This window comes from Clostridium bornimense (genome assembly GCF_018917145.1).
Classification (GTDB): domain Bacteria; phylum Bacillota; class Clostridia; order Clostridiales; family Clostridiaceae; genus Clostridium_AN; species Clostridium_AN bornimense_A.
Window position 1 is genome coordinate 1 of record NZ_JAHLOD010000002.1, and the last position, 115,343, is coordinate 115,343.

The 115,343-nt window shown below is 29.0% G+C and carries 121 protein-coding genes, 12 tRNA genes, 1 pseudogene and 2 riboswitches (1 of these 136 running past the window's edge); of the genes and pseudogenes, 18 read left to right on the plus strand and 116 right to left on the minus strand.

Features of this window, described 5'->3' with window-relative positions; all coding sequences use genetic code 11:
• Window positions 1-38 precede the first annotated feature (38 nt).
• From KQI30_RS00880 to KQI30_RS00915, 8 genes are all read right to left on the minus strand, one after another.
• Window positions 39-115: transfer RNA gene (locus tag KQI30_RS00880), tRNA-Arg, on the minus strand.
• Window positions 116-304: 189 nt separating this feature from the next.
• Window positions 305-378, minus strand: a tRNA-Gly gene (locus KQI30_RS00885).
• 178 nt (window positions 379-556) lie between these two features.
• Window positions 557-632: transfer RNA gene (locus tag KQI30_RS00890), tRNA-Pro, on the minus strand.
• 39 nt (window positions 633-671) lie between these two features.
• Window positions 672-748: transfer RNA gene (locus KQI30_RS00895), tRNA-Arg, on the minus strand.
• A 607-nt stretch (window positions 749-1,355) separates the two neighbouring features.
• Window positions 1,356-1,429: transfer RNA gene (locus KQI30_RS00900), tRNA-Gly, on the minus strand.
• A 70-nt stretch (window positions 1,430-1,499) separates the two neighbouring features.
• Window positions 1,500-1,575: transfer RNA gene (locus KQI30_RS00905), tRNA-Pro, on the minus strand.
• Window positions 1,576-1,660: 85 nt separating this feature from the next.
• A complete protein-coding gene (locus KQI30_RS00910) occupies window positions 1,661-2,140 on the minus strand; it encodes a metallophosphoesterase (protein ID WP_216461280.1) in 480 nt (159 codons plus the stop codon).
• Window positions 2,141-2,158: 18 nt separating this feature from the next.
• Complete coding sequence (locus tag KQI30_RS00915; protein WP_216461281.1) at window positions 2,159-2,752, minus strand: XTP/dITP diphosphatase; 594 nt, start codon at window positions 2,750-2,752, stop codon at window positions 2,159-2,161.
• 96 nt (window positions 2,753-2,848) lie between these two features.
• Here KQI30_RS00915 and KQI30_RS00920 point away from each other — a divergent pair, with 96 nt between their 5' ends.
• Window positions 2,849-4,207 carry a hypothetical protein gene (locus tag KQI30_RS00920; RefSeq protein WP_216461282.1) on the plus strand — a complete coding sequence of 453 codons (1,359 nt, stop codon included), beginning with the start codon at window positions 2,849-2,851 and terminating at the stop codon, window positions 4,205-4,207.
• Window positions 4,208-4,285: 78 nt separating this feature from the next.
• Complete coding sequence (locus tag KQI30_RS00925; protein WP_216461283.1) at window positions 4,286-4,465, plus strand: hypothetical protein; 180 nt, start codon at window positions 4,286-4,288, stop codon at window positions 4,463-4,465.
• A gap of 194 nt (window positions 4,466-4,659) precedes the next feature.
• Here the strand turns inward: KQI30_RS00925 and KQI30_RS00930 are convergent, their stop codons facing one another.
• The 7 genes from KQI30_RS00930 to KQI30_RS00960 form a co-directional block, all read right to left on the minus strand.
• On the minus strand, window positions 4,660-4,980 hold the full coding sequence (locus tag KQI30_RS00930; RefSeq protein ID WP_216461284.1) for a hypothetical protein: 321 nt from the start codon (window positions 4,978-4,980) through the stop codon (window positions 4,660-4,662).
• Between the two features lie 19 nt (window positions 4,981-4,999).
• A complete protein-coding gene (gene ligA, locus KQI30_RS00935; protein ID WP_216461285.1) occupies window positions 5,000-6,988 on the minus strand; it encodes an NAD-dependent DNA ligase LigA in 1,989 nt (662 codons plus the stop codon).
• A 13-nt stretch (window positions 6,989-7,001) separates the two neighbouring features.
• A complete protein-coding gene (gene pcrA, locus KQI30_RS00940) occupies window positions 7,002-9,239 on the minus strand; it encodes a DNA helicase PcrA (protein WP_216461286.1) in 2,238 nt (745 codons plus the stop codon).
• Window positions 9,240-9,274: 35 nt separating this feature from the next.
• The gene (locus KQI30_RS00945) at window positions 9,275-9,571 is read right to left on the minus strand and encodes a YerC/YecD family TrpR-related protein (protein ID WP_216461287.1); all 297 of its coding nucleotides are present in this window, start codon (window positions 9,569-9,571) and stop codon (window positions 9,275-9,277) included.
• A 352-nt stretch (window positions 9,572-9,923) separates the two neighbouring features.
• Window positions 9,924-10,649 carry a pseudouridine synthase gene (locus tag KQI30_RS00950; RefSeq protein WP_216461401.1) on the minus strand — a complete coding sequence of 242 codons (726 nt, stop codon included), beginning with the start codon at window positions 10,647-10,649 and terminating at the stop codon, window positions 9,924-9,926.
• A gap of 281 nt (window positions 10,650-10,930) precedes the next feature.
• Window positions 10,931-11,677 (minus strand): lytic transglycosylase domain-containing protein, encoded by a 747-nt coding sequence (locus tag KQI30_RS00955; protein ID WP_253287329.1) that lies wholly within the window; start codon window positions 11,675-11,677, stop codon window positions 10,931-10,933.
• A 2-nt stretch (window positions 11,678-11,679) separates the two neighbouring features.
• A complete protein-coding gene (locus tag KQI30_RS00960; protein ID WP_216461288.1) occupies window positions 11,680-13,692 on the minus strand; it encodes a triple tyrosine motif-containing protein in 2,013 nt (670 codons plus the stop codon).
• A 156-nt stretch (window positions 13,693-13,848) separates the two neighbouring features.
• Here KQI30_RS00960 and pulA point away from each other — a divergent pair, with 156 nt between their 5' ends.
• The gene (pulA, locus tag KQI30_RS00965) at window positions 13,849-15,957 is read left to right on the plus strand and encodes a type I pullulanase (RefSeq protein WP_216461289.1); all 2,109 of its coding nucleotides are present in this window, start codon (window positions 13,849-13,851) and stop codon (window positions 15,955-15,957) included.
• A 137-nt stretch (window positions 15,958-16,094) separates the two neighbouring features.
• Here the strand turns inward: pulA and KQI30_RS00970 are convergent, their stop codons facing one another.
• The 5 genes from KQI30_RS00970 to KQI30_RS00990 all read right to left on the minus strand — a co-directional run bounded on the left by KQI30_RS00970 (window position 16,095) and on the right by KQI30_RS00990 (window position 22,513).
• A complete protein-coding gene (locus KQI30_RS00970; protein ID WP_216461290.1) occupies window positions 16,095-17,438 on the minus strand; it encodes a glucose-6-phosphate isomerase in 1,344 nt (447 codons plus the stop codon).
• A gap of 300 nt (window positions 17,439-17,738) precedes the next feature.
• Entirely contained in the window at window positions 17,739-18,659 is a 921-nt protein-coding gene (locus tag KQI30_RS00975) for a branched-chain amino acid transaminase (RefSeq protein WP_216461291.1), read from the minus strand.
• Between the two features lie 102 nt (window positions 18,660-18,761).
• Window positions 18,762-19,340, minus strand: coding sequence for an AAA family ATPase (locus tag KQI30_RS00980; RefSeq protein ID WP_216461292.1), 579 nt, complete (start codon window positions 19,338-19,340; stop codon window positions 18,762-18,764).
• A 270-nt stretch (window positions 19,341-19,610) separates the two neighbouring features.
• A complete protein-coding gene (locus KQI30_RS00985) occupies window positions 19,611-21,437 on the minus strand; it encodes an ATP-binding protein (RefSeq protein WP_216461293.1) in 1,827 nt (608 codons plus the stop codon).
• Window positions 21,434-22,513, minus strand: coding sequence for a metallophosphoesterase family protein (locus KQI30_RS00990; protein ID WP_216461294.1), 1,080 nt, complete (start codon window positions 22,511-22,513; stop codon window positions 21,434-21,436). The genes KQI30_RS00985 and KQI30_RS00990 overlap by 4 nt, the downstream gene beginning before the upstream one ends.
• 286 nt (window positions 22,514-22,799) lie before the next feature.
• On the opposite strand from KQI30_RS00990, the gene KQI30_RS00995 reads away from it, so the two are divergent.
• The gene (locus tag KQI30_RS00995) at window positions 22,800-23,639 is read left to right on the plus strand and encodes an IS1/IS1595 family N-terminal zinc-binding domain-containing protein (RefSeq protein WP_216461295.1); all 840 of its coding nucleotides are present in this window, start codon (window positions 22,800-22,802) and stop codon (window positions 23,637-23,639) included.
• 159 nt (window positions 23,640-23,798) lie between these two features.
• Here the strand turns inward: KQI30_RS00995 and argC are convergent, their stop codons facing one another.
• On the minus strand, window positions 23,799-24,830 hold the full coding sequence (gene argC, locus KQI30_RS01000) for an N-acetyl-gamma-glutamyl-phosphate reductase (RefSeq protein ID WP_216461296.1): 1,032 nt from the start codon (window positions 24,828-24,830) through the stop codon (window positions 23,799-23,801).
• A gap of 154 nt (window positions 24,831-24,984) precedes the next feature.
• Between argC and argB the strand changes: the two genes are divergently transcribed.
• Genes argB through KQI30_RS01015 form a run of 3 tightly spaced genes read left to right on the plus strand, consistent with a single transcriptional unit; the run spans window position 24,985 to window position 28,119 of the window.
• A complete protein-coding gene (argB, locus tag KQI30_RS01005; RefSeq protein WP_216461297.1) occupies window positions 24,985-25,857 on the plus strand; it encodes an acetylglutamate kinase in 873 nt (290 codons plus the stop codon).
• A complete protein-coding gene (locus KQI30_RS01010) occupies window positions 25,839-27,020 on the plus strand; it encodes an aspartate aminotransferase family protein (protein WP_216461298.1) in 1,182 nt (393 codons plus the stop codon). The genes argB and KQI30_RS01010 overlap by 19 nt, the downstream gene beginning before the upstream one ends.
• A complete protein-coding gene (locus tag KQI30_RS01015; protein WP_216461299.1) occupies window positions 26,995-28,119 on the plus strand; it encodes a M20 family metallopeptidase in 1,125 nt (374 codons plus the stop codon). The genes KQI30_RS01010 and KQI30_RS01015 overlap by 26 nt, the downstream gene beginning before the upstream one ends.
• Before the next feature lie 35 nt (window positions 28,120-28,154).
• Here the strand turns inward: KQI30_RS01015 and pepF are convergent, their stop codons facing one another.
• From pepF to aroB, 11 genes are all read right to left on the minus strand, one after another.
• Window positions 28,155-29,954: an oligoendopeptidase F gene (gene pepF, locus KQI30_RS01020; protein ID WP_216461300.1), complete on the minus strand. Its 1,800-nt coding sequence runs from the start codon at window positions 29,952-29,954 to the stop codon at window positions 28,155-28,157.
• Entirely contained in the window at window positions 29,955-30,359 is a 405-nt protein-coding gene (locus tag KQI30_RS01025; RefSeq protein WP_216461301.1) for a DUF6762 family protein, read from the minus strand.
• Between the two features lie 172 nt (window positions 30,360-30,531).
• Window positions 30,532-30,954, minus strand: a complete 423-nt coding sequence (locus KQI30_RS01030; protein ID WP_216461302.1) for a Fur family transcriptional regulator — start codon at window positions 30,952-30,954, stop codon at window positions 30,532-30,534.
• Between the two features lie 33 nt (window positions 30,955-30,987).
• Entirely contained in the window at window positions 30,988-31,545 is a 558-nt protein-coding gene (locus KQI30_RS01035; RefSeq protein WP_216461303.1) for a manganese efflux pump MntP, read from the minus strand.
• A 293-nt stretch (window positions 31,546-31,838) separates the two neighbouring features.
• Window positions 31,839-33,110 carry an MFS transporter gene (locus tag KQI30_RS01040; protein WP_216461304.1) on the minus strand — a complete coding sequence of 424 codons (1,272 nt, stop codon included), beginning with the start codon at window positions 33,108-33,110 and terminating at the stop codon, window positions 31,839-31,841.
• A gap of 163 nt (window positions 33,111-33,273) precedes the next feature.
• On the minus strand, window positions 33,274-33,891 hold the full coding sequence (locus tag KQI30_RS01045) for an HAD-IA family hydrolase (protein ID WP_216461305.1): 618 nt from the start codon (window positions 33,889-33,891) through the stop codon (window positions 33,274-33,276).
• Between the two features lie 188 nt (window positions 33,892-34,079).
• A complete protein-coding gene (locus KQI30_RS01050) occupies window positions 34,080-34,514 on the minus strand; it encodes a GNAT family N-acetyltransferase (RefSeq protein ID WP_216461306.1) in 435 nt (144 codons plus the stop codon).
• Window positions 34,511-35,125, minus strand: coding sequence for an HAD family hydrolase (locus tag KQI30_RS01055; protein ID WP_216461307.1), 615 nt, complete (start codon window positions 35,123-35,125; stop codon window positions 34,511-34,513). The genes KQI30_RS01050 and KQI30_RS01055 overlap by 4 nt, the downstream gene beginning before the upstream one ends.
• Window positions 35,126-35,371: 246 nt before the next feature.
• Window positions 35,372-35,932 (minus strand): GNAT family N-acetyltransferase, encoded by a 561-nt coding sequence (locus KQI30_RS01060; protein WP_216461308.1) that lies wholly within the window; start codon window positions 35,930-35,932, stop codon window positions 35,372-35,374.
• Between the two features lie 102 nt (window positions 35,933-36,034).
• Window positions 36,035-36,472 carry a GNAT family N-acetyltransferase gene (locus KQI30_RS01065; RefSeq protein ID WP_216461309.1) on the minus strand — a complete coding sequence of 146 codons (438 nt, stop codon included), beginning with the start codon at window positions 36,470-36,472 and terminating at the stop codon, window positions 36,035-36,037.
• Between the two features lie 8 nt (window positions 36,473-36,480).
• Window positions 36,481-37,590, minus strand: a complete 1,110-nt coding sequence (gene aroB, locus KQI30_RS01070; RefSeq protein ID WP_253287330.1) for a 3-dehydroquinate synthase — start codon at window positions 37,588-37,590, stop codon at window positions 36,481-36,483.
• Between the two features lie 155 nt (window positions 37,591-37,745).
• On the opposite strand from aroB, the gene KQI30_RS01075 reads away from it, so the two are divergent.
• From KQI30_RS01075 to KQI30_RS01085, 3 genes are read left to right on the plus strand one after another with little or no spacing between them, the layout of a single operon-like run.
• Entirely contained in the window at window positions 37,746-37,922 is a 177-nt protein-coding gene (locus tag KQI30_RS01075) for a spore coat associated protein CotJA (protein WP_216461310.1), read from the plus strand.
• A 12-nt stretch (window positions 37,923-37,934) separates the two neighbouring features.
• Window positions 37,935-38,201: a spore coat protein CotJB gene (locus KQI30_RS01080; RefSeq protein WP_216461311.1), complete on the plus strand. Its 267-nt coding sequence runs from the start codon at window positions 37,935-37,937 to the stop codon at window positions 38,199-38,201.
• A gap of 2 nt (window positions 38,202-38,203) precedes the next feature.
• Window positions 38,204-38,767 (plus strand): manganese catalase family protein, encoded by a 564-nt coding sequence (locus KQI30_RS01085; protein ID WP_216461312.1) that lies wholly within the window; start codon window positions 38,204-38,206, stop codon window positions 38,765-38,767.
• 79 nt (window positions 38,768-38,846) lie between these two features.
• On the opposite strand, the gene KQI30_RS01090 is transcribed toward KQI30_RS01085, so the two are convergent.
• From KQI30_RS01090 to KQI30_RS01250, 34 genes and pseudogenes are all read right to left on the minus strand, one after another.
• Window positions 38,847-39,242, minus strand: a complete 396-nt coding sequence (locus KQI30_RS01090) for a nucleotidyltransferase substrate binding protein (RefSeq protein WP_216461313.1) — start codon at window positions 39,240-39,242, stop codon at window positions 38,847-38,849.
• Entirely contained in the window at window positions 39,229-39,519 is a 291-nt protein-coding gene (locus KQI30_RS01095) for a nucleotidyltransferase domain-containing protein (protein ID WP_216461314.1), read from the minus strand. The genes KQI30_RS01090 and KQI30_RS01095 overlap by 14 nt, the downstream gene beginning before the upstream one ends.
• 118 nt (window positions 39,520-39,637) lie before the next feature.
• Entirely contained in the window at window positions 39,638-40,504 is an 867-nt protein-coding gene (locus KQI30_RS01100; protein ID WP_216461315.1) for a S66 family peptidase, read from the minus strand.
• Window positions 40,505-40,528: 24 nt separating this feature from the next.
• Window positions 40,529-41,158 carry an FAD-dependent thymidylate synthase gene (thyX, locus tag KQI30_RS01105; RefSeq protein ID WP_216461316.1) on the minus strand — a complete coding sequence of 210 codons (630 nt, stop codon included), beginning with the start codon at window positions 41,156-41,158 and terminating at the stop codon, window positions 40,529-40,531.
• A 12-nt stretch (window positions 41,159-41,170) separates the two neighbouring features.
• A pseudogene (locus tag KQI30_RS01110) lies at window positions 41,171-41,428 on the minus strand (HAD-IA family hydrolase); the annotation flags it as partial.
• Window positions 41,429-41,483: 55 nt separating this feature from the next.
• Window positions 41,484-41,987 carry a GNAT family N-acetyltransferase gene (locus tag KQI30_RS01115; RefSeq protein ID WP_216461317.1) on the minus strand — a complete coding sequence of 168 codons (504 nt, stop codon included), beginning with the start codon at window positions 41,985-41,987 and terminating at the stop codon, window positions 41,484-41,486.
• 36 nt (window positions 41,988-42,023) lie between these two features.
• Window positions 42,024-42,527, minus strand: a complete 504-nt coding sequence (locus KQI30_RS01120) for a cysteine hydrolase family protein (protein WP_216461318.1) — start codon at window positions 42,525-42,527, stop codon at window positions 42,024-42,026.
• Window positions 42,528-42,673: 146 nt separating this feature from the next.
• A complete protein-coding gene (locus KQI30_RS01125) occupies window positions 42,674-43,168 on the minus strand; it encodes a CarD family transcriptional regulator (RefSeq protein WP_216461319.1) in 495 nt (164 codons plus the stop codon).
• 280 nt (window positions 43,169-43,448) lie between these two features.
• Complete coding sequence (locus tag KQI30_RS01130; protein ID WP_216461320.1) at window positions 43,449-43,970, minus strand: cysteine hydrolase family protein; 522 nt, start codon at window positions 43,968-43,970, stop codon at window positions 43,449-43,451.
• Window positions 43,971-44,040: 70 nt separating this feature from the next.
• Window positions 44,041-44,637, minus strand: a complete 597-nt coding sequence (locus KQI30_RS01135) for a hypothetical protein (RefSeq protein ID WP_216461321.1) — start codon at window positions 44,635-44,637, stop codon at window positions 44,041-44,043.
• Window positions 44,634-45,224 (minus strand): GrpB family protein, encoded by a 591-nt coding sequence (locus tag KQI30_RS01140; RefSeq protein ID WP_216461322.1) that lies wholly within the window; start codon window positions 45,222-45,224, stop codon window positions 44,634-44,636. The genes KQI30_RS01135 and KQI30_RS01140 overlap by 4 nt, the downstream gene beginning before the upstream one ends.
• Window positions 45,225-45,242: 18 nt before the next feature.
• A complete protein-coding gene (locus KQI30_RS16980; RefSeq protein WP_253287331.1) occupies window positions 45,243-45,398 on the minus strand; it encodes a hypothetical protein in 156 nt (51 codons plus the stop codon).
• Window positions 45,398-45,664, minus strand: coding sequence for a GNAT family N-acetyltransferase (locus KQI30_RS16985; protein ID WP_253287332.1), 267 nt, complete (start codon window positions 45,662-45,664; stop codon window positions 45,398-45,400). The genes KQI30_RS16980 and KQI30_RS16985 overlap by 1 nt, the downstream gene beginning before the upstream one ends.
• A 14-nt stretch (window positions 45,665-45,678) precedes the next feature.
• A complete protein-coding gene (locus KQI30_RS01150; RefSeq protein ID WP_216461323.1) occupies window positions 45,679-46,209 on the minus strand; it encodes a CDP-alcohol phosphatidyltransferase family protein in 531 nt (176 codons plus the stop codon).
• Window positions 46,206-46,745, minus strand: coding sequence for a DUF402 domain-containing protein (locus KQI30_RS17475; protein WP_216461324.1), 540 nt, complete (start codon window positions 46,743-46,745; stop codon window positions 46,206-46,208). The genes KQI30_RS01150 and KQI30_RS17475 overlap by 4 nt, the downstream gene beginning before the upstream one ends.
• 215 nt (window positions 46,746-46,960) lie before the next feature.
• Entirely contained in the window at window positions 46,961-48,154 is a 1,194-nt protein-coding gene (locus tag KQI30_RS01160) for an AAA family ATPase (protein ID WP_253287333.1), read from the minus strand.
• A gap of 93 nt (window positions 48,155-48,247) precedes the next feature.
• Entirely contained in the window at window positions 48,248-48,979 is a 732-nt protein-coding gene (locus KQI30_RS01165; RefSeq protein WP_216461325.1) for a MerR family transcriptional regulator, read from the minus strand.
• A gap of 95 nt (window positions 48,980-49,074) precedes the next feature.
• On the minus strand, window positions 49,075-49,698 hold the full coding sequence (locus tag KQI30_RS01170; protein ID WP_216461326.1) for an HAD family hydrolase: 624 nt from the start codon (window positions 49,696-49,698) through the stop codon (window positions 49,075-49,077).
• Window positions 49,699-49,703: 5 nt separating this feature from the next.
• A complete protein-coding gene (locus KQI30_RS01175) occupies window positions 49,704-50,294 on the minus strand; it encodes a DJ-1/PfpI family protein (RefSeq protein ID WP_216461327.1) in 591 nt (196 codons plus the stop codon).
• 9 nt (window positions 50,295-50,303) lie between these two features.
• Window positions 50,304-50,789, minus strand: coding sequence for an NUDIX hydrolase (locus KQI30_RS01180; RefSeq protein WP_216461328.1), 486 nt, complete (start codon window positions 50,787-50,789; stop codon window positions 50,304-50,306).
• A 21-nt stretch (window positions 50,790-50,810) separates the two neighbouring features.
• Window positions 50,811-51,356, minus strand: coding sequence for a flavodoxin domain-containing protein (locus KQI30_RS01185; protein WP_437177716.1), 546 nt, complete (start codon window positions 51,354-51,356; stop codon window positions 50,811-50,813).
• Window positions 51,357-51,472: 116 nt separating this feature from the next.
• Window positions 51,473-51,574, minus strand: coding sequence for a MetS family NSS transporter small subunit (locus KQI30_RS01190; protein ID WP_216461330.1), 102 nt, complete (start codon window positions 51,572-51,574; stop codon window positions 51,473-51,475).
• Window positions 51,575-51,577: 3 nt separating this feature from the next.
• Window positions 51,578-53,080 carry a sodium-dependent transporter gene (locus KQI30_RS01195; RefSeq protein WP_216461331.1) on the minus strand — a complete coding sequence of 501 codons (1,503 nt, stop codon included), beginning with the start codon at window positions 53,078-53,080 and terminating at the stop codon, window positions 51,578-51,580.
• Between the two features lie 119 nt (window positions 53,081-53,199).
• Window positions 53,200-54,789 (minus strand): hypothetical protein, encoded by a 1,590-nt coding sequence (locus KQI30_RS01200; RefSeq protein WP_216461332.1) that lies wholly within the window; start codon window positions 54,787-54,789, stop codon window positions 53,200-53,202.
• Complete coding sequence (locus tag KQI30_RS01205) at window positions 54,782-55,489, minus strand: ABC transporter ATP-binding protein (protein ID WP_367397819.1); 708 nt, start codon at window positions 55,487-55,489, stop codon at window positions 54,782-54,784. The genes KQI30_RS01200 and KQI30_RS01205 overlap by 8 nt, the downstream gene beginning before the upstream one ends.
• Before the next feature lie 158 nt (window positions 55,490-55,647).
• Complete coding sequence (locus KQI30_RS01210) at window positions 55,648-56,088, minus strand: GNAT family N-acetyltransferase (protein WP_216461333.1); 441 nt, start codon at window positions 56,086-56,088, stop codon at window positions 55,648-55,650.
• Window positions 56,089-56,349: 261 nt separating this feature from the next.
• Window positions 56,350-57,123 carry a PhzF family phenazine biosynthesis protein gene (locus KQI30_RS01215; protein WP_216461334.1) on the minus strand — a complete coding sequence of 258 codons (774 nt, stop codon included), beginning with the start codon at window positions 57,121-57,123 and terminating at the stop codon, window positions 56,350-56,352.
• A 152-nt stretch (window positions 57,124-57,275) separates the two neighbouring features.
• On the minus strand, window positions 57,276-57,758 hold the full coding sequence (locus KQI30_RS01220) for an HXXEE domain-containing protein (protein WP_216461335.1): 483 nt from the start codon (window positions 57,756-57,758) through the stop codon (window positions 57,276-57,278).
• Between the two features lie 201 nt (window positions 57,759-57,959).
• A complete protein-coding gene (locus tag KQI30_RS01225; protein WP_216461336.1) occupies window positions 57,960-58,259 on the minus strand; it encodes a (2Fe-2S)-binding protein in 300 nt (99 codons plus the stop codon).
• A gap of 199 nt (window positions 58,260-58,458) precedes the next feature.
• Window positions 58,459-59,121 carry an HAD family hydrolase gene (locus tag KQI30_RS01230; RefSeq protein ID WP_216461337.1) on the minus strand — a complete coding sequence of 221 codons (663 nt, stop codon included), beginning with the start codon at window positions 59,119-59,121 and terminating at the stop codon, window positions 58,459-58,461.
• A gap of 40 nt (window positions 59,122-59,161) precedes the next feature.
• On the minus strand, window positions 59,162-59,659 hold the full coding sequence (locus KQI30_RS01235; RefSeq protein WP_216461338.1) for a GNAT family N-acetyltransferase: 498 nt from the start codon (window positions 59,657-59,659) through the stop codon (window positions 59,162-59,164).
• 181 nt (window positions 59,660-59,840) lie between these two features.
• Window positions 59,841-60,356 carry a hypothetical protein gene (locus tag KQI30_RS01240; protein ID WP_216461339.1) on the minus strand — a complete coding sequence of 172 codons (516 nt, stop codon included), beginning with the start codon at window positions 60,354-60,356 and terminating at the stop codon, window positions 59,841-59,843.
• Window positions 60,357-60,522: 166 nt separating this feature from the next.
• Window positions 60,523-60,768: a TIGR04076 family protein gene (locus tag KQI30_RS01245; RefSeq protein WP_253287334.1), complete on the minus strand. Its 246-nt coding sequence runs from the start codon at window positions 60,766-60,768 to the stop codon at window positions 60,523-60,525.
• A 47-nt stretch (window positions 60,769-60,815) separates the two neighbouring features.
• Window positions 60,816-61,067 carry a hypothetical protein gene (locus tag KQI30_RS01250; protein ID WP_216461341.1) on the minus strand — a complete coding sequence of 84 codons (252 nt, stop codon included), beginning with the start codon at window positions 61,065-61,067 and terminating at the stop codon, window positions 60,816-60,818.
• A gap of 234 nt (window positions 61,068-61,301) precedes the next feature.
• On the opposite strand from KQI30_RS01250, the gene KQI30_RS01255 reads away from it, so the two are divergent.
• Window positions 61,302-62,039 carry an NAD-dependent protein deacylase gene (locus tag KQI30_RS01255; protein WP_216461342.1) on the plus strand — a complete coding sequence of 246 codons (738 nt, stop codon included), beginning with the start codon at window positions 61,302-61,304 and terminating at the stop codon, window positions 62,037-62,039.
• Window positions 62,040-62,088: 49 nt separating this feature from the next.
• Here KQI30_RS01255 and KQI30_RS01260 read toward each other — a convergent pair whose 3' ends face one another.
• Window positions 62,089-62,568, minus strand: coding sequence for a glutathione peroxidase (locus KQI30_RS01260; protein ID WP_216461343.1), 480 nt, complete (start codon window positions 62,566-62,568; stop codon window positions 62,089-62,091).
• Window positions 62,569-62,657: 89 nt separating this feature from the next.
• Complete coding sequence (locus tag KQI30_RS01265) at window positions 62,658-63,086, minus strand: MarR family winged helix-turn-helix transcriptional regulator (RefSeq protein ID WP_216461344.1); 429 nt, start codon at window positions 63,084-63,086, stop codon at window positions 62,658-62,660.
• A 185-nt stretch (window positions 63,087-63,271) separates the two neighbouring features.
• Here KQI30_RS01265 and KQI30_RS01270 point away from each other — a divergent pair, with 185 nt between their 5' ends.
• A complete protein-coding gene (locus tag KQI30_RS01270) occupies window positions 63,272-63,784 on the plus strand; it encodes a GNAT family N-acetyltransferase (RefSeq protein ID WP_216461406.1) in 513 nt (170 codons plus the stop codon).
• Between the two features lie 121 nt (window positions 63,785-63,905).
• Here the strand turns inward: KQI30_RS01270 and KQI30_RS01275 are convergent, their stop codons facing one another.
• The 5 genes from KQI30_RS01275 to KQI30_RS01295 all read right to left on the minus strand — a co-directional run bounded on the left by KQI30_RS01275 (window position 63,906) and on the right by KQI30_RS01295 (window position 71,085).
• Window positions 63,906-64,052: a hypothetical protein gene (locus KQI30_RS01275; RefSeq protein ID WP_216461345.1), complete on the minus strand. Its 147-nt coding sequence runs from the start codon at window positions 64,050-64,052 to the stop codon at window positions 63,906-63,908.
• Between the two features lie 279 nt (window positions 64,053-64,331).
• Complete coding sequence (locus KQI30_RS01280) at window positions 64,332-65,822, minus strand: methyl-accepting chemotaxis protein (RefSeq protein ID WP_216461346.1); 1,491 nt, start codon at window positions 65,820-65,822, stop codon at window positions 64,332-64,334.
• Window positions 65,823-65,906: 84 nt separating this feature from the next.
• The gene (locus tag KQI30_RS01285; RefSeq protein ID WP_216461347.1) at window positions 65,907-67,391 is read right to left on the minus strand and encodes a methyl-accepting chemotaxis protein; all 1,485 of its coding nucleotides are present in this window, start codon (window positions 67,389-67,391) and stop codon (window positions 65,907-65,909) included.
• 142 nt (window positions 67,392-67,533) lie between these two features.
• Window positions 67,534-70,728, minus strand: coding sequence for a thioester reductase domain-containing protein (locus tag KQI30_RS01290; RefSeq protein WP_216461348.1), 3,195 nt, complete (start codon window positions 70,726-70,728; stop codon window positions 67,534-67,536).
• A 282-nt stretch (window positions 70,729-71,010) separates the two neighbouring features.
• Window positions 71,011-71,085, minus strand: a tRNA-Trp gene (locus KQI30_RS01295).
• Between the two features lie 219 nt (window positions 71,086-71,304).
• Here KQI30_RS01295 and tsaE point away from each other — a divergent pair.
• From tsaE to rimI, 3 genes are read left to right on the plus strand one after another with little or no spacing between them, the layout of a single operon-like run.
• Window positions 71,305-71,760, plus strand: a complete 456-nt coding sequence (tsaE, locus tag KQI30_RS01300; protein ID WP_216461349.1) for a tRNA (adenosine(37)-N6)-threonylcarbamoyltransferase complex ATPase subunit type 1 TsaE — start codon at window positions 71,305-71,307, stop codon at window positions 71,758-71,760.
• A 2-nt stretch (window positions 71,761-71,762) separates the two neighbouring features.
• Window positions 71,763-72,476, plus strand: coding sequence for a tRNA (adenosine(37)-N6)-threonylcarbamoyltransferase complex dimerization subunit type 1 TsaB (gene tsaB / locus KQI30_RS01305; RefSeq protein WP_216461350.1), 714 nt, complete (start codon window positions 71,763-71,765; stop codon window positions 72,474-72,476).
• A complete protein-coding gene (gene rimI, locus KQI30_RS01310; protein ID WP_253287335.1) occupies window positions 72,451-72,915 on the plus strand; it encodes a ribosomal protein S18-alanine N-acetyltransferase in 465 nt (154 codons plus the stop codon). Before tsaB ends, rimI begins: the two co-directional genes overlap by 26 nt.
• Before the next feature lie 220 nt (window positions 72,916-73,135).
• Here rimI and KQI30_RS01315 read toward each other — a convergent pair whose 3' ends face one another.
• From KQI30_RS01315 to KQI30_RS01385, 15 genes are all read right to left on the minus strand, one after another.
• Window positions 73,136-73,735: an ECF transporter S component gene (locus KQI30_RS01315; protein WP_216461351.1), complete on the minus strand. Its 600-nt coding sequence runs from the start codon at window positions 73,733-73,735 to the stop codon at window positions 73,136-73,138.
• A gap of 6 nt (window positions 73,736-73,741) precedes the next feature.
• Window positions 73,742-73,860: riboswitch (FMN riboswitch) on the minus strand.
• Between the two features lie 40 nt (window positions 73,861-73,900).
• The gene (locus KQI30_RS01320; RefSeq protein WP_216461352.1) at window positions 73,901-76,069 is read right to left on the minus strand and encodes a Tex family protein; all 2,169 of its coding nucleotides are present in this window, start codon (window positions 76,067-76,069) and stop codon (window positions 73,901-73,903) included.
• An 18-nt stretch (window positions 76,070-76,087) separates the two neighbouring features.
• A protein-coding gene (gene prfB / locus KQI30_RS01325) for a peptide chain release factor 2 (RefSeq protein WP_216461353.1) occupies window positions 76,088-77,210 on the minus strand; the annotation gives its coding sequence in 2 pieces (ribosomal slippage) (window positions 76,088-77,146 and window positions 77,148-77,210; 1,122 coding nt in all).
• A 225-nt stretch (window positions 77,211-77,435) separates the two neighbouring features.
• Complete coding sequence (gene secA / locus KQI30_RS01330) at window positions 77,436-79,949, minus strand: preprotein translocase subunit SecA (protein WP_216461354.1); 2,514 nt, start codon at window positions 79,947-79,949, stop codon at window positions 77,436-77,438.
• Window positions 79,950-80,236: 287 nt separating this feature from the next.
• Window positions 80,237-80,773: a ribosome hibernation-promoting factor, HPF/YfiA family gene (gene hpf, locus KQI30_RS01335; protein WP_216461355.1), complete on the minus strand. Its 537-nt coding sequence runs from the start codon at window positions 80,771-80,773 to the stop codon at window positions 80,237-80,239.
• 219 nt (window positions 80,774-80,992) lie between these two features.
• A complete protein-coding gene (locus tag KQI30_RS01340; protein ID WP_216461356.1) occupies window positions 80,993-81,712 on the minus strand; it encodes a TraX family protein in 720 nt (239 codons plus the stop codon).
• Window positions 81,713-82,047: 335 nt separating this feature from the next.
• Complete coding sequence (locus tag KQI30_RS01345) at window positions 82,048-82,704, minus strand: ComF family protein (protein ID WP_216461357.1); 657 nt, start codon at window positions 82,702-82,704, stop codon at window positions 82,048-82,050.
• Entirely contained in the window at window positions 82,677-83,597 is a 921-nt protein-coding gene (locus tag KQI30_RS01350; protein ID WP_216461358.1) for a hypothetical protein, read from the minus strand. Before KQI30_RS01350 ends, KQI30_RS01345 begins: the two co-directional genes overlap by 28 nt.
• Before the next feature lie 4 nt (window positions 83,598-83,601).
• Window positions 83,602-85,818 carry an SF1B family DNA helicase RecD2 gene (gene recD2 / locus KQI30_RS01355; RefSeq protein WP_216461359.1) on the minus strand — a complete coding sequence of 739 codons (2,217 nt, stop codon included), beginning with the start codon at window positions 85,816-85,818 and terminating at the stop codon, window positions 83,602-83,604.
• Window positions 85,819-86,030: 212 nt separating this feature from the next.
• The gene (gene metK, locus KQI30_RS01360; RefSeq protein WP_216461360.1) at window positions 86,031-87,206 is read right to left on the minus strand and encodes a methionine adenosyltransferase; all 1,176 of its coding nucleotides are present in this window, start codon (window positions 87,204-87,206) and stop codon (window positions 86,031-86,033) included.
• Window positions 87,207-87,278: 72 nt separating this feature from the next.
• Window positions 87,279-87,380, minus strand: a riboswitch (SAM riboswitch).
• A 134-nt stretch (window positions 87,381-87,514) separates the two neighbouring features.
• A tRNA-Tyr gene (locus tag KQI30_RS01365) sits at window positions 87,515-87,599 on the minus strand.
• A gap of 5 nt (window positions 87,600-87,604) precedes the next feature.
• A tRNA-Thr gene (locus KQI30_RS01370) sits at window positions 87,605-87,680 on the minus strand.
• A 31-nt stretch (window positions 87,681-87,711) separates the two neighbouring features.
• A tRNA-Tyr gene (locus KQI30_RS01375) sits at window positions 87,712-87,796 on the minus strand.
• 14 nt (window positions 87,797-87,810) lie between these two features.
• Window positions 87,811-87,886 (minus strand) — tRNA-Thr (locus KQI30_RS01380).
• A gap of 5 nt (window positions 87,887-87,891) precedes the next feature.
• A tRNA-Val gene (locus KQI30_RS01385) sits at window positions 87,892-87,967 on the minus strand.
• 259 nt (window positions 87,968-88,226) lie between these two features.
• On the opposite strand from KQI30_RS01385, the gene KQI30_RS01390 reads away from it, so the two are divergent.
• Complete coding sequence (locus tag KQI30_RS01390; protein ID WP_216461361.1) at window positions 88,227-88,949, plus strand: tRNA 2-thiocytidine biosynthesis TtcA family protein; 723 nt, start codon at window positions 88,227-88,229, stop codon at window positions 88,947-88,949.
• 50 nt (window positions 88,950-88,999) lie between these two features.
• Window positions 89,000-89,542, plus strand: a complete 543-nt coding sequence (gene yyaC / locus KQI30_RS01395; protein WP_216461362.1) for a spore protease YyaC — start codon at window positions 89,000-89,002, stop codon at window positions 89,540-89,542.
• Between the two features lie 197 nt (window positions 89,543-89,739).
• Here the strand turns inward: yyaC and KQI30_RS01400 are convergent, their stop codons facing one another.
• The 27 genes from KQI30_RS01400 to KQI30_RS01530 form a co-directional block, all read right to left on the minus strand.
• Entirely contained in the window at window positions 89,740-90,759 is a 1,020-nt protein-coding gene (locus KQI30_RS01400; RefSeq protein WP_216461363.1) for a rod shape-determining protein, read from the minus strand.
• Between the two features lie 109 nt (window positions 90,760-90,868).
• The gene (gene spoIIID / locus KQI30_RS01405; RefSeq protein WP_044039197.1) at window positions 90,869-91,123 is read right to left on the minus strand and encodes a sporulation transcriptional regulator SpoIIID; all 255 of its coding nucleotides are present in this window, start codon (window positions 91,121-91,123) and stop codon (window positions 90,869-90,871) included.
• Between the two features lie 64 nt (window positions 91,124-91,187).
• Complete coding sequence (locus KQI30_RS01410) at window positions 91,188-91,922, minus strand: M23 family metallopeptidase (protein ID WP_216461364.1); 735 nt, start codon at window positions 91,920-91,922, stop codon at window positions 91,188-91,190.
• 744 nt (window positions 91,923-92,666) lie between these two features.
• Window positions 92,667-93,701, minus strand: a complete 1,035-nt coding sequence (gene spoIID / locus KQI30_RS01415; RefSeq protein WP_216461365.1) for a stage II sporulation protein D — start codon at window positions 93,699-93,701, stop codon at window positions 92,667-92,669.
• Window positions 93,702-93,866: 165 nt separating this feature from the next.
• Window positions 93,867-95,129 carry a UDP-N-acetylglucosamine 1-carboxyvinyltransferase gene (gene murA / locus KQI30_RS01420; protein WP_216461366.1) on the minus strand — a complete coding sequence of 421 codons (1,263 nt, stop codon included), beginning with the start codon at window positions 95,127-95,129 and terminating at the stop codon, window positions 93,867-93,869.
• A 22-nt stretch (window positions 95,130-95,151) separates the two neighbouring features.
• Window positions 95,152-95,823 (minus strand): hypothetical protein, encoded by a 672-nt coding sequence (locus tag KQI30_RS01425; protein WP_216461367.1) that lies wholly within the window; start codon window positions 95,821-95,823, stop codon window positions 95,152-95,154.
• A 183-nt stretch (window positions 95,824-96,006) separates the two neighbouring features.
• Window positions 96,007-96,411, minus strand: a complete 405-nt coding sequence (gene atpC, locus KQI30_RS01430; protein ID WP_216461368.1) for an ATP synthase F1 subunit epsilon — start codon at window positions 96,409-96,411, stop codon at window positions 96,007-96,009.
• A gap of 15 nt (window positions 96,412-96,426) precedes the next feature.
• On the minus strand, window positions 96,427-97,824 hold the full coding sequence (gene atpD, locus KQI30_RS01435) for a F0F1 ATP synthase subunit beta (protein ID WP_216461369.1): 1,398 nt from the start codon (window positions 97,822-97,824) through the stop codon (window positions 96,427-96,429).
• Window positions 97,825-97,838: 14 nt separating this feature from the next.
• Window positions 97,839-98,693, minus strand: a complete 855-nt coding sequence (gene atpG / locus KQI30_RS01440; RefSeq protein ID WP_216461370.1) for an ATP synthase F1 subunit gamma — start codon at window positions 98,691-98,693, stop codon at window positions 97,839-97,841.
• Between the two features lie 38 nt (window positions 98,694-98,731).
• Entirely contained in the window at window positions 98,732-100,237 is a 1,506-nt protein-coding gene (atpA, locus tag KQI30_RS01445) for a F0F1 ATP synthase subunit alpha (protein WP_216461371.1), read from the minus strand.
• Window positions 100,238-100,247: 10 nt separating this feature from the next.
• Window positions 100,248-100,787 (minus strand): F0F1 ATP synthase subunit delta, encoded by a 540-nt coding sequence (locus KQI30_RS01450; protein ID WP_216461372.1) that lies wholly within the window; start codon window positions 100,785-100,787, stop codon window positions 100,248-100,250.
• Between the two features lie 2 nt (window positions 100,788-100,789).
• The gene (locus KQI30_RS01455) at window positions 100,790-101,269 is read right to left on the minus strand and encodes a F0F1 ATP synthase subunit B (protein ID WP_216461373.1); all 480 of its coding nucleotides are present in this window, start codon (window positions 101,267-101,269) and stop codon (window positions 100,790-100,792) included.
• 40 nt (window positions 101,270-101,309) lie between these two features.
• Entirely contained in the window at window positions 101,310-101,549 is a 240-nt protein-coding gene (gene atpE / locus KQI30_RS01460; RefSeq protein WP_216461374.1) for an ATP synthase F0 subunit C, read from the minus strand.
• A gap of 23 nt (window positions 101,550-101,572) precedes the next feature.
• Complete coding sequence (locus tag KQI30_RS01465; protein WP_216461375.1) at window positions 101,573-102,289, minus strand: F0F1 ATP synthase subunit A; 717 nt, start codon at window positions 102,287-102,289, stop codon at window positions 101,573-101,575.
• Window positions 102,290-102,293: 4 nt separating this feature from the next.
• Window positions 102,294-102,638, minus strand: a complete 345-nt coding sequence (locus KQI30_RS01470) for an ATP synthase subunit I (RefSeq protein ID WP_216461376.1) — start codon at window positions 102,636-102,638, stop codon at window positions 102,294-102,296.
• Window positions 102,639-103,307: 669 nt separating this feature from the next.
• Window positions 103,308-104,489 (minus strand): acetyl-CoA C-acetyltransferase, encoded by a 1,182-nt coding sequence (locus KQI30_RS01475; protein WP_216461377.1) that lies wholly within the window; start codon window positions 104,487-104,489, stop codon window positions 103,308-103,310.
• 101 nt (window positions 104,490-104,590) lie between these two features.
• Window positions 104,591-105,745, minus strand: coding sequence for a non-hydrolyzing UDP-N-acetylglucosamine 2-epimerase (gene wecB, locus KQI30_RS01480; RefSeq protein WP_216461378.1), 1,155 nt, complete (start codon window positions 105,743-105,745; stop codon window positions 104,591-104,593).
• 14 nt (window positions 105,746-105,759) lie between these two features.
• Complete coding sequence (locus KQI30_RS01485) at window positions 105,760-106,785, minus strand: MraY family glycosyltransferase (RefSeq protein WP_216461379.1); 1,026 nt, start codon at window positions 106,783-106,785, stop codon at window positions 105,760-105,762.
• A gap of 198 nt (window positions 106,786-106,983) precedes the next feature.
• On the minus strand, window positions 106,984-107,613 hold the full coding sequence (gene upp, locus KQI30_RS01490; protein ID WP_216461380.1) for a uracil phosphoribosyltransferase: 630 nt from the start codon (window positions 107,611-107,613) through the stop codon (window positions 106,984-106,986).
• Between the two features lie 11 nt (window positions 107,614-107,624).
• Window positions 107,625-108,074 carry a ribose 5-phosphate isomerase B gene (rpiB, locus tag KQI30_RS01495; RefSeq protein ID WP_216461381.1) on the minus strand — a complete coding sequence of 150 codons (450 nt, stop codon included), beginning with the start codon at window positions 108,072-108,074 and terminating at the stop codon, window positions 107,625-107,627.
• Between the two features lie 16 nt (window positions 108,075-108,090).
• On the minus strand, window positions 108,091-109,149 hold the full coding sequence (locus KQI30_RS01500; RefSeq protein WP_216461382.1) for an L-threonylcarbamoyladenylate synthase: 1,059 nt from the start codon (window positions 109,147-109,149) through the stop codon (window positions 108,091-108,093).
• A gap of 13 nt (window positions 109,150-109,162) precedes the next feature.
• Window positions 109,163-109,879, minus strand: coding sequence for a ZIP family metal transporter (locus KQI30_RS01505; RefSeq protein WP_216461383.1), 717 nt, complete (start codon window positions 109,877-109,879; stop codon window positions 109,163-109,165).
• A 46-nt stretch (window positions 109,880-109,925) separates the two neighbouring features.
• The gene (locus KQI30_RS01510; RefSeq protein WP_216461384.1) at window positions 109,926-110,507 is read right to left on the minus strand and encodes a hypothetical protein; all 582 of its coding nucleotides are present in this window, start codon (window positions 110,505-110,507) and stop codon (window positions 109,926-109,928) included.
• 27 nt (window positions 110,508-110,534) lie between these two features.
• Entirely contained in the window at window positions 110,535-111,623 is a 1,089-nt protein-coding gene (prfA, locus tag KQI30_RS01515; protein WP_216461408.1) for a peptide chain release factor 1, read from the minus strand.
• Window positions 111,624-111,688: 65 nt separating this feature from the next.
• Window positions 111,689-112,522 (minus strand): peptide chain release factor N(5)-glutamine methyltransferase, encoded by an 834-nt coding sequence (gene prmC, locus KQI30_RS01520; protein ID WP_216461385.1) that lies wholly within the window; start codon window positions 112,520-112,522, stop codon window positions 111,689-111,691.
• Window positions 112,512-113,507, minus strand: a complete 996-nt coding sequence (locus tag KQI30_RS01525; protein WP_216461386.1) for a DUF1385 domain-containing protein — start codon at window positions 113,505-113,507, stop codon at window positions 112,512-112,514. The genes prmC and KQI30_RS01525 overlap by 11 nt, the downstream gene beginning before the upstream one ends.
• A gap of 3 nt (window positions 113,508-113,510) precedes the next feature.
• Complete coding sequence (locus tag KQI30_RS01530; RefSeq protein ID WP_216461387.1) at window positions 113,511-114,095, minus strand: thymidine kinase; 585 nt, start codon at window positions 114,093-114,095, stop codon at window positions 113,511-113,513.
• 274 nt (window positions 114,096-114,369) lie between these two features.
• On the opposite strand from KQI30_RS01530, the gene rpmE reads away from it, so the two are divergent.
• Window positions 114,370-114,576 (plus strand): 50S ribosomal protein L31, encoded by a 207-nt coding sequence (gene rpmE, locus KQI30_RS01535; protein ID WP_216461388.1) that lies wholly within the window; start codon window positions 114,370-114,372, stop codon window positions 114,574-114,576.
• 59 nt (window positions 114,577-114,635) lie between these two features.
• Here the strand turns inward: rpmE and rho are convergent, their stop codons facing one another.
• Window positions 114,636-115,343: the 3' end of a transcription termination factor Rho gene (rho, locus tag KQI30_RS01540; RefSeq protein ID WP_437177717.1), read on the minus strand. Its footprint extends 708 nt past the window's final position; only the last 708 of its 1,416 coding nucleotides appear in the window; its start codon lies beyond the right edge, outside the window; it ends in the stop codon at window positions 114,636-114,638.

Below are 115,343 nucleotides of genomic sequence, written 5' to 3' on the forward strand. Positions count from 1 at the left end.
AGAGTCAGGTGCTCTACCAGCTGAGCTAATGACACATATGGTGCGTCTTTAGGGATTCGAACCCCAGGCCCACGCCTTAGAAGGGCGTTGCTCTATCCAGCTGAGCTAAAGACGCATATCTATTCTACTATAAACTACGCATTACTTCGTCAACTGCGTCGCTCATTTCGTTCGAATACATGAAGTATTTCTCACTCATTCGCTTCTTGTTTTCTAGTACTGCTTGTTTCTAGCGAATACCTCTATTCTACTATAAACTATTTGTTTTAGTGAATATCAAGTTTGTTACATCTTAAAGATGTTATGGAGCGGGCAGCGGGAATCGAACCCGCACTATCAGCTTGGAAGGCTGAAGCACTACCACTATGCAATGCCCGCATAATATTTCAAAGCTCTATCGCTATTCATTGGGCTATTTCCCATAAACTTCGCATTACTTCGTCAATTTCTTCCTTCGGTCGTTCATATACTATAGTATTATTCACTCCCTCAGTCATCATTTCCTCGTACTGCTCGTTTCTTGAAAATAGATATTCTCCAAATTTCATTTTTTAAATGGTCGGGGTGACAGGTCTCGAACCTGCGACCTCATGGTCCCAAACCACGCACTCTACCATCTGAGCCACACCCCGATAACTGGTACTCTACCAGTTAGTGTAATAACACACATATGGTGCGTCTTTAGGGATTCGAACCCCAGGCCCACGCCTTAGAAGGGCGTTGCTCTATCCAGCTGAGCTAAAGACGCATATTCTTATTCTACTATAAACTACGCATTACTTCGTCAGCCGCGTCGCTCATTTCGTTCGAATACATGAAGTATTTCTCACTCATTCACTTCTTGTTTCCTAGTACTGCTTGTTTCTAGCGAATATCTTTATTCTACTATAAACTACGCATTACTTCGTCAACTGCGTCGCTCATTTCGTTCGAATACATGAAGTATTTCTCACTCATTCGCTTCTTGTTTCCTAGTACTGCTTGTTTCTAGCGAATATCTTTATTCTACTATAAGCTTCGCATTACTTCGTCAACTGCGTCACTCACTTCGCTCGAATACATGAAGTATTTCTCACTTGTTCGTTTCTTGTTTCCTCGTACTACTCGCTTCTAGCGAATACCTTTCTATTATACTTTAAGCTTCATATTACTTCTAGCAAATATTCTTATTTTACTATAAGCTTTATTTCACTTTTAGTCAATACTCAATTTATGTTATTCACTGTTACTTAATTTGTTTTGTGTTTTCCTCACAGCACGTTTTGTATTTTACTAAATACTTTCGAGCTTGTCAACACCTTTTTTTAAATTCTTTCGAGGAATTTTCTTCCTCCTAATTCTTCTAAAAGATGTTTTGGAGCGGGCAGCGGGAATCGAACCCGCACTATCAGCTTGGAAGGCTGAAGCACTACCACTATGCAATGCCCGCATGTGTGTTGATAACATATTACTATTGCTAAGCTACATTCTGTACTAACCACTTCGTAATATATTATAAATGGTCGGGGTGACAGGTCTCGAACCTGCGACCTCATGGTCCCAAACCACGCACTCTACCATCTGAGCCACACCCCGGTTTTTGACGCTTTCTTTCGGCGACAAAAATTATTCTACACTAAAGCTATAATATAGTCAACACTTTTTTTTATTTTTTTATAAATTAATCTATTAACATTATACTCGGAGTTATCTTGTCCCCTTCTATATCAATAGTTGCAAGGGAATTTTGCCCCTTACGTGGTAATGATACAGAACCAGGATTAACAATCCATATTCCTTCCTCAAATATTATATTTGATATATGAGTATGTCCATATAATACTATATCAACCTTTAATTCCAATCCCCTGTATAGGAGTCTTTGTACTCCTTCTTTAACACCATAAAAATGTCCATGAGTAATAAAAATTCTCTTACCACAAAGTTCTATTATCTTTTCATTTTCTGCTGAAGATGAAAAATCACAATTTCCTCTAACATTTTCTATTGGTATATCTAAGTTTCTTTTGTAAATCTCCACATCTTTGGTATTGTCTCCTAAATGTAAAACAATATCAGGATTTATAGTTTTTATATATTCTAAAGACTTGTATATACAATAGTTATCTCCATGAGTATCGCTTAATACTACTATTTTCATACTTTTTCTCCTATATATCTATATATTGTTTAATTTTTCTCTTAGTTTTTTTAACGCTTCACCTCTGTGACTAACGCTATTTTTTTCCTCTTCTGTGGTTTGTCCAAAGGTTTTATTGAATGGAGGATAGAAAAATAACGGATCATATCCAAATCCACTATCTCCTTTTTCTTCCTCTAATATATATCCTCTCACTTCACCTTCTACTCTAATATCTACACCTTGTCCTAATAAAACTAACGCACACTTAAATGCAGCCCCCCTATTCTCCATAGATACAGATGACAATTCTTTAAGTAATTTCTCGTTATTTTTTTTATCATTTCCATGTTCTCCAGCATACCTTGCTGAATAAACTCCTGGAGCGCCATTAAGATAATCTACAGCTAGTCCAGAATCATCTGCTAAAACTAATATATTTTCTTTATTTCCTATAAAATCTAATATAGCTTTTGCTTTTATATAAGAATTCTCAATAAATGTTGTTCCATTTTCTTCTGGATCTATTTCGATTCCCTCTTCTTTTAGAGATACAACATTGTACTCTTTTAATATCTCTTTTATTTCCTGTATCTTATGCTTATTATTACTTGCAACAATTATTTTTTTCACAACTTATCCTCCTATAAAAATGATATTTTCCCAAATTCATATTAATTATATAAATATCATATAAATAAATGAATTACTATTTAGGTGGTGACTATTTTGAAATATATAGGTCCATTTTTAAGAATGAACTCTCTTAATCAATCAAAAGTTAATAATCAATTATTTTATTTTGCAAAAGAATCTTTAAAACAAGTTGTTTTATATTCCAAATGCGGAATAACTTTGAAAGGTTCTTCACTAGAAAAAACTCTTCCTAACAATGATATTAACATAGTCAAAAATATTTCTCCACTATTATGCATATATAAAAAAGCTGATTCCAAAATATCTTTAAAAAATAAGAATTTTACCTTTTCATCTCATTCCTTAAAGAAAGAGGTAGAAATACATTCTAATGGTTATATGATACTGTCTATATTAAACCTATATAAATATTATAAAAACTTTACTACAAATTACTCTAAAGAATATTGTTCATTATTTAAAGGAATTGTTAAATCACAACTAGATTTTTGTGTATCACATCTTAGAAATACTCAAGGATTTTTCGTCGATAAAAAAGATCTTTCTGATAATATATTAAGTGAAGTAAAATTTTTAGATAAGTCACAAAAAATATCATTTTGTGATCAAGCACTAATGATGAATTGTTTCTATTTATATTCCTTAATTGATGATACAGAATCTAGTGATGCATATAAAACTTTTTCTCTAGATATCTTGAATGCATTCATACTAAATAGAGATAATTTATATTCTATGAATAATGATGAATATGTAGAATTTTTGTTTCAATTATGTATTTTTTACGAATCATCAAAAAACGTAGAAGCAATGTCTCTTATACTTGATTTAGAAGACTATTATACTGAAAACACCTGTGGATCTCACAAAACCTCCTTCACAACAGAATTATTAATGTCATTATGCAATAAGTTGATGTATGATTTATTTAATATCGATAAATTCAGAGAAAAAGAAGAAATAATAAAAGAAACTCTTATAAGGTATTTTGATGATGAAACTTATCTTATTTTCAGAGATGATTCTGAAGACAAAGTATATTCTGAAGATATTATTCTTTATATAATAAATCTATTAGAAAGAGATATAGAAGATTCTTCTGATATAATATCAAAAGTTTATAAAACTGCTCTATGCGACAATGGTCTTATTTTATCTTTTATAGATGCACCAGAAATGGATAATGAGGAGAGATATAGAAATCAAACTCTTAAATCAGAAGACTTATTAGAAGAAAATAATTTTTCTCCTTCTCATGATTCATCTTATATAACTAAAGGGTATGCCCCTATATTTTTGAAGCGTTTAGAGCTTAACCGAAAGAAAAATAAAATTAAACTATCTAAAGACAACTTTTACTCTAGTAGAAACATGTTTATATTTTACTTGATATTAAGATATATGACTCCAATTTTAGATAATAATGATTAATAATTAGTAAAGTTTTCTTTATATTATTAGTTGATATGATATAATATATTTTATAAATTACAAAGGAGAATAAAGTTTATGTTAACTGCATTGTTTTACATTTTAATAGCAATTTCACTTTTAACATTTTGTATAATATCAATTTGGAGTTTTGTACTTTTTAATAGATTTTATAATCAAATTAAATACAAAAATTATCTTTTAGAGAAATTAAATCAAAACATTTCATCACTAGCTAAAAATAATAAAGAAGATTAAAAAAAGCTGTTACACAAAGTGTGGCAGCTTTTTTAGAAGTATACTTTATTACTTAAAATTTATTATATAAAGTAGTTTATATCAAAAAAACAACACTTAAGTATAACAGTTTTATATATGAACTAAACATATCTATAAATACAAAGGGACATTCGATTAGAAACTTTTCTAACGCTGTCCCTTTATTTATATATTTAGTTAACATTCAAAAATACAAACACCAACGATATAAACGCTACAATAATGCACCCAATTGATTCACCTGGCACCTTATTTTTATTTTTAAAATCATATAATGATACACTTGCAACTATCATTGTTATAGATAACATTATTTGAAATACCCTATACCCTATTTGATATTTCATATTTATATAATCATAACTTAATAACATTGTAGCTATAAGTGTACATATTGTAATAAAAACTAATATCCACGATAAAATATCTATAGTTTTATGAATCTTTTTTTGCCTAGCAGTATAACTTAACTTTTCGTCCCTATTCTCATCCAAGATTTTCCCTTCCTCCTGCTTATTTTATCATCTCCAAGAATTCTTCTTCAGTTAAAATCTTAATTCCTAAAGCAACAGCTTTATCATATTTTGAGCCCGCTTTTTCTCCAGCTAAAACATAATCTGTTTTCTTAGATACAGAAGATGCAACCTTTGCTCCCAATTCTTCTAATTTCTCTTTAATTGTAGTTCTAGTAAAGTTCTCTAATGATCCTGTTACTACCACAGATTTTCCTGTAAATACACTTTCTTCAGTAGTACTTTCTTCATATATAGGTGATACTCCAGCCTCTAACAGATCGTTAATAGATTTCTTTATATTTTCATCACTAAAGAATTCTAATATTGACTGAGCTACAATATCCCCAATATCTTCTACTAAAATAAGTTCCTCTGCTGTAGCATTCATTATGTTATTTAATGACTTAAATCTCTTACATAAATCCTTTGATGTCTTAAGACCTACATTAGGTATTCCTAATGCATATATAAATGCATATAATGGTGCCTTTTTACTTCCTTCTATAGCATTTAATAAATTATCTGCTTTTTTATCTCCAAATTTATCTAAAGTTAATAACTCTTCTTTCTTTATAGAATACAAATCACTTAATGCTTTTATATCTAACTTTTCAAATAAAGCTTCTGCTGTTTTTTCACTAAATCCAGGTATATTCATTGCTTCTCTGCTACCATAATGAACTATACTCTTTACCAATTGTGGCTTACATGATAATGAATTTTCACAAAAATAGTGTGCTCCTTCTAAAACAATATCACTACCGCAATATGGACATTTTTCTGGTGGTGTAATTTCTTTAGCATCTTCACCTTCTTCTGCTACCCCCATAATTTCAGGAATAACATCATTAGATCTTCTAACAAAAACCCTTGACCCTATTTTTACACCTTTTCTCATAATATCATCCATATTGTTTAATGTTGCACGTTTCACTGTAACACCTGCTAATTCTACCGGTGCTAATATCGCCGTTGGCGCAACTCTTCCACTTCTTCCTACATTCCATTCTACATCTAGAACTTCTGTAGTAGCCTCTTCAGCTTCAAACTTTAAAGCTATTGCCCATTTAGGGAATTTTACTGTATATCCAAAAACTTCTCTAGTTTTTATATCATCAATAGCTATTACGATTCCATCAATATCATAATTTAGATCACTTCTTATGTCATTTATATATTTACCTTGATCTATGACTTCTTCGATAGTATTACACTTAGCAATATAATCATCCACTGGAAAACCTTTTTTCTTAATAAAATCCATCATTTCCATATAAGTTTTAAATGGTGTTCCTTCATTATATCCAATATCGTAGAAAAACGCTGACAGATTTCTTCTAGCTGTTTCTCTCAAATTTAAATTTCTTAACGCACCAGCAGCACCATTTCTAAGATTTTTTAATGGTACATCGGCATCTTTATTATAGTTTTCAAAAGCCTCTTTAGTCATAATAGCTTCACCATGAATTTCAAAAACATCACTACTATCAATCTTAAGAGGAATTGATTTTATTGTTTTAACATTTCCAGTAACTTCTTCACCAACTTCACCAGTACCTCTTGTTGCAGCTACTGATAATATCCCATTATTATCATATGTTAAATTTACTGTTAAGCCATCAAATTTTTTAGTAACAATATAAGATAACTCTGGTAACTTATCCTCATGAGTACTATTGTACTCACTTATAAGCTTTCTATTTCTTTTATCCCATTCAATAAGTTCTTCTGATGTTTGTGCTTTATCTAAGCTCCATAGTTTTCCTTTATGAGTATACTTCGTAAATCCAGGAAGTACCCCATCACCTACTCTAAGTGTAGGTGAATAAGGTAATACTATACCACTAGACTTCTCCAATTCCCTAAGTTCATCATAAAGCTTATCATATTCTTTATCTGATATAGTTGGATTATCTAAAACATAATAATTATGTGAATGTTTATTTAATGTCTCTACTAATTCTGATATTCTCTCTTTAATATCCATACTAACCTTCCTTTTACGCTAATTGAAGTGGTGCTATATCTAGTCTTAAAACTTTTACTCCATTTGACATAAATGCAATAGTCGCATATGTTCCCTCTTCTTTTTTAGATAAAGAAACTATTGTTCCTTCCCCAAACTTTTGATGCTTAACTTTAAGCCCTATAGCAGCTGTATTTGGATCTAACACAGTTTTTTCACCACTATTTACTTTCGGTTTACTATTTGCTATTCCAAATGATCCATTACTTCTAGTGTTAAATCCAGAAAATCCATTGAATTTACTATTTCCAGACTGAAAAGTACCTTTCTTCTTCTCAACACCTATATACTCTTTTAAATCTTTATTAATCTCTGATATAAAATCTGATGGAGCATAAGATACAGTCTTACCATATACCATTCTGTAATCAGCATGAGTCATATATAGCATTTCCTTAGCTCTTGTTATACCAACATAACATAATCTTCTTGATTCCTCCATCTCTGTTTGAGAATCAAAAGAAGCAGTACCAGGGAATATACCATTCTCCATTCCTACCATATAAACTACAGGAAATTCAAGTCCCTTAGCAGAATGAACCGTCATAAGAACTACTGCATCTGCATCCTCATCATAATTATCTACATCACTATTTAATGTATTTAACTCTAAAAATGCCGCTAAAGATTTATCTTCATTATTTTTCTCAAATTCAACAGCTGCAGAAACTAACTCCTTAAGATTTTCTATTCTACTTATATCCTCAGGCGCCTTAGACTTCTTAAGTTCTTCAACATATCCTGTTTCTTTTATTACTTCATCAATAAGTTCTGATACCTTAATTTCATCTTTTTTTCTCATAAGTAAACTCATAAGAGCAGCGAACTTATTTATTGACGTTGTTGCTCTTGGTGTAAGAGTTGGTATTGTCTCACAATCTAGAACAGCACTGAATAAAGGTAATTCTGTATACTCAGCATATTCCTTAAGCTTATTTACAGTTGTATCACCTATATTTCTCTTTGGAACATTTATAATTCTCTCTAATGCTACAGAATCCAATGAATTATTAATAACTTTTAAATAACTCATTATATCCTTTATTTCTTTTCTATCATAGAATTTTAATCCACCAATTAATCTATATGGAATCCCTCTTGATAAGAACTTTTCTTCAAATAAACGAGATTGCGCATTAGTTCTATAAAGAATAGCAAAATCATTATATTTTTTATTCTTATCTTTCATAATAGTATTCATTTCGTTACATACAAACTCCGCTTCATCTTTATCAGAATGAGCTCTATAAATTTTTATTTTTTCACCAGACTCATTATTAGTTCTAAGAGTCTTTAAATGTTTATGTGGATTATTTTCAATAACTGAGTTAGCTGCATTTAATATATTTGCTTTTGAACGATAATTTTCTTCTAGTTTTATTATCTTTGCATCTTCATAATCCTTTTCAAAATCAAGAATATTTTTGATATCTGCACCTCTCCAACCATATATAGATTGGTCATCATCTCCAACTACAAATAAGTTTTTATGCATGCTTGCTAATAACTTTGTAAGTAAATATTGTGAACCGTTAGTATCTTGATACTCATCCACCATTATGTATTTAAATTTTCTTTGATAAAAGCCAAGAACATCTTCATTTTTCTTAAATAACTCTACTGTTTTGTATATAAGATCATCAAAATCTAAAGCATTATTTTCTTTTAATTTTCTTTGATATAATTCATATACATCAGCAATCTTATTTTCCCTAAAATTCTTTTCATTTTCTAACTTATATTGTCTAGCTGAAATAAAAGCATCTTTACAACTACCTATCTTAGATGCTATTTCTCTATCAGTTATATCTTTGTCATTTATATTTAATTCTTTCATACATTGTTTAATTAATGTTTTAGAATCATAACTATCATAAATAGTAAAATTTTTATTATATCCTAATTTATCTATCTCTCTTCTTAAAATTCTCACACAAGTTGAATGGAAAGTAGAAATCCACATAGATCCAACTTCAACCTCATCACCTATAAGAGCTTTTACTCTCTCCCTCATTTCCTGCGCCGCTTTATTAGTAAAAGTAATTGCTAATATATTAGAAGGATATATATCATAATTTTGAATCATGTTTGCAATTCTATATGTTAAAACTCTAGTTTTTCCTGATCCTGCTCCAGCTAAAACTAAAACAGGTCCGTTAATAGTCTCAACAGCCTCATATTGTTTTTCATTAAGTAACTTCTTCAAATCCATTTATGCTTTCCTAGTGTAACTCTAGGTTCCTCCCTTCATTCTTTTGATCTTTCTAACACTCTTTTATATCCATCACTACCATAATTTAAACATCTATTCACTCTACTTATAGTTGCTGTACTAGCACCTGTCTCCTGAGCAATCTCTTGATAAGTCTTTTTTTCATATAACATTTTTGCTACATGTAGTCTTTGCTCTGCAGATTTTATCTCTGTTATGGTGAATATATCTTCAAAAAATCTATAACAATCTTCTCTATCTTTAAGTGTCAAAATCATATCACATAGAAAATCCATCTCTTTGCTTTCTAAAATTGAATGATACTCTTCCACTATTCTTCCCCCTTAACCTTTCGTTATAATTAAAATTATATTTTAGTTGACCTCATTAATCAATGTTTTTAATTTTACACGTTAAAAAGATAAAGCATAAAAGTCACCTATCTTGCGACCTTTATGCTTTATAAAATAGCAAAAGACAGCTCTTGGGGTTGAGCTGTCTTTAAAATAATAAATAAAAAGGGGGCTATTCATTCTTTTTATTTATCTTGCAATATAGATTATATTCTATAACTTGATAAATTTCAATGTTTTTTGAAAATTTTTCTGTCACTATCTTATTTTTTTAATGGAAATATTTCATTTTATTATAAATTTAAAGTTTTCCTACTTATAAACTTTAAATTTATAACTTTTCACCTCTTAGAATCTTCAATTCGTCTTCTGTTAATTCTCTATATTCTCCCTCTTCCAATTCTTCATCTAAATGTAGCCCACCAAACTCTATTCTTCTTAGATAAACCACCTTTTTCCCCCTTGCTTCAAACATTCTCTTTACTTGATGGAATTTACCTTCTACTATAGTAACCTTTACTTCTGAACCATCTTCAGTAGCTTTTAAAATTTCAAGCTTTGCAGGTAAACACTTATATCCATCATCTTGTAATGTTATACCTCTTTCAAAAGCTGCAACATCTTTCTCATTAACAGGTTTATCTATTTCAGCATAATAAACCTTATCAACTTTATACTTTGGAGATATTAATCTATGATTTAAATCTCCATCATTAGTAAGTAACAATAATCCCACAGTATCCTTATCTAATCTTCCTACTGGAAATGGTGCAAAAACTGCATCTTCATCATAAAGTAAATCTACTACAGTTTCATCAAACTTATCATAAGTTGCAGAAACTACACCATCTGGTTTATTCATCATAAGATATATATATTTTCTGTATCTTACTTCTTCACCATCAACTGTTATAACTGAAACTTCAGGATCTAATTTCATATCTGAACTTTTGGCAACAACGCCATCAACTTCTACAACTTTTGATTTTACTAATGCTTTTACTTCTTTTCTAGTTCCATAACCTAAGTTAGCTAGAACTTTATCTAATCTTTCTATAGCCATCATTTATCTCCTTCTAATATAATCAGGGCACAGAAAAATTATAACCTTTTGAAGTTTCCTATGCAATAAACATAGTACTATTAAGTTTAAGTTATATTCATGGTTACTTAATAAAATTTCTGTAGCTTGCCCAAAATCAACACTTAAATATAACAGCTTTATATATCAAAAAACAACTACATATTCTCCAGTTCATTCAACATTTATCCAAACCTAAATATTCTATTATTTTATAGCAAAAAAGAATCCCGTATAAAAACGGAATTCTTTTTTTATTATACATATTTATTATACATCTCTTCATAAGCACTTACTTTTTTTACGTAATCTTGTGTTTCAGAAGGTAACCTATCAAAATCTTGTTCCCCTGTAATATTTCTATTTGCTAATGTTCCTGATCCTGCATTATAAGCTGCAAGTGCCATTTTCTTATCTTGATAAACATCTAATAAATTGCTTAGCATCTTAGTACCACCATCAATATTTTGCTCAACATCATAAGGATCTGTTATTCCAAGCCCAGCAAAATTGAACGGCATAATTTGCATTATTCCTGTTGCTCCAGCACTTGATACCGCATTACTATTAAAATTAGATTCTTGTTTTATAACAGCCATTATAAAGCTTGGATCCATATTATATTTCTTACAAGCCTTATCTATAGCTGTAGCTACTTTTTCATCTACCCCGTCATATATACTATTAGAAGTTTCTGAATTACTACTAGATGTTAATGATGAACTTCCAACATTACTATATGATGATGTTGTTGTATTTGTATTAAATAATCCATCAAAAGAAAAATTTGATGACTTCATTGCACTAGCAAATGATTGCATAACTATAGAATATGCATCAGAATCCTTAAACATTTGTTGTATCATTGATAACATTAATTGCATTTTAAATGCACTTTCTGTAGTTTCCTCACTACTATTGCTACTACTCAAATTACTTAACTTATCCAGTTGCGTCTTTTGTAATTCTGTACTATAGGAATTAAGTATTGAACTTATATCCATATTTACTTCACCTCGAATTCAATTATCCTGTAATCCTCATATGCTTTAACCTCATTAGCACTTCTACATAGTACCATAAGTCTATATTGTCCCCTCTTAAATGGAATAAAAGTATAGTAACTCTTTCTACAATATTCCTGTACTAACTTCCATTCTCCACCTTCATCAATATAAAATTGATAATTAACAGATCTACCACCTTCACAACTTGCATTAAATGTTATTGGACAGTTAACTCTTTTTTCTTCTACATCACACTGTACCTCTACATTATACACCGGTGAAACATCTCTTACTTTAAAATAAACACTTTTTTTGCTTTCAAAGCGTTCATTACTATTTTCATTTTTACTATATACATCTATATTATATAACCCTCCACACTTTGGAGTTATAGAAAATTTCTTATTTGAAGTATAATCTGATTCCTCTACTAAAAATCCATTTATTCTTATATCATATTTTATAACAGCTTCTTTAGCATTAAAAACAATAGTTTCAAAAATAATTTTATCTCCTGGTGTAGGCGTTTCATTACAATAACTTATAATTTTGTCTATCTTACATGGAACAAATAAATATGCATTAAAATAGCAAAAATCATGAGCATCATATTCATTATCTGAAAACTTATTTCTAACCATTATCTCAACAGAATATTTTCCTACTTTTTCTGGTGAATATCTAAAAATTGTATCACTTCTATATGGTGTTTCAAGAATAACTTCGTTATCACAAGACACTCTATATGCAAATAAATTTCCTTTATTATTATCAGACATAACCTTGTATTGTATATAGTTTCCTACTTTTACTTCATGACCACCTGTTTTAAGTATATCTAAGATCTTAGCTTCTCTTCTTTCATATTCTTCAATGACAAATTCCATTTCATTAGAATCTTCATATTCTCCTGAATATGATTGATCTTTAACATATGCTCTTATCATATATGTACCTATTTCTGTAGGTTTCCAACAATATGTATCATCTTTTATAAAGCCTGTTTCATATTCATATCCATCTTCTCTTGAAATCTTATAATTATATCTAAGAGATTTTCCACCTTCACATATAACTCTAAAGTTTATATCTGATTCCACTGACTTAGGTGAAATAACATCTGCTATAAAACTTTCCATTCTCACTGTTTTATAATTTTTAACTTCATAATTTATTAGTGCCCTATCATCATATTCATTTCCTGAATACATATCTTTTACAGCAACTAATAACTTATATTTACCTGCTTTACTTTCCTTAAATGATATTACATTCTTAGATGAAAATTCTTGAACAACTTCAATATTATTTTTTTCATCTATTTTTATACACTTATATAAAACATTCTTTTTATCTGAATATTGAATATCTACATCAACAATAAGTTCTTCATCTACTATTAAATCTTTTGTTATAAACATAAGATTTTGTATTTTTACTGCTTCTCTTCTCCAAACATAGAATTCTATTGATTCTTCCGAATCATACATACTAATAGAACCCTTATTTTTTACTTGTACAACTATTTTAATATCACCAACATCTTTAGGTATTAAATTAAAATAATTTTCACTTGAATAATCTTTAAGTAAAGTTTCTTCTCCATCTTTTACTTTTAAAAATCTATATAATACTTCTTCTCCAGTACAATCTACAGTTATAGCCAATGGTTCATCAATTATAACTTTATCTCTATTTAAAGATATACCTTTTATTCTTACTATTTTATTAAGATCTTTTGTTATATACTCAGCACGGCAACAATAATCAAAACTTTTTGATGAAGATGGCGACTTAGCATAAACCATTATTGTATATTCTCCACTCTCTGTAGGAGACCATATACAGCAACTCTCTTTTCCATATTCCTTTATTGTTGTCCACTTTCCTCCATGACCACAAAGGAATTTATATAATAGCTCCTCATCTTCATTACTTTTTACAATAATATTTACTGGACTATTTTCATAATCAACATTGTCCTTTTCTAAAATTATTTCTATTTTATTCATATTCCACTTCATCCTTACTGACATATTATTATTAATATTATAGTATATGGAAAAATTTACTACAAGATAATTTCATATTTTTTTAACTTTCTCCGTATAATATGATAAAATATAATAAAAAGTAAAAATTATACATTGGAGGTTATTTTTTCTAGTATGACTTTTAAATTTTATTCTCTAAAAAAATTAGAAATATCCTACTTCGAAGAAAATATAGATATTTCTAATATATATTTTATCAATAATAAAATAAAACTAAAAATAATCAATATTACATATGAAGAAAATCGTGTATTAATATATTTTGAAAATGAAATAAATATAAAATATCCCCTTTATCTAAATACTAATAATATAAATATCGATGTTCCATACTATTCACTTTACACAACTGAGGATTTTAATAAAAAATATTATTATCCTGGCACCTTAGGTGTACACTACGAACCCACTTATTCTGAATTCACTTTTTGGTCTCCATCAGCATTGAAAGTATCATTAAAAATTTATAAAGAAACATCTGATAACATACCTATAATATTATCATCTAATGAATTAGAAGAAAATAATAATATTTGGTATATAAAATATTATGGGGATTTAAAAGGTTATCTATATACTTATGAAGTAACTCATATAGATAGATGTAATGAAATAGTTGATCCTTATGCAAAAGCAGTTTCTGTTAATGGACATTATGGAGCAATCATTGATTTAAAGGATTCTGACCCTAAAGATTTTTCCGAGGATTCTGTAATCAAAGGGCATTATAATCCTACTGACGCCATAATATATGAAATTAGTGTTCGAGATATGACTACCTATCCAAAAACTGATATTATCAACAAAGGTAAATACTTAGGTTTATGCCAAGAAAAAGACTCTAACGGATACAGATTAGATTGTGGTATATCTCATATAATAGATTTAGGTGTAACCCATGTACAACTAATGCCGATATTTGATTTTTCATTTTCAAGTGTTGATGAATTAATGCCAAGAAAAAAATACAATTGGGGATATGATCCACAAAACTACAACGTTCCCGAAGGAAGTTATGCTACTGATCCTAAAAATCCTATTTGCAGGATAAAAGAATTAAAAACACTTATCCAAACATTACACAGCAATAATTTATATGTAATTATGGATGTTGTTTTCAATCATATTTTCAATTATGAAACCTCCAACTTAGAACTATCTTTTCCTGGGTATTATTTTAGAAGATATGATAATGGCTTTATTTGTAACGGCTCGGGGTGTGGAAATGATTTTGCTACAGAAAGACCCATGGTAAGAAAATTTATAATTGATTCCTTAAAATATTGGGTTAGTGAATATCATATTGATGGATTTAGATTTGACTTAATGGGACTAATTGATATAACTACGATGAATGAAGTATATACCACTTTAAAAGAATTAAATGAAAATGTATTTATTTATGGCGAGGGTTGGAATCTATCCACCAATCTACCTGACAATGAAAAGACTATTCTAAAAAATAATTATAAAACGCCATCTATTAGTTACTTTAATGATTTTTTTAGAGATACTTTTAGAGGTAGTGTTTTTTTTAGTGACGATATCGGTTTTATCGCTGGAAAGAATCATATAGATTATTTAGCTATAAAAGCTCTAACGGGATCTGATCATATTTTTTCTTCACCTTGCCAAAATATAAATTACTTATGTTGCCATGATAATCATACTCTATGGGATAAACTTTCTTTATCCGCTAAATTTGTTGATGAAGAAACACGAATAGATATGTTTAAATTAGGAATAGGAACATTATTGTTATCTCAAGGTATACCATTTTTTCAGAGTGGTCTTGAATTTCTAAGAACTAAAGATTCATTTGAAAACACTTATAATTCTCCTGATTATATAAATTGGATAGATTGGGACAGAAAATATAAATACTATAATATATATCTATACACTAGGAATTTAATTAGACTTAGACGTAATCATAGAGCTTTTAGATTTTCTTCATATGAAAATTTACGAAATCATATGTACATCTTAGAAAATCTTCCTCACAACGTCATAGGTTATAAAATCTACAATAATGGCAATGGTGACTCTTGGTCTGAAGTAATGGTGATTTTTAATAGTAATGATGCAACAATAAGAATTCCTATATCATCTGGTCCTTGGATTCTAGTAGCCAATACTCATTTTGTTGATGAAAAATCTACTAAAGCTATAAATAATGTAATTGAAGTAGATAAATTTTCTTTTGTTGTACTTCATAAATAGTATTTATAAAATTGGAATATATAGTATTAATTTGTGATATATCTAGCTATTATACTTAAGTGTTGTTTTTATAATTTCTAACGTACAATAAATACAACAGGGTTGTGCATTATACAATGCACAACCCCTAGATTAAATTATAATCTCTTTAATAATTCTTCTCTCATATCTTCATAACCTGGTTTACCAAGTAATGCAAACATGTTTTTCTTATAAGCTTCAACACCTGGTTGATCAAATGGATTAACTCCTAATAAGTAACCACTGATACCACAAGCTTTTTCGAAGAAGTATACCATGTATCCGAAATAGTATGCTGATAATTCTGGTACTGTAACAATCATGTTTGGTACTCCACCATCATTATGAGCTAAAACAGTTCCTTGAGAAGCCATTTTATTTACATAATCCATTTCTTTTCCTGCTAAGAAGTTTAATCCATCTAAATCTTCTTTGTCTCTATCTATTAAAACAGAATGTCTTGGCTTTTCTACAGAAATTAATGTTTCAAATAATCCTCTAAGTCCTTCTTGGATATATTGTCCCATTGAGTGAAGGTCAGTAGAGAAATCTGCTGCTGCTGGGAATATACCCTTGTTGTCTTTTCCTTCACTTTCTCCGAATAATTGTTTCCACCATTCACCGAAGTAGTGAAGAGATGGTTCGTAGTTAACTACCATTTCAATGTTCTTACCTTTTCTGTATAAAGCATTTCTAGCTGCTGCATACTTATAGGCATCATTTTCCTTAATGCAAGGGTTTGCATATGCATCTTGTGCATCTTTAGCACCCTTCATCATTTCATCTATATCAATACCAACTGCTGCTATTGGAAGTAATCCAACTGCTGTTAATACTGAGAATCTTCCACCAACATCATCAGGTACTACAAAAGTTTCATAACCTTCGTTATCACTTAAAGTTTTTAATGCACCCTTTGCTTTATCTGTAGTAGCAAAAATTCTTTCTTTTGCTCCATCCTTACCATATTTCTTTTCTAATAATTCTTTGAATATTCTAAATGCAATTGCAGGTTCTGTAGTTGTTCCAGATTTTGAAATTACATTTACACATATATCTTTTCCTTCAACTAAATCTAAAAGATCAGCCATATATGTAGATGAAATATTGTTACCTACAAAATAAACTTCTGGTAAATTTCTTTTTTCTTTGCTTAAACTATTGTGGAAAGTATGAGAAAGCATTTCAATAGCAGCTCTTGCTCCTAAATATGATCCACCAATTCCAATTACGATAAGAACATCACAAGTGTCTTGAATTTTTTTAGCTGCAGTTTTAATTCTAGCAAATTCATCCTTATCATAGTTTGTTGGTAGGTCAACCCATCCTAAGAAGTCACTTCCTAAACCACTTTTTTCATGTAACATTTTATGAGCAACATCAACCATAGGTTGCATACTCAATACTTCTTCCTCTTTTAAATATGGAAGAGTTTTGCTTAAGTCTAATTTTAAAGACATATACTTTTCACTCCTAACTTAACTCTGTATAAGAAAATTGTATTCCAATTGTTTCAATTTATCAAGAGTATTATCGGTTATATATAATTTTATTATACGTTTTGATCCATTTTGTTGAATTTTATTGAAATATATTCCACACAAAGTTAATACTTTTCATTATATACATTATATTGTTTGTCTAATATCTACTAACAACACTTAAATATAACAGTTATATATATGTGCTATATTAACTATCTATCACCATAAAAAGAGGACTACAAACTAAAACTAGTCCATAATCCTCGTATTTATAATCTACTTATCATAAACTGGTGTAGAATAATGTTCGTATCCTTCTAATTTTCCTAGTGTAATTTTATCAAATAAAGCTTTAATCTTCTTATAAACTTCACCATTAATTCCACCTGGAACTTCTCTTTCATCAATCTTATAAATTGGTGTAATTTCCATTGCAGTTCCTGAGAAGAATGCTTCATCACAAGCATATAATTCTGTTCTCTTAACACTTCTTTCAACTACTTCCATACCAAGAACATCTCTAGCTAATTCCATAACAGTTTCTCTTGTAATTCCCTCTAGAATATTATCACTTGGTGGTGGAGTTATAAGTTTTCCTTTTCTTACGATGAATATATTTTCTCCTGGTCCTTCACAAACTGAACCTGTATCAGTTAAGAATATAGCCTCATCATATCCGTTCATCTTAACATCTAAAGAAGCTAATGCTGAATTTAAGTACGCTGCTGTAGCCTTAGTTCTTGGAGGTAACATATTATCAGAAAGTCTTGTCCAAGAAGTAACTTTTACACTTAATTCATCTTTTCCAGTATAACTTCCAAGTGGTGAACAATATATAAGAATTCTATTGTCATCATCTAATAATGTAGGTCCTATGTTTGTTGATCCTTTATACGCAATTGGTCTTATATAAGTTGTTGTTTTAAAATTGTTTTTCTTTAACAATTCTATTGTAGCATTAACTAAATCATCAACTGTATATGGTAATTTAATATATAATGCTCTGCAAGATTGTAAAAGTCTTTCATAGTGTTCTCTTACCCTAAAAAGACTCAATTGTTGTTCTTTTTCGTCCCAATAAGCTCTTATCCCCTCAAAGCAAGCTAATCCATAATTAAAAGCCTTACTTCTAATGTCGATACTTACCTTTTCTTCTTCAATAATATCTCCATTGTAAAATACATATGATTGTTCCATAAATGATGCCCCCTATGCGTTTTACCTTAATATACTACTATTAAAATCATTAGTCAATATTTGCTAATAAAAAATAGCCAGAAAATATTCTGGCTATAAAAATTAAGCTATGCTTTCATTTCTGAAAATTGCTACCATCTTTTTGATTGAAGCTTCAAACTCTTCTTGTGAAGAATTGTTAAATATTATTAATTCTTTAATATTTGTTGGTGGGTTGTAATTTTGTGTTGCCACATATTCATCCCAGTGCTCAAGCTTCCAAGTATCTCTGTCTGAATTTCTTTCAATCATTCTTTGGTGACATACTTCAACATCAGTATGTACCCAAACAACTGCTAATTCAGCACCTTTTTCAGCTAATTTTTCTCTTAAATTTTTAAGATACTCTTCATCTCTAATTTCTCTAGTAAATGGAGCATTAATTAAAACAGTATCGTTATAATCTAATGCTTCTAATGCTAGATCAACAATAGCCTCATATTCTGGATTTCTGATATTTTCTTCAAAGAAATCTGAACTTCTATTATACTCTTGATTAGCAACTTCAAAAATTTTCTTTGATAAAACTATTAGAGTATCCTTGTCCAAATAAACGCAATTAGTTAAAGCTTTTGCTAATTGTTTAGAAACATAAGTTTTTCCACAAGCTGGTGGTGATGTAACAAGAATTAACTTTTTCATAACACTTCTCCTTTACAGGTTTATATTTAAATGTCGAACTTACTCTTTATATTCGCTTTTATAATTTTAAAAGAGTATTTAAGACTTGTCAATGTTTGAAAATGTTTTCTTATTAATATTTATTTCCACCTAGGAGTAAATTTGAACATTTAAACTTAAATATTTTTCTCTCTAATATTACTTTTATCGCTAATATTATTTGATTTTTTTAATTTAAAATTCTATTGTTATAATGGAAAAATGCCACGATATAACCTATCGTGACATCTTTTACAAATTAACTATATTAACGTCTTCAATATGACTTAATAATTCAACTTCTCTTTTTTGACATGTAAAAATTATTATTTGTCTTTTTTTACTTTCTTCATATAAAAATTCTAATATATTTTTTAATCTCTTATCATCATACATAGAAAAAGCTTCATCAAGAAGAAACATCATATTATCTTTTTCTATAGTTTTTAGTATAGAATATCTTAGTGCAAAATATAAAGAATCATTAGTTCCTTTAGATAAGAAATCCTTATCTCTTAAGACACCTTCTTCATCTTCAACAAGAACATCCATATTTTCTGAAACCATTAAATTACTATACTTTCCTTCTGTAACTCTATTTATTATATTTTTTACCTCTTCCTTAACCTTAGGTAAAAAAGTTTCGTTAATTATTTTGTGGCTTTCCTCAATCTTTTCTAGTGCCAATTTTAATGCCTTTTCTTTTTTTCTTTCTTTTTTCAAAGTTAAAGTAATATTTTCAAGTTTTTCTTCTTTCTTTAGTATATCTGGATACTTTTCAAAATCTTTTGAGATAGCTGTATCTAATCCCGCTATTTCACGTTCCATAGTCATTAACGCTTGATCTTTTTCACTTTGTCTTTGAACCTTTACTTCTGCTTCCTTTTCTCTCTCTTTAGCTTCTAAAACTTTTACAGCACTTAATGAGTCTCTATACTCCATAATATTTGACTCAAGCTCTTCTATATCTCTTACAGATACGCTATTAAATACATCCTGTAAATACTCTACATGTTTTTCTCTTTCTTTAGCAAGCTTTCTTTTCTTTTCATGCCTTTGTAGCTTACTATTATTTGATGCTAATAAACTATAAAAAATAACCATTAACACTCCAAAAATAGCTGTTAATATAAAATATCCAAGCGAATAGTATAATGCAGCTATTGCTGTTCCTAATACCACCAAAAATGAAACAAATGTTAATAAAAAATATACCTTAACTGTTTTGCTATATTTATTTATTAACTTCATTGTATCCCTATATTTATCTAATTCCTTTACTCTAGAATCTTTAAATTTAACCTCATCTAAATTTATATATTTAAATTTTTCTCGCTCTTTTATTAATTCTTTTTCAAGTTGTAAACTTTCTTTGATTTCATTTAATTCACTCTCAATACTTTGTATTTTTCTTGATGTAAATTCTGTATTTTTAATTCTGTCTCTTTCTTTTTTATAATTATTTAAATTTTTAATATTTTCTATATTATTTTTTGCAATTCTATCATATGCCTTTAATTCTTCTAACAAATTCTGCTTTTCTTCTTCTAAAGCTTTAATAGTTTCTTTATTTTTTTTCATGGCTTTCTTGATAATCTTTATTGTTTTTCCATAATCAATTTCTTCACTACCGGTATCTTTCAAATTGTTTATCTTTTCTTTTGCAACTTCCCCACCATACTGAGTTAAATATCCTGTAGACATATAACTTTCTTCATCAATAGGAATAATTTTTTGTGAAACTTTTTTGCCATCTAACTCACTATATATATTAACTTTATCTTGCCTTTTACTATCTTTAAATTCCCTTTCAATTATATATTTATTATCATCTATAGAAATTTTCATAGTACCTAAAGCTCTTCCGTCTTTAAAAGAAAAATACTTTTTTCTTTCATTATCTTTTATAGATGCTTTTTGAGAATTCATTCCAAATAACATTACTTTAATAAATGCAAGTATAGTAGATTTTCCTTTTTCATTCTCTCCATAGACTACATTTAATCCTTTTGAAAATTCTATAGTCTTATTATTAAACTTCCCAAATGATATAAGATTTATCTTATCAATATTTATCAAATTATATCATCCCCTTCTAATGCCATTAATCCATATTTTAGTGCTTCCCTACTCTCCTCATCGTCGCACTTCAACATCTCACTAATAAATACTCCTTTTAGAGATTTTTCTTTTTTTATATTTTCATAATCTATTTTTTCCTTTGTATTATCATTAATTTCAATATAAAAGAATCTATCTTTCAACTTTTCTTTAATAACATTTTCTCTAACAACAATATCTTCTAATTCCCCTATAAGATTCACTCTAATCATATCGTTGCTATTTTCTTCTATACTACTGCATATCTCTTCACAAATCTCTTCTGTAGTAGATTTATCTGTTATATCAACATCAATATCTATGTATTTTCTCTTACTTAATGATAAAAATTCTTCTTTTACAGATGTTTCTTCTATCTCTAAAAGTACTGCACCCTTTTCTCCTGTTTCATTAAAACTTCTACCTTCTAAAGCCCCACTATAGCTATAATATGTTTCTCCACTTTTTAATAATCCAGAATATTTATGTTTATGTCCAATCGCAATATAAGTCATCTTACTTTCTTCTATATCCTTATCTGTAATAGGATTATATAAAGATTCCCCACCTGATATTACATCTCCATGAATAACAGCAATATTTATCTTTCCTTCTTTTCCATGTACATTATGTATTAAGCATTCATCTATATGTTCTTCATTAAACGCAGCACCATATATCACTACATTCTTGCTAGGAATTTCAATAGCCTCCATTTTACCTTTAAATATATAAACATTTTCTGGCCATTCCATAAGCTTATAAAATGATTCTTCATTATACGGATCATGATTTCCTGGAGAGATAAAAACTTTTATAGGACTTACAGATTTTAATACATTAGCTATATACACCAATGTCTCTTTAAATACTCTTTTATTATCAAAAAGATCTCCCGTAATTAATATAAAATCCACATTTTCTTCTTTTCCCTTTAATACTGCCTTCTTAAATGTTTCCCTTATATCTTCTTTCCTAATAGAACTAATTTCTGCACCTAACCCCTTAAAGGGAGTATCAAAATGCACATCACCTAATTGCAATACCTTAATCATTTCCTACTGCCGCCCTTCATCTTATTATCTTTATATTATATTTATTCTTTTTTAATTACAATATATTTTTTATTAAAATATTTTTTTACTTTTATTGTCAAGATTTGGGATGGTGTGATGTGTTTTTCCCATATATAAATCTATTCTACTTAAGTGTTGTTTTTTGAACTCAACAAACATTTAATTTATATGCCAGGTATTATATGTATATCTCAAAAAAAGTTTTTTATCTTTGTTTATATCTCATTTTTTTGTCAATAATCTAGATAACTAAGGAGGCGTATCTATGTTTCATTTATCATCACTTATGACTAAAAACTGCAAGTATTTTCAACTATATGAACAACTAAACATTTTATCACTTAAAAATCGCCATAATATTAATAAAGTTTGTCCATATTGTAATGCTAAAAATATCCTGAAACATGGAAAAGTTAAAAGTAGCAATTCACAAAGATTCCGTTGTCAAAATTGCCTTAAAACTTTTACTGAAACCTTTGGATCTCCATTCTATAGAAGTAGGAAACATCCTACTATTTGGCGAGATTATCTCACTAATATGTGGCAAGATCTTTCTATTTCTCGTTGCTCACTAAATTCAAATATTGCCCATAAGACTTCATTTTTGTGGCGTCATAAAATTTTAACCTATATAAATAATTTTCTTTCTTTGATACAACCTCGCGAAAATGTTAGTATGCTTATAAAAACATATAAAGCAAATTCTAAAGATAAATTAAGAATTACTGATTCTAATAAACATTATTTTTCACTAGCTTTTACTAATAAAAAATATATTTCAATACATTCCTTAGGCAAAGGTCCTTTTAATATAAATAAAATACCGGATTCGTTTAAAAATTTAATAAAAAATGTTACTTCATTAAGTTTGTCTAATGAAAATCATTTATTACAATATGCAAAAAAAGTAGTGTCTAAAGTAAAGGCTGGTTGTGATCGATTTCTTGGAATTTACAATGTAGATATCGGTTTATGGTTTCTTCACTTTTTTGGAGTTTCTCTTAAATATTATACAAATTACCTTCATTGGTTTGCTGCGAAATATTATATTTCATCCTTTTCATTAAAAATAAATTGGATTAATGATAATATCTTGTACCAATAAAAAAACGAACTTATTACCTTCAAAAAATAACAAGTTCGTTAAAAACCCCCAAAGGGTCCTATAAGTAAAAATCAACACTTAAATATAACAGCTAGATATATCCGATTTTAAAACATATATAACCATTTCACCTTTTCATCATAACCCGACAATTTCCCACTATGGAAGTACTGCTAAATCCCCTAAACCAGTATCTTCTGGAATGCCAAACATTATATTCATATTTTGAATACCTTGTCCTGCTGCGCCCTTTACAAGGTTATCTATAACAGAAATTATTATAAGCTTATTTGTACGTTCATCTTTTCTTACTGATATATATGCCATGTTTGTATTTTTGCTCCACTTAGTTTGTGGAACTTCTTCTACAACTTCTACGAATTTAGCATCTTTATAAAAATCTTTATATAAATCAAATATTTCTTCTTCTTTTATATCTGAAGTTAAATCTACATATGCAGTTATAAGTATTCCTCTTGTCATTGGCACCAATTGAGGTACAAAAGTTAATTTTACATCGCTTTTAGATTTTGTATTTAATACTTGTTCAATTTCTGGTGTATGTCTATGACAACCAACCTTATACGCCTTAAAATTCTCATTTATTTCAGAAAAAATATTATCAACAGATGCTCCTCTTCCAGCACCGCTAGTACCACTCTTACCATCTACAACAATAGTCTTAGTATCACATAATCCTGCATTGATTATTGGTAATAATCCTAGAGAAGATGCAGTGGCATAACATCCTGGATTAGCAAGTACCCTTGCTTCTTTTATTTTATCCTTATTTATTTCAGGAAGACCATATACTGCTTCTTTTAAATATTCTAAAGATGTATGCTTTACCCCATACCACTTTTCATATTCCAATGGATCATATAACCTATAGTCTCCACCCATTTCTATAACCTTAACATTATATTTCATTGCTTCTTCAACAACCTTGAAACTTATACCATGAGGTAATGCTAAGAAAACAACATCTACATCCTTTAGTTTATCTATGCATTGTTCAAACGTAGATAAAATCAATTCACTATTACAGCCTCTAAATATTTCTTTATACATCTTTCCTGCATAATTATTAGAATGACCGAATATTACTTCAGCCTCTTTGTGATTCTTCAACAATGTCATAAGTGAAAGACCAACATAGCCTGTAGCTCCAAATATTCCAACACGTATCATTATAAATTCACCCCTTAAGTCCCTTCATAAAAAATTTAAAACTAATATAATAATTATGCACCAATATGTATAGGAAATCAATAAGCTTATTGCATAATTTTATTAATAATGTATAATTATACTTATTAATAAAATTAGGGGCGAGGAATAATTTATGAATGATTTTTACACTCTCGATGATGTTAAAGATAAAGTTATCGTTATAAAATATGGCGGAAGTATTATGCGTAATGAAAGATGTAAAAAATCATTTCTACAAGACCTTAAGTTACTTCATGAACACGGTGCTCGTATAGTTATTGTCCACGGTGGTGGACCAATGATTTCGGCCTGGCTTGATAGACTTAATATGGGGACAGAATTCATTCAAGGGCTTAGAGTTACTGACGAAGACACTATGGAAGTTGTTGAAATGATTTTATCTGGTAATGTAAATAAAAACTTAGCGTCTGAAATTTACTTATCAGGACTACCAGCCGTTGGAATAAGCGGAAAAGATAGCGGTTTAATACTTGCAAGAAAAAAATATCTAATAGATGAAAATGGTGATCCGCTAGATATTGGTTATGTTGGTGACGTAGAAGAAGTACAATCTGAACTACTACTAAATTTACTTGATTGTGGCAGAATTCCTGTAATATCACCAGTTGGGGCTGATGAATATGGATATACTTATAACATTAATGCCGACTATGTTGCTGCATTTATATCCGGAGCATTAAAAGCTGATCATTTCATTATATTAACTGATGTAGACGGTGTTTATAAAGATTTTAATGATAAATCTTCTTTAATTTCTACTATTAATGTTAAAGAAATTTCTAATTTAATAAAAACAAAAGTAATTCAAGGTGGTATGGTTCCAAAGTTACAATGCTGCATGAAAGCTATCAATATGGGAAGCAAATGCATTCATCTTATAAATGGTACATCAGACACATCATTTATAGATAATTTATTATCTGGTAATGGAACAATTATTACTGGTTATGAAAAGGAGGATTCAAAATGTCAAAAGGTAATTTAATGAATTCATACAAAAGATACCCTGTTACCTTTGTAAAAGGCGAAGGCATCTATCTTTATGATGAAAATAATGAAAAATATATAGATTTTGTATCAGGAGTTGCCGTAAATGCACTTGGACACTGCTCTCCTGTAGTAAAGAAAGCAATACAAGAACAAAGCGAAAAAGTTATGCATATATCTAATTACTATTATTGCAATGAAGCTATTGATTTATCTGAACTACTATGTAAAGATACTTGCTTTGATAGCGTGTTTTTCACTAATTCCGGTACCGAATCTATTGAAGGTGCTATGAAGATATGTAGAAAGCACGGTAATTCTCAAAATACTAATAAAAATAAAATAATTTCAATGAAAAATTCATTCCACGGACGTTCTTTAGGCGCATTATCTATAACAGGAAGAGAAGTTTATAAAACTCCATTTTATCCAATGATACCAGGAGTTATTGAAGCTGAATTTAATAACTTAGAATCTCTAGAAAATGCTTTTAATGATGATGTATGTGGAGTATTTATAGAACCTGTCCAAGGTGAAGGTGGTATTAATGTTGCAACTACTGAATTCTTAAAAAAAGCACGTGAATTATGTGATAAATACAATGCATTTCTTGTTTTTGATGAAATACAATGTGGTGCTGGTAGAATCGGAACTTATTTCTGCAAGGATACCTTCGGAGTTACACCAGATGTAGTATGTATGGCTAAAGGTCTTGGTGGCGGTTTTCCTATCGGTGCTATCGTAACTACAGGCGCTGCCTCAAAAGTTATTACCTACGGAAATCACGGAACTACTTATGGCGGAAACCCTTTAGCATGTGCTGTTTCAAAAGCAGTTACCTCTACTATCAAAAACGAAGAATTCCTTAAAGAAGTTAAAGAAAAAGGAGCTTACCTAAAAGAAAAATTATCATCATTAGCAGAGCAATATGACTTTATTACTAAAGTAAAAGGACTAGGACTTTTAGTTGGAATTGAAGTGTCTATTGCACCTTCATTAATAACTAACGAAGCTTTTAAAAATAAAGTTCTTCTAATAACTGCTGGAGAAAATGTTATTAGATTTTTGCCACCTCTAAATGTAACTAAAAAAGAAATTGATTTATTTATAGAGAAATTTGCTGAGGTACTTAAAAATGTGCAACTTAACCTTAACAAATAAATTAAATGAAAAACTTATTGATATTAGAAAAGAGCTTAATAAAAATGCTGAACTTTCTTTCAATGAGTTTAAAACACAAAAAATTCTTTCACGAATACTAAGTGAATATAATATAGACCACAAATTTATCGGTGGAACAGGAATTGTTGCTACTATTGGGGATATATCAAATGATTCTAAAGTTATAGCTGTACGAGCTGATATGGACGCTCTACCTGTCAACGGTGCATCACATCTTTGTGGACATGACTATCATATGACTGTTGCATTAGGTACAGCTTTACTTCTTAAAGAAACAAATTTTCAGCATCCAGTAAAATTTCTTTTTCAACCAGGAGAAGAATGCGGCGGCGGTGCTGTTAAGCTTATAGAAGAAGGTGCTCTAAAAGGCCCTGACGTAGATACAATAATAGGCTTTCATGTTTGGCCTAATGTACCTGTAGGCTCTATTGAAATCACTGCAGAAGCCTCTATGGCTTCAGTAGATGACTTCTTCATAGACTTCAAAGGAGTTGGAGGACACGCTGCCACTCCTGAACGTTGTATTAATCCTATATATGCCTCAATAGATTTTATTGAGAAAATAGAGAAATTTAAAAAATCACTACAAGGAAAATATGTGCTAACTATCGGTGGCATTGGTGGCGGCGAAAGAGCTAATATAATCTCTGAGAACTCCAGAGTTTTTGGTACATTTAGAACCTTTGACAATGAAATAAGAAATAAGATTAAAAACTTTATTGAAACTACCATAAGCGAAGTTTCTAAAATTCATAATGTAGATGGTAAAATCACTTATGATTATCCTTATCCTCCATTAATACCTAATAAAATTGCAACAGAAAAATTTAAAAACTTTGCAATAAAACTTTTAGGTGAAGATAAGGTATCTCATGCAATACCTACTTATGCAGCAGAAGACTTTTCTTATTTCTGTGATGAATCATTAGGGGTCAAAGGTGTCCACTTTAGACTAGGAATAGAAGAAGATACAAAAGGTACTTATCCTCTTCACAGTCCTAATTTTTCTGCATCAGATAAATGTATTAAGACTGGTGTAAATTTACTAGCTTCCTACCTAACAAGTTTTTATAAATAAAAAAAGGATTTGCGAATTTCGCAAATCCTTTTTCACTATTTTATAGCTGTTTCTAATATATCTAATAACATTTCAAAGTTTTTCATTGTATCTTCTATTGGCTTAGGTGTGCTTATATCAACACCACCTTTTCTTAAAATTTCTAATGGATAATCACTTCCACCAGCCTTTAAGAAACCTTTATATTTTTCAAGCGCCTCTTCTCCACCTTGAAGAATATTATTAGCAAAAGAGTTAGCACAAGAATATCCTGTGGCATATTGATAAACATAGAAATCAGTATAGAAATGAGGTATTCTAGCCCACTCCATAGCTATCTCTTCATCTACAACAATATCTTCTCCAAAATATTTTCTATTTAAGTCTAACCATATTTTACATAACCCATCAGCATTTAAAGGTGTTCCTTCATTTAACGTATTATGTGTTATCTTCTCAAATTCTGCAAACATTGTTTGTCTAAATACAGTAGTTCTTATACCCTCTATCATAGTATTTACAAGATATAATCTCTTATTTTCATCCTTCTCATTATCAATCATATATTTTATGAAAAGAATCTCATTTGTAGTAGAAGCTACTTCAGCACAGAATAAAGTATAATCACTATAAATATAATCTTGATTCTTTCTTGAATAATATGAATGTAATGAATGTCCCATTTCATGAGCTAATGTAGACACATCATTAATATCATAATTATAATTCAAAAGTACATATGGATCTGTATCATAACTACCCCAAGAATAAGCACCTTGACGTTTTCCTTCATTATCATACTTATCAACCCAACGATTCTTTATTCCTTCTTTAAAAATACTTAAATATTCTTCACCTAATGGTGCTAATGCCTTTTCTACTAACTTAACTCCATCATCAAACTCTATATGTTCCTTAGGTGTATCTATAAGTGGAACATATAAATCATACATATGAATTTCATCTAATCCTAGTAATCTTTTCTTTATGTCTACATATCTATGAAGTAGATGTAAGTTTTTATTCACTGTATCGATAGTATTATCATATACCTTAACATCAATATTATTAGGCTTAAGTGATGCTTCTAATGGAGAACTAAAATGTCTAAGTTTTGCACTTATATTAAAGTTATTTATTGAAGCTGTAAGTGTAGTGGCAAGAGTATTTTTAAACTGCTTATATGTGTTAAATAAAGTTTCAAAAGCCTCTTTTCTTACTGCTCTATCTTTACTTTTTATAAAGTTAGAATATCTAGCTTCATTAAAATCTACTTCTTCTCCATTTTCATCTTTTACTTTAGGGAATGTCATATCTGCATTAGTTAATAATGAAAATGCTTCTTCTGGTGCACTTAATGATTCTGATAATGTTGCTAAAATTCTTTCTTCACTCTCAGATAAAGTATGAGGCTTCATTTTTAATATATCTTCTAACTCAAACTTGTATTTTTGAAGTTCTGGTACCTTCATGCATTCTTCTAAGTAATTATCATCCATAGATAATAATTCTGGTACAAAGAAAGATGTAAGACTACTTATCTCCGGTAAAAATATTTCAACTTGCTTTTTCATGTTGATATACTTACCATTATTCATATCTTCATGATTTTTCATATTAGAATATACATATAACTTTTCTGCAAGTCTACTTACCTTTTCATCTAATTTTAAATATTCTAATAAGTTATTAGGATCCTTTAATGTTCCCTTAAAATCACCAAGTCCTGTATAAATCTCTTTTAAATACTTAAAATCCTCTTGAAACTCATCTTCATTTTTATATATTTTCTCTAAATTCCAAGTATCTTCTACAGGTACTTCTTCTCTTTTTAAAAGAGTCTTTGATTTCTCCATCTATTCTTCCCCCTTATAATCATTTTCTCTCCCCACGATGTCTGCAAATACTTTTGTCATAGTTATATTTATTTTCTTAGATACGTCTTGAAGCTTATCATTTATATAATCATAATCATCCTCAAAAGGAATTATTACTTCAAAAGTAGGATTATACTCTTCCTCTATATCATTTATTGTATATCCAGCTTCAGTAAAGCTTTCTCTATCAAACAAATCAAAAATCCCTGTGAATTCCCAATCTTCAACATCAGAATTTGTGTCAAATACTATATGTATGTTGTCTCTATCTGTATAAAATTTAGTTATGTATTCTGCGCCTTCTTCAGCATTAAAAGAATCATATTCCTTCAAGAACTTTCCTTCACTATCTCTTTCTATTAATACTAAACTTGAAAATTCCATATACTCACTTCCTTAATCTATTCTTTTATATAAACTATCTCACAAAATTATGAAAATAACAATACCATTAATATTTTTAACGATATACTATAGAATTAATCAATATACAACAAAAAAAAGATGCTTAAAAATATAATACTTTTAAAACAATACTATATTTTCATAACATCTTTTATGTATTCTTTTCTTTTTTTCTACAGCTTTCACATATAGCTTTAAAATCCAAGTGATGTTCAACTAATGTATATCCTGTTGTCTTTTTTATAATTTCTTCCACAGTATTCATAGGGCAATCTATTTCCACTTCTTTATCACATATTTCACAAGATATTTTGTGTTTATGTTTGTGATGATTAAATGAATATGTATTTCTATCGTCACCTAAACTAAATTTGTCCACTAATCCCTTTGTATAAAATGAGTCTAGTGTTCTATAAACTGTAGATAGATCTATTTCAAATCCAGACTTTTTTAATAAATCATAAATTTCATCTACTTGATATGATCCTTCATTTTCTACTAATAACTTTAAAATAGCTACTCTACTTTTTGTAACTTTCATATTATTATTTCTTATTAATTCTTTAATATCCATAATTATCACCTAAGACAATTATACCACAAAGGTCTACATAAACATCATTTTTATTCCCATTAACATTAAGATTATTCCACCAATGAATTCTGCATACTTCTCAATAACTTTTATTTCTCTTAAAAATCTTCCAACTATAAATGCAATTATCGAATTTATGAAACTTACTACACCTATTATTATTGAAGCTAAAAATACAAATCTGTTATCTCCACTAGATCCTAATGCACTTAAACCAACTACTAAAGCATCTATCGATACAGATACTCCTAAAATAATAAACATCTTCGCTTTTATAACTATGTTTTCTGTAGGTTGATCTTCCTTAAATCCTTCTATAAACATAACAAGTCCAACTATGGAAATAACTGCTCCACCTAATATCTTTGGAAATCCCCCAAGGAAACTTAATATGTACACACCAAAAATGCCTCCTATAAAAGACATTAAATATTGAAAAAATCCGAATGATAACGACATTAGAACTTTTTGATTATTATTTATTCCCTTTGCAATTCCTAAAGATAATGCCACTCCAAAAGCATCTATCGACAATGCAATTGCTATTATTAATACAGATAAAAAACTCATTATACCCCCACCCTATTTTTAAGTTACTACTATTTATACAGTTGTTATTGTATAAATATAACTATTGTGGTCTATTTTGTTTGATGGTAGGTGGGTATAGTTTTTTCTCATATATATAACTGTTATACTTAAGTGTTGTTTTTTGAAAAATAATCTTCCAACAACACTTAAGTATAATAGTTTCATATATCCGCTAACAAATACATTTGATCAAACATGTATTGCAAAAATCACCAACTATTATATATAAAATCGAGCTTTGCAAAATAACATTTGCAAAGCTCTTACTTTTCTTAATTATCTAAACTTTTCATATCTTTATTTAATTTAAATATACAGCAACCTAGGGATCCAATAACCCCTATAAAGATATATATTAATGCAATACCTGCACCTTTTCCGCTACCAACAATATTGATTAAAAATGATATCTTATAAACATTAGGTTCAAAAACCTTATCTGCTAATACTCCACCTAATAGATATCCTATAGGTATCGATATATATTGTAATGTATTTCTTGCTGAAAAAACTACTCCTTGCATTTCTATAGGAACTTTATTTCGCATAATAAACTCTACGTTAGCTGTTAAAAATGGTACTACAACATTTCCTAAAAATACAGCAATTGTCCAAATATAACAATTACGTCCGATTCCAAGTAATGTGTTACATATAGCGAATGAAAACATCATTATATTTAAAATAACAGAAACTTTCTTTTTACTTTCCTTCTTAATAGTTACTAATATGCTCCCAACCACTCCTGCTATTCCTATAGTAGCAGTTACTATACCTAGCTGAAATTTATTATTTCCATTTCTAGATAGTATCATTGGTTGAAGATTACAATTATAGATTGAAGCTATAAGATTTACGAATGCCATAAATAATATAAGTGATAATATTCCTTTATCATTCACTATATACTTTATGCCAATCTTACATTGCTGTAGTATATTTGTATTATCCCCTGTATTATATATTTTTTTAGGTATTTTAACTAAGAAAATTAAAGTTAATACTGCAAAAATAAATGTCGCAAGATCAATAAAAATAATTAATTTTAATCCAGCAAAAGCATATATAGTAGTTGATAAAATAGGATAAAAAATAGTTATGCATGAATTACTTAAAGATCTTATTCCACTTACTTTTATATAATTCTCTTTAGAAATAATAAGTGATATTGCTACTTCTGATGCAGGATTTTGAAAAGCATCAACTACACCTAAAATAAAATTTATTATATAGATATACTCTATTTTTAAACTATTAGTGATTAATAATATTAATACTATTAAAGAAAAAAATGCTGCTATACTATCAGATATAATCATTATATTTTTCTTGTCCCATTTATCACTAATACTACCTGCTAAAAAACTAAGTAATATTGATGGCATCAATGTACATATTGTTAATAATGCTATTGATAATACAGATCCACTATTATCATATGTCCATAAAATTAATCCATAGCTTGTTATTTTACTTCCTAACTGTGAAACAAATTGTCCACATTGTAATAAATAAAAATTTTTTAATTGAGTTTTTATATTCATCTAGCCTTACTCCTTTTCAATTAACAATATTACTTGAAAATTGCAAAGCCAAATAACTTTGATAGATATATTACTCCATGCAATCTCTATCTTATCTGACTTTGCATGGAGCTAAAACAATGCATAATCTCATATCCTCATTACCCCTTTCTTCAAAATACCTCTATATATTTCTTATTCCAACTTTAGATAATTCTCTAAAAAAGTCATTGTTATTTCTAGTATAATCATCAAAATAAATAACTTTCATACCCATTTTTTTAGGTACAATGAGATTCTTCTCATTATTATCTATAAATACACACTCATCAGCTTCAACCTGTAACTTGTTTATGGTTTGTGTAAATATTTCATAGTCTTTTTTGCCTGAACCAACTTCTGCCGAAACAGCAATAACATCAAAAACTGCATTTAGTTTGTGGTAATTTACAATACTATATATTCTATCTTTTTTATTATCAGTAACCATGGCTATTTTATATCCTTGTTCTTTTAGGCTATAAACTAATTTCATCATCTCAGTATCTATTGGCGTATTAATAAAAGATTCTTCTAAAATCTTATACGGTATGTCTTGTCCCAAGTTTTCACATAATCTACTCCAAATATCTTTATGACTTATCTCTCCATATAATAACTTTTCATTATACTTGTAGTACTCCTTCTGAAATAAATCTTTATTGATATTTGCATTCTTAGATATGTAACTACAAATTGAATATGATCCAGTAGCCTCAGTAGTTAACACACCATCAAAATCAAACAGTACTGCCTTAACCATAATTATCACCTCACGACAGTTATTTATTAAACTTTTTTCCGACATTGAGTTCTCTAAGTTATTACAATTGCTTCCTTATATAGCTGTTATACTTAAGTGTTGTTTTTTGAAAAAATTACTCTACCAACACTTAAGTATAATAGTTTCATATATCCACAACTAAAACATATATTGCACACTTTTCCCATTTATAACCACATAATAAACGCTGTTTTATCATTGCAATTATATCCTACTTTCTTATAAAAATTTAAAGTACTTTCTCTTTTAGAACCAGTCAAAAGCATAATTTTGTAACAATTTTCTTTAATAGCTATGTCCTTAGCATAATTTAGTACGGCTGTTCCATAACCTTTTTTTCTATACTCCTTACTTGTAACTACATTTTCTATAAAAGCATAAGGCCTTTGGTTATGTGTTAAATTGGGAATAATATTTACTGTACAAGTAGATACAATTTTATTATTCTCTTTAGCTACCACTATATGATAGTTCTTATTACTTACTATACTTTCCCATATAGAATTAAGCGACTCGTCCATATTGGGAATAGTATTGTCTCCCAATTCTGTATATAGCTCTAATAAACTACATAATTCTGATTCATTTATTTCTGTAATCATATTTTCACCCCACTCATAACTAATTCATCTAGAAGAGTATCCATATTTCTAGTATCATCATCAAAATAAATAACTTTCATCCCCATTTTTTTAGGTGCAATAAGATTTTTCTCACTATTATCTATAAATACACATTCACTAGCTTCAACTTGTAACTTTTTTATAGTTTGCATAAATATTTCGTATTCTTTTTTACCTGAACCAATTTCTGAAGAAACCACTATAGTATCAAAAAGTTCATTTAATTTATAATAATTTGCAACACTATCTACTCTATCCTTTTTATTATCAGTAACCATAGCTATTTTATATCCCTCTTCTTTCAGGCTATACACCACGCTCATCATATTAATGTCTATTGGTGTATTAATAAAAGAATCCTCTAAAATTTCAAAAGGGATATCTTTCCCTAGGTTTTCACATAATCTACTCCAGATATCTTTATGATTTATCTTTCCATATAATAATTTTTCATTGTATTTATAATATTCTTTTTGAAATAATTCCTTATCAATATTGGCATTCTTAGATATATAATTACAAATTGAATACGATCCAGTAGCATCTGTAGTTAACACCCCATCAAAATCAAATAATACTGCCTTCACCATAATTATCACTTCCTGACAGTTATTTATTAATATTTTAACAAATAACCAATTATTTTCTAATAATAAATTCTATAAAACATACAAGTTATTTCATATATATAGCTGTTATACTTAAGTGTTGTTATTTGAAAAATATTGCTCCAACAACACTTAAGTATAATAGATTCATATATACGCTACAAATACATTTTCTCCAACCTGTATAGCAAAATTATAAAACTCAAATATTCCTTGTCCATGTTTATATTAACTATTCATCAAGTATTCTTCTTTTAATATAGAATAAACAGCCATATCACATATTCCTGAATTATTCTTTCCTGCTTTTCTATTTATTCCTTCAAATTTTAATCCACATTTTTTCATAACTGCTCCTGATGCTGGATTATTTGTATCATGTTTCGCAGCGATACGTTTCACATCAACTTCTTCAAATAGAAATTTAATTATTGATGAAAATGCTTCTGTTACAATTCCCTTATTCCAATATTCTTTACCAATACAGTATCCTATTTCTACTGCTTCAACATTTTCATCTATTGATACTACTGAAATTGCCCCAATTGCTTGTCCATCTTCTTTTAATTCAATACACCAATTATAATAACCATTATTACTATATTCTTCTAGCCATAAACCTATAACATATTTTGATGTGTCCAAATTTTCATGAGTAGGCCAAGTCAAATATTTAGTAACATTACTATCACTAGCCCAATTATTAAATAAATCACTAGCATCTTCATCTTTAAATCTTCTTAAAATTAATCTTTCTGTTTCAAGAATTTTTGTTCCCAAATGATTCATATTACTCCCCCCTTTTTAATCTTGGCACCATTACAAACGCTTGAAATAAATTATTCAAACAAAATTTCCCTATTAGTGCTCTCCATATTATCCTCCAACCTTTTATAAGATGTTTTTTGACATAATTATCAGTTCCTCACTAGTCTTAAATCCATTCTTCTCATAGAATCCTTCTGTTCTTATTCCATGACATGTAATAAGAAATATTTTTTTAATATCCTTATTAAACAATTTATATGTAAAATCATTTAATATCTTTCTTCCATACCCCTTACCTTGACACTTAGCATTAACATAAAACTCAAGTATTTCAAAATGTTTTCCATCATAAAACATTTCTTCACGTCCCATGATACAACCAACAAGAGTATTATCCTCATAATATGCATTACCTATAAACCCTGGCATATCTATTATATCTCTAAGTCTTTTTATCGCTGTTTCATAAGTCCACTTATCATACCAAGGTTCACCATTAAAAACCTCTATAAATAGATTTGTAATTTCATTTAAATTATTTTTTGTAATCTCCTTAAACATTGTGCCTCCTACATAATTTCAATAACTTCCCGTATTTTTTCTTCGCTAATTACAGTGGCATACTTACCACCTTCAAATTCCATTACTGATCCAATTCCTTTTTGAAATACAAATCTTATATTGCCATTTCTAACTTTCTTATCTGTATATAATTTTTTCACTAACTCTTCTTTGTTAATATAACTTGGAATTTTAATAGGTAGTCCACATTTTTCTAGTAAGTTTATCACTCTATCTTTTTCTTCTAAAGTTACATAACCCAATTTTTCTCCTAAAATAACTTCCGCAACTATCCCTATAGAAAGTGCTTCTCCATGCAATAATTTATAATTACTTACTGTTTCTATTGCTCTTCCAACAGTATGTCCAAGGTTTAATATTTCTCTCAAATTATTTTCCTTTTCATCTTTCATAACAACTTCATATTTAATTCTACAATTACTTTCTGCCACATGTGTACAAATCGCTTTATCAGAATCAAATATTTTTTCTATATTATCTTCTATAAACTTAAAAAATTCTTTATCTGCAATGCAAGCGTGCTTTATAGTTTCGCATAATCCACTACTTAATTGACGTCTTGGTAAGGTTGTCCAAGTATTGATATCTATATATACCTTCTTAGGTTGATATATTAATCCTATTAAATTAGTAGCTAATTCTGTATCAACTGCAGTTTTACCCCCTACTGATGCATCTGCTGCTCCAAGTAATGTTGTAGAATAATTAATAAAAGGAATCCCCCTTCCATATGTACCTGCAACAAATCCAGCTAAATCCGTAACTACTCCACCACCAATAGCAATTATGCAACAATCTCTTCTATACCCCTTTTCTAACATTGCATCTTCGATAACTTCTTTTGTTTTTCTTGTCTTACTTTTTTCACCAGCTTCAAAAACGAATAAATCACATTTATAATTTCTTGCTTTTAAAAGGGATACGATATTTTTTGCATATAACTTTTCCACAATACTATCTGTAATAATTGCAAAATTTCTTATTTCACCAACAAGTCCAATCTCTATATCTTCTACTAATTTATCTTCTAACTTATATCCTATCTCAATATCGTAAGAATCATCTACTACCTTCTTTAATGCCACATGAAAATTCATAATATTTTCCCCCTTTGTATACAAAAATCCCCACCAAAGATTTTTGTTAATTTATGTATTTAAATCTATTTTATCATTTTTCCATTTATGTCACAAAATAATAATAAACACAGTATTATAAAGTATATATTTTTTTAAGAAAGGAAAAGGCACTAATGACTTACAATAATAGATGCAACGAAAAAAAATCATACGCTGAAGCCTATGTAATACCTCAATGTTACGGTAACTTACTTGATGAAACTGCAGCCTTATTTTACGGTACAATCTTTAAAGACCTTGTTAGACCATATAGAAAATCTAAAAAGATGAAAAAAGATTGTAATATGTAGGAGGTAGATAATATGCATAATAGAAGTAAATTATTAAACAATATAAAAAAATATCAATTTTATGCTGTTGAACTAAACCTTTATCTCGATAATTTTCCAGATAACAAAAAAGCACAAGATGACTATAGATGCATATCTGAAACCTTAAATCTTTTAGTTAAAGAATACGAATGTAAATATGGTCCTCTTTCTAACTTTGGCAATACAACTACAGTAGATCACCAAATGTGGATTGCTAGTCCATGGCCTTGGGAAAATTGTAAAGAGGAGGATAAGTAACTATGTGGATTTATAAGAAAACTTTAGAATATCCAATTAATATAAAATGTAAAGACCTTAAAATGGCTAAATATCTTATTTCTCAATATGGTGGACCTGATGGTGAACTTAGTGCTTCTCTTAGATATTTAAATCAACGTTATACAATGCCTACTGGAAAATCTAAAGGTCTGTTAAATGATATAGGTACAGAAGAGTTAGCTCACGTTGAAATGATTGCTACCATGATATATCAACTTATTAATGATGCATCTATAGAAGAATTAAAAGCAGCGGGACTTGCTACTCAATATGTTGACCATGGTAAAGCTTTATTTTACACAGATGCTCAAGGAAATCCTTGGACTGCAACTTATATCCAAGCAAAAGGTGATGTTATAGCTGATCTTCATGAAGATATGGCTGCTGAACAAAAAGCTAGAGCCACTTATGAACATCTAATTAATTTAACTGATGACAATGACGTTAAAGATGTTCTTAAATTCCTACGTCAAAGAGAAGTCGTTCACTTCCAAAGATTTGGTGAAGCACTAGTTGACGTACAAGATGCAATGAAATGTAAATAAAATTTTCTTGTTTTATTTGCTTTAATACAAAAATACCTACTAAAGCTTCTTTGTCTTTCTCTAGTAGGTATTTTGTTATTTATAGTAACTTTTCTAATTTTCTAACCAATTCTTCAATGGCAGGTACATAATCTTTAACTATTCTTTCTGCTACTTCACTAGCTAAATTTTCATTATAAATATGTGAAGTACAATTTCTATCTTCCAATAAACTTATCCATGTTTCTTCACTAGAAATTAAATTATTCACATAAGCTTTTTTAAAAATAGTTCTTGGAAATGAATTATCTAAAGTAACACCTAGATATTTCATAAATTCTCTTAAAGTTTTATGAGTTAATTCATAAGTAAACTCAAATCTTTGTATAAGACTATCTCTTATAATTTCATTACTTCCATCATAAAGTTCTGAGACTTCTTTAAGCTTATTATAAGCTTTTACTAAATTCATGTATTTAAATTCAACACTTCTCATATAAAACTACTCCATCATTTTTTACTTGTTCTATAAAAAATTCATCTTTTACTAAATTCATATCTGAAAAATCAAATTCTAATAATGTTCTAATATTAAGTTCTACATCTTCTATAAAACTATATATTGATTTATTGGCATAAACAGCAAGATCAATATCACTCTTTGTTGAATTATCCCCTCTAGCTCTGGAGCCAAACAAAATTACCTTCTCAATTTCATGATGTTCTTTCGAAATCTCTATTATCTTACTAATAATATCTTCCTTTAAATCCAAAAGAATATTCTCCTTTATATAAATGTTATTTATTATTATAACCCAAATCTTTTTCTTAATAAATAATATGTATAACGAAATAAACTTAATATCTTCTACTTTCCTACTATAATTAGCCCTAAGAAATTTTTAGTTCAATATCTCCACCTATAATAATTGCCTTAGAATTACTACCATGACCAATATCTTCTGTCTTAACTATAGGTAGTTCTTTATTATTAACTATATCCACTACTAATTGTTCTATGGTAGGTTTAGCTTGTTTTTCTTCCATTTCAGTAAAAGTTCCAAGAATTATTCCCTTTACTTCATTAAATGCTCCCATTTGCTTTAGTTGATTCAAATAAGTTGTCATAAGTGCTACTTCTCCACCTAAGCTTTCTAGTAGTAATACCTTTCCCTTAAAAGATGGCATATATGGTGTTCCTGCTAATTTTAAAAAGCAACGTATATTACCACCGATAACAGTTCCACTTAGAAAATCTCCTTGTAAAAATTTATAGTTAATATTTAATAAGTCATTTTTATCTTCTAATATTGTCTTACGAAAATTCTCGATTTGTTCCTCACCATGATCATATATTAAATTTCTAATTTGATATAAAAATGATGGTATTTCTGTTTTTGAATATATAACATTAATAATAGTAGTTAAATCACTATATCCAAAGAATGGCTTTGGATTTTTTTTAATTATTTCGAAATCTAAATATTCTAATACCTCGTTAGCAACATTACCACCAGATATATCAAAAATTGCTTTAATACTATCATCTAAATAAAACTTCATAAGAGCATCAGCTCTTTCTTTTCCACTACCACTAAAAACAGAATATTTTTCATAAATATAATCACTACATATAGGCTGTAGTCCTATTGATTCTAATACTTCTAGTAATTTATCTATCTTTGGTCTAGCTGTCTTTAATTGTGCATTTGAACAACCAACTATTGCAACTTTATCTTTAATGTTTAACATATACATTCACTCTACTCTCTTAAAATTATTTTATATTATTATATCATCAAAAATTACTGGTACCTTTTCTTTAAAAATTTCTAAAATCATAAATGCTACTTGTCTCATTTGTGGATGAGCAGCATTACTTGTTCTTAACTTAAAAAAATGTCTCCATTCTCTTAAATTCATAGTAATAATAATTTCTGTTTTAAGTGAATTAGGTAATATTGATCTTGCTTCTTCTGGAGTTGCTCCTATCTTTAACAATTCTAAATATTGCTTTTCAATATTTTTCATTGTATTTATCCATATATCTTTTTTATCTTTATCTTCATCACCTGTCCAAAAACATGGATTAATAAATGTCAGTTCATTATCAAATTTATCTTTTCCATAATTACAATACCTAGTACTTTCTTGAGCATAACTAGCCACTCTATGCCTTACTATTTCATGAGTTACTCCTCTATCACATACTACTCTTACTGACAAACTTACATGTTCAATTACAGACTCATGGCCTCTTTTCATTAAACTTTCTACAAATCTTTTTGCTGATTCTTCTGTTATTCTATCCTCACTTTTATAACAAACACGACCTACTTTTTCTATTGTTTTTAATATATCTTCTCCATTAATTTCTGATTCTAACTCTACATATGGCTCAATTATTTTCACTGAATTTTCCCCCTATAATAAATCAATTAACTCATATAAATTTTTTATCTCATAAGTTACCTTAACATCTTTATCATTAGTAATATTATATCTATTAAACCAACAAGTCTCTATTCCTGCATTATTTCCACCTTTTATATCAGAAGATAATGAATCTCCCACTATAAGTACAGAATTCTTATCATTTACTTCTAATTTCTCAAAAACATATTCAAAAAATTCTTTTTTTGGCTTTTGATATCCTATATCACTGGAAATAAATATATAATAAAAAAGACTTACTAGAGTTCATTTCTGACTTTCTAGTAGGGCTAAAAAAATATTTTTATATTTTTTCAACAGCCATCTCATAAATTCCCCAGTTTTCATCTTTATATCTAAATACATCTTTGCAGTATTTTTCATCAACAAATCCTACTGACTTATAGCAATGATGTGCAACTTCATTATTATCAAAGACTCCTAATGTCACTCTCTTCATTTTTAAAATTTCAAAGGCATATTTCACTGCTAGTGACATCATTTCTCTTCCATATCCTTCTCCTCGTTTTTCTTTATCTATAATAACAAATCCTATATGTACACTATTATCCTCATAGTCTGCAAGACGCATTAAAAAATGTCCTACTGGCTTACCAGCCGCATCTATAGCCGTCATTATAAAACCATTATTTTCTTTCTCATAATTATGATAGTATTCTTCCAATTGTTCTTTTGTAAGTGGATATGTGAACTTATCAGCACACCACTTAGAAAAAGTTACTTCATCATCTATCCAGTTTAAAAGATATTCTCCATCACTTAATTTATATGGTCTTAATCTAATCAATAAATACACCTCATCTTACCCTATTACTTCTTTTATTTAAACAAATTTTGCACCTTTTTCTTTTAACTCTTTATTTAACTCATCCACATTTTCTTTAAATATCGTACCAACACATTGATTATTGATAACAACTTTAAACCCATTTCTAATTGCACCTAATGCTGTATTTGCTACACATCCACCACCATCAACGCCTATAATTTCCACTTCTCTTATATTATCCTGTCTTAATCTTTCCAGCAAAGCTTTATTAGTAAAAGCATCACTTTTATATTTCTTAAATATTAAATCTGATACTACATTTATTTCTTCTGCTATTTCTGCCTCTTTTGTACCTTCATATACTTTAAATGGTGCAAATATATTAATTAAGTTTTTCTTCATTATATTAATAATATAAAATACACTATCTTCTGGATATGAATCTATTAGTTTATTTGCATTGAAAATTAACTCTTCGTGATTATAGTTGAACATTTTGTTATGATTTTTTCCTACAAATACATTTTGCATATCTATTACTAATAACGCCTTTCCCATTTTATTTCCTCCTAAAATCATTATGTCCGCCCATGGAAATATTTTTCTTTAATTATACCACTGACGTTTGTAACTTTTTGTAATATTTTATCTAAAATAAAAAAAGCATATTCTACTAATTTAAATAGAATATGCTTATAATTTTATTATGAAATATTACTTTGAATATATTTTGGAACTTCATCAGGTAGGATATGCAATATTGTAGCTATTTCTTCATTTAATAATTTTTCTGCAGATTTAAATAGTCTTTCATCTTCTTGTGTTATTTTCTTACCTTCTAATTTCTTTTCTTCTCTCTTTAAGAAAATAGTTTTAATTAAAGTGCTCCATTGCTTATAATCACCAGAACGAACCATAGATTTAAATTTATAATTTCTCTCTCTTTCATCATCTATCCAAACTTCTTTTTCTAAAGGCATCTCCTCTATTAAATTATCAATGTCTTCTTTTGAAATTATATTTCTCATAAAAACCTTTTTATTGGCTACTGGTATTTTTATAATTGTTTCCGTCGTCGCATATACAGGTTCTAACACATAATAATCTTCTTCATTATTAAAATACTTCTCTTTAATAATATCTGTTACTTTGCAAACCCCCGTAACACCATACATAATATAATCTCCTATTTTAAACATCCTCTAAGACCTCCTTATTAAAAATTTAAAATAAAAAAAGTAGCTTTGACAACTGGACTTACGTTATCAAAACTACACGCTGTATATATTTATTATACTACTATAAACTTTCAAAATGTAAGCTAAAATTTTTTACCTTTACCAATATTGAATTACTTAAATACTTCCATATTTTCACCCCAAGTTATTAACACTCTTTTTAATATATATATCTGTTATACTTAAGTGTTGTTATAGTAGGTCATATGAATAAAATCCATTTTTAAGATGAATATTAGCATTATAAATTTGCTATTATATTATCAACTGTATCTATTTCTGCAAATCTATCTTTAAAAATTTTGAAATTATAATAATTATATAATTCTTCTCCTGACATAAACTCATTATCAAAAGTTGTATTAGTCATTTCAGGAATGATTATCTTATATCCATATTCAAATGCTACTTTACAGCTTGTATCAAAACAATATTCTGTTTGCATACCTACCATTACTAATTCGTCTATACCTTTACTTTCTAAATAATCTTTAAGTACTGTTTCTTTAAATGCAGAATTATATCTTTTGCTTATTATCTTCTCTCCGTCTATTGGTTCTATCTCACTAAATATTTTCCATCCTTCTGAACCACGTTTAAATTCTCCATCATCTTCTTCATGCTGTACATAAATTACTTCAATATTTTTTTCTCTGCATGCTTCTAGTAATGTTTTTATATTTTTTGTTATAGTTTTAATTCTAAATGGCTTTTCTTCTACTAAAGAATTTTGAAAATCAATAATTAAAAGTGCTTTTTTCATTTTTTATCTCCTCAATGTATATAATGTAAATATTATACACATGCTTACATTATATGTCCACTTAGTTTTCCTACTGAAGACAAAATAAAATAATAGCCTGTTGCACTTGAAGTAAATATTTTTTAAATTCATACCCTACAAAATACTCACTATTTATAACATCATCAGATACTTCTTCCCCTCTATAAAATGGTGGACATGGATTTAAAATAGCATCTTTATTTGCCTTGTTCATTACAGATCTAGTGACTTTATAATTTTTAAAATCACCTAAATAATCTTTTCTTATTGAATCTGTTAATATAATGTCTTTTCCTACTATAGCCTCATCTATATTATGATAAACATTTATTCCTTCTATCTCATATCCTCTAGGGCAACATTGCTCTAAAGATATACCAAAAACCTTTTGTGCTTCCTTCCATGCTAATCCTATATTCCCCCTGTGTCCTACAAATAAATATTTATCATTCAAATAATCTTTTCTTATTTTCGATAAAGAATATATATCTGTTAATATCTCACAAGGATGATTAACGTCACTCATAGCATTGATTATTGGAGCCTTTGAATATTTAGCTAATTCTTCTTTCATTTCATCAGCAATATTAAAAATTTTTTCTATATCGTCTTTTGAATAATCCGTTAACCTAATTAAATTTTTCATACCTTCTCTCCTTTATATTTATCACCAAATTCCTCTCTTGCCGCTTTTGTATATTTCATAATAAATTCAGTTTTAGCTTCCGTATATCCATCTCTATTATGTTCATATTTATCTTTTAAAAACATCTTTAACCTTCCATACTCATCAGCTACTTCTTTGTTTAATCTTAAATAATCTCTAAAATATAACTCGTTCCAGTCATTAAAATATCTAAGATGAAGGTGAAAAACTTTTTCTGCAAATCCATACTTAGTATATCCTTTATTAAATACCATTGTTGGTTCTGGATCATTACTAAACGACATTAGTATCCATCCACTATTTGATAATTTCTCCTTTAACGCCTCTACTTCACAATCATTATTAACTTCTAATAAAATATCTACTGTTGGCTTAGCAATTAATCCCTTAACTGACGTACTTCCAATATGATTAATTCTCGCAATATTATTTTTACCTACAATATGAACTAAACATTCTTTCTCTTCTAAATACCAGCTACTATACTCTGGATTATGTTCTTTCAATATTATCGGAAATAACTGCCACAACTCCTCTAAAGACATTTCTGATAACTCTTTAGCCAACTTTCATCCCCCCAAAAATCACTTACTAATTATTTGTATCATCCCAGGTCCTTGATGATCATTAGGTCTTTCAATAAATCCAAACTTCTTATAAAATTCTTCTTTTCCCTTTGCTGCCATTAATCCTATCGTAGTTTTTGTATCTGATAAGCTATTATTATATATGTAATCCATTAACTTTTTACAATAATTCTTCCTATACCTTTACCTTGATATTCTGGTATAACAACCATATCTTGTAAGTACCAATAGATTGCACCATCTCCAACTATACGCCCCATTCCAACTAACTTATTGCCATCTATAGCAACAACATCATACAAATCATTTTTTAATGATTTTTCAATCTGAAGTTTTGAATTATTAATTTTGAAAGCTGTTTTCTTTATCTCTATATAACTATCTACAGTTAATTTATTCTCATATATTTCTATATTCATTTTAGTGAACCTCACTATTTAAAAAATATTCCCCTAATATCCCTATCTAGATCCTTTTTAGTACTATGTATTACTATTTCTTCAATACTAGCTAATGTTGTAATAATGCATACTAATGACATAACTATCAAAGAGCTTGTACACTTTAAAAATATAATAGCCAAAAATAATGCTAGTCCTGTTAATTTATTGCTATAGGTATGTAAAATAACAAATTTATGATATTTATAAAAAGCTATAATTATCCCAATAATTCGAATAATAAGTATTAATATTATCCAACTAATAATTCTAATGGGAAATCTTATTGTAGGTAAAAGTACTACACTAAGCATAGCTACCATGGTAATATCTGATAACGTGTCTAAAATTGATCCTATCTTACTTGTAGTATTGGTATTTCTAGCAATGTAGCCATCTAAAATATAACTGATTCCACATAATACATAAATAATACAAAATGTAATACTATATGGTTTAATAAACACAAATGTTATTGATAAAAAAATTCTTATAATTGTTATTATGTTAGGAATATTTTTCATAGAATACTCCTTACTTCCTTAAAGCACTTTTTGGTTAGCTCCTCTATTTTCTTCACATCACTTAAGAAATTAGATTTTAAGCTGTTGCTAGTTTCAATTGCTAAATCAAATAGTTCTTTAGAAATATCATTTTTCTTCAAAGCTAGTTCTAATTCATCCATATCATCTACTATGATATTTCCATCTGGATAAACTATTAAATCTAAATATAAATCCTCATAAGAAATAACCCCATCTTTATCTAATGCTGAAGAAGCTATAATATCTATGTACCATACTACTACTTCATCATTTTTATTTAACATTGCTGTTATTAGATAATGTTCTTTTTCTGGCATTATTAAAACCCACTTCATATCTTTATCACATACAACTACATCTTTTCCTCTATACTTCCAAACTTGTGGTGTTGTAACTTCATCTATAAATAATCCTGCTACTACACCTGTAAAATATTTCTTATCTACTCTAATTTGAGTAAATCTTTTTGAGGTTATACAACGCCATTCCTCACAAGTTAATCTACTTTTTTTCACTCACACCCCTCCATGCATTTTTTTCCATTTCTATGTATTTATTATACATCAAAAAAAGATAGACATTAGTGTCTATCTTTATACTACAACTTGAAATATCTCTCTATTTTCTATATTTAACTTTTCACTAGTAAATTTTTTATTTTTGTTAAAATTAAAAATCAATAAATATCCCTTTTCCAATCCTTCTATATCTAGATAATTTGATAGTTGCTTTAATCCTTTTTGGTGTGCAATATCACCATGTCTAATCCATTATCATCGGTTATAAAATTATCTTTAAAATTATAGTTTGTCATAACATTACTATCAGTTTTTGATATCAAATAATTATATATTCTTTCTCTTATAATTTTATTAGAAACAATGGTATTATTATTTTTATCTTTTGTTAAATACCCAAACATAACTCCTAAATTTATTACAGGATTATCTATATTAAAAATACATGGTATATTTAGAACAAGTAAGTTGTACATATATTGATATAGTTCCTTATTATTTTCCATGTTCTTTATTAAATCATCAAATAAAGTGTTGTTTTCTTCTAATAATATTTTTATTGATCTTTGAATATCTTCTTTTGTCCAAGCTTCATCTCTATTAGGAATTATTTTTTCATCTATAATTTCACAGATTCTACTTACTAAAAAGGGATATCCACTAGTAAATTTATATATCTCTTTGCTTAAAAGATTTATATCCAGTTTTAAATTATTTTCATCTTCATATTCTTGTAACATAGTAGATATTTCATCTTTACTAAAACTCATGTCTATATCAAAATTTACTGCTATATTCCAAGGAGAATTATATCTAATACCTATATCATCTCTAAACTTTAATTTTAAATTTTTAACATCATGAACTCCCGCTAAAATTACAGATTTAAAAGTTGTCTTCTCTTGTACTGTCCTAGATAAATATAAAGATCTTAATACACCTAAGAAGCTTAAAAAAAGTTTATTATCTGCGGCTTTATCTACTTCATCAATAATAAGAATAATCTCTTTATCTCTAGTTAAGTTATCAATAACCTCTGCCAACTTAGAAAATGTCTCTACCTCTTGTAAGGTTATACTTAATTCCTTAGACATTACTTCTATTAAAGTATTACAAAATCTTTTTTCACTCTGAAAGTCTAAATCTATTAATTGAAAGTCTAATTTTATTACATCATATCTAGTTTTCAATATTTTCTCTAGTTCATTAAGAGTAGTAGTTTTCCCAAATTGTCTTGGCCTATTTATAACAAAATATTTATCTTTTTGAATTAGTCTTATAATTTTTTTTAATTTATTATCTATATTAACCATATAATGCTTATCTCTACTACATACGCCAGTAGTATTAAAAGCTTTTCCTCTTAACTCATTATTTTCAAAGAAATCAATATACTGATCCAACATATTCACCACCCAATTACTAATTGTGAACAACATTCTCTAAAATAATACTTTAATTATAGCATAGGCAGTATATAATTTCTTTACTTTGTTAACCTACTTATTGCAATAAACTTCTATAGCCTTTGACATAAATTCAGCAGTACCTTCACCACTTTTATCTATATTTTCTTTAAATCTTTCATCATTAACATACATTATTCCAAGAGAAGCTAAAATCTCTTTAGTACAATTATAATAGTTTTTAGTAATATGATTTTGCCATCTCTTAACTAATTCTTGAACTTCTTCACTTTCTGGAGCTTTACCCTTATTATCAGCAAAAGCTTTAAAAATCTCATTAGCTTCAGAATTTATACCATTCCATTTATCCTTATCATAGTTTTTAGTCTTTACTTCATATTCCTTATAAGCATCAGTTTTGCCATAACGTTCTTTAACTTCCTTAGCATACTTCTTTTTAGTAGCTTCAATTTCTGTCATATCAAATTCTTTAAAACTCATATCGTTCTCTCCCTTTATTGTGTTATCTACGAGATTAATTAAATTATCAAGACGTTGTCTCTTCTTAATTAACAACTTCTTATGCTTTTCTAGGGCATCAATCCTATCAAATTTAGGATTAGAAATAATCTCTTTTATTTCGCTGAGAGGAAAATTCATTTCTCTAAATAATAATATTTGCTGTAACGTTTCAAGATTTTTTTCATCATAAATACGATATCCTGCATCAGTAATCTTACTAGGCTTTAATAAACCAATCTCATCATAATAATGCAATGTTCGTACTGTTATCCCTGTAAGCTTAGCAACATCATTAATCTTCAATTTACCACCCCTCTTCTCATAATGTATTTCCCTCAGTACAATTATTAAGATACACTATGACGCAACGTGAGAGTCAATATAGTTTTTTTAATTTTTTATAACAAAATATTCACTATATCACTTAATTTATCAACATCATAATCAGCCTTATACTTCTCTGACTTTGGCTTCTGTACTGCTCCAAGACCTTGTTTTATCCATATTGTTTTCATTCCTACTCTTTTAGCAGGATATATATCATTATCTAGTCTATCACCTATCATTATTGCCTCATTAGCCATAATTTTCACCTTATCAAGTGCTAATTTAAAAATTCTTAAATCAGGCTTTGAAACACCTTCTTCTTCTGATGAAATAATTAAATCTATATATTCTAGTAATCCATAAGATTTAAGCCTTTCTTCTGTTCCTCTTGATTGATTAGCAATAATCCCGATTTTATAAATTCTATGTAATTTAGATAAAATAAATTCAGCATCTTCATAAGGTCTTTCTAGTGAATGATCATAAGATGCTGAATTAAGTATATTCAATTTTTTAATTGCTGTAGGATATGGTTGCTTGTAATCCTTTGATGCTTCTATCATGGCATTATAGATATCATCATAAGAAAATCCTTTATTTAATCTTACTGTTTCTTCTACACGTTTTTTATGTACTTCATCTTCATTTACAAGAGTATATCCTACATCAAAAAATAACCACTTTATATTTTTCATAGCTTCTACTCCTCTTTATAAAATAAATCTTCTTCCTTATTTCTATTCCATATATACTCTATATTTTTTGCAATGTTATAAGCTTCAACAGTTCCATATAAATCTTCAATAAATCCTAATGTCATATCCATTCCTGCTGAAACACCCGATGAGGTATAATACTTGCCATCAACAACCCATCTAGCTTTCTCTACCCAAATTGTCTTATCTGATGTTGTCTTTACCCACTTAAATGCTAACTTATTAGATGTCGCTCTTCTCCCATCTAATAATCCTGCTTTTGCAAATAATGCAGAGCCTGTACAAATAGACAAACAGTATTCTGATTCAATAGCTATAGATTTTAACGTATTTAAAAACTTATCATCATTTACTAATTCTCTAGTCCCTTGTCCACCTGGAACTACTAAAACACCTTTTTTATTAGCACTTTTTATAGACTCTGTATAAACTTTTGTTCCTTGAGCACTAGTGACAATTCCACCATTAAGAGAATAATAAAACAACTGATGATTTTTATTTCTAGCTAATATTTCAATAGGACCAAATATATCTAAAGTCTCAAATTTATCAAAAAGAAAAATGTTAATATTCATATCTCCCTCCTAAAAATATGTAACAATATGCTCTACACTGTCTTTAATATTTAATAGCTTTTCTCTAAAAAATGTTGGATATGCTGTATATCGATCTAATTTATCTATTGGTAACCAATGCATATGTTCACGAACTCCCTGAGTATAACTATTACTATTTAGTTTTTGTGTACCTCTTGGTTTCATAATATAATAAAATGCAACTTCATGACACTTAAGTCCATCTAATGTATCTGTTCCATTAAAAAAATTTTCATGTATGAAAGCTAATCTATCTATTTCATACTCTACGCCTGTCTCCTCTAAAACTTCTCTCTTTACAGCATCTTCAGCAGTTTCTCCTAGATGAACCCCTCCACCGATAGAATAATAATAATCGTCTAGTTCATTTTTTGCAAAAAGAACACATCCATCTTCAATAATAATTGCTGCTGCCCTATATCGAAACCATTTTCCATCCTCTGTGAAAGAACAATCAATATCTTTATTTTTCATTTCATTACCTCTGATAATTTATTATTCTCTAATATAATCTATTAGTGGTTTTATTGAATTTTTATCTGTAAAATCTACTTTTTTACCATAAGTCTCTAACATTTCTCTGTCTTCTTCTTTTAAATCTTCAGGATTCTTTTTTGATACAGCTTTTTTTAACATTCCCATCATCAATTTATGAACAATATTAAGCTTCGAATAATCCATACCACCACGCAAGTGAAAAAACTTTACCTTTTCCTTCATTTCTTTTGTAAACACCTTATCTATACTATTATGAATTCCTTTAATATTTTCCTCATCCTTTGGATCTGCTAACCCACATGTAAATATTATTAACTTTTTATCTTGAAGTTGATTAAAATTATCTGTAATCAAAGAAACACTATTAATTCCACCGGCATATAACCCGCCACCATAAATTATTGTGTTATATTCACTTAAGCTATCAATCTTTATTGATTTATTTTCAATGATATCCGAACCTAACTCTTCTGCAATCCATTCTGCATATTTTTTTGTTGAACCATATTTTGATTTATATACTACAACTGTATTATTCATTATCATCACCTCTTACAAATATTATAGTATATATTTACCATTCTTAATATATTCCTCAAAAAAATAACTACTGAGAGTAATGTAATCTTACTCTCAGTAGTTTTATAAAATAGTATTATTTATTTTTTATCACATTTGATTGCTATCATTATAGTAGTTATTAATCCACCATATAAAACAATAGATCCTAATGATAAAAATGTAATTGCTATCGGTGTCATATTTTATGCCTCACTTTCATCATTTTCTATATGTTTGTTTTTCCATGGTGTTCTACTTATTAATAAAGAACCTATTATACCAATTCCTATTATAGCCCATCCATATACAAATAATGCTGCTAGTGAATAGCCTTCATATGGATTTCTGATTTCATTAATAATGCTGCTAACTAACATAAATGCTAATACTACTGGTGTTATATATTTAATAGTTATATCCCACCATTTTCCTATTCTAAAATAAGAAACTGAATTTGTATGATTACGTATAGCGGCAGGCTTTATTATCCATCCTATTACAAAGGCTTCTAATAATCCAACTACAACTATTCCGTAATTGTTTATAAAGTTATCAATAATATCTAACAGATATAATCCTGCATTTGTAGCAAATGCTATACTTGCAACAAAACCTAAAATACAAATCCAAGTAACTACCTTTTTACGGTTCCATCCTGTCTTATCTATAATTGGAGCTGTTACAGCTTCTACTAATGATACTGATGATGTTAATCCTGCGAATATTAAACACATAAAGAATAATACCCCTAAGATATTTCCCCATACTCCCATAATACTAAATACTTTTGGGAATACGATGAAAGCTAATCCTATACCGCCTGAAACAACTTCTTCTATTGGTACTCCTTGACTTGTTGCCATAAATCCTAAGATTGAGAATACTCCTATAGCGCATAAAAATTCAAATCCACAATTTGCAAACCCAGTCATAAATGCACTATTGTTTATATCTGATTTCTTAGGTAAATAACTTGAATAAGTCATCATTATACCCATACCAACACTTAAAGAGAAAAATACTTGGCCATATGCAGCTATCCAAACGCTAGGATCTTTTACCTTGCTCCAATCAGGTGTAAATAATTTATTTAACCCTAATGTTGATCCATTTAAAGTAACACCCTTTACAACTATTATTATCATAATAAGTATTAATAAAGGTAATAATACTTTGTTTAATTTTTCAATACCACCTTTTACTCCTCTATAGCAAATAAACCAGTTAACTGCCCATAACGCTGCTATACCTATAAGTACTGGCCATATAATAGCAGTAAATTCAAATGGTGATGATGATAATCTTAAAAAGTCATTATAAAAATAATTATTAGGATCAGCACCCCAACCTTTAGTAAAGCTTAATGTTAAATACTTTATTGCCCAACTTAAAATCATAGAATAATATGCTAATATAAAAAATGCATTAATAGTTGGCCACCATCCAAGCCATTCCCATTTTCTATTTCCTCTTGCCAAAGCTAATGGAGTTGACGCTCTATATTTATGCCCCATACCATATTCTAATATTAATATTGGTATAGCAGCTGTTAAAATTGCTATGAAATATGGAACTAAAAATGCTCCTCCTCCATTATTATAAACTAAATAAGGGAATCTCCATATATTACCTAAACCTACCGCTGAACCAACAGCTGCAAGTATAAAGCCCATTTTACTTCCCCACTGCTCTCTTTCGTTTTCCATCGTATCTTTTCTATCCTTTCTTCTTTTGCTTGATTATAATTAATATATATCATTCCTTGTAATAATTCAACATTTTTCTACAATACACTCTCTATTTATGTAAAACCTTGTAAATTTTATTAATGTAATTTAAATCGTTTAGGTGCATACTTATATATTGCTGTAATTGCAATTAATATATAAGCAATTGTAATTATTATTATAGATATAGTAAACAATATGGATTTAGTTCTAACTTGTAAGCATTGATATGAAACTATATATACAATAAAAGATGCAATTTTATAAACAGGACTCTTAATGGTTAATTGTGATGTATATGGTTGTATAATATAATAAAGGAACAAATAATGTATTGAAAAAAAGCCTGCTAAAGTAATTATACTTATAAATATGGGAATAAACCTTATAATATCCCCTCTAGAAAAAATCAATGTTAGTAACATTCCTATAGCCAACGTAACAGCAGGAATACTATTCAACATTAAAGTAATTTTTAATCTTGATTTAAAGTTACTTAATATAACCTTTGGTTCCTTGTAAAATTTATATCTTAATAAACTATTATCACAATTAAAAAAGAAGGCTCTAGTAGTTTTTTCGCCTATAGATATGCAATACAATACAAACACTAATATACCACTAGAGGATAATATAAATTCACTGATTTTATTGTTAAATTCACTAAAGAAAATGGTAACAATTATTGCAAGCAAAGATAATATAGCAATAATATATACTCTTAACTTAACTGGATTAATCAACACCTTTTTATGCCTCTCTAAAAACTTTAAGTTAAGATACTCCATACCAATCTTATCCTTATACTTATCCTTTTTTAGATTCTTAGAATTAATTTTCTTTTCATCGAGCTTAACATCATTAAATGTAGCTTCCGAAGTAAGCATATTAATATTGTTAGTATCTTCTCTTGAAATAATGATTTTAGAAAGTAGATAATATTTATTAGATTTAAATAGATAATATAATGAACTAATAGCTAAAACTAAAATAACTATAATTGATGGAATGTATAACAGTAATTCTTTTATTTTAAAAGTTATTCCGAAAAAATGAAATCCATATGCCATAATACTAGGTATCAATATTAGTAATATACTGTATAACCCATTAGTGAATATTGGCTTTTTCTTAGTGCTACTAACTAATAACAAAAATCCTTGAACTATAATCCTAAAGGCAACAAATTCCAAAGTTATAACTAATGCTTGTAAAAAAGTACACCCTAATAACATCATAGGAAATACGAAGTAAATAAAATACTCAATATAAGAAAATATCATTTTACTTAAATAATATTTCTTGGCATTAATACGCATTAAATTAATCATATAAAAATCTTTTGTAATATCTGATGTAAATTTATTGTTCATAAATGGCCCCATAATAAAACTTAGAAAGAAAAATATATGAAATTTAATATCACTAATATTTATATCTGTTACCTTAGAGATACAAAAAGCTGGTAATACAACCATAAGAAACATATATAAATATTTTTTTATAAAACCAAATATAAAAGTCAACACTCTAATAATATTAGCTAATATAGTTTTTGCATTTGTAGATTTATAAAGAGTTTCAGGAATACGCTTCCCTAAAAGAGGTAATTTCTTTATATAATAAATCCACATATTAATATTTTGAGCAAACGAAATTTGATATACCTTTGTGAAAATATTAAACATCACTTTCCTCCTTTAATAATTCCATAATTACTTCTTCAAAATCATTGCTTTTTAAAATACTATTATCAATTAATGAAAGCTTTCCATCTTTTAATATTACTAATTCGTCACAAAGATCAACAGCCAACTGTAATATATGTGTTGAGAAAATTAATATATGATTCTTTTTTATTTCCTTAAGTAGATTTTTAATTTCTAAAGCTACAATTACATCAAAAGATGTCAATGGCTCATCTAGCAAAATAATCTCTGGTTTACTAATTAAATAACAAAGCATCTGTAATTTATTTTTCATTCCAAAAGAATAAGACTTTATTAACTTATATCTATCTTCCTCATCAATCTTTATTAATTCTAAATATTCATCTATACTTTTTAAATCACTAATCTTATCTTTATGTATATCAATATAAAATTTTATAAACTCATATCCCGTCAAAAAATCTGGTAGAACAGGATCCGCATATACATATCCTATATTAGATGAATCTAATTTTCTCTCAATATTATCTTCATTTAACAAAGTAACAGTTCCCTTATCTACAGGTAACTCTTCACTTATACAATTGAATAATGTAGTTTTTCCTGCGCCATTTCTTCCTAGTAACCCATAAATTTTCCCTTTTTCAAAAGTAAAATTCACATCATCTAAAATTAACTTATTATCAAAAGCCTTAGTAATGCTATTTAATTTAAGCACCTTGTTTCCCCCTTTATAGCCTTTCATTTTATTCATAAATTCTTCTATAAAATATAGATTACCATATTTTTCTTATTTATTATATAAAAAAAGATAAATTTTGTACTTATACAATAATTTATCTTTTTTATAGTGTATATTGTGATTAAATTCAAAAATTACTTAAATTCATAAGTATATATAACTTCATTTCCTAATTCCTTAGCCATTGCCCCTGTCTTCTTACATAAAATACTTGCTGGAATATTTCTAATATTTGTTGGTGCCCATAACTTTAATATATTTTCACTTTCACAAATTTTCTTTATTTCATTTATTATAACTTCTCCTATACCCCTAGCTCTATGATTCTTTAAAACTTTTATATCATATAGACACATTACATCATTCAATGTGTCCAATGATGTTTGTCTGTATACGATTGCATAACCTACAACATTATTATCATCAAGTGCTACGAAAAAATAATTATTATCATTATTTAGAAACCTAGTAACAGTATTTACTTCTGCTATATTTGAAGCTTCCTCTTTCTTAATCTTATTTATAGCTTCTATTACTAAATCGACATCATTAATAGTACATCTTAATATATTCAAATACTTCCACCTTCTTCTTAATAATTATTTATTCATTATTACCTCCTTATATCAATATTGTATTTTATTTGTAATACGTTTTCAATAATATCTATATTTCACCTTTATTTTTATAACTTTGCACAATAAAATAAGGCAGTAATATAATAATCTTTATAGATTTTATAGATATAAAAACTACTGTCTTATATTAACTATGTATTTTTCTCACATTAGAAGCTATTATACTTAAGTGTTGTTATAGTAAGATCTTAATATTAACTAAACATTTATCTCACCAACCATATAAAGTCTTGCTGCTCCTGCAACCTTTACGCAATCATCTTCTAAATTACAGTATAATTCTCCTTTTCTTTCTGATAATTGCTGTGCATAAAGTTTAGTACATCCTAATCTTTCTGACCAATATGGAACAAGGCTACAATGTGATGAACCAGTAACAGGGTCTTCATCTTTTAGCTCTGGACAAAAATATCTTGAAACAAAATCAGCTTTTTTCCCTTTTGCAGTAATAACAATTCCTAACCAATCTGATAATTTCGATAAATCATCATAATTAGGAATATAATTAACAACCTCTTCTTCACTAGATAATAAAACTATTAAATCTCTTGATGAAGCTGCTTCTTCTGGTGTTACCCTTAGAAGAGTTCTCATCTCTTCAGTGATATCTATTTTTTTAGGTTTTCTAATTGGCAATGACATTTCATATTTATTATCATCTCGTACAACTTCAATAATTCCACTTTGCGTTGAAAAGGTAACTTTCTGCATATCTTTATAAAAATAATTCATAAGAATAAATGCCGATGCAAGGGTAGCATGTCCACATAAATCAATTTCAAATTTAGGTGTAAACCAACGTAATGAATATTGATTTTCTTCTTTTAATACAAATGCAGTCTCTGGTAAGTTATGTTCTTTAGCTATCCTTTGCATTATCTCTGGACTAATTTTTCTATCTAAAATACATACCCCTGCTGGATTTCCTCCAAAAACTTCATCTGTAAATGTATCAACCATATAATACTTCATACTCTAACCCCTCTCATCAATTATCATTTTTCTTATTTCCATAAGGCACTTCCCTTCAAAGATTCTAAATAACTTTATCATGGTTTAGATTGTTATTCAACCCTTAATTTGGATAAAAATAAAAGGTGTCTATAAAAATTAGATACCTTTTATTACTTAAAATATTTATCAAAGAAATTATATATTACTACACATAATCCTATTGGGGCTCCAAACAGAATTCCGCCAATAATAATTGCTACTATTAAGGTTACTATTGAAAAAACATCAGAATTAATGTACAGTATCATTCCTATTATAGAATTAATAAGAAATAATACTCCTGTAAATAATCCTGGAGATACTTTTTTATCTTTTATTGTATAAAAAAAGTGATCGCAAAAATTAATAACTCCCCACACTATTATTGCTATACCGCAAGAAGTTATACCACAGAAAAAATATAATGCTATTGAAATTAACAATAATGGATAGTATATAAAAATATTATTTGCCATCCAATGTCCATGATTCATATGGTAAGGCAACCATTTATGTTCATACATCCACTTAGGAAAATCCCCTATGGCTTCTTCAAAAAGATGAAATGGCATATAAATTACTAAATTTGCAATAATGAAAGTTGTTATGTTCAATTTCTTCCCCACCCTCATACTCTTTAAAAATTATAGATAATACATTTTGTATTATTTACTGTACAGTATTATTTTACTATTATTATAATATATTGTATATTATTGTATTACAATATTTCAATAAACCAAATTAAAAAAAGTGCCTATAATTAGACACTTTAAAAATAAAGTTTTATTAATTAAACACAATTAATTCTTCACTTATCTTTTATTTTCAATAATATTAGCAAGAACACCTTCACAACGACCGCAAACTGTACCAGCAGAAGTAGCCTCTTTTATTCCTTCAATTGTGTCAATGCCTTGGTTAACTAATTCTACTACGGCATCAACTGAAATATTATTACATTTGCAAGCTTGTTTTAGAATAGCTTGAATTTCTTTTTTTTCTTCTTCAGTACTAATTACGATATCAGAAAGCGCTTTTAACTCTTCTATAGTTCTTGCACCATTTTTTTGTGCCATTCTTACTTTAATATAGTTATCCATTGATAAATTCATATAAAACTCTCCTTTGTTGTATCTGATATATGAACATAGTATAACATATGTAATAATATAATATACAAATTTAGTGTTCAAAATAAGCTACATAATGTTATTAGTGTTTTTACTCCTTTTTAGGTATCCAAATTTCACAAAACACTTTCCATCAATTTTTTCTGAATAAAATTCAAAACATGACGGTAATAACTTCTAACTATTCTTGTTCAATATTACCTTCCTCTATAAAAACTTTAACAGCATCTAAATCACTGATTACTTTATAGACAATTTTCTTTATCTCATCATCTGGTTGCCACATATCAGGCACCATAATTGTCTTGCACCCAGCATTATATGCTGAAAGTATCCCATTTTTAGAATCTTCAAGAGCGATACACTGACAAGGTTCTAAATTTAACAATTCACATGCTTTTAAATATATTTCTGGCTCTGGCTTTGACTTTTCAACCATATCACCGCATACAATTACATTAAAATATTTTAATATATCGGCATCCTTTAAATGCTTTTCTACTTCCCATCTTGGAGAAGATGAAGCAACTGCAATTTTATAGTTTGATTTATGTAAATATTCTAGCAAGTTATATAAACCTTTCTTAACAGGTACCTTATTATTTTTATAATAGTCTTCTAAAAATTCCTTTGTATACTTCCTTAAACCTTCTTCACTATACTTAGCTCCAAATTCGTCGATCCACACTTTTCTCGACATAACTATATTCATTCCTAATGTTTTCATAGTCATGTAACCTGCTTTACCGATACCAATTTTTTCACCAGCATAATCCCATGCCTTCACAAATACTCTTTCTGTATCAAACATAAGACCATCCATATCAAAAATGACAGCTTTCATTAACTCCCTCCTCTCCATTTAAAATTATTAGGTGTCAATTTCATCTTAATCTCCACCAAGTAGTAGCTTCTTCCTTATATTTCTTAAACCCACACCTCTTTAAAATTCTTTGAGATGCAAATCCATCTATCTCTGTTTCTGCAATAACACTTGAAACTCCATCCTGTTTTAATGCCCACTGACTCATAGCCATTACTGCTTCTGTCATATAGCCATTATGTTCAAAGTCTTTTCCTAATCCATATCCTATTTCAACTTCACAATCTTTATTAGGTATATCTTTAAAATCTGCTGAACCGACGATAACCCTATCACTTTTACGAATTAAAAGCCAAAAACTATGCCAAAAATAATTTTTTGAATCTTTTTCCGTTGCTTCAACTTGTCCTTTTACTATATCAAGAAAAAAACCTTCCATAGGTTCCGCTTTATACTTAGCATCTAATTCTTCTTCGAGTTTTTCTATATTAGTAGTTAATAATTTTAATTGTTGTGGTAATAAAGCCACAAGCTCTAATCTCTCTGTATCTATCTTCATTTTTTTCCTCCTTTTCTGTGTAAAATAAATACATAAATGTAATTGTATTATACACCTACTGAACTAAGTTTTTAAGGATACTTTATTTCTTTATAATAAAAAGTGCCTATTTCTAGACACTTTTAAATTCACAATATATAGTCTAATAATTTTTTATTTTTTCTCATTTCTGTTATAGAATCTAACTTGTCTTTTCTATCTCTTCAATATATTCAGGCTCCTTAGATTTACTATGAATTAAAGACATCACAGCTCTTGCAATTGGCTGAGCAATACATAATTCCACACCAAATGATATTGCAAAATTACGTGGCCATTTGTAAAAAAACATATTAATTGGTTCCATTGTAATGGCACCAGATCCTATCCATGTCCCTATTACAGTTAAAAATATTGACATTAAAAATACTGTACATAAAATATTAATAACAATATGTGCATTGAAGCTATCATCTTTCTCTACAATTTTTCCTGTCATCCATTCTGCTGGTTTATATGTTGCTAAAACAAGTGCAATTACACATATCCATATAAAAGGTATAACTTTAATGGCATTTTTCCAAATATCCAAACTAAAAGTACTCATCTCAAAACATGTAATTAGTGGTGCAATTATATTTACTGATATAATTGATATAACCGCCATAAATAATGCAAACTCCTTTTTGTTACGTGGTAATTTCATGTAAAATTCCATTTCCTATTCTCCTCACTTTCCTATACTTTAAAGTTTTGCTCAAAAAAATAAAGCGCGAAATCAAATAATGATTTCACGCTGATCAATTATACGCATAAACTTCAATTAATACTATAATTATAATAATTTTATTAATTTTTGTCAAAGCACCAATTAGTATAATTCATTAAATTCTTTCACCATGAACGATAACTCTACCATCATCGGGACATTTCATATCAAACATAGGTGCTTTTATATTTCCATAATCTAAATCTGCTCCATTCTGTAATGCATATATAAATGGATATATACTATTCCATAACTCATGACATATAGGCGGACATAAATCTTCAATTATAAATTCATCACCTTTTTTTAAATATCCACATCTACATTTACTCTCTTTTATAGTTAGTTTTACTTTAGACATAATTCCTCCCATGTATTCTCATATAAAGTTAATATTTTTTTCTATCATTACAACTTTCTTGCCTTGAAGCAAAATGAAATTGGGAGCATCTTAGCCTTTTTTGTTTTGCTACTATTATCTCCAACTGACTTCATAGTTTCATCATCAGTTTGTTCAATCATTTGTTCAACAACAAATCCTGCTTCTGCTAAAGCATTAATATATGTAGATATTTTTCTATTACATAATATTATTTCACTTCCATCAACAGGCATGCTAAAGTATGCTTCGTCAAAATAACTTTTATTAAAAACTAACATAACCATAAATCTGCATTTGTGTCCCAATATGTTTTATTGATTTTTAGTATTTCATTCTTTTCCATGAAATGCGCACCTTCCCATTATATAAATAATCTGTACTTTAAATTTACACTATCTAAGCTATTTTTATTTTATCATTACCTCTTCCCATATTGCAATAAATGGTTATTGCTATTTTGTAACTAATTTCACTATGCTATAATTAATTTAAATAATATTGGAGATGATTTTATGAGTACAGAAATAGAAAAACTAACTCAAATTTTAAAAGAAAGTAATAACATAGTATTTTTCGGAGGTGCTGGAGTTTCAACAGAAAGTAATATCCCAGACTTCAGAAGTTCCAACGGTTTATGGAACGAGAAACTTCAAATAAACTTTACTCCAGAACAACTTGTATCTCACACCTTTTTCGTAAGATATCCAGAAGAATTCTTTAAATTTTATAAAGATAAACTTATATATCCTGATGCCAAACCTAATGCAGCTCATGTTGCACTTGCTAAACTTGAAGAAATGGGTAAACTTAAAGCCGTTGTCACTCAAAATATCGATGGTCTACATCAAGCTGCTGGATCAAAGAAAGTTTATGAGTTACATGGTTCTGTTCTTAGAAACTATTGTATGAAATGTAATGCCTTCTATGATGAAAAATTTATTTTAGAATCAAAAGGTGTACCTACTTGTCCTAAGTGTGGTGGAAAAGTTAAACCTGATGTTGTTCTTTATGAAGAAGGACTAGATAATGATATTATAAGTGGAGCTGTTAGAGCTATTGCAGAAGCTGATACTTTAATTATTGGAGGAACTTCACTGGTTGTTTATCCTGCCGCTGGTCTCATTGATTATTTTAGAGGAAAGAATCTTGTACTTATAAACAAAAGTACTACTTCTGCTGATAACAGAGCTGATCTTGTTATTCATGATGCTATTGGAAAAGTTTTAGGTGAGGCCGTTAATAACTTATAAAAATAAAGACTTGTTTCAATATATCTTTGAAACAAGCCTTAAATAAAACTTATTTATTTAATAATTTTTCTATATCTTTTTCTATTTTAGCTGGAGTTGTAGTTGGTGCAAATCTATCTACAACATTTCCTTCTGTATCTATTAAGAACTTAGTAAAATTCCACTTTATTTCACTACCTAATATCCCTTTAGAATTACTTTTTAAAAACTTATATATAGGATGTGCGTTTTCTCCTTTAACATCTATCTTTTCAAACATAGTAAATGTTACCCCATAATTTATTGAACAAACTTTGCTTATTTCTTCATTACTATCAGGATCTTGATTAGCAAATTGATTACATGGGAATCCAAGTATTTCAAATCCTCTATCTTTATATTTCTTATAAAGTTCTTCTAATCCTTCTAATTGAGGTGTAAATCCACACTTGCTTGCTGTATTTACAACTAAAACTACCTTCCCCTTAAAATCTTTCATGCTAACTTCTTTTCCATTTATATTTTTGGCTGTAAAATCATAAAACTTCATATTAAAATCCTCTCTTTATCATTAGTATAGTTTATTTAAATTTAATTTAATTAAATCATTTCTTTTAAAAAATTTTAAGATAAAAAATCTTAAAATTTTTTAAGCATTTTATCTAAATAATGTTTAACTTCAATAGCATCTTCTTTATCTAAATGCAGATTACAAAATACCTTTGTAGGAATCTCAATAACATCTTCTCTCAGCTCCCTACCTTTAGCTGTTAATTCTACCATTACAACTCTATCGTCTTCTTTAGTTCTATACTTAGTTATATATTCCATTGACTCTAGTTTTTTTAGAACTGGCGTAAGAGTACCTGAATCTAGATGAAGTTTCTTTCCAAGTTCTTTAAATATTATTTTTTCTTCTTCCCACATTACCATCATTACTATATATTGCGTATAAGTAAGATTAAATTCATCAAGATATGGCTTATACATTTTTATTATTTCTCTTGATAACGCATATAATGGAAAACATATTTGATTTTCCAATTTTAAGTTCTCATATTTATCCATAGTTTTTCCTCTTATTTAGCAAAATTTAATTTAGTTAAATTAATATATTTTTATTATATATATTTTTCTCATCTTGTCAACTTCTCATATAAATTGAATCTTTGACTTCATATCATAGAAATTTATGGTAAAATATTCGTGGACATATTTACATAAAAAAATTTAAACTTATGAGGTGATTAATTATAGTGCTTGAAACTGAAAGATTATATTTACGAAAAATCAAACAATCTGACTTAAATTCATTAAGCAAAATCTTGCAAGATGAAGAAACAATGTATGCCTATAATGGTGCATTTAGCGATGATGAAACGCAACAATGGCTTTATAAACAAATTGCTAGATATAAAAAATATGGTTTTGGTTTATGGGCAGTTATTCTAAAAGAAACAGATGAAATGATTGGTCAATGTGGTCTATCAATGCAGCTATGGAATGGAGAGGAAGTCCTTGAAATAGGTTATCTATTTCAAAAGGATTATTGGCATAAAGGATATGCCATAGAAGCTGCAAAAGCTTGTAAGGATTATGCTTTTCAAAAGCTAAAAGCTAATGAAGTTTGTTCAATTATTCGAGATACTAATAAACCATCTCAAAATGTTGCTTTACGAAATGGTATGACAATAAAGGATACTTGGACGAAACATTATCGTGGTATAGATATGCCTCATTATCTATATTCAATAAGTCAAAAGTAACAAAAGAATGTTGGTGTAAGAGAAATTAAGCTTTAATCCATCTATCTTCTATAAAACTAAGCTTTCTATTAAATATTCTTGCTCATTCCTACATAAAATGCTGCTACAAGTGTTCATTCACTTATAAACCTCTAGTTTTTCTTTCGCACAACTTAACTTTTCTTATAAAAACTATATCCATTATCACTATAATAAAAATTGTTATCAATGTTTCATCTAACTTTATTATTTCAATAAAATATGCTAAAGAATAAGATAATAATTTCATATTAAATTTCCTTTCAACTTACTTTAGCTACATATTAAAATAAATACCTTAATGAAATACAAATAAAAAACTTAATATTTCTTAATAATTTATCTACTGTTAATATATACTGATGCTGTGATTTTGGTTTTAATATGAAATAAAAAAATCCCCAGAAACTATTGAATATATACAATATTTCCGGGGCAATTATTCTAATTGTGATATATTTATTTATTTTTTGTTATAAATCTTCTTCTATTTACAGCTAGAAGTATCAATGAAATACTCGCCCTTCATTTAATATAGATTCTTTACTGATTCTGTAGTTTCTTTTAACTCTTCTGTTAGCTTAAATGCCATTTCAGCTTTTTCCTTAAAGTTATTAGATATACTTGAACATTCTTCTGTTATAGCCATTGTTTCTTCAGCTACTACAGATATATTATTTATAGAATTAACTATAACTTCACTAGCCGCTGCAATTTCTTTTACTTCTTCGTCTACTCCATTTACCTTACTTAATACATATTCAGTATTTTCTCCAATTACATCAAAAATCTTTGTTGTCCTATGTACTAATTGATTTTGTATGTTATTAGCTTCACTTAATTTTTCTACTGACTTTATTGAAGTATCTAATTTTTCTCTTAAATCATTAGTTATACTAATTATATTGTCTATAGAATCTGAACTTTGTTCTGCTAACTTTCTTATCTCATCAGCAACTACTGAAAACCCTTTCCCACTTTCTCCTGCTCTAGCTGCTTCTATCGATGCATTTAATGCTAATAAATTTGTTTGCTTTACTATATTATTTATTACATTAGTAATATGAAATATATCATCAGATCTCTTATTAAGTTCCTTCATCATTTCTTTAACTTCTTCATTTGTAGATTCAACTACTGAAGCTTGACTACCTAATTCTTTAACAATCTCTTTACTTTCTGTCAAAATACTACTAGTTTTTATTGAAATTTCACTCATTTCACTAGTCATAATTTCAGTACTTTCTATTTTTTCTTTAATATTATTTGAATATTTAACCTGCGTTTTAATATCATCACTATTTCTTTCAGCACCCTTAGTTATATCATCAAGTGCTACTGTAAGCATTGCTGACTCTTTTGAAATATTATTTACTATATCTAATACTTCCTCCATATTAGTATCTATAGTCTCATTTATATTCATAACTTCATCTATTAACTGTTCTTGCTTCAATTTAGCCTCATTTATATTATCTAAAAACTCCTGATTAGTATTACTAAAAAAGCCTACTGTCGCTGCATTATTATATGAAGCATATACAAATAATATAGCAGTTACTATTATTACAATATATGAAATAACTTCTATATTATTAAATCCAAATTTACTTATATCAAGAACCATTTTTATAATATTTATAGATATTATAACTAATCCAAATATTCTAAATTCATTTTTTCTTCCGTATAATACATAACTAGATAGAAATGGAAATATAAAAGCAAAATTCACATCATTACCGACAAAATAAACACCTATCCAAACAATTATATATACTATAAAAACTATGATTCTTATACTTTTACTTTCACTATCCTTTTTAAATAATAAATGAGACCAAATAAAAGTTACTACTACTAAAAGAGCATAAATTAATGATTGCATCATATTTAATGAACCATTAGTAACCCCCATTACTAATGCAAATATTAATATTGGCGTAGTTATTTTTACTATCCTCACTAAGTTATTATTAGCTATGTAACCTAAGCTAACTTCCTTTTCTTTTGTATTCATTTTATTTCTCCTTTGTAAATATTCTCATTTTATTTATCGATATTATTCGATATACAATTTAGAATATTTAAGAGAATTTATATATTAATATAATTCTTTTACATTTTCTGTGTTTTCTTTTAGTTCATTAGTTAATTTAAATGCTTCTTTAGCTTTCTCTTTAAAATTATTAGATATAGCTAAACATTCTTCTGTTGCTGCCATAGTCTCCTCTGATGTAGCAGATAAATTATCTATAGCTTCTACTATCACACCATTGGCTTCTACTATATTATTTACCTCTCTATCTATTCCTTCTACTCTCTCCATAACATTCTTAGTATTTATATCAATATTCTCAAAAATTTCTGTTGTTCTCATAACTAATTCATTTTGTTTTATATTAGCTTCATTTAATTTTTCTACAGAAATTATAGAATCGCTCAATTTGTTTTGTAATTCGCTAGTTATCGCCGCTATATTTTCTATAGATTTTGCACTTTGTTCTGCTAACTTTCTAATCTCTTCTGCAACTACAGCAAAACCTCTCCCACTTTCTCCAGCTCTAGCTGCTTCTATTGATGCATTTAATGATAATAAATTAGTTTGTTTTACTATATTGTCAATAACCGTAGTTATTTCTACGATACCTCTAGATCTTTCATCTAATTCATTCATTATGCTCTTTACACTCATGCTACTTTCCTTTACTACTTCGGATTGTTGTTTTAATTCATCTATAATATTATTACTTTCTCTTATTACCTCATTTGTTTTTTCTGAAATAGAAGTCATCTCTGTAGTCATATCTGCAGCATAGTTTAATTTTTCTTGTACATCTTTAGTATACTGAACTTGCATTTGAATAAAATCATTATTTCTTTGTGATCCATTTGCTATTTCACCTAATGATTCTGTTAATAAATTTGACTCCTCAGATATATTATCTACAATTTCTAAAACCGATCCTGTATTTTCATCTATAGTATTATTTAAATTCATTACTTCTTTAATTAAATTATCTTGTTTTCCCCTACTTATATTTAAATCCTTCACATATTCCTTATTAATAACATCAAAAGAATTTATAGCAATAGTATTCTTATATATCGCATATATAAACAACAAATTTTGCTCAAAAATTATTAAATAAATATTTATATTTTCTAATAACTTATCATCAAAAATCATCTTACATCCTGTTACTAAAAATATAATAACAGCTATCATCATTATGTATTTCTTATCTCCATATAATACATAAGCTGTTATAAACGCAAATCCAAATGCAAAAGATACATAAAAATCTAATGCAACATATGTATAAGTCCATGAAATAACATATCCTATAAGAACAATATCTTTAACATGTACACTATCTTTATTTAATCTATAAGTTATAGTAGAACTTATCCATGTAGCAACAACTGCTACACTAACTATTATTGCTTGAACTAATGTACCTACTTTTGTTACATATAAACCTATTGTTGATAATAACAAAATTACTGTAATTAATCTTACCATCTTTACTAAATTATCATTTGCCACTCTATTAAGCTTTAGTTCGCCCCTTGATTTAAGCTCCATCAGTTTTCCTCCCACAAAATTTCATTTTTTTACTTTATTAAATTTTATCGTGGTTTTATTAAATTTATTTACATTTTTTATTGAATTATTTAAAAATATAAAAATACTGTGTAAATTTATAAATTTACACAGTATTTTAAATTTATATAAAATTCTTTATGTACTTTTCAATTAGAGCTTCATTCATAGGTTCACAACTTAAACCTGTTCCTTCTAACGCTTTATCAGTATTAGTAGTATCAAAATGAGTTGGTGACATTTTTCCATATCTATTTATAAACTCTTCTTTTTCATTTTTCTTAGTAATTCTAAATAATGATTCTAAAAGTTTTAATGGATGTTCATTTCCTGAACTAAATAAATTCTCTTTCCACTCTTCATAACTTAAAGGTTTCGCTTCATAACCACATTTATTTATAATTCTTCCTAATTCACCGATAGATACATAGACACTATTCATTAAATTATAAGCCTTACCGTAAGCATCACCTTGTTTTGATATCTTAACTATGGCCTCTGCTATATAATCTACTTGTGTCATATGAATTTTAAGCTCTATATTTGGATAAACTTTTGTTTGTAATATAGACTTAAATGTTCTACTTATAGAATCGCTAAGTTTCCATATTCCTGTATCATTTGCCCCTGTTATTTCTCCTGGACGATATATTGCTGCTCTAAGGCCTGCTTTCCTTGCTAGATTAACTATTTTTTCACATACCCATTTAGTTTCACTATATGATAAATAATAGCCTATACAACTATCAATAGGATCATCCTCCATAGCTACTTTTTCAAAATGACTTGGATTATCAAAAACACTATATGAAGAAACATAATTATAATATTTAGGTTTTCCTGTACAAGCAAATTTCAATGTCTTTATTGTTCCACCTACATTAGTATTTTTTAATCTTTCATATGGATATATAAAGTTAAGTAATGCACCATTATGATATACTGTATCTATTGTCTCTGTTAACATCTTATACTTTTCTTCTTCAATACCTAATAGTGGCTCATCTAAAGATCCTACCACCGGAGTAATAAATTCTCTATATTCTTCTTTCCATAGATTATAATATTTCATATTATATTTAATTCTCTTTAAAGCTTCTTCTTCATTCTTAGCTCTTACATGACAATAAAGTCTTGCTTCTGTTTCAGATAATAAACTATGAATTAAGTATGCTCCAACAAAACCAGTTGTTCCAGTTATAAATACATTTTTCATTGCTGGTGCATCATCTTCATATTTACCTGGCTTGATATTTTCATCTAATTTTACTTCATCATATAAGTAACTCTTATCTTTTTCAAGGTCAGCAATATCTTCACCAGCTAAAGTTCTATCGATATACTTAGATATCTTATTAATTGTTGGATTCTCAAAAATAAAAGAAACTGGTACATTAACATTAAATTTTTCTTCTATTTTAGTAGTTAATTGTGTTACTTCTAAAGAATCCATACCCATATTTAAAAGATTATCATCTCTATCAGCTTTATGATTAAATTCTTCATTTATTATAGTTCCTAATACTTTTTCAGTCTCTGTATCATATTCTATATTTTTTTCATACTGACTTTCCTCATTACGAGAACTAATTACTATATTCAATTTATCTTCTTCATACAACTTTCTTGTTTTTGCTATAGATACTTTACCATTATCAGATTTAGGTAATGCACCGGTTGCAACAACACAGATTTCATATGGTGATACTTCGAAATATTCCAATACAGCTTTATTAATCATTTCTACAACATCATCAAACTTAACAACATCCTTTAATGATTCTGGAATTTCTAAAGCTATTATTAATCTTTCTTTTTCTTCCTTTACTATTGAAAATGGTACTATGTTTGCATATTTTAATGCTGGCATTTTTTCTGTTAATTTAACAACAATATCATTAGGCAAAATATTGTTTCCATTGATTATTATAAGTTCTTTCATACGACCAGTTATATAAACATAGTCATCTTTAATAATACCTAAATCACCAGTACGTAAGAAATCTTCCTCGTACCCCTTTAATTTATTATGGAATGTTTCCTTTGTTGCTTTCGCATTATTATAATAACCCTTAGCTACAGCAGGTCCCTTTATCCATAACTCACCAAATTCATCCTCTTTACATGGTTCTAATGTATCTGGATTTACTGCTATTATCTTATGATCTTTTACTGTATATCCATTTCCAATAAACTCAATTTTATTTTCAGTGTTTTCATTTGCTAAAACTAATTTTCCATTTTGATATTGATCAAAATCTAACTCTAAAACCTCATCTTCTGAAAAATTACGTACACCTGTAACACCACAAGTAACTTCTGCAAGTCCATAACCTACCATGAAGTCATTTATACTAACGCCAAAATCTTTATATTCTTCAGCAAATTGTTTCATTGAAGAATATGTTACTATTTCAGATCCATTTAAGAATAATCTTAAATTAGATAAATCTATTCCTTTTAATTTACTTGCAGGTACTAACTTTGGATATGATTCATATACTGAATTAGGTGCTAATGTAGTATCTGCTTTAAATTCACTTAAATTTTCAATCCATCTTGAAGGTTTTGCTAAGAAATCTGCTGGTGACATTATACCAACAACAAATTCAGGTTTTATTATAGAAGTAAAGATAAGATATACTAAACCTAAATTATGAAAGAATGGTACCCATCCAAAAACTCTTTCTGCGCCTAAAGGTTCTACTGTTGTATTAACAGCACTAATTAAGTTACCGTATGAAATTAATACACCTTTTGGAGCACTAGTTGATCCTGATGAGTATTGAATATATATAATATCATCTAAATCTATTTTTTCTGGAGTAAAGTCTACTGCTTCCTCACAGTTTTCAACATTAATGACATCTAAATTGCTAAAAATCTCTGCAACCTCTGCTTTCTTTTTCAATGTACTTAAAATTTCTTTACTTTTATTTTCTAACATATTACCACATAATAAACATTTAGGGTTGCAAGATTTTACTACGGAAATAAATCTCTCCATCTTACTTGAATCTATTGGAGGCGGAATTATTGTAAATATAGCCCCAGCAAACATTGATCCTACTACAGATAATACATTATCTACAGTTTGTGTGGATAAAATAATTACTCTATCTCCTTTTTTTATACCTGCAGCTTTTAACTTAGCTGCTACATCTATAGATTTTTTTAACAAATCTGATCTTGTTAATTGAACTTTTACTTTCTTATCATCAATATAATGAACAAAAGTAAAACATTCATCATGCTTCTTAGCATTGATACTTAATAAATTATAAAAATTCTCTTGATTTTCTTGTATATAGTACTTCATTTATACCCTTCTCTCTTCCACTAAATTACATAATATGTATATTATATCCTGGGATTTTTCTCGTTACAAGGGTTTATTTCACTTTTTTTCATTTTTGACAATTTTTTTCATTTTGTTTAAAATAATATAATATTTGAAAACTTATTTATGTATTATTTCCTATTTTTTTATCTGATTATTTGCATACAAGTAAAAGATATTCCATAATTATTTTACAATGCAATTTTAAACTCAATTATTTTAATAATAAAAAAATCGCTAGTAATAATTACTAGCGATTCATGGCAGGGGCAGTAGGATTTGAACCCACAACCAATGGTTTTGGAGACCACTACTCTACCGTTGAGCCATACCCCTATATTTACTTAAAGTGATTTGTCACAATGACTATTATATATATAAAGATAAAAAAATGCAAGCATTTTTTTATATGAATTTATTTTTAGGATATAATTAATTATTGTTACTATAATATATGCCTAAAAATCAATTAATATTCCACATTAAATTATAATAAAAATATTTTCTTTGATAAAAGTAGTAATTAATAGTAAAATAAGCTTCGAGGTGAATTCTATGAAATTTATAACATATACTGAAGAAGAAACTATAAATCTAGGCTATAAAATTGGTTGTCACCTACAATCAGGTGCTGTTATTTGTATAGATGGAGACCTTGGTACAGGTAAAACTCATCTTACTAAAGGCTTAGCAAAAGGCTTAGATATTGATGAATATATAACTAGTCCTACATTTACTTTAGTTAATGAATATGATGGCAGATTAAAATTATATCATTTTGATGTTTATAGAATTGATGATCCTTATGAAATTGAAGCTATTGGATTTGATGAATATATATATTCAGATGGAGTATCAATTATAGAATGGGCTTCTATAATCGAAGATTTACTGCCAAGTGATAGATTAAATATTAAAGTTTCTAAAAATTTAGAGCAAGGATTAGACTATCGTGAAATTACAATAGATATTATGGGCGATAAACTAAACTATCTTAAGGAGGTACTATAACTTTGAAACTTCTATGTGTAGATTCTTCTAGTGAAACAGCCTCTGTAGCTGTTATAGAAGATAATAAAATTTTAAGTGAGCTTACTTATAATGATAAAAAACAACATTCTGTAATATTAATGACTTTAATAGATGCTGCTATAAAAAATAGTGGCAATAAAATTTCAGATATAGACGGATTTGTGGTTTCTAAGGGTCCTGGATCTTTTACTGGTCTTAGAATAGGAATGGCTACTGTTAAAGCTTTAGCTCACGGTAGCAATAAACCATATGCATCTATATCTACATTAGATGCTCTTGCTTATAGCATCCCAGAATTTAATGGTATAATCTGCCCTCTATTTGATGCTTTAAGAGATAATGTATATACAGCTCTATATAAGAAATCTAATGACGGTTTATTAACTATCCACGATCATGATGCTATAGAAATATCTAAATTAATTGAAATTTTAAATGAACTAGGAGAACCTGTTCTATTCTTAGGTGATGATAGTTTAAAATTTAAAGATAAATTATCCGAAGTTAAATTAGGAGTTTTTGCTTCACCATTTAATAATTTAGTTCGTGCCTCTTCCCTTGGATTTATGGCTTTAGAAAGATTCAAAAATAGTAATTTTGATAATATTGATGAAGATGCTCCTCTTTATATAAGAGTATCTCAAGCTGAACGCGAATATATTAATAAACATGGAAAATCCGTTTATGAAAAATAATCTTTTTATTGATGAATTAAAATCTGAATATATTGATGCTATCTACGAAATTGAAACACTTTCTTTTTCATTACCTTGGAGTAAAGATAGCTTGATTAAAGAGATAGATAATAAAAACGCCCACTATTGTGTAGGTATACTAAACGGTGAAGTGATTGGATATATCGGTCTATGGGAAATTATTGATGAAGGTCATATAACTAACATTGCCATTCATCCGAAATTTAGAGGACATGGCTTCGGGAAAATATTATTATCAGAAGCAATTAATTATTGTAAAAATAATAACTTTTTTGGTATAACTCTTGAAGTTCGAGTTTCTAATACCGTTGCTATAAACCTTTATGAATCTCTTGGTTTTGTTAACTGCGGTATCAGAAAGAAATTTTATACCGATAATAACGAAGATGGAATTATAATGTGGAAATACTTTAGATAATTAAAAAGGGTCCATCGCTAACAAATGAAGATTTGTTAGCGATGGACCCTTTTATTATGGCACAGGTTAGATGACACAAGGCACAATTCAATGCACAGTTTCGGTTAATTTTCCCCTACATAGAAAATATTATAGTCCTTACCTGTGCACTGACACTCTATTTTGCTGAAAAAAACTGCCGCACTCTAACTTGACTCATTTGTGCGACAGCTCCTTTTTTCTATATAATCTTCTTTTCTTTTTCAATAACTGATGATAACGGCTTTATTATAAGTGCTGTAACTACAGAAACTATAGCTCCTTTAATAACATTAAACGGTGCTATACTTAAAATCACTAAAGATTTTACACTTGTTATGGAATTGTTTATGGCTTTCCCCATAGCAACAAAATCATTAAGATGCCATCCCATCACTTTTTCGTATAATGGCAAAAATACAAAGTAATTACCTATAGCTGCTACTAATACCATACATATAACTCCTAATAATGATGATACTAATAACTTGAACTTAATATTTGTACGATTATAAACTAATCCTACTGGAATTACAAAGGCAGAACCTACTATAAAGTTTGCAAGTTCTCCTACAAACCCTGTAGATGTCATAAGAACACCATGAAGCAAGTTCTTTATAAGTTCAATTATTACACCTGCTAATGGTCCATAAATTATAGCACCTACAATTGCTGGTATGTCAGATACTTCTATCTTTAAGAAACTTGGAAATATAGGTAATGGCACTTCAATAAACATAAATATTAATGCCAACACACTAAGTATTGATAATTTTACCATCTTATTTAGTTTTTTATTCACTTTAATTCTTCCCTTCTTCCTTCCAGACTGTACTGTTGGCTTCGGAGTTTAACCGAATCTGCTTTATTAAAAGCTCGCGGGCTATACCGCCAGTATAGGAATTTCACCTATCCCTGAAGTTTTTCTTTTATTATACTACAGTAAAAATCTTAGGACAACACCCTTCTAGTTTGCTAATCCCTTCATAGTAAGAGATATTCTTCCTCTTTCTTTGTCTATTTCTAAAACTTTAACATTTACTACATCACCTACTGATACGACATCAAGAGGATGATTTACAAATTCTTCTCTCATTTGACTCTTATGCACTAATCCATCTACATGTACACCAATATCAACAAAAGCTCCAAAGTCTGCTACGTTTCTTACAGTCCCCTTAAGTTCCATTCCTGGAGTTAATTGATCTACTTCTATTACTCCGCTTTTTAATATTGGCTTTGGCATTTCTTCTCTCGGATCTCTACCTGGTTTCTTTATTTCTTTAATAATATCTTGAAGAGTTATTGCACCTAATCCTGTTTCTTCTTCTATTTTAGATAATCCTATCTCTTCTATTTTTGCATCGATATCTTGAAGATTATTTTCTCTAACATCATTTTCAGTATATCCTAATATGGCTAAAAGCTTCTTAGCACCTTCATAAGACTCTGGATGCACTGAAGTATTATCTAGTACCTCTTTACTTTCCATAACTCTTAGAAACCCTGCACATTGCTCATAAGCCTTTGGTCCTAATCTTTTAACTTTTAAAAGTTCTTTTCTTCCTGAAAATTTTCCTTTTTCTTCTCTATAAGCTACTATATTTGCCGCTATAGCTGGAGTTATCCCAGATACATAAGACAATAATGATGGTGTAGCTACATTTAAATCTACTCCAACAGTATTAACAGCATCTTCAACTACCCCTGTTAATGACTCATTTAATTTTTTTTCATTAACATCATGTTGATACTGACCTACCCCTATAGATTTAGGATCAATCTTTACTAATTCCGCCATAGGATCTTGTAATCTTCTTCCTATAGAGATAGCACCTCTAAGAGATACATTTATATCTGGATATTCTTTTGATGCTAATTCTGATGCAGAATAAACAGAAGCTCCAGCTTCACTTACAATAACATAATATATTTCTTTACCAGTTTCTCTTTTTATTTCATCTATAACCTCTGCTATTATCTCTTCACTTTCTCTAGATGCAGTACCATTTCCTAAAGATACAACTTCTACGTTATATTCCTTCATCATTGCCTTTAGCTTTTCTCTTTCTTTTGCAACTTGCTCTTTGCTATTAGCAGTAACATGAATAGTTTCTGTAGTAAGTATCTTACCTGTTTCATCTAATATAGCAGTCTTACATCCTGTTCTAAAGCCTGGGTCAAATCCTAATACTACTTTTCCTTTAATCGGTGATTGTAACATCAATGCTTTAAGATTTTTCTTAAAGATATTAATAGCACCTTCTTCAGCCTTTTCCCATAATTCATTTCTTATTTCTCTTTCGATAGATGGGAATATTAATCTTTTATACCCATCCTTAATAGCCATTTCTATATATTCATCTGTCACTTCGTTATTCTTTAAAAGATTACTTCTTAAATAATTTAAAATGAATTCTTCATCACCAACTATTTTTACTGAAAGAACTTTCTCCTCTTCTCCTCTGCTTATAGCAAGAATTCTATGAGACGGAATCATATTAACCTTTTCTTTGTACTCATAATACATTTCGTATGGTGTTCTTTCTTCGCTATTTCCGCTACTTTCAATAAATCCTTTATTAGTTAGATATGTTCTTATCCACTTTCTAAATGAAGCTTCATCTGAAATCATTTCACTTATTATATCTACAGCACCTGCTAATGCTTCATCTACTGTATTTACTTTTTTCTCTTCGTTTATAAATTCACTAGCATATTCTTTTATATCTCCTTTAAATTTACCATCAAAGATAACTTCAGCTAGTGGTTTTAAGCCCTTCTCTACAGCTATACTTGCTCTTGTTTTCTTCTTTTGCTTATATGGTCTATATAAATCCTCTACTTCTGTAAGAGTCTCTGCTCCATCTATTTGCATAGCTAACTCTTCTGTTAGCTTTCCTTGCTCTTCTATTATAGATTTTACACTAGCTTTTCTATCTTGAAGATTCTTTAAGTAATTTAATCTTTCATATAAATCTCTTAATTGAACATCAGATAATCCACCAGTAGCTTCCTTTCTATATCTAGCTATAAAAGGCACAGTAGCTCCTTCATCTAAAAGTTCTATAACACTTCTTATATATTTTTCTTGTATCCCAAATTCTTTAACTAACTTATCTATTATAAAATCCATTACTTCCTCCAATATTCTTTATTCTTCTTTTACTTCCGAAGGATTTTTTAAATACTCAATAATAAAGTTATCTAAATTTCCATCCATTACAGAAGAAACGTCATTAACTTGTACCCCAGTTCTATGATCTTTTACCATAGTATATGGATGGAATACATAAGACCTAATTTGGCTACCCCATCCCATATCTTTCAAATCACCTGTTAAATCTTCAATTTTTTCTTTATGAGCTCTTTCTTTAAGTTCAACTAACTTTGCTTTTAACATATTCATAGCTGTTTCTCTATTTTGTATCTGACTTCTTTCATTCTGACAAGCAACTATTATACCTGTTGGAATGTGAGTTATTCTTACTGCTGACTCTGTTTTATTAACATGTTGTCCTCCAGCACCAGATGCTCTATATGTGTCTACCTTTAAGTCCTCTGGTCTAATATCTACATGTTTATTTTGTTCTGTTGATAGTTCCGGTATAACTTCCATAGATGCAAATGAAGTTTGTCTTTTTCCATTAGCATTAAAAGGAGATATTCTTACCAATCTATGAATTCCTCTTTCTGCTTTAAGATATCCATAAGCAAATTCACCAGTAATTTTTAAAGTTACACTTTTTATTCCTGCTTCATCTCCTACTAAAAGATCTAAAGTCTCAACTTTATATCCTTTCTTCTCACAATACCTTGTATACATTCTTAAAAGCATTTCTGTCCAATCCATGGCATCAGTACCACCAACACCTGCATGTAGTGTTAAAATAGCGTTATTTCTATCATATTCTCCAGATAACATTAATCTTATCTTCATTTCTTCTAATTCGTTACTTAATTCTTTTATTTCACTAAAAGCTTCAGAGATTAATTCATCATCATCTTCCTCTTTAGCCATTTCTAATAAAACTTCAATGTCTTCACGTTTAGATAGGTATCCTTCATATTTTTCTACAGTATCTTTTATGTTCTTTGCCTTTTGAGTAGTTTCTTGAGCTCTCTCAACATCATCCCAGAAGCCTTCTTCTTGCATCCTAGCTTCTAATTCTTCTACATTAAGTCTTAATCTAGGGATGTCAAAGTGAATCCCCCACTTCTTTAATAATTACGTCAATATCTTTTATTAAACTCATAGCTTCGTCTAATTGAATCATTAAAATCACATCCTTTTTTAAGCGCACAGTTTACAGTGCACAGTGTACAGTTGTTATGTACACTACACTGTAAATAGTGATTACTTCTTTTATTTCTATATATTATAGTTTCACATTTAGGTTTTAGTATATCTTTGTTATGTGTAGTTTTACTGTAGAAATTGTTCTATGATAAAAAAATTCACAATTCACAATTTTAAATTGTGAATTGTGAATTGTACAGTATTATTTTCCTCTTCCGCAACAGTTTTTATACTTTTTACCTGATCCGCATGGACATGGATCATTTCTTCCTATTTTCGGTTCTGTTCTCTTTTTAGGTTCATTAGCTGCAGCTTCATCATAATTTGTTGTAGTTTCTACAGCTACTCTTTCTCTTTCAATTTGAGGTTCTTTCTTTTCTATTTCTATATGATATAAGTATCTAACTGTATCTAGTTTTATATTTTGGATCATTTCTTCAAACATTGCAGATCCTTCAAATTGATATGCTTGAACTGGATCTTGTTGCTTATAAGATCTAAGACCAATATATTGTTTTAAGTGTTCCATACTGTCTATGTGATCCATCCATTTAGTATCTACTACTCTTAAAAGAACAACTCTTTCAATTTCTCTCATTTCATCTTTAACTATTTCTTCTTTTGCTGCATAAGCCTTCATAACAGCATCTTTGTAATAACTTATTATGCCCTCATTATCTAGATTATCTAAATCTGATTCTTTAACAGCACCTTTTAATAAGAATAAATCATCAAAGTATGCAATTAATTTCTTTAATTCTTCGTCAGCAGAATCCTCTACACCTGTTAAGTGACCATTTACCCCAGATTCTACTACATCTTCAATCATAGCAACTATATAGTCTCTTAAATTTTCACCTTGTAGTACAGCATTTCTTTGAGCATATATAATTTCTCTTTGCTTATTCATTACATCATCATATTGTAATAATGATTTTCTCACATCAAAGTTATTACCTTCAACTTTCTTTTGAGCACTTTCAATGGCTGAAGATACCATCTTACTTTCAATGGCTTCATTTTCTTCTAATCCAAGTTTTTCAACTATTCCTTGAATTCTATCTGAACCAAAGATTCTCATTAAATCATCTTCTAGAGATACATAGAATCTAGATTCACCTTTATCACCTTGTCTTCCTGAACGTCCTCTAAGCTGATTATCTATTCTTCTTGATTCGTGTCTTTCTGTACCAATTATCTTTAATCCGCCTACTTCTAAAACACCTTCACCAAGTTTTATATCTGTACCTCTACCAGCCATATTAGTAGCAATAGTAACTGCACCTTTTTCACCAGCTTTAGAAATAATTTCTGCTTCTTTTTCATGGTATTTAGCATTTAAAACTTGATGTGGAATTCCTCTTTTCTTAAGCATTGAAGATACAAGTTCAGAATTTTCTATTGAAACTGTACCAACTAACATAGGCTGACCAGTTCTATGAGTTTCTTCAATTTCATCAACAATAGCTTTAAACTTTCCTTTCGATGTCTTATATACGAAATCAGGTTGATCTATTCTTGCTATTGGAAGATGTGTTGGTATCTCTAGAACATCTAATCCATAAATTTCTCTAAATTCATTTTCTTCTGTTATAGCTGTACCAGTCATACCTGCTAACTTATTGTACATTCTGAAATAGTTTTGGTATGTTATTGTTGCAAGTGTCTTAGATTCACTTTCAATTTTAACACCTTCTTTTGCTTCTATGGCTTGATGAAGACCATCACTATATCTTCTTCCTTCCATAACTCTTCCTGTAAATTCATCTACAATAACAACAGCGTTATCTTTTACTATATAATCAATTTCGTTATTCATTATATAGTTTGCTCTTAATGCTTGAACAGTATGATGTTGAATTTTCATATTTTCTGCATCAGCATAGTTATCTATATGATAATATTTTTCTGCCTTCTCAACTCCGGCATCTGTTAAAATAACTGATTTAGTTTTCTCGTCTATTGTAAAATCTTCATCCTTCTTTAAAGTTTTTACGAAAAAGTCTGCAACTTTATAGAAATCAGTAGATTTTTCTCCTTGTCCTGATATTATAAGAGGAGTTCTAGCTTCGTCTATTAATATAGAATCCACCTCATCGACAATTACATAATTTAATCCTCTTTGTACTTTTTCTTCCAAGTATACTACCATGTTATCTCTTAGATAATCAAATCCAAACTCTGAATTTGTTCCATATGTAATATCGCAATTATAAGCTTCACGTCTTTGATCTCCAGTAAGACCATGAAGGATAACCCCTGTTTCTAATCCTAAGAAACCATAAACTTGTGACATTTGATCTCTATCTCTTTTAGCTAGATAGTCATTTACTGTTATAATATGTACTCCTTTTCCTGTTAAGGCATTCAAATATGCTGGTAAGGTCGCAACTAATGTTTTACCTTCACCAGTTTTCATTTCTGCTATTCTCCCTTGGTGTAACACAACTCCACCAATAAGTTGTTCTCTATAAGCTTTTAGCCCAATAGCTCTGTAAGCTCCTTCTCTAACAACCGCAAATGCTTCTGGTAAAATATCATCTAATGTTTCACCATTTTTTAATCTTTCTTTAAATTCTGTTGTCTTATTTCTTAATTCTTCATCAGAAAGATTTTGCATTGTACTATCTAATGCTTCTATCTTGTCAACAAGAGGCAATATACCTTTTACTTGTCTCTCACTATATGTTCCAAAAATTTTAGAAAATAAACCCATCTCATTTCATCTCCACTATTTATTTATAATCCTTTTGATTATAACACTTTAATTGTTTTTATTTCAATCAATTAACAATAATTTTATTACTTTTTTACATGTTTTAACTGTTTTTTTGCTATTTATAGTATGTTCTATTATATAAAATATAATAGTTTTAATATCTTCTAGTTATTAATACTACTTTCTCTTCTCAAAGAAAAGAAAGGGAATAATATAAGGTTTAATTATTTTCCTTAATATTTTCCCTTTCTTCAAATATATTTATTAAATTACGTACTAACTATTTAATCAAATTCTGGTTCTATTAATCCATAATTTCCATCTTTTCTTTTATATACCACATTCACTTCATTACTTTTATCATTCATATAAACAAAGAAATTATGTCCTACTAATTCCATTTGCAATACAGCTTCTTCTGCACTCATTGGTTTTACTGCAAACTTCTTAGTTTTAACTATTTTTCCATCTTCCTCAGGTTCACTTGTAATTGCACTTTCTTTTATTTCTACAAATCTTAAAGATTCATTATACATGTTTCTAGAAAGTTTTGTTTTTTGTTTTCTTATTTGTCTTTCTAACTTATCTACTACAAAATCTATAGATGTATACATATCATCTGTAGTTTCTTCACATCTAATAACTATTCTATCCATTGGAATTGTTACTTCAATAGTGTGTGAAGACTTTTGTACCTTTAAAGTTACATTTGCTGTGTATTCCTTTGTGAAATACTTATCTAATCTAGAGAGCTTCTTTTCAACACTGTCCTTTAAAGCTTCTGTTACATCAACATTTTTCCCTACTAAAATAATTTTCATAGTATCAAGCCCCTCTCTTACTTTAAGATGTTTCTATCTTTTGTTAATTTTATTTTACACTAATTGGGTATGTTGTACAAGTATTTTTCCGAATTTACTGAAAATTTAATTTTTATTCACAATATCTTTTTCTATACTTAAATTATTTTAAATTTTTCATTAAAATAATTATAATTTATATTATGTTCCTATAATATTTTTTTATTCTCAATAATCTAATTACAATACCCATCTTATTAATCCAAATAAAAATAAATGTAATGGATAAACTATGTAAAAGAACCACCTATTACAGAAAGTGTTCTTGCCTCCTTTACCATTGTAAAGATATATAAAAGGTATACTTAAATATACTCCAACTTGCCATAATTCTCTATACCACGGAAATTTATTAATAATACAAAATATAACCACTAGTGATACTTCTATCATTGCTATAATTGAAAAAGATATCATTTTTTTATTAAAACTATCTTTATAAATATAAAACATAAGAACCCATAATGGTGCTATAATACTCCAGTCACAAAATAAAGATAGCATCATCAAAAAAATTATAGATAGAACTTTTAAAACACTATTCCTAATCTTTGTATAACTTAATAAAATACAAAAGCATAAAAATAAATTAAATATCATATTAAATTCTAATGCTACTAACTTATTATAATGACAAAATACATATGGAACTTGCGAAATAAGTGCAAAAACAAATAACCTTATAAAATATTTCTTTTTTGAAGAAGTATGTTGAAATCCTTCCACTAAGAAATAACACATTATAGGAGCAGTTATTCTTCCTATAAATCTAAATATACCATATAACGGATTAGATATTGAAATAAAACACATAGCAATATGATCTATTATCATAGCTATTACCGCAATATACTTCAACGTCTGTCTATCCATTCCCAATTTAACTTCTAAATTACCCATTTTTCTCACCCCATCATTATTTTATCATTATGTATTACATATTAAAACATTTAAGTAATTCTCTTCATGATTCTTTAATAAAAAAAGGATACCTTTCGGTATCCTCTATTGAAAAACTAGCTGACCTGATCTTTGACCCCACACTCGCCCACTGGAGCTTTTGCTACCCGGAATTAACCTCTCACTACTAACCCTCTCGCACTCTATTGCGGTAGGACTCACTTCTAAGCCGCACCATGATCACTAAGACTTTGCTTAGCTTACGTGGATCGTTTCGCCTGCGACTGGCATCGACTTTCAACCACAGACCTAATTTAACAATATATTTATTATACTTATCTCGCGCAAACTGTCAAGAGAATTATTTCCTTTACTCCCAACCCTTGTAATTCTTTCTTGCAATAATATAATGTAGATCCTGTAGTACAAACATCATCGACAACTAATATAGACTTATCTTTTATATTAATATCATTTTTTACTTTAAATACATCCTGTAAGTTTCTAAATCTCTGATTCTTAGATAATCCAATTTGATCTTTTGTTCTCATCTTCTTTATCAAAGTATCTATCATTTCAATAGAACAATTCTCACTAACATATTTAGATATAACTCTGCATTGATTATATCGTCTCTTTCTCTCATCTTTCTTATGCATAGGTATATATGTTATATAATCAATATAATCTAAATTATTAGATCTTATAAAATTGCATATATATTCTGCAAATATTTCTCCAACTCTAAAATCACCTTTATACTTTAACTTTTGGATAAGTTCTACAGCATAACCACTATACAAAAATATATAATTAATCTTTAATGTTTCATTTTCTATCTTAATATGTTTTTCCCCATTTACTTCTACAAGTCTATCTCTGCATATTGCACACAAATATTCTTTTTCTAGTGGCCATTTGCAAAATACACAACGATAATCTTTTGGATAAACTATATTCTTTATTAATTCTCTAAAATCTCTAACTCCCATAGCATTTTATTAAACTTTCTTGCAACAAAACAAGCTTTCTCTATATAAAAAAAAGATTTAGTTGTAAGAAATATTATTTCTCCTTTATTGTCACCATAATTTCCCATGGCTGATATATAAAGTAGTTCTTTATAATGATATGATTCTACTTTAGGACAATATACTATGACATTTTCACATCTTTCCTTAGGAAGTTTCCAAATATTATTTTTTGATGTTATAACAATATTTTTTCCTTTACTTTCGCCTATAGTGTTTTTAGAAACATTTTTATATTTCAACTGATCTTTAAGACTTACTATATTCTCAAGAACTTTATTAAGTTTATCTTCCCTAGGAATAACAACAACTACATCTTTATTACTATCCATAAAATATGTTAAATATTCAAAGATATTTTGTGGAATCTCTTCATAAAAATCAATAGTAGTTTTAATAACTCTCGGTTCACAAAAAACATTATTATTATAAATACTAGGAAGATATATTGTCTCTACTGAATTTAATATCGCTTCGGTAGATATTGCTATAACTTTTATATTTGAATCTTTTATGATCCTAGATATTAAAGATAATATCTCAAATCTACTATATCTACTAAATGATGATATATCATCATAGATTACTAAAGAAAACTTTTCTCTAACATATATTGCATTGTCATATGAAGAAAACTTTACATTAACCATTTCTTTTCCATATATATTATTTCCTATATATAAAATCTTTTCGCCCCTTTTTAGTGAATTCTCCATAAGCCTCTTTAAAACTTCAGTATTACTATATGGAGAGGCTACAATGTTGATATACTGAGCACCAAAATTACACTCATCCATTATTTCTTTTTCTTTAAAATCCACGATTTCATTGAAACTTTCTAAATTCAACTGCATAATACTACTCCTTAAGTATATCTTTTATTCTAAAATCTAAAGTAGAATATCTCTCAGAAGTCTTTGTATTTGATACCATAAATGCTAAAGCCTTTTGATTTCCCACTATAACTACTAACTGTTTCGCCCTAGTTATAGCCGTATATAGTAAGTTTCTATTCATAAGCATATTGTTCCCCATAAACACTGGTAAAATTACAACAGGAAACTCACTACCCTGACTTTTATGAATTGTCATCGCATATGATAGTTCCAATTCATCAAAATACATCTCTTCATATTTAACTAACTTTTCTTCATCAAATACTATAGAAATTTTATTATTCTCTTCATCTATATCTTTTATATAGCCAACATCACCATTAAAAACACCCTCTCCAGAAGGATCTCCAAATCCTTTTATTCTTTCCCACTTTATAGAGTAATTGTTTTTAGTTTGCATTACCTTATCACCTATTCTAAAAAAATTGTTTCTATATTCAATTTCCTTCTTCATAGGATGATGTGGATTAAGTACATTCTGTATCTCCTTATTTAAATTTATAGATCCTAAATTCCCCTTCTTCATAGGAGTAAGTACCTGTATATCTTTTAACTTATTCCAATTAGAATTAAACTTTACAAGTCTTCTATCTATTAATCCAAGTATCTCATTTAATATTACTGAATCTCCACTTTTATTTATAAAAAAGAAATCATTATTCTTTACGTTTAACAATGGCATTTCACCAGAATTTATTTTATGGGCATTTGTAACTATCATACTCTCCTTACCTTGCCTAAATATTTCTTTCAATCTTACCACTTTTACAACATCAGAATCGATGATATCTCTTAAAACATTCCCTGGTCCTACTGATGGTAATTGATCTGAATCTCCAACTATAACTACTCTTGTTCCTAAAGATACAGACTTCAAAAGCGAACTCATTAAAGTTATATCAATCATTGATGCTTCATCTACAACTAATACATCACATTGTAACGGCTTATCCTCGCCTCTATTAAAAGCCATACCCTCATCTTCCGCTACCCCCATTTCTAGTAGTCTATGGATAGTCTTAGCTTCTCTTCCTGTAGATTCTGTCATTCTTTTAGCTGCTCTTCCTGTAGGCGCCGCCATAAACACCTTATAACCGTTGTCTTCAAATATTGTCGTAATACAATTTATAATTGTAGTTTTACCTGTTCCTGGTCCCCCTGTTATCACCTCTACTCCAGTACTGAAAATACCCTTTATAGCTTCCTTTTGTATCTCTTGAAGGCATATATTATTTTCTTCCTCAAACTTTTTTATTTCCTCTTCAATATCTATATCTAATTTATTATATTCTGATGTTGCTAAAGTTACTAATTTGTGAGTTACTGACAACTCACTATAATATATCGCTAATGGATAAACATATACTTTATGATCTATCTCCTCAATTTTTACCTTTAAATCTAAACTAATTTCCATTAAGTTTTTTTCAATGTCTTCTGCAGATGCAAGTAATATCTCTTCACCTTGGCTAATTAGCAAATCTATAGGCATACATGAATTACCTAAAGCACAATAATTATTTAACACATATATTATTCCTGACTTAATCCTAAAAGGAGAAGTAGCTTCTATGCCTAAGCTTCTTGCTATCTTATCAGCACTTTTAAATCCTATTCCATTTATATCTTCCGTTAATCTATAAGGATTTTCCTTAACTATTTCTATTGATTCTTCTCCATACTTTTTATAAATTTTCGCACATTGAGTTGGAGTTATTCCATATGTCTGTAAGAAAATATTTATTTTTCTTACGCCTCTACCTTTTTCATATGAATTTTTTATTGTATTTAGTTTTTTCTCTCCTACCCCTTCAATTTCTCTAAGCCTATCTATATTTTCATCTAATATTACTAATGTGTCTTCCCCAAACTTTTCAACAATCTTTTTTGCCGTAACTGGACCTATCCCAGTAATTATTCCTGAAGACAAATAACGCTCAATCCCTATTATAGATGTAGGCAACACCTCTTCAATATTACTAACTTTTAATTGTTCCCCAAACTTAGGATGAACAGTCCACTGACCCTCAATCTTTACATGTAACCCTTCAGTTGCAAATGGCACTATTCCAACAAATGTTATTAACTTATCACTATTATCCTTTACCTTTCCAATTACATATCCATTTTCATCATTTTTAAAAGTTATAGTTTCAATAACACCTTCAACAGTCACCATATCGCTTTAAATTTCTCCTTATATTATTCATTAATTTTATTATAACCTAACATTAATCAGCACACAATTATGTATCAGGGCACAATATATCAGTGCACTGTGAACTGCCTTAACTGTGCACTGAAATTGTGAATTGATTGAATTACGAATTGAAAAAGAGCTATCGCTAACAAATTTTCATTTGCTAATACGATAGCTCTTTTATATATCAACTATAGATATTTCTTTATTTCTTCAACTTTATCAAGTTGTTCCCATGGAAGTTCAACGTCAGTTCTTCCAAAGTGTCCATATGCTGCTGTTTGTTTGTAAATAGGTCTTCTTAAGTCTAAAGATTTTATTATAGCTCCTGGTCTTAAGTCAAATACCTTATTTACGATATCAACGATTTTTTCTTCGTCTAGTTTTCCAGTACCAAATGTTTCTATTTCAATTGAAACTGGCTTAGAAACTCCAATAGCATATGCTAATTGAATTTCAAGTTTATCTGCAACACCAGCTGCTACTAAGTTCTTAGCAACCCATCTTGCAGCATAAGCAGCAGATCTATCTACCTTTGTTGGATCTTTTCCTGAGAATGCTCCACCGCCATGTCTTCCATATCCACCATAAGTGTCAACTATTATCTTTCTTCCAGTAAGACCTGTATCACCTTGTGGTCCACCGATAACAAATCTTCCTGTTGGGTTTATATAATACTTTGTTTCTCCATCAAGAAGTTCTGCTGGAATAACAGCTTCTATTACATGTTTCTTTAAATCTTCAACTATTTGATCATGTTCAACTTCCGGTCCATGTTGAGTAGAAATAACAATAGCATCTATTCTAACTGGCTTATTGTCTTTATATTCAACTGTTACTTGTGTCTTACCATCTGGTCTTAAATATGGAAGAGTTCCATTCTTTCTAACCTCTGTAAGTCTTCTTGATAATCTATGAGCCATAGCTATTGGCATTGGCATAAATTCTGGAGTTTCTGTAGTAGCAAAGCCAAACATCATACCTTGATCTCCAGCACCTACTGCTTCAACTTCATCTTTTTCACCTTGTCTGCTTTCTAAAGCTTCGTCTACACCCATAGCTATATCTGCTGATTGTTCGTCTATTGATGATAATACTGCTAATGTATCACAATCAAATCCATATTTAGCTCTGTCATATCCTATTTCTTTTACTGTTTCTCTAACTACTTTTTGAACATCTACATATCCTTTTGTAGTTATTTCACCCATTACCATAACCATGCCTGTTGTTGCTGTTGTTTCACAAGCTACTCTAGACATTGGATCTTGAGCAAGTAAAGAGTCTAAAATTGCATCTGAAATTTGGTCACAAATTTTGTCAGGATGTCCTTCTGTCACTGATTCTGAAGTAAATAATCTTTTCAAAATACTTCCTCCTTTTATAATTATTCCGGCGCATAAAAAAAGCACCTACAATAAGAAGATGCTGTTACTCATCTCTTATCTCGTAGTATAAACTACAGGAATTGGCACCTTTGTGTATTCCACAGGTTGCCGGGTTTCATAGGGCCCTTTTCCCTCCACCTCTCTTGATAAGAGTATTTATTTATTTTTTACTTATATTTTAACACAATTAAACTTTTCAGTCAACATTGAATTACATAATAAGTAATTATATCCATATTATTTAAAATATTTATCATAAAAAAAAGAGAAGATTACTTCTCTTTTTTTGGTGGGCGGAGATGGATTCGAACCATCGAAACATTACGTAACAGATTTACAGTCTGCCCCCTTTGGCCACTCGGGAACCCGCCCTTAGTTGGTGCTGGCAACAGGACTTGAACCCGTAACCTGCTGATTACAAGTCAGCTGCTCTACCAATTGAGCCATGCCAGCATATATATTTTATTGTTTTTAATATAATATATGGTGGGCGGAGATGGATTCGAACCATCGAAACATTACGTAACAGATTTACAGTCTGCCCCCTTTGGCCACTCGGGAACCCGCCCTTATTATATTATATTGGTGCTGGCAACAGGACTTGAACCCGTAACCTGCTGATTACAAGTCAGCTGCTCTACCAGTTGAGCCATGCCAGCACATGTGGTGGGAACAACAGGGCTCGAACCTGTGACCCTCTGCTTGTAAGGCAGATGCTCTCCCAGCTGAGCTATGCTCCCACATGCTTTGTCGCTTTGCGTTTCCGCCCCGTCGACAATGACTAGTATACATGCATAGCTATTTTTCATCAACACTGGTTTTGACCTATTATTCAAATTTATTCTTTAATCACTCACTTTTTCTTTGATTTTCTCACTTTTAAGCATTAACTCATTTTTATATTTTTAGGGGTAAATATATCATTTTATTTACATGTTATATTTAATATACATAAATTATGTATTATAATTACTTCAGAATGCGAGGTGTAAGAAAAATATGGTTCAAAAAAAACTTATAAAAAAACTTAAGAAAGCTATAGAAGATTTTAATTTAATTGAAGATGGAGATAAAATAGCTATAGGCATCTCAGGAGGTAAAGATTCACTAACCTTACTTTACCTACTATCTATATATAAAAAAATTTCTCCGAAAAAATTTGAATTAGTAGGTATTTCTCTTGATCCAGGTAACGGATGTGATTTTTCTACTGTTGAAACCTTATGTAAAAGGTTAGATGTAGAATATCATATAATTTCAACAGATATATCTAATATAGTTTTTAATATAAAAAAAGAAAAAAACCCTTGCTCCTTATGTGCAAAATTACGACGTGGTATGTTAAATAGTTCTGCTAAAGATCTACAATGTAATAAAATAGCCTTAGGACATCATAAAAATGATGCTATTGAAACATTACTTATGTCAATGTTTTATGAAGGTAGAATTAATTGTTTTACTCCAAAAACATATTTATCTAGGATGGATGTCACAGTAATACGTCCTATGGTATACATAGATGAAAATGAAATTATATCATTCATAAATGATAATAATATTGATATAGTTAAAAATCCTTGCCCTGCTGACGGAAAAACAAAAAGACAATTTATAAAAGACTTAACTTATAAACTAAAAGATGAAATTCCAGACGTACAAATTAATCTTTTAAATTCTTTAACCAATATATCGCAATTAAATATATGGCATAAAGAAAAATAATATTCTATTTTATCCATATACCCTCATATAAATTTTATGGGGGTGTTTTTGTGAAAAAAATTAAAGTTAACTTTCAAAAAGAATTGGCATATGTTGAACTAGCCCAATTTTTAAAAGATTATATAGATGATACTACGATAATAATATGTATTGGAACAGATAGATGTATTGGGGATTCTCTTGGTCCTATTGTAGGCTCTATGCTTATTAATAAGTTCTTTCCCCTTACTGTTTACGGAAACATAAAAACTCCAATTCATGCTCTTAACTTAGAAAAACAACTAAAATTAATTAAAGAAAAGCATCCTGATAACAACATAATCGCTATAGATGCTTGTCTCGGTGATGATAATAGTATAGGGGACATCCAAGTTCGCAACCAACCTATCTCTCCTGGAAAAGGTGTCGGAAAAAATCTTCCCGATGTAGGTAACATTTCTATAGTAGGTATAGTTGACTCTTGTGATAATACAGAATTTTTCACCAATAGAAGTACCAGGCTTGATTTAATAATTGATATGTCTTCTGTTATCGTAAATACTATCCTATATGCATATTGTTTAAATCATAAAGAGAATGGTACATTTATATAGGCATATTTATAAAAAGACTATCGCATTGACAAATGTAAATTTGCTAGCGATAGTCTTTTTTATTATGATCGATAAATATTAGCTTCCCTACTATCATCCTTATAAAAAAAACTGTTACACCCTTGGTGCAACAGCTCTTCAATTTAAGATTTTAAATAAAATCATTTATATAAATATAATTAATAGTATTGTAAATACTATTCAAATATAGAATCTCCATTATCATCTAAGCTATCTATATATTTTAAAGCTTCTCCTGTACCTAATGCAACACAAGATACTGCATCATCTGCAACATAAACTGGTACATTTGTAACCTTAGATATTAATTTATCTAAACCATGTAATAAAGCTCCTCCACCTGTCATATATATACCCTTATCTGATATATCTGCCGCTAATTCTGGTGGTGTTCTTTCAAGAACAGAGTGAGCACAATCAGCAATAGCTCTTACACTTTCATCTAAAGCTTCTCTCATTTCTTCAGAAGTTACTGTTATATTTTTAGGTAAGCCTGTAACTAAGTCTCTACCTTTTATATCCATTGATGCATTTTCTTCTCTAACATCAGCAGTACCAATATTTATTTTTAATTGTTCTGCTGTTCTTTCACCAATCATTAATTTGTAACTTTTTCTTATATACTTAATTATAGCCTCATCAAATGTGTCTCCAGCCACTTTTATAGAACTTCTTACAACCATTCCGCCAAGAGAAATAATAGCTATATCTGTAGTTCCTCCGCCAATATCTATAACCATTGTTCCACTAGCCTTGCCGATATCTATACCAGCACCAATAGCTGCAGCTAAAGGTTCTTCTATAAGTTCAACTCTTTGTGCCCCTGCATTTTTACCAGCATCTCTAACTGCTCTTTTTTCTACTTCTGTAGCTTCGCATGGAATACAAATTACAATACTTGGAGCACTAACTCTCTTTTTCCCACAAGCTTTTTTTATAAATGTTTTAAGCATTATTTCTGTTATATCATAATCAGATATTACACCATCTCTTAATGGTCTTATAGCCACAATATTTCCAGGTGTTCTACCTATCATTTGTCTAGCTTCTTCCCCAACTGCTAACACTTCTCTAGTATTTCTATTAATAGCAACAACAGATGGTTCTTGTAAAATAATCCCCTTACCTTTTGCATACACTAGAACACTTGCTGTTCCTAAATCTATGCCCATGTCACTCCCTCTTCTAAAAAACATACTTTCCACTCCTACCATAATATTATATGAACTTTCATTTATAAAGTTAATTCTATCATTTTTCTACTATTTCTTCTAGTTCTCTTATAATATTATAATTGTTAAACTTTTATCCTTCAATAGCTTTATACTTCATTTTTGTAGCTTTTCCACCTCTTATATGTCTTTCAGACTTATTAATATCTAAAACAATCTTAGCTTGTTCTGCTATTTGTGGATTTATTAGTGGTAATCTTTCTGTCATATCCTTATGTATAGTACTTTTGCTTACTCCAAATATCTTTGCAGTTTTTCTAATTGTGGACTTTGAATCAATTATATATTTTGCCACATCTAAAACTCTATTTTCTATATAATCTTTCATTTCAATATCCTCCTTATTGTTATGCGAGCCATCTCCACACTTTGGAAATGACTCACTATTACAATTAATTTAAGCTTTCTATAAGTGTAGTTGGATTAACTTTTTCAAAAGTATCACCGTTCTTTTGTAAAGTTTCAAAGTATAAAGATGTTGGGCACTCACTTAATTCATTTACAGAATTTATAAATGTTGAAGTGGTTCCTGTAACCCCTATCTCTTCACCTTTTTGAACTTCATCATTTGCTTTAACCTTTACTTCTGATAAATTTCCATATGCTGTTTTAGTATTATCATTGTGAGTTATTGTTACAGTCAAACCATTTTCAGTTGTAGTAATAGCTTCAACTGTACCTTTCTCACAAGCTTTAACTGGAGTATTTTCTTTTGCTTCAATGTATACACCATACATTGAAATAGCTCCATTCTTCTTCTTTATAGTTCCTTCATCACCCATATATGGGATTATAACTTTCCCACCATCAATTGGTGATGCAAGAGATAAAGTAGATTCCACACTATTAGATGTAACAGCCATGTCTGTATTTTTTACTTCTACAGCATTACTTGGAATAGCCTTATTAGCTTCCTTATCTTCACTATTATTAGCATTTGCTTCAACTTCGGCACTTGTAGCTTTTGCAGAATTTATACTATCATCATTTGAAGTTGTCTTAGTGGTAATTACAAGAATCGCTACTGCTAAAGCAATCATTATAACTCCAGAAACTAAAGCAATACGATATTTATGCTTTTTAATATTTTCTAATAATGAAGTTCCATTGTTATCTTTTTTATCCATTAATAACACCTCCATTTCTTTAGTTTGTCCTTAGGTATAAATTTTAAACATTTTATACACTATTTTTTTGCGACAAAATTCAACAAATTACTATGCAGTTTTTCCTTAGCAGTGCACAGTACGTGTAAAAATTCCTCTTATGAGGAATTTGATTGCAGTATTATAAAATAGTAATTAAAGTATCTTTACTTCTAAATACTAAGTTTTTAATATTTGTATTTCTTATATTGGAACTGATTTATATTAAGTATTAATCTATATCTATCTATTCTCCCCTTACATATTCCCCCTTAAACTGTTATTGAAAAAATTCACTTTTTAATAACATATCCTATTTCATTAACACTTAAATAAAATAACTTTCTATATAGAAAAGGCACTATATTTCCTTAATGAAAGTTAAAATTATTTATGAATTTAAAAAGGAGGTGTCGCATTAACAAATGAAAAGTTGTTAATGCAACACCTCCTTTTATTATGGTACAAGGTAGGGCACAGTTATAGTTCTATATCAAATATAAATATCTTAAGGAAACTAACTTATTCTATACACAAAATTGTACCACTTAAAATTTCAGAAATTCCCCAAAGGGAATTTCATCCACCACTGTGAACTGTGCACTGATATATACCTGTGCCTTGTGCACTGATACCTGTTCCCTAAACTTCTATTTTGCTGAAAAAACTGCCTCACTCTAATCTAACTACTTGATAGGAGTCAGATTATTATGCGACAGCCACATCTTATTTATACATATTAAAAATTTCAATTCCTGTATAGTAGTGCTTTAATATATCAACATATCCACTACCTGCCTTTGCCATGGCTCTAGCTCCCCATTGACTCATTCCAACATTATGCCCATATCCCTTTGTATTAAATACTACTACATTATCCCTAAATTCAACTTGAAAGTTTGTAGAATTCAACTTTAATAGCTTTCTAATTTCAACGCCGGTTAACACTTCATTGCCAACTTTAATTTTGCTTACACCATTAGCAGAATCTCTTTCTAAAATATTAATTTGAGATTTTAATGATTCTGAGCTACTCAAACAATTGTTATACTTAGCATTTATTGCAGATATAACATCAATATTACTCTTTTCTGTTTTATATGTATATTTAGGAGAATCTTCTTCACCAGGTGAATCAACACTTTTTAAATACGGTTCATTATGATTAAATACATTTACCGCATCCTCTGTTGAACCCCATGAAGTAGAGAAAAAATAAGGGCTAAGTACTAATTTGTCTTCATAGGTTAATACTTCTCCTTTTGTAGAATTAACAGCCTCTGTTATCTTATTCCAATATCCTTCTTGTTTACTTTCAGGCCATCCCTGAAATCTTTGATCTTTAGAATAATATACTTGATTTGCTACAGTATCTATAAGATTTGCATTTTTTTCTTTAGAATAGCTTGTACCGCCAAATTCCTCTACATGTGCTAAAGCATAAGTTCTGGCAGCAACAGCTTGTGCCTTTATTGCTTCTTCTGGAAACTCTGCTGGCATCTCTGCTGATACAACTCCTAATACATAATCTTCAAGATTCATTTCTTCTACATAGCCTGTAGCGTTTCTTAATAATCTTATTTTTATTTCTCCATCAACTTTTTTAATCTTATGTTCATCAATATTTAGCTTTGTATTTACATCACTAACTGAAACTACCTTCTTACTCCCTTTCATTTCATTGGCAAATGTAGTTATTATTAATGATGATATTACTGTAAAGCCTATAATAATAGAAATAATATAAACTATTTTCTTCATTATTTTTTCCTCTCTGCATCTTATAATTTCATCGTATTATAAGTTTATGATTGGATAAAAATAATATGATAAAAAGAAATAAGAGATTGGTAAAAATATTTTAACGCAATCTCTTATCATTAGTAGCTTTTTAAAACTTAATTTCTTAATATTATTGAAGTAATATTAAACTTCCCTTCTATAAACTTTTGCTCCTAGTTTTTTAAATTTTTCTTCTATTTTTACATATCCTCTATCTATGTGATATATATCATCTACTATTGTCTCTCCCTTTGCTACTAATCCAGCAATAATAAGTGCTGCTCCTGCTCGTAAATCTGTTGCCTTTACCTCACATCCTGATAATTCTTCTACTCCTTCTATAATTGCACTTCTTCCTTCAATTTTTATTTTACATCCCATTCTATTTAGCTCACTAACATGCATAAATCTATTTTCAAATATTGTTTCTGTAATTACAGACGTGCCTTTTACAGTTGCTAGTAACGCCATCATTTGTGATTGCATATCTGTAGGAAACCCTGGATGAGGTAATGTCTTTATGTCTACAGGTCTCACATCAACATCTCCATTAACCTCCATCACATTATCTTCTATAGATGTTATTTCTATACCCATCTCTCGTAATTTTGCCACTAGTGGTTTCATATAATATTCTCTAGCATTTTCTAAAATTATCTTACTTTTTGTTATTGCTGCAGCTATCATGAATGTCCCTGCTTCTATTCTATCAAATATAGGGACATACTCTACGCCCTTTAATCTCTCGACGCCTTCAATAATTATCGTATCAGTTCCTGCACCATAAATTTTTGCACCCATTTTGTTTAGAAAGTTTGCTAAATCTTCTATTTCTGGTTCTTCTGCTGCATTTTCTAAAACCGTTACGCCTTTAGCTGTAGTGGCTGCCATCATTATATTTTCTGTAGCTCCTACAGATGGGAAATCTAAATATATCTTATTTCCCTTTAGCTTCTTACATTTGACTTCCACTATACCGCCTTCTGTTGATATTTCAGCTCCTAAAGCTTTTAATCCTTTTAAATGCAAATCTATTGGTCTTGTTCCAATATTACACCCTCCCGGTAATGATATTTTAAACTTCCCAAATCTTGCAACCATAGGCCCCATTACAAGGAATGAAGCTCTCATCCTTCTTACTAACTCTCCCGAAGGTTCTATCTCTTGGACCTTTGAACTATCTATGGATATCTCACCTTTTACTTTATCTATATTAATATTGCAACCTAAAGATTTTAATAATTCACATATCACTTGTACATCATTAAGCATTGGTGCATTTTTTATTACTATAGTATCAGATGTTAAAATACTTGACGCTATAATTGGCAACACTGAATTCTTAGCAGAATCTATGCGTACTTTTCCTTTAAGTTTGTTTCCACCACTTACAAATATTTTTTCCATTTTGATCCTCCAAATAGTATTCTTAGTATGTTATTGGTATTATTGGTGTTGAAATTATTATGTATTTATCATTTGGATAGGACACAAAAGCTACTGATAAATCAATTAATGATATCCCATCATTTATTGGTGTAAATAAATGTGAATTCATTGTCATTAATATACTATTGTTAATATCACTTTCTTTTACATTGGAAAACTCTTGTTTCTTTATTTGTTTTTCTATTTTGTTTTTCTCTTCATTTATATTCTTTTCATTACAATCATAAATTATATATTCATTTATAGATAAAACATTATAATTCCCATCTAAACATCTTAGTAATTTATCTTTCATCAACCTTAAATTTACGTTTTTTCTGCCTGAAAACATTATATTTATTTCTTTTCCATTTTTGACATAGTATCCATTTCCTAACCTGCCTTTTATTTCTCCCTTTATAACGCAATTACCGTTACTTTCCTCTTCATAAATATCTTCTTTACATTGTGCCCACTTACATATATCTCCTATAATATCCTTTTCTTTAATTAATGTTAATTGAATTTTAATTCCCTTTTCTCTTATATCACTTTTATTTAAGTTAAAAACTTCTTCTATGGGATCTATATCTTGTCCATAATAAAGTAATCCTTCGTTATATCCTTGTAAAATTAGGAGAAGAAAAACAATACTTATAGTTAGCCGCTTCATATATATCACCTCAACTAAAGTATTGCCACATTTTAACTTAATATTCATTTTATATTTTATTATATAGATATTAATATATTTTGGTGAGAAAAATTTTTTATAAGTGCACTGTCTTAACTGTGCACTGATATATAAAAAAAGAACCAAACATAACTATAAAATTTATGTTTGGTTCTTTTTATATCAATATTTATCTACTAAATTTAGTCTTCCTATAGCTCTTGCCATAGCCATTTTTGCTCTAGCAACATTAACCTTATCACTATGTTCTTTTAGACGATTCTTACTTCTTTCTAGTGCCTTTTCTGCTCTGTTCTTATCGATTTCTTCTTTAGATTCACAAGCTTCTACCATAAGTACAGCTTTATTATCTCTAAATTTAAACACGCCACTAGATGTAAATAAAACTTTCTTGTTTTCATCGTCATAATAAGTTGTTACTGAAGGTACCACTGCTGTTATTATGCTTAATCTATTTGCTAATATACCTACTGGTCCGTTTTCTGTAGTTACCATTAACTCTTCAACTTCACCTTCAAAATATATATTATCAGGAGTTACAATAGTAAGATGAAACTTCTTATTCATATTATCACTCCTAAATTAGTTTTCTAGCATTGATTTAGCATTTTCTCTTACATCATCAATGGTTCCCATGAATAAAAATGCTGCTTCTGGTAAGTCATCACACTTACCTTCTAATATTTCCTTAAATCCTCTTACTGTTTCAGAGACAGGTACATACTTACCTTTCATTCCTGTGAATTGTTCTCCTACAGTAAATGGTTGTGATAAGAATTTTTGAATTTTTCTAGCTCTTGTTACAACTATCTTATCTTCTTCTGATAATTCTTCCATACCTAAAATAGCAATTATATCTTGAAGTTCTTTATATTTTTCTAATATATGTTTAACTTCTAGAGCAACTTCATAATGTTCTTCTCCCACTATTCTAGGATCAAGTATTCTAGATGTAGAATCTAGCGGATCAACAGCAGGATATATACCAAGCTCAACAATACTTCTTGATAAAACTGTTGTTGCATCTAAGTGAGTAAATGTAGTTGCTGGAGCTGGGTCTGTTAAGTCATCAGCAGGAACATAAACTGCTTGAACAGATGTAATTGATCCATTCTTTGTAGATGTTATTCTTTCTTGAAGTGCCCCCATTTCTGTAGCTAATGTTGGTTGGTAACCAACAGCTGATGGTATTCTTCCTAAAAGCGCTGATACTTCTGAACCTGCTTGAGTAAATCTAAATATATTATCTATAAATAGTAATACATCTTGACCTTGATCTCTGAAGTATTCTGCCATAGTAAGCCCTGTAAGAGCAACTCTCATTCTTGCTCCTGGTGGCTCATTCATTTGACCAAATACTAAAGCAGTTTTTTCAATAACTCCAGACTCTTTCATTTCATGATATAAATCATTACCTTCTCTTGTTCTTTCTCCTACACCAGTGAATACAGATAATCCACCATGCTCTTTAGCTATATTATTTATTAATTCTTGAATTAGAACTGTCTTTCCAACACCGGCTCCTCCGAAAAGACCGATCTTTCCACCTTTTTGATATGGTGCTAATAAATCTATAACCTTTATACCTGTTTCAAACATTTCTGGTTCTACAGCCTGCTCATCAAACTTAGGTGCTGCTCTATGAATAGGTGCTTTTGACATATCCTTTAAAGGTTCTCCCTTATCAATTGGTTGACCTAAACAGTTAAATAGTCTTCCTAAAGTTCCTTCACCTACTGGTACAGAAATAGGCTTACCTGTATCTAAAGCGTCCATTCCTCTTCTTACACCTTCAGTTGCTTCCATTGATATAGTTCTTACTATATCATCACCTAAGTGTTGTTCAACTTCTGCAGTTAATGTAAAATCGCCCATATTTATTTCAATAGCATTTAATATATTTGGCAAGCTATCAGAATCAAACTTTACGTCGATAACTGGTCCTATAACTTGCACAACTTTTCCTATAGTACCTGGCATAGTACACCTCCTTACTATTTTTGAGCTTCTGCCCCTCCAACTATTTCTGATATTTCTTGTGTAATAGCTGTTTGTCTTATTCTATTAAACTTAATAGTTAATTTATTTATTATGTCATCTGCATTTTTAGTAGCACCATCCATAGCTGTCATTCTAGAGGCTTGCTCTGAAGTTTTTGAATTTAACATTCCATTTAATATTTCATTATCCAAATAACTATATATAATAGATTCTATTTTGTAGTTATCATCATCTTCATCATCCATATATCTTTTACCCTTTTTAGCATCTGCAGATAAAGGTAAAATTCTTTCAACTACTGGTTCTAATTTCACAGTAGAATGAAACTTTGTATATACTAAATGAACTTCTCCAACTTCATTCTTTTTATAAAGTTCCAAAACTTTTCTAACAACTTCTGAAGATTCCTTATTAGTAGGTACATCTGGCATATCAACATATTCTGCTAAAGTATTAAATTTATACTTACTTAAATATGTTCTTCCATGCTGACCTACTAATATAAATTCATTATCATCTTTCTTATCCATTGTTTCTAAAAGCTTAGATATTACTCCACCATTGAATCCTCCACACATACCTGAATCTGAGGTTAGAACTATATATAGCTTCTTTTCACATCCATTACCATACACATAAGGATTCTTGCTTATTTCCATGCTATCAACACTTGCTAGAATATCATCATAGATATTTTCAAATTCATTGTAGTACTTTGAATATCTTGTAAGTGCTACTCTAGACCTTCTAAGCTTTGTGGTGGCAATAAGTCCCATGGCCTTAGTAATTTTTTTTGTATTTGTTATAGATTTTATTCTTCTTTTTATTTCAATAAGACCTGCTGGCATACTCCACCTCCTTTAGCACACTTCTCTTTTAGTAAGATTTATGCTAAAAATTCCTTTTTGTACTCATTTACAGCATTTTCAATATCTTTCTTTATCTCATCAGTTAGCTTACCGCTCTTTAACTTTTCATATATTTCCTTATGATGAGTCTCTATTGATTCTAATAATCCTTTTTCGAACTTTCTTACATCTTTTACTTCTATATCATTTAATAAGCTAGCAACTGCTGTGTAGAAAGCAACAACTTGTTTTTCAACATCTAATGGTTCATATTGATCTTGCTTTAATACTTCCATTAATCTAGCACCTTTTGCTAATCTATTTTTAGATTCTTTATCTAAGTCTGAACCAAATTGAGCAAAGGCTGCTAATTCTCTATATTGAGCAAGCTCTAATCTTAATGTACCTGTTATGTCTTTCATAGCTTTAGTTTGTGCAGATCCACCAACTCTTGATACAGATATACCGGCATTAACTGCTGGCTTTTGTCCTGCATTAAATAATTCTGTCTCTAAGAATATTTGACCATCTGTAATTGATATTACGTTAGTTGGTATATACGCAGATATATCTCCTGCTAGAGTTTCTATTATTGGTAATGCAGTAATAGAACCTCCACCTAGCTCATCACTAAGTTTTGCTGATCTTTCAAGAAGTCTTGAATGAAGATAGAATACATCTCCTGGATAAGCTTCTCTTCCTGGTGGTCTTCTAAGTAATAATGACATTGTTCTATAAGCAACTGCGTGCTTAGATAAATCATCATATATTATTAATACATCTTTTCCTTGTTCCATGAAATATTCAGCCATAGTTACACCAGAGAATGGAGATAAATATTGCATTGGTGCACTTTCAGATGCAGTAGAAGAAACTATTATTGAATAATCCATTGCACCTTCTTTTGTTAATGTGTTAACTATACTAGCTACAGTAGATTGTTTTTGTCCTATAGCAACATATACACAAATAACATCTTTACCTTTTTGGTTTATAATAGTGTCTAAAGCTATTGCTGTTTTACCAGTTTGTCTATCACCAATTATAAGCTCTCTTTGACCTTTTCCTATTGGAATCATAGAATCTATAGCCTTAATTCCTGTTTGTAATGGTTCATTTACAGATTTTCTATCTATAACACCATAAGCTTTTCTTTCTGCTGGTTTATACGCTGCTGGCTTTATTGGTCCTTTTCCATCAATCGGTTGTCCTAGTGGATTTACAACTCTTCCTATAAGTTCTTCTCCAACGGGAACTTCAACAACCTTTCCAGTTGATTTTACGATATCCCCTTCTTTGATTCCTTCTTCATCTCCTAGAAGAACACATCCGACATTGTCTTGTTCAAGGTTTAGAGCCATTCCATATACTCCATTTGGAAATTCTAGAAGCTCACCTTCCATACAATCGTCTAAGCCATAAACTCTTGCAATACCATCACCTATTTGAATAATAGTACCTGAATCTACTGTTTCTATTTTCTTAGAATATTTTTCAATTTCTTTTTTTATTATAGTTGTAATTTCTTCAGGCTTAATATTCATGACCTCACCTCTATTCTTCTTTTAATATTAGCTCTCTCATTTCGTCTAGTTTGCTTTTAATTGTTCCATCAATAACATCGTTTCCTATTCTTACATAAACCCCGCCTATTATAGATGGATCTATAACTTCTTTTAAAATTACAGTTTTATCACATTTTTTTTCTAACTTCTTAATTAATGCAGTTCTTTCTTCTTCAGTTAGAGGAATAACTGTCTTAACTTCTGCTAGTACTTTATTTTGTCTTTCCAGATGGATTTTCTCCATCTCGATTACTTTCTTCTCTAACTCTACTATTCTATCCTTACTAATTAAAAGCATTAAAAATGATAGTAGCTCTGGGTCTATATGTTCTTTAAATAAGTTGGAAAATACTTCTTTCTTTCTTGCAATACTTATTTCTGGATGAATTATAATCTTTTTTAACTCTTCATTTGAATTAATTATGCTTACTATTTCTTTTAAATCTTGAATATACTCTTCAACTTTATTATTTTTTTCAGCTAATTCATAAAGTGCTTTTGCATATCTCCTATCTAAATATTCGTACATAATTAATCTCCTACCTTAATTATAAAATCAGAAATAAGTTTTCTATGCTCTTCTTCATTTATAGTCTTTTCTAGAGCCTTAGATGACATTAATACAGATAATTCAACTGCTTCATTTTTCATCTCATCTTTAAGTTTTGCTTTTTCTCTTTCGCTATCTTTTCTAGCTCTTTGAACTATTTCTAAAGCCTCTTTATGTGCATTGTCAATTATATCTTTTGAAACGCCTTCAGCTTTAACTTTATATTTCTCAACTATTTCTTTACCTTTTTGCTTACTCTCTGCTAAAAGAGCTCTATTTTCCTCTTGAAATTTCTTTCCTTGAGCTTCCTGTTCTTTAGCTCTTTCTATGGTGCTGTTGACTTCATTACATCTATCATCAATTACTTTTGTCACTTTATCAAAGAAAAATTTCTTTAAGATAAAGTATAGAATAATAAAGTTTACTATTGCAGCAATAATCTCTAATGGATCTATATTCATAAACTAGCCTCCTTTCAGAGCTATTTAATAAATCTTCAAATTATAATTTCATGAATACTAATATAATAGCTATAAATAATGCATAAATAGCTGTTGCTTCTGAGAACGCTATTGAAAGTATCATTGAACTTCTTATTTCTCCTGATGCTTCTGGTTGTCTTGCTATAGATTCACATGCCTTACTACCAATCATACCTATACCGATACCTGCTCCTGCAACTCCTAGTGTTGCTATTCCTGCTGCTATTGCTATCATACCTTTTACAAAAAAATCATTCATTTTAAATTCCTCCTACAAATAAATTATTCTTCATTGACAGTTTTGATATTTACCATTGTTAACATCATAAATATGAATGTTTGAATTGCTCCATCAAACAAATCAAAATAAAAATGTAATGGTATTGGTGTTCCTATGTCAAATACATAACCAAAGTAACCCAATAGTGAAGTTCCAAGACCTCCTAATGCTGAATAAATAAGTTCTATAACTAATGTCCCTACTAATATGTTACCAAATAGTCTAAGAGTTAATGTAAACAAATAAACTACTCTTTCCATTATGTTAAGGGGTAACATTAATGCCATCGGATGGGCAAATCCTTTGATATATTGACCTAGTCCATTGCTTTTAATAGCATATCCATTTACTACGGCAAAACTTATAATAGCTAATCCCAATGTAGTACTTAAACTTGAAGTTGGAGGCTTTATAGCAAAGACACCAATCATGTTTAATAATAACAGATAAACTCCTATTGTACCAATTAATGGAACGAACTTTCTATATTCTTTACCCATATTTTTATCAACTAAATCTCTTATCCAAGTAACGAGCATTTCAATAACTGTTTGCTTTTTATCTGGTTTACTTTTAAGATTTCTTGTTACAATAACAGCTACAATTATTAAAAATGCCATAATAGCCCACTGTACTATTACTGAATGTAGACATTGATCTGTGAGCTTGAGTTTCAAACCCAGAAAATCAAAAGTATACAAGACTTTTGCTTCTTCCACAGCCTCACTCTCCTTTACTAAGTTCTGATTGTTTAACTAAAAACAAAGGCACCATTGCAATAGTATACCCTATTAGGAATGGTATGCATTCATATGGATTTTTTAAAATCAATATGATTCCTACTGTACCTGTCATTATTAGTCTTACAATAAATCCAAATACTATTCTAAAGTTATTAGTTGATTTATAAGAAATAAGATAATTTATAGTAAAATTAATACTAGAAATTAAAATTCCTAAAACTCCGGATAGTGTATAGGACTGATAATCACTCGGAATAAAAAAAGTCGTTACAAAATATATGATGACTAATAAAATTGTATTAATTGTTAGTGTTTTTTTTAACATACTTTTTCTCCTCGCAACTTATGTAACTAATTATAGTACCGATAAATTTAAGAATAAAACTTGATTTTTCATCTTATATCCTTAAATTCTTATATTTTTTCAATTTATGGCTTCATATTTCATTAATTAATGACTATTCTTCTATATTCTCCTATTTCCTTCCTTCAAATTCATTATTATTCATTTGATAGATTTCAGTGAATTTTCTGAATTTTATTTATTATATTTTTAACCTTAATATAAGTTTTTATTTACTTTTTTTATTGTAAATATGTGTATATTTCTATTTGAGTAAACGTTACATTTACTGATTTCTTCCCTTTTGATAAACATAAAATATATTGTTAATAATTTGCAAACTCATAATACTGACTAGTCAGTTTTATTTTTTGCAATTTTACTGGTTTATTAATTCAAATTTTTTTATATTTCTTCACATTTTATATTTGTAATATGCCATAAATTTAATCAAATACTGACCTTATTAACTACGAATATCTTTCACTTTCATAGAGATTTAGTTATTCCTCTTTATATTGTTCTACTAAATCTATTATTTAAACATATATATCACTTTGATTTAAAATTATGAATAAAAAAGGAGATACGCTCTAACAAACTTTCATTTGTCAATGCAATACCTCCTTTGTATTTACATCTAAATATGTTTTATATTCTTTCTACTATTACTGCTGTACCCATTCCGCCACCGATACAAAGAGTTGCTAATCCTCTCTTTGAATCTCTCTTCTTCATTTCATGAAGAAGTGTTACTAGAATTCTTGCTCCTGATGCTCCTACTGGATGACCAAGTGCAATAGCTCCACCATTTACATTAACTATGTCCATATTAAAATCTAAATCTTTAGCAACTGCTAAACTTTGAGCTGCAAAAGCTTCATTAGCTTCAATAAGATCCATATCACTTATAGTTAATCCTGCTCTTTCAAGGGCAACTTTTGTTGCTGCAAATGGTCCATATCCCATTATCTTAGGATCTACACCTTTAGATCCCCATGCAGTTATCTTTACTAATGGTTTAATTCCTAAAGCTTCTGCTTTTTCTGCACTCATAACTACTAATGCAGCTGCTCCATCATTAATACCTGAAGCATTACCAGCAGTAACTGTTCCATCCTTTTTAAATGATGGTTTTAATTTTGCTAACTTTTCAATTGTTGTACCGAATCTAGGAAATTCATCTTGTTTAAATACTATTGGATCTCCTTTTCTTTGAGGAACAGAGATTGGTACTATTTCCTCTTCAAATTTACCTTCTTTTATTGCTTTTTCTGCTTTTAATTGAGAATTTAAAGCAAACTCATCTTGCATCTCTCTTGTAAGACCCCATTGTTCTGCAATGTTTTCTGCTGTAACTCCCATATGATATTGATTAAAAGCATCCCATAATGCATCATTAATCATTGCATCTTTCATAGTTACATCGCCCATTCTTGCACCCCATCTAGCATTTGGTACTACATATGGTGCTGCAGACATATTTTCCATACCTCCAGCAACTACTGCATCAGCTTCACCTGATTGAATCATTTGATATGCTAAAGATACTGCTCTAAGTCCAGAACCGCAAACCTTATTGATAGTCATTGCTGGTACTTCTATTGGTAATCCAGCCTTAACAGCCGCTTGTCTTGCTGGGTTTTGACCAAGTCCTGCAGTAATAACATTACCCATTATAACTTCATCTATAACTTCACCACTAATATTTGCTCTACTTAAAGCTTCTTTAATTACAGCTGCTCCAAGATCAACAGCTGGCACGCTTTTTAAAGTACCTCCGAAACTACCTATTGCAGTTCTTACAGCACTACATATAACGACATCCCTCATTTTAATACCTCCCTAACAATTCACCGTAAAATGTTTCCATATTAATTATATCTTCATTCACTGGTATTATCAAGGAATTTGTTAAAAATTATACAATGTTACTATTCATATTTATAATCTTCAGCTCTATTTTCTTTTAAATTGAAATAATATAATATATTATCTACAATTCTTTTTGATGCATTTCCATCACCATATGGATTTATCGCTCTACTCATCTTCTCATATTCATTTTTATCTCTTATTAATTTATTAGCTTCATTTATTATAACCTCTTTATTAGTACCTACTAACTTTACAGTACCTGCTTCTACTGCTTCTGGTCTTTCAGTAACATCTCTAAGTACTAATACAGGTTTACCAAGATGTGGAGCCTCTTCTTGAAGTCCACCAGAATCTGTCATAACCATATATGATCTATTCATTAAGTTATGTGTTTCTTTAGTATCTAATGGTGGTAATAAGTGTACTCGTTCTACATCACCTAAGTATTCCTCCACCATATCTTTTACTATTGGATTTAAATGAACTAAATATACTAATTCTACATCCTTATTTTTCTCAACTATATCTTTCAATGACTCACAAATATTTTTTATGCCTTCTCCCCAATTTTCTCTTCTATGAGCTGTAACCATTATTATTTTCTTATTTTTAAAATCAATTTCATTTAATCTATGATTTTCAAAAACATAATCTTCCTCTACAGTATGCTCCATAGCATCTATAACAGTATTTCCTGTTATAAATATACTTGATTCATTTACACCTTCTCTTAATAAGTTGCTCTTCGCAGCTGTTGTTGGTGAGAAATGCATATCAGCTAAAGCACCTGTAAGTTTTCTATTCATTTCTTCTGGAAATGGAAAATACTTATCAAAGGTTCTAAGTCCCGCTTCTACATGACCAACCTTTATTTGTTTATAAAAAGCTGCTAATCCCCCGGCAAATGTTGTTGTAGTATCCCCATGGACTAAAACAATATCTGGTTTCTCTTTCTCCAGTACATCTTCAATTCCTTCTAATACCCTTGTTGTTATCCCTGTTAATGTTTGTTTTTCTTTCATAATGTTCAAATCATAATTTGGAGAAATCTTAAACAACTCCAAAACTTGATCTAACATTTCTCTATGTTGTGCTGTTACACATACAATAGATTCTATAGACTCACATTTTTCTAACTCTTTAACTAAGGGCGCCATTTTTACTGCTTCTGGTCTTGTTCCAAACAATGTCATAACCTTTATCTTTTCCATTATTTCCTCCCATTCTACTCCTTCATTCTAAAGAAGGATAATTTCCATCCAATTATAATAATTATTGATATCGTTATTGCAAATAATATATAAGCTATATTAGTTTTTAACTCCATAGCTATTACTGCAATTATTGATAATCCTCCATTTATTAAATACATGATTGATACTGCTTTTCTTTGTGATAATCCAAGTTTAAGAAGTCTATGATGCAAATGTCCTTTATCTGCTGAAAACATAGATCTTCCATTTATCTTTCTTCGTATCATTGCAAAAGCTGTATCTAAAATTGGTATACCTATAGCTAGTATCGGTACAGCTATAGTAAATACTGTTGCATATTTTAATGTTCCCACCATTGAAATACTAGCTATTAGAAATCCTATAAGTTGAGCACCTGTATCGCCTAAAAATATAGAAGCAGGATTAAAGTTGTACGGTAAAAATCCTAATATTCCACCAGCTAATACAATAATTAATGCAGCTGCTTCTCCTCTACCATTACTTAATGCGATTAAAAACACAGTAAATGAAGATATAAAGCCCATTCCTGCACATAATCCATCTAAACCATCACTAAAGTTGAAAGCATTAGTTATACCTACCACCCAAAATATAGTTAATGGTATAGATAAATAGCTTATATTAAAATATGCAAAATTACTATTGAAAGGATTTGATACAATAGATATCTTTATATTCCCTACTATTAAAATTATCGACGCTATAATTTGAAACATAAACTTCCACTTTGGCGACAATTCTTTTATATCATCTATTATTCCCCCGATTACAATTACTGTTGCACCTATCATAATACAAATTTCTTCTCTTCCAATAGACTCTGTAAAAAAAGTCATGGTTATTATAAAACTTATATATATGCTTAATCCTCCAAGCCTCGGCATAGGCTTTTTATGTATCCTTCTTCCACCAGTTGGTTCATCTATAGCTCCAATCTTTTTGGCTAATACCTTAACAAATGGAACTGTAATACATGAAATAAACGCAGCAATTGTAATTAAAAATATACTCGTCATAATTCATTCCTCGTTCTAATTAAGATTATACTATCGTAAATGTATTTATATTACAAAGGAACTGTTGCACAATAAATATTATGCTTTCATTTCCTTTGTAGACTAAAAGTAAGTTTATAATTACTTTTCATTATACATCAAAAGGGCCGACACTTACGAAATTTAATCGTTATTGCGACAGCCCTCTTTACTTTATGATTATTTAGTTCCGAATAATCTATCTCCAGCATCTCCAAGTCCTGGTACAATATATCCATGTTCATTTAATTTTTCATCTAAAGAACCTAAGTATATATCAACATCTGGATGAGCATCTTGTACTGCTCTTACACCTTCTGGTGAAGCAATTAGACACATTAATCTTATATACTTAGCTCCTCTTTTCTTAAGAACATCAATAGCTCCTATTGCAGAACCACCAGTAGCAAGCATTGGATCAACTATAATAATATCTCTTTCATTTATATCACTTGGTAATTTACAAAAATATTCTACTGGCTTTAGAGTAACTTCATCTCTATATAATCCTACGTGTCCTACTTTTGCAGCTGGTATTAATTTTAACATACCATCTACCATTCCAAGACCTGCTCTTAAAATAGGAACTATAGCTATTTTCTTACCAGCTAACATCTTACATTTAGTTTTGCATATAGGAGTTTCTATTTCTACAGTTTCTAACTGTACATCTCTTGTAACTTCATAAGCCATAAGAGTTGCAACTTCTTCTACTAATTCTCTAAAATCTTTAGATCCTGTATTTTTATCTCTAATTAATGCTAATTTATGTTGTACTAATGGGTGATTGATTTCTGTTACTTTGCTCATATTATCCTCCTCTAAGCATTATACTTTTTTTCTATTTGTGAAATTTTATTAATTCTATTGATATGTCTATCTCCTTCAAATTTAGCATTTAAGAACGTATCTACTATGTCTAATGCTAAACCTGGCCCTACTACTCTAGCTCCTAATGCTAATATATTAGCATCATTGTGCTCTCTTGTAGCATGAGCTGAGAATGTATCTGAACATAATGCTGCTCTTATTCCTGGTACTTTATTGGCTGCTATTGATATTCCTATTCCTGTGCCACAAACTAGAATTCCAAAATCAAAATTCTTATTTGCAACCTCTTCTGCAACCTTTAATGCATAATCAGGATAATCACAAGATTCTGTACTATATGTACCGAAATCTTCAACTTCAATATTCTTACTTTCTAAATATTTTATTATATCATTTTTCAAATGATATCCACCGTGATCGCAACCTAATGCTACCTTCATATTGACACCACCTTATTTAATATACTTCTATTATATCAAAAGTTGCTGCTTTTTTTAACCTATTCATTATCGCAACACCATAACCTTTTTCTTCTATACCTTCACATATGATCATATCTACTTCTAAATCATCAAGTTTTCTTAATGATTCAAAAATATTTTGTCCTATTTCATATAAATTATTTCTACTTCCAAGAGAAATAATTATAGCAGCATTATATTTACTTATTGTCTCATCAGTAGCAATAATACCAACCTTCTTACCTAATTTCTCTTCTTTTTCTAAAATTGAAGATATTTCTTTTATAACTTTATCTTCATTTCCTGAGACAATCTTTACTGGTGCCTTTGGAGCATAATGTCTGTACTTCATTCCTGGTGCTTTAGGTTTAATTCCACTATTGCTACCATTAGACTCTATGCCTTTATCCATATAGATATCCTTATCGATATTTTTTAATTCTTCTAATGTTATGGCACCTGGTCTTAATATGCATGGTGGATATACTGTACAATCTATAACCGTTGATTCTAAACCAATAACAGATGATTTTCCACCAATTATGTAGTCTACTCTTCCTTCTAAGTCTTCTATAACCCTCTCCACATTAGTTGGACTAGGTTTACCAGATAAATTAGCAGAAGGTGCTGCTACAGGTACTGTAGCGGCATCTATTAACTTTCTTGCAATTTCTTCAGATGGTAATCTAACTCCCACTGAATCTAACCCACCGGAAGTTGCATAGGGTATCTCTTCTCGTTTAGGTAAGATTATCGTAATTGGACCTGGCCAATATTTATCCATTATTTTTTTTGCTACTGTTGGTACTTCTCTAGCAACTAAGTTTACATCTTCTACTTTAGAGATGTGAACTATTAGTGGATTATCTGAAGGTCGCCCTTTTGCTATGTAGATATTTTTAACAGCTTCCTCATCTAATGCATTTGCACCTAATCCGTATACCGTTTCTGTAGGAAATGCTACAAGTTTTCCATCTTTAATAGCATCTCCTGCGGATTTAATTAACTTCTCATCAATATTGTTTTCATCTAAAATAATAACTTTTGTATCCATATTAAACACCACTTTATAATAAAATTACAACTATAGAAGCTAACACAGCTCCTAAAATCAAATAAATATATGAATCTTTTCCTTTATATAACTTAGAAGCCTCCGGTAACATTTCTAAAAATACTACATATGCCATAACACCAGATGCTAATGCTAGAGCACTTCCCATAAATTCTTTAGATATAGATGAAAAAATTACACCTATAAAAATTCCCACTACTGATGGAATAAATGTAGCTAAAGAACTTAATATAATATTTCTTTTTTTCATCTTTGCAGCCATCATAGGAGCAGTTAACGTCATTGCTTCTGGCACTTCATGAAGCCCTATCATTACTGCCATCTTAATTCCTAAAGCATCATTAGCCATAAATCCTATTCCCATAATTAAACCTTCAGGAAAATTATGCAACATTATCCCAGCAGCTATAAATATTGCGACCTTCTTATGATTATTAGTATTACCTGAAAAATAATAATCTAATAAAAAAAGAATAAATATAGATACTAATGATATTGTTAATGTACCCATGACATTCCACTCTAAAGCTTCAGGTATTAAATCAGTAAATACCAATATAACCATGAATCCACTACCAAAACATAATGTATTTGATAGCAACCTATTAGAAGTTTTTTTCATCATTACTCCTATTATTGTTCCAATTATCATACCTAAAAAAGATATCGTCACCGCCAATAATATTGTATGTATAACTCTTTCTTCCATAATAATCCCCTCCAGTATTATTTATGCTGAAAGGGATTTATTATGATTAATACTCATATCTATATAGTTTTATTTCCTCAATAGCCGAAGATGACAATATAGAATAAATACAATTTTTATACAAATAATCTAGTAATAAATACTTTTTATATCCACCAGTTCTAATAGTATAAAAATATATTTTATTTTTATTCTTTCTTACCATTCTCTCTACTAAATTATATAAATCTTTATTCTTTTTGAATTTTACCTCACCTAATACTCTGCAACTTTTCAAAGGTATTTTTCTAGTAGTAAAAATAATTATTTTAATATCATCATTTGATTTATATACATGAATACCACATACGCTTTCAAAAAAAACTATAGCTTTTTCTCTTTTAATAAATCCACTCTTTATTATTATATAATCATTTTTTATATCATAATCTAATCGTTGATTATTTATGGCTACTGAAGCAACAATTACTATCAAAATTTCAATAATACCTAGTATTATTAGTAGTATAATATTTCTTATCTGAGATAAATATAAAATTATGGGATTCATAAAAAAAATAAAGCAAATAGTTAGCATAAATATCTTAAATGATCTATTTTGCTTTCTAATAGCTTTATTTATATCCATCTAACCTCTCCTCAAGTAACTTAATTATTATATTTCTCCTGTGTTCCCCATAGCTTCCATCTTTTTAGCTTGATCTTCTGTTATTAATGCATCTATAACTTCTTGAATTTCTCCATTTAGGAAACTTTCTAACTTATAAAGAGTTAATCCTATTCTATGATCTGTAACTCTTCCTTGTGGATAGTTATATGTTCTTATTCTTTCACTTCTATCTCCAGTACCTACTTGGCTCTTTCTATCCTCTGCTATTGCTGCATTTCTTTTTGCTTCTTCCATTTCGAACATTCTAGCTTTTAATACCTTCATAGCCTTTTCTTTGTTCTTAAGCTGTGATTTTTCATCTTGGCATGAAACTACAAGTCCAGTAGGTATATGAGTAATTCTTACTGCTGAATCTGTTGTATTTACGCATTGTCCACCATTACCTGATGCTCTAAATACATCAATTCTTAAGTCATTTGGATTTATTTCTATTTCTACATCATCTACTTCTGGTAAAACTGCAACTGTAGCTGTTGATGTATGGATTCTTCCGCTTGATTCTGTATCTGGAACTCTTTGAACTCTATGAACTCCTGATTCATATTTAAGCATTGAATATGCACCATGACCTTTTATCATAAATACTATTTCTTTAAATCCACCAATGTCTGTAGCATTTATAGACATAGTTTCTACAGTCCAACGATGCTTTTCTGCATATTTTACGTACATTCTAGTTAAGTTAGCTGCAAATAATGCTGCTTCATCTCCACCTGCACCAGCTCTTATTTCTACATAAACGTTCTTAGAATCATTAGGATCTTTTGGTAATAATAAAATTCTAAGTTCTTTTGCACTTTCATCTTTTATTGTATTTAATTCTTTTATTTCTTCTTCTATCATTTCTTTCATTTCAGCATCTGTAGAAGAATCTTGTAACATTTCTTTATTGTATTCTAAATCATCACATGCTTTTTTATATTCTTTATACTTAGTAACTATAACTTCTAGTTCAGCATGCTCCTTACAAAGTTTTTGCCATTCTTTTTGATCCGCCATAACTGATGGATCTGATATTTTTACTGATAATTCATCATATTTATTTTCAATAAAGTTAAGTCTATCTAACATTATTTTATCAACTCCGCACTTAAAATTTCTCGATTTACAATTATATCACATTATTTTACTTTGCTCAACTAAAGGTGACCTATAGCAACTCTATCATTGCCAGCCAAATCCTTAACAATCCTTACATCTTTAAACCCTTGTTCTTCCATTAATATCCTAAGATCATCACCTTGATCATAACCTATTTCATAACATAAATAACCACCTTCAGAAAGATATTTGCTAGCTTCCTTAGTTATTTTATTATAAAAATATAGTCCATCAGTTCCACCATCTAATGCTAAATGAGGTTCATAATCTTTTACATCTTCCATCAATGTATCTATTACATCAGTTCTAATATATGGAGGATTACTAACTATAACATCAAATTTATTTGATCCTATATTTTCAAATAAGTTGCTATGAATAAATTTTGCATTGTATATATCTAATCTAACGATATTTTCCTTAGTTACTTCCTCTGCAACTTCAGAAATGTCAGCTAAAATTACTTCTGAACCTTCTATATTCTTAGCTAATGCTATTCCTATAGCTCCACTACCACAACACATATCTAAAATATTCTTTTTTTCTTTCTTTATTGCAATAACTTCTTCCACTAATGTTTCGGTATCTACTCTAGGTATTAATACGCCATTCTTTACCTTTAATACAAGCCCAAAGAAATCAGCATATCCTGTTATATATTTTAATGGTTCTTTTTCACTTCTTCTCTTAATAAAATTGAAGTATTGTTGTTCTTTATCATCATCTAATGATTCTTCCCCATTTAAAATTATGTTAATCTTATCTGTATTTAATATAACAGAAAGAAGCTCAAGGGCATCTTCTTTAAAATATTCAATATCCGACTCTTTTAAGATATTACTTCCCTTATTTAGTGCTTCTCTAATTTTCATTTTTTCCTCCTACGGCTTCTTTCATCTCTATTGGAAATACTTCTTCATTACTCTCTTTATACATATTTTCAACATCACTAACAGTTATTATACCTTCTGCTAATTTTAAAGCCACAATTGCTACTTCCAACATCTTTTCATCAGGTTCTCTTGTAGTTAATCTTTGAAATTGTAATCCTGGATAAGCTAGTATATTCGCTAACTTACTATCACTATTTCCAAGCCATCTTATTATTTCATAAGTTGTACCTGCTACCACTGGCAATAAAACTATTCTCCAGAATAATCTTTCAAAAGCATTACCCCACCCAGTAAAAGAAAATAATAATATAGAAACTATCATTACTAAAAACATAAAGTTAGTACCACAACGAGGATGAAATCTGCTTTGTTTTTTGGCATTAGCAGGAGTAAGTTCTAATCCTTTTTCATATGCAAAAATTGTTTTGTGTTCTGCACCATGATACTGAAATAATCTTTTTATATCGTCTAATTTTGAAATAAGTATTATGTATATAAAAAATATACCTATTCTTATTACACCCTCAATAAGGTTTAATGCAATTGTAGACTCTACTCCTACTCTTTTAAATACATTTGCTAATGCTGTTGGAATAAACATAAATAATCCCATAGATATAAGAACTGAAAAAATTATTGTAACTACTGAGATAATACTATTTAATTTCTCTCCAAATTTATCTTCTAGCCATTTTTCAAATTTACTTTCTGATTCTACTTCTTCAAAAAAGGAAGCTGAATAATTTAGTTTTGATATTCCTTCTACCATTGAATCTATCAGTCCCACTACTCCCCTTATAAAAGGCTTAGACCAAAGTCCATTCCTTTTATTTAAAGGTACTTTATTATCAAAACTAGCTTTTATTTTCCCTGATTCTAGCCTTACAGCAGTGCCACATCCACTTTCTCCGCGCATATAAACACCTTCTATTACAGCTTGACCCCCAACATTCTTTTTTCCCATAAGCTACCTCCTTTTATTAGGAACCTCATGACAATTCCTACATCTAGCCTCATAAGACTCCTTTGCCCCTATTAACACAATAGGATCGTTATAATCTGCTGGTTTTCCGTCAATTAGTCTTTGCGTTTTAGTTGCTGGATTACCACATTTCATACATATAGCAGTAATTTTATCAACAAATTCAGCTATAGCCATAAGTTGTGGCATCACATTAAATGGTTCACCTCTAAAATCTGTATCTAACCCAGCTACAATGACTCTCTTGTTCTCATCAGCTAATTTATTTACAACTTTTATAATTCCATCATCAAAAAATTGCACTTCATCTATACCTATAACTTCTGTATCATCATCAAGATAATTTAAAATTTCTTCACTTCTACTTATAGGTATTCCTTGAATTTTATCCCCTCTATGAGAAACTATATTTTGTTTATCATATCTATCATCAATAGTTGGTTTAAATACCTGAACTTTTTGTTTTGCTATCTCCGCTCTTCTAATTCTTCTTATAAGTTCCTCTGACTTTCCACTATACATAGGTCCACATACTACCTCAATGCACCCATGATCTTTAGGTCTGTACATCCTATTACACCTCCAAAATTTAAACTCTCATCTTTAGTTTACCTGGGTATATTCTATCAAATAATACTTAGTTATTAAAGTATTATAACTATATAAAAATATTTGCCAATAAATATTTTCATTAAACATCTTTACATAAAGCCATTAATTTTTTATAATGATAATAAATGATTTTTTGACTTTTAAATCAAAGATTTACCTTAATTAAGTTTAAGTCCTTTTTGACTTTAGGATTTAGATGAGTGTTCTCAATATTTTAGCGAGGTGAATAATAATGAAAGAAGGATTACATCCAAAATTCAACAATGAAGCAGTAGTTAAATGTGCATGTGGTAACACTTTCACAACTGGTTCTGTTAAAGATGAATTAAAGGTAGAAATATGTTCTCAATGCCACCCATTCTATACTGGTAAGCAAAAACTTATCGATGTAGGTGGAAGAGTAGAAAAGTTCATGAAGAAATACAACATGAACAAATAATTTTGTTCGTATTCTACTTATGTAAAAAAGGTTCACATTTTGTGAACCTTTTTTATTTTTTACTCTCTTATCTTACTATTTATCTTAGCTATAAATTCACTATTGGTTTTACTTTCATTTAATAAATTTATAACCAACTCTGTTACAGCCATAGTATTATTATCATTATTTAATTTTCTTCTTACATTTGTAGCCGCACGTTTTTCTTCATCGCTAAGTAGATACTCTTCTCTTCTTGTTCCTGATTTATAAATATCTATCGCTGGGAATATTCTTCTTTCTTGTAGTCTTCTATCTAAATGTACTTCCATATTACCAGTACCTTTAAATTCTTCAAATATAACATCATCCATCCTACTTCCAGTATCAGTAAGCACTGTAGCTAAGATTGTAAGACTTCCGCCTTCTTCTATATTTCTAGCTGCTCCAAATAATCTCTTTGGCATAAATAATGCAGCTGGATCTAGCCCCCCTGAAAGAGTTCTTCCTGTTGGTGTAACAAGTAAGTTGTTAGCTCTAGCAAGTCTAGTTAATGAATCTAAAAGAATAACAACATTTTGTCCTTGTTCTACCATTCTTTTTCCTCTTTCAAGAACCATATTTGCCACTCTTATATGTCTACTAGGATCTTGATCAAAAGTAGAATAAATTACTTCTCCTTTTATACTTCTCTCCATCTCTGTTACTTCTTCAGGTCTTTCATCTATAAGTACTACTATAAGTTTTATATCTGGATTATTTGTAGTTATTGCATTTGCTACATTTTT

What these genes read in the sequence shown, in the direction of transcription:
- KQI30_RS00925 (WP_216461283.1), top strand. Translation starts at nt 4,286, where the DNA reads ATGTTAACTGCATTGTTTTACATTTTAATAGCAATTTCACTTTTAACA.
- murA (WP_216461366.1), bottom strand. Translation starts at nt 95,129, where the DNA reads ATGGAAAAAATATTTGTAAGTGGTGGAAACAAACTTAAAGGAAAAGTA.
- KQI30_RS01050 (WP_216461306.1), bottom strand. Translation starts at nt 34,514, where the DNA reads ATGATTACAGAAATAAATGAATCAGAATTATGTAGTTTATTAGAGCTA.
- KQI30_RS00955 (WP_253287329.1), bottom strand. Translation starts at nt 11,677, where the DNA reads ATGGATATAAGTTCAATACTTAATTCCTATAGTACAGAATTACAAAAG.
- KQI30_RS01245 (WP_253287334.1), bottom strand. Translation starts at nt 60,768, where the DNA reads ATGTCTAAAGTAAAACTAACTATAAAAGAGAGTAAATGTAGATGTGGA.
- secA (WP_216461354.1), bottom strand. Translation starts at nt 79,949, where the DNA reads ATGGGTTTATTTTCTAAAATTTTTGGAACATATAGTGAGAGACAAGTA.
- KQI30_RS01225 (WP_216461336.1), bottom strand. Translation starts at nt 58,259, where the DNA reads ATGAATTTATCAATGGATAACTATATTAAAGTAAGAATGGCACAAAAA.
- rpiB (WP_216461381.1), bottom strand. Translation starts at nt 108,074, where the DNA reads ATGAAGGTAGCATTAGGTTGCGATCACGGTGGATATCATTTGAAAAAT.
- KQI30_RS01290 (WP_216461348.1), bottom strand. Translation starts at nt 70,728, where the DNA reads ATGAAGTACTATATACAAGAAAATCAAGAGAATTTTTATAATTTATTA.
- KQI30_RS01340 (WP_216461356.1), bottom strand. Translation starts at nt 81,712, where the DNA reads ATGGGTAATTTAGAAGTTAAATTGGGAATGGATAGACAGACGTTGAAG.
- pcrA (WP_216461286.1), bottom strand. Translation starts at nt 9,239, where the DNA reads ATGGATTTGAAGAAGTTACTTAATGAAAAACAATATGAGGCTGTTGAG.
- rimI (WP_253287335.1), top strand. Translation starts at nt 72,451, where the DNA reads ATGGAAAATCCGTTTATGAAAAATAATCTTTTTATTGATGAATTAAAA.
- argC (WP_216461296.1), bottom strand. Translation starts at nt 24,830, where the DNA reads ATGATACGTGTTGGAATATTTGGAGCTACAGGCTATGTTGGTCTTTCA.
- KQI30_RS01055 (WP_216461307.1), bottom strand. Translation starts at nt 35,125, where the DNA reads ATGGTGAAGGCAGTATTATTTGATTTTGATGGGGTGTTAACTACAGAT.
- atpG (WP_216461370.1), bottom strand. Translation starts at nt 98,693, where the DNA reads ATGCCAGCAGGTCTTATTGAAATAAAAAGAAGAATAAAATCTATAACA.
- KQI30_RS16985 (WP_253287332.1), bottom strand. Translation starts at nt 45,664, where the DNA reads ATGAATATAGAAATATATGAGAATAAATTAACTGTAGATAGTTATATA.
- KQI30_RS01195 (WP_216461331.1), bottom strand. Translation starts at nt 53,080, where the DNA reads ATGGAAAACGAAAGAGAGCAGTGGGGAAGTAAAATGGGCTTTATACTT.
- KQI30_RS01425 (WP_216461367.1), bottom strand. Translation starts at nt 95,823, where the DNA reads ATGAAGCGGCTAACTATAAGTATTGTTTTTCTTCTCCTAATTTTACAA.
- KQI30_RS01280 (WP_216461346.1), bottom strand. Translation starts at nt 65,822, where the DNA reads ATGAATACAAAAGAAAAGGAAGTTAGCTTAGGTTACATAGCTAATAAT.
- spoIID (WP_216461365.1), bottom strand. Translation starts at nt 93,701, where the DNA reads ATGAAGAAAATAGTTTATATTATTTCTATTATTATAGGCTTTACAGTA.
- KQI30_RS01530 (WP_216461387.1), bottom strand. Translation starts at nt 114,095, where the DNA reads ATGTACAGACCTAAAGATCATGGGTGCATTGAGGTAGTATGTGGACCT.
- upp (WP_216461380.1), bottom strand. Translation starts at nt 107,613, where the DNA reads ATGAGCAAAGTAACAGAAATCAATCACCCATTAGTACAACATAAATTA.
- KQI30_RS00970 (WP_216461290.1), bottom strand. Translation starts at nt 17,438, where the DNA reads ATGTCTTTAAAATTAGACTTAAGCAAAACTCTTCCATATTTAAAAGAG.
- argB (WP_216461297.1), top strand. Translation starts at nt 24,985, where the DNA reads ATGAATGATTTTTACACTCTCGATGATGTTAAAGATAAAGTTATCGTT.
- pepF (WP_216461300.1), bottom strand. Translation starts at nt 29,954, where the DNA reads ATGGAGAAATCAAAGACTCTTTTAAAAAGAGAAGAAGTACCTGTAGAA.
- ligA (WP_216461285.1), bottom strand. Translation starts at nt 6,988, where the DNA reads ATGGATATTAAAGAGAGAATATCAGAATTAGTAGAGACATTAAATAAA.
- prmC (WP_216461385.1), bottom strand. Translation starts at nt 112,522, where the DNA reads ATGAAAATTAGAGAAGCACTAAATAAGGGAAGTAATATCTTAAAAGAG.
- KQI30_RS01015 (WP_216461299.1), top strand. Translation starts at nt 26,995, where the DNA reads ATGTGCAACTTAACCTTAACAAATAAATTAAATGAAAAACTTATTGAT.
- KQI30_RS01170 (WP_216461326.1), bottom strand. Translation starts at nt 49,698, where the DNA reads ATGAAAAATATAAAGTGGTTATTTTTTGATGTAGGATATACTCTTGTA.
- KQI30_RS01400 (WP_216461363.1), bottom strand. Translation starts at nt 90,759, where the DNA reads ATGTTTTTTAGAAGAGGGAGTGACATGGGCATAGATTTAGGAACAGCA.
- KQI30_RS01265 (WP_216461344.1), bottom strand. Translation starts at nt 63,086, where the DNA reads ATGGATAAATATGAGAACTTAAAATTGGAAAATCAAATATGTTTTCCA.
- KQI30_RS01485 (WP_216461379.1), bottom strand. Translation starts at nt 106,785, where the DNA reads ATGACGAGTATATTTTTAATTACAATTGCTGCGTTTATTTCATGTATT.
- KQI30_RS01175 (WP_216461327.1), bottom strand. Translation starts at nt 50,294, where the DNA reads ATGAATATTAACATTTTTCTTTTTGATAAATTTGAGACTTTAGATATA.
- KQI30_RS01010 (WP_216461298.1), top strand. Translation starts at nt 25,839, where the DNA reads ATGTCAAAAGGTAATTTAATGAATTCATACAAAAGATACCCTGTTACC.
- KQI30_RS01500 (WP_216461382.1), bottom strand. Translation starts at nt 109,149, where the DNA reads ATGGATACAAAAGTTATTATTTTAGATGAAAACAATATTGATGAGAAG.
- KQI30_RS01080 (WP_216461311.1), top strand. Translation starts at nt 37,935, where the DNA reads ATGCATAATAGAAGTAAATTATTAAACAATATAAAAAAATATCAATTT.
- KQI30_RS01525 (WP_216461386.1), bottom strand. Translation starts at nt 113,507, where the DNA reads ATGGGAAAAAAGAATGTTGGGGGTCAAGCTGTAATAGAAGGTGTTTAT.
- KQI30_RS01285 (WP_216461347.1), bottom strand. Translation starts at nt 67,391, where the DNA reads ATGGAGCTTAAATCAAGGGGCGAACTAAAGCTTAATAGAGTGGCAAAT.
- rpmE (WP_216461388.1), top strand. Translation starts at nt 114,370, where the DNA reads ATGAAAGAAGGATTACATCCAAAATTCAACAATGAAGCAGTAGTTAAA.
- KQI30_RS01475 (WP_216461377.1), bottom strand. Translation starts at nt 104,489, where the DNA reads ATGAGGGATGTCGTTATATGTAGTGCTGTAAGAACTGCAATAGGTAGT.
- KQI30_RS00980 (WP_216461292.1), bottom strand. Translation starts at nt 19,340, where the DNA reads ATGAAAAAGTTAATTCTTGTTACATCACCACCAGCTTGTGGAAAAACT.
- KQI30_RS01075 (WP_216461310.1), top strand. Translation starts at nt 37,746, where the DNA reads ATGACTTACAATAATAGATGCAACGAAAAAAAATCATACGCTGAAGCC.
- KQI30_RS01060 (WP_216461308.1), bottom strand. Translation starts at nt 35,932, where the DNA reads ATGAATCATTTGGGAACAAAAATTCTTGAAACAGAAAGATTAATTTTA.
- KQI30_RS01160 (WP_253287333.1), bottom strand. Translation starts at nt 48,154, where the DNA reads ATGTTGGATCAGTATATTGATTTCTTTGAAAATAATGAGTTAAGAGGA.
- KQI30_RS01040 (WP_216461304.1), bottom strand. Translation starts at nt 33,110, where the DNA reads ATGAATATAAAAACTCAATTAAAAAATTTTTATTTATTACAATGTGGA.
- KQI30_RS01240 (WP_216461339.1), bottom strand. Translation starts at nt 60,356, where the DNA reads ATGGAATTTTACATGAAATTACCACGTAACAAAAAGGAGTTTGCATTA.
- KQI30_RS01100 (WP_216461315.1), bottom strand. Translation starts at nt 40,504, where the DNA reads ATGTATATGTTAAACATTAAAGATAAAGTTGCAATAGTTGGTTGTTCA.
- wecB (WP_216461378.1), bottom strand. Translation starts at nt 105,745, where the DNA reads ATGGAAAAGATAAAGGTTATGACATTGTTTGGAACAAGACCAGAAGCA.
- atpC (WP_216461368.1), bottom strand. Translation starts at nt 96,411, where the DNA reads ATGAATAAGAAGTTTCATCTTACTATTGTAACTCCTGATAATATATAT.
- KQI30_RS01470 (WP_216461376.1), bottom strand. Translation starts at nt 102,638, where the DNA reads ATGTTAAAAAAAACACTAACAATTAATACAATTTTATTAGTCATCATA.
- KQI30_RS01090 (WP_216461313.1), bottom strand. Translation starts at nt 39,242, where the DNA reads ATGAGAAGTGTTGAATTTAAATACATGAATTTAGTAAAAGCTTATAAT.
- KQI30_RS01180 (WP_216461328.1), bottom strand. Translation starts at nt 50,789, where the DNA reads ATGAAAAATAAAGATATTGATTGTTCTTTCACAGAGGATGGAAAATGG.
- KQI30_RS01215 (WP_216461334.1), bottom strand. Translation starts at nt 57,123, where the DNA reads ATGAAGTATTATATGGTTGATACATTTACAGATGAAGTTTTTGGAGGA.
- KQI30_RS01065 (WP_216461309.1), bottom strand. Translation starts at nt 36,472, where the DNA reads ATGTTTAAGGAGATTACAAAAAATAATTTAAATGAAATTACAAATCTA.
- pulA (WP_216461289.1), top strand. Translation starts at nt 13,849, where the DNA reads ATGACTTTTAAATTTTATTCTCTAAAAAAATTAGAAATATCCTACTTC.
- KQI30_RS01390 (WP_216461361.1), top strand. Translation starts at nt 88,227, where the DNA reads ATGGTTCAAAAAAAACTTATAAAAAAACTTAAGAAAGCTATAGAAGAT.
- KQI30_RS01260 (WP_216461343.1), bottom strand. Translation starts at nt 62,568, where the DNA reads ATGAAGTTTTATGATTTTACAGCCAAAAATATAAATGGAAAAGAAGTT.
- KQI30_RS01035 (WP_216461303.1), bottom strand. Translation starts at nt 31,545, where the DNA reads ATGAGTTTTTTATCTGTATTAATAATAGCAATTGCATTGTCGATAGAT.
- KQI30_RS01200 (WP_216461332.1), bottom strand. Translation starts at nt 54,789, where the DNA reads ATGTTTAATATTTTCACAAAGGTATATCAAATTTCGTTTGCTCAAAAT.
- KQI30_RS01455 (WP_216461373.1), bottom strand. Translation starts at nt 101,269, where the DNA reads ATGAATATAGATCCATTAGAGATTATTGCTGCAATAGTAAACTTTATT.
- KQI30_RS01230 (WP_216461337.1), bottom strand. Translation starts at nt 59,121, where the DNA reads ATGAAAGCTGTCATTTTTGATATGGATGGTCTTATGTTTGATACAGAA.
- KQI30_RS00960 (WP_216461288.1), bottom strand. Translation starts at nt 13,692, where the DNA reads ATGAATAAAATAGAAATAATTTTAGAAAAGGACAATGTTGATTATGAA.
- aroB (WP_253287330.1), bottom strand. Translation starts at nt 37,590, where the DNA reads ATGAATTTTCATGTGGCATTAAAGAAGGTAGTAGATGATTCTTACGAT.
- hpf (WP_216461355.1), bottom strand. Translation starts at nt 80,773, where the DNA reads ATGAAAATTATTTTAGTAGGGAAAAATGTTGATGTAACAGAAGCTTTA.
- atpA (WP_216461371.1), bottom strand. Translation starts at nt 100,237, where the DNA reads ATGAATATTAAGCCTGAAGAAATTACAACTATAATAAAAAAAGAAATT.
- KQI30_RS01320 (WP_216461352.1), bottom strand. Translation starts at nt 76,069, where the DNA reads ATGGATTTTATAATAGATAAGTTAGTTAAAGAATTTGGGATACAAGAA.
- KQI30_RS01505 (WP_216461383.1), bottom strand. Translation starts at nt 109,879, where the DNA reads ATGGAAGAAAGAGTTATACATACAATATTATTGGCGGTGACGATATCT.
- tsaE (WP_216461349.1), top strand. Translation starts at nt 71,305, where the DNA reads ATGAAATTTATAACATATACTGAAGAAGAAACTATAAATCTAGGCTAT.
- recD2 (WP_216461359.1), bottom strand. Translation starts at nt 85,818, where the DNA reads ATGGTGACTGTTGAAGGTGTTATTGAAACTATAACTTTTAAAAATGAT.
- KQI30_RS01120 (WP_216461318.1), bottom strand. Translation starts at nt 42,527, where the DNA reads ATGGGAAAGGCGTTATTAGTAATAGATATGCAAAATGTATTTGTAGGA.
- KQI30_RS01150 (WP_216461323.1), bottom strand. Translation starts at nt 46,209, where the DNA reads ATGAAAAATATTCCTAACATAATAACAATTATAAGAATTTTTTTATCA.
- KQI30_RS01410 (WP_216461364.1), bottom strand. Translation starts at nt 91,922, where the DNA reads ATGGATAAAAAAGATAACAATGGAACTTCATTATTAGAAAATATTAAA.
- KQI30_RS00910 (WP_216461280.1), bottom strand. Translation starts at nt 2,140, where the DNA reads ATGAAAATAGTAGTATTAAGCGATACTCATGGAGATAACTATTGTATA.
- KQI30_RS00995 (WP_216461295.1), top strand. Translation starts at nt 22,800, where the DNA reads ATGTTTCATTTATCATCACTTATGACTAAAAACTGCAAGTATTTTCAA.
- spoIIID (WP_044039197.1), bottom strand. Translation starts at nt 91,123, where the DNA reads ATGAAAGATTATATAGAAAATAGAGTTTTAGATGTGGCAAAATATATA.
- KQI30_RS01125 (WP_216461319.1), bottom strand. Translation starts at nt 43,168, where the DNA reads ATGTTTAAAATAGGAGATTATATTATGTATGGTGTTACGGGGGTTTGC.
- KQI30_RS01030 (WP_216461302.1), bottom strand. Translation starts at nt 30,954, where the DNA reads ATGGATATTAAAGAATTAATAAGAAATAATAATATGAAAGTTACAAAA.
- KQI30_RS01345 (WP_216461357.1), bottom strand. Translation starts at nt 82,704, where the DNA reads ATGGGAGTTAGAGATTTTAGAGAATTAATAAAGAATATAGTTTATCCA.
- KQI30_RS01045 (WP_216461305.1), bottom strand. Translation starts at nt 33,891, where the DNA reads ATGGTTAAGGCAGTACTGTTTGATTTTGATGGTGTGTTAACTACTGAG.
- KQI30_RS00975 (WP_216461291.1), bottom strand. Translation starts at nt 18,659, where the DNA reads ATGGAACAATCATATGTATTTTACAATGGAGATATTATTGAAGAAGAA.
- KQI30_RS01350 (WP_216461358.1), bottom strand. Translation starts at nt 83,597, where the DNA reads ATGCAGTTGAATTTAGAAAGTTTCAATGAAATCGTGGATTTTAAAGAA.
- KQI30_RS01250 (WP_216461341.1), bottom strand. Translation starts at nt 61,067, where the DNA reads ATGTTAGTTTTTAATAAAAGTTATTTTGACGAAGCATACTTTAGCATG.
- KQI30_RS01025 (WP_216461301.1), bottom strand. Translation starts at nt 30,359, where the DNA reads ATGGAATTTTCAAGTTTAGTATTAATAGAAAGAGATAGTGAAGGAAAG.
- atpD (WP_216461369.1), bottom strand. Translation starts at nt 97,824, where the DNA reads ATGCCAGGTACTATAGGAAAAGTTGTGCAAGTTATAGGACCAGTTATC.
- KQI30_RS01190 (WP_216461330.1), bottom strand. Translation starts at nt 51,574, where the DNA reads ATGACACCGATAGCAATTACATTTTTATCATTAGGATCTATTGTTTTA.
- KQI30_RS01135 (WP_216461321.1), bottom strand. Translation starts at nt 44,637, where the DNA reads ATGAAAAATTTAATTAGGTTAACGGATTATTCAAAAGACGATATAGAA.
- KQI30_RS01130 (WP_216461320.1), bottom strand. Translation starts at nt 43,970, where the DNA reads ATGAAAAAAGCACTTTTAATTATTGATTTTCAAAATTCTTTAGTAGAA.
- KQI30_RS01510 (WP_216461384.1), bottom strand. Translation starts at nt 110,507, where the DNA reads ATGGATATAAATAAAGCTATTAGAAAGCAAAATAGATCATTTAAGATA.
- KQI30_RS01255 (WP_216461342.1), top strand. Translation starts at nt 61,302, where the DNA reads ATGAGTACAGAAATAGAAAAACTAACTCAAATTTTAAAAGAAAGTAAT.
- KQI30_RS01275 (WP_216461345.1), bottom strand. Translation starts at nt 64,052, where the DNA reads ATGAAATTATTATCTTATTCTTTAGCATATTTTATTGAAATAATAAAG.
- KQI30_RS01235 (WP_216461338.1), bottom strand. Translation starts at nt 59,659, where the DNA reads ATGAAGATAGATACAGAGAGATTAGAGCTTGTGGCTTTATTACCACAA.
- KQI30_RS01450 (WP_216461372.1), bottom strand. Translation starts at nt 100,787, where the DNA reads ATGTACGAATATTTAGATAGGAGATATGCAAAAGCACTTTATGAATTA.
- KQI30_RS00990 (WP_216461294.1), bottom strand. Translation starts at nt 22,513, where the DNA reads ATGATTAAGGTATTGCAATTAGGTGATGTGCATTTTGATACTCCCTTT.
- atpE (WP_216461374.1), bottom strand. Translation starts at nt 101,549, where the DNA reads ATGAATGATTTTTTTGTAAAAGGTATGATAGCAATAGCAGCAGGAATA.
- KQI30_RS16980 (WP_253287331.1), bottom strand. Translation starts at nt 45,398, where the DNA reads ATGGATTACATATATAATAATAGCTTATCAGATACAAAAACTACGATA.
- KQI30_RS01085 (WP_216461312.1), top strand. Translation starts at nt 38,204, where the DNA reads ATGTGGATTTATAAGAAAACTTTAGAATATCCAATTAATATAAAATGT.